At 66.5% G+C, this 82,228-nt stretch carries 65 protein-coding genes (1 of these 65 running past the window's edge); 55 read left to right on the top strand and 10 right to left on the bottom strand.

Going from position 1 to position 82,228, the window contains the following annotated elements; genetic code table 11:
* The 9 genes from OEX18_04895 to OEX18_04855 form a co-directional block, all read left to right on the top strand.
* Positions 1 to 314: NADH-quinone oxidoreductase subunit J (locus OEX18_04895; protein ID MDH4336598.1), on the top strand; the 314-nt coding region annotated here is incomplete at its 5' end.
* A complete protein-coding gene (gene nuoK / locus OEX18_04890) occupies positions 315 to 626 on the top strand; it encodes an NADH-quinone oxidoreductase subunit NuoK (protein MDH4336597.1) in 312 nt (103 codons plus the stop codon).
* Between the two features lie 20 nt (positions 627 to 646).
* On the top strand, positions 647 to 2,668 hold the full coding sequence (gene nuoL / locus OEX18_04885; GenBank protein MDH4336596.1) for an NADH-quinone oxidoreductase subunit L: 2,022 nt from the start codon (positions 647 to 649) through the stop codon (positions 2,666 to 2,668).
* A gap of 1 nt (position 2,669) precedes the next feature.
* Positions 2,670 to 4,226 carry an NADH-quinone oxidoreductase subunit M gene (locus OEX18_04880; GenBank protein MDH4336595.1) on the top strand — a complete coding sequence of 519 codons (1,557 nt, stop codon included), beginning with the start codon at positions 2,670 to 2,672 and terminating at the stop codon, positions 4,224 to 4,226.
* The gene (locus OEX18_04875) at positions 4,226 to 5,716 is read left to right on the top strand and encodes an NADH-quinone oxidoreductase subunit N (protein MDH4336594.1); all 1,491 of its coding nucleotides are present in this window, start codon (positions 4,226 to 4,228) and stop codon (positions 5,714 to 5,716) included. The genes OEX18_04880 and OEX18_04875 overlap by 1 nt, the downstream gene beginning before the upstream one ends.
* 127 nt (positions 5,717 to 5,843) lie before the next feature.
* Positions 5,844 to 6,359: a DinB family protein gene (locus tag OEX18_04870; protein MDH4336593.1), complete on the top strand. Its 516-nt coding sequence runs from the start codon at positions 5,844 to 5,846 to the stop codon at positions 6,357 to 6,359.
* An 86-nt stretch (positions 6,360 to 6,445) separates the two neighbouring features.
* Complete coding sequence (locus tag OEX18_04865; protein ID MDH4336592.1) at positions 6,446 to 9,166, top strand: CHAT domain-containing protein; 2,721 nt, start codon at positions 6,446 to 6,448, stop codon at positions 9,164 to 9,166.
* Between the two features lie 27 nt (positions 9,167 to 9,193).
* Positions 9,194 to 9,781: a sigma-70 family RNA polymerase sigma factor gene (locus tag OEX18_04860; protein ID MDH4336591.1), complete on the top strand. Its 588-nt coding sequence runs from the start codon at positions 9,194 to 9,196 to the stop codon at positions 9,779 to 9,781.
* A complete protein-coding gene (locus OEX18_04855) occupies positions 9,778 to 10,431 on the top strand; it encodes a hypothetical protein (GenBank protein MDH4336590.1) in 654 nt (217 codons plus the stop codon). The genes OEX18_04860 and OEX18_04855 overlap by 4 nt, the downstream gene beginning before the upstream one ends.
* A gap of 19 nt (positions 10,432 to 10,450) precedes the next feature.
* Here the strand turns inward: OEX18_04855 and OEX18_04850 are convergent, their stop codons facing one another.
* Entirely contained in the window at positions 10,451 to 11,017 is a 567-nt protein-coding gene (locus tag OEX18_04850) for a thermonuclease family protein (GenBank protein MDH4336589.1), read from the bottom strand.
* Positions 11,018 to 11,255: 238 nt separating this feature from the next.
* Here OEX18_04850 and OEX18_04845 point away from each other — a divergent pair, with 238 nt between their 5' ends.
* From OEX18_04845 to OEX18_04825, 5 genes are all read left to right on the top strand, one after another.
* The gene (locus OEX18_04845) at positions 11,256 to 12,998 is read left to right on the top strand and encodes a 2-oxoacid:acceptor oxidoreductase subunit alpha (GenBank protein ID MDH4336588.1); all 1,743 of its coding nucleotides are present in this window, start codon (positions 11,256 to 11,258) and stop codon (positions 12,996 to 12,998) included.
* Positions 12,999 to 13,017: 19 nt separating this feature from the next.
* Positions 13,018 to 13,875, top strand: coding sequence for a 2-oxoacid:ferredoxin oxidoreductase subunit beta (locus OEX18_04840; GenBank protein MDH4336587.1), 858 nt, complete (start codon positions 13,018 to 13,020; stop codon positions 13,873 to 13,875).
* Between the two features lie 294 nt (positions 13,876 to 14,169).
* Positions 14,170 to 15,279 (top strand): tetratricopeptide repeat protein, encoded by a 1,110-nt coding sequence (locus tag OEX18_04835; GenBank protein ID MDH4336586.1) that lies wholly within the window; start codon positions 14,170 to 14,172, stop codon positions 15,277 to 15,279.
* Between the two features lie 486 nt (positions 15,280 to 15,765).
* The gene (locus OEX18_04830) at positions 15,766 to 16,476 is read left to right on the top strand and encodes a hypothetical protein (protein MDH4336585.1); all 711 of its coding nucleotides are present in this window, start codon (positions 15,766 to 15,768) and stop codon (positions 16,474 to 16,476) included.
* A 118-nt stretch (positions 16,477 to 16,594) separates the two neighbouring features.
* Positions 16,595 to 17,287 carry a hypothetical protein gene (locus OEX18_04825; protein MDH4336584.1) on the top strand — a complete coding sequence of 231 codons (693 nt, stop codon included), beginning with the start codon at positions 16,595 to 16,597 and terminating at the stop codon, positions 17,285 to 17,287.
* 98 nt (positions 17,288 to 17,385) lie between these two features.
* On the opposite strand, the gene OEX18_04820 is transcribed toward OEX18_04825, so the two are convergent.
* Both OEX18_04820 and OEX18_04815 read right to left on the bottom strand, forming a co-directional pair.
* A complete protein-coding gene (locus OEX18_04820) occupies positions 17,386 to 18,447 on the bottom strand; it encodes a GNAT family N-acetyltransferase (protein ID MDH4336583.1) in 1,062 nt (353 codons plus the stop codon).
* Between the two features lie 2 nt (positions 18,448 to 18,449).
* Complete coding sequence (locus OEX18_04815) at positions 18,450 to 19,763, bottom strand: inositol-3-phosphate synthase (protein ID MDH4336582.1); 1,314 nt, start codon at positions 19,761 to 19,763, stop codon at positions 18,450 to 18,452.
* Positions 19,764 to 19,894: 131 nt separating this feature from the next.
* Between OEX18_04815 and OEX18_04810 the strand changes: the two genes are divergently transcribed.
* The 10 genes from OEX18_04810 (at position 19,895) to OEX18_04765 (ending at position 34,706) form a co-directional block, all read left to right on the top strand.
* On the top strand, positions 19,895 to 20,788 hold the full coding sequence (locus tag OEX18_04810) for a LysR family transcriptional regulator (protein ID MDH4336581.1): 894 nt from the start codon (positions 19,895 to 19,897) through the stop codon (positions 20,786 to 20,788).
* A gap of 50 nt (positions 20,789 to 20,838) precedes the next feature.
* On the top strand, positions 20,839 to 21,675 hold the full coding sequence (locus OEX18_04805; GenBank protein ID MDH4336580.1) for an inositol monophosphatase: 837 nt from the start codon (positions 20,839 to 20,841) through the stop codon (positions 21,673 to 21,675).
* Positions 21,672 to 23,477 carry a glycosyltransferase family 39 protein gene (locus tag OEX18_04800; protein MDH4336579.1) on the top strand — a complete coding sequence of 602 codons (1,806 nt, stop codon included), beginning with the start codon at positions 21,672 to 21,674 and terminating at the stop codon, positions 23,475 to 23,477. The genes OEX18_04805 and OEX18_04800 overlap by 4 nt, the downstream gene beginning before the upstream one ends.
* Positions 23,478 to 23,577: 100 nt before the next feature.
* Positions 23,578 to 24,303 (top strand): SIMPL domain-containing protein, encoded by a 726-nt coding sequence (locus OEX18_04795; protein ID MDH4336578.1) that lies wholly within the window; start codon positions 23,578 to 23,580, stop codon positions 24,301 to 24,303.
* A gap of 33 nt (positions 24,304 to 24,336) precedes the next feature.
* The gene (locus tag OEX18_04790) at positions 24,337 to 24,975 is read left to right on the top strand and encodes a PorT family protein (protein MDH4336577.1); all 639 of its coding nucleotides are present in this window, start codon (positions 24,337 to 24,339) and stop codon (positions 24,973 to 24,975) included.
* A 36-nt stretch (positions 24,976 to 25,011) separates the two neighbouring features.
* The gene (locus tag OEX18_04785; protein MDH4336576.1) at positions 25,012 to 25,674 is read left to right on the top strand and encodes a PorT family protein; all 663 of its coding nucleotides are present in this window, start codon (positions 25,012 to 25,014) and stop codon (positions 25,672 to 25,674) included.
* A gap of 247 nt (positions 25,675 to 25,921) precedes the next feature.
* A complete protein-coding gene (locus tag OEX18_04780) occupies positions 25,922 to 27,010 on the top strand; it encodes an efflux RND transporter periplasmic adaptor subunit (GenBank protein MDH4336575.1) in 1,089 nt (362 codons plus the stop codon).
* Positions 27,011 to 30,112: an efflux RND transporter permease subunit gene (locus OEX18_04775; protein MDH4336574.1), complete on the top strand. Its 3,102-nt coding sequence runs from the start codon at positions 27,011 to 27,013 to the stop codon at positions 30,110 to 30,112. It begins immediately after the preceding gene.
* On the top strand, positions 30,109 to 33,204 hold the full coding sequence (locus OEX18_04770) for an efflux RND transporter permease subunit (protein ID MDH4336573.1): 3,096 nt from the start codon (positions 30,109 to 30,111) through the stop codon (positions 33,202 to 33,204). The genes OEX18_04775 and OEX18_04770 overlap by 4 nt, the downstream gene beginning before the upstream one ends.
* Positions 33,205 to 33,311: 107 nt before the next feature.
* Positions 33,312 to 34,706, top strand: coding sequence for an MATE family efflux transporter (locus tag OEX18_04765; protein MDH4336572.1), 1,395 nt, complete (start codon positions 33,312 to 33,314; stop codon positions 34,704 to 34,706).
* 19 nt (positions 34,707 to 34,725) lie between these two features.
* Here OEX18_04765 and OEX18_04760 read toward each other — a convergent pair whose 3' ends face one another.
* Positions 34,726 to 35,151, bottom strand: coding sequence for a hypothetical protein (locus tag OEX18_04760; GenBank protein MDH4336571.1), 426 nt, complete (start codon positions 35,149 to 35,151; stop codon positions 34,726 to 34,728).
* Positions 35,152 to 35,399: 248 nt separating this feature from the next.
* Positions 35,400 to 36,473 (bottom strand): hypothetical protein, encoded by a 1,074-nt coding sequence (locus OEX18_04755; GenBank protein MDH4336570.1) that lies wholly within the window; start codon positions 36,471 to 36,473, stop codon positions 35,400 to 35,402.
* A 299-nt stretch (positions 36,474 to 36,772) separates the two neighbouring features.
* On the opposite strand from OEX18_04755, the gene OEX18_04750 reads away from it, so the two are divergent.
* On the top strand, positions 36,773 to 38,533 hold the full coding sequence (locus tag OEX18_04750; protein MDH4336569.1) for a hypothetical protein: 1,761 nt from the start codon (positions 36,773 to 36,775) through the stop codon (positions 38,531 to 38,533).
* A 117-nt stretch (positions 38,534 to 38,650) separates the two neighbouring features.
* On the opposite strand, the gene OEX18_04745 is transcribed toward OEX18_04750, so the two are convergent.
* Positions 38,651 to 39,499, bottom strand: a complete 849-nt coding sequence (locus OEX18_04745; GenBank protein MDH4336568.1) for a formylglycine-generating enzyme family protein — start codon at positions 39,497 to 39,499, stop codon at positions 38,651 to 38,653.
* A 484-nt stretch (positions 39,500 to 39,983) separates the two neighbouring features.
* Between OEX18_04745 and OEX18_04740 the strand changes: the two genes are divergently transcribed.
* The 4 genes from OEX18_04740 (at position 39,984) to OEX18_04725 (ending at position 47,681) form a co-directional block, all read left to right on the top strand.
* The gene (locus OEX18_04740; protein MDH4336567.1) at positions 39,984 to 40,910 is read left to right on the top strand and encodes a LysR family transcriptional regulator; all 927 of its coding nucleotides are present in this window, start codon (positions 39,984 to 39,986) and stop codon (positions 40,908 to 40,910) included.
* A 59-nt stretch (positions 40,911 to 40,969) separates the two neighbouring features.
* Positions 40,970 to 42,037 carry a metallophosphoesterase family protein gene (locus OEX18_04735; GenBank protein ID MDH4336566.1) on the top strand — a complete coding sequence of 356 codons (1,068 nt, stop codon included), beginning with the start codon at positions 40,970 to 40,972 and terminating at the stop codon, positions 42,035 to 42,037.
* Positions 42,027 to 44,426 carry a hypothetical protein gene (locus OEX18_04730; GenBank protein MDH4336565.1) on the top strand — a complete coding sequence of 800 codons (2,400 nt, stop codon included), beginning with the start codon at positions 42,027 to 42,029 and terminating at the stop codon, positions 44,424 to 44,426. The genes OEX18_04735 and OEX18_04730 overlap by 11 nt, the downstream gene beginning before the upstream one ends.
* A gap of 111 nt (positions 44,427 to 44,537) precedes the next feature.
* Positions 44,538 to 47,681 (top strand): hypothetical protein, encoded by a 3,144-nt coding sequence (locus tag OEX18_04725; protein MDH4336564.1) that lies wholly within the window; start codon positions 44,538 to 44,540, stop codon positions 47,679 to 47,681.
* A gap of 10 nt (positions 47,682 to 47,691) precedes the next feature.
* On the opposite strand, the gene OEX18_04720 is transcribed toward OEX18_04725, so the two are convergent.
* Genes OEX18_04720 through OEX18_04710 form a run of 3 tightly spaced genes read right to left on the bottom strand, consistent with a single transcriptional unit; the run spans position 47,692 to position 50,965 of the window.
* Entirely contained in the window at positions 47,692 to 49,008 is a 1,317-nt protein-coding gene (locus OEX18_04720) for an SGNH/GDSL hydrolase family protein (GenBank protein ID MDH4336563.1), read from the bottom strand.
* Positions 48,998 to 49,492, bottom strand: a complete 495-nt coding sequence (locus OEX18_04715; protein ID MDH4336562.1) for a GNAT family N-acetyltransferase — start codon at positions 49,490 to 49,492, stop codon at positions 48,998 to 49,000. Before OEX18_04715 ends, OEX18_04720 begins: the two co-directional genes overlap by 11 nt.
* 33 nt (positions 49,493 to 49,525) lie before the next feature.
* Positions 49,526 to 50,965, bottom strand: a complete 1,440-nt coding sequence (locus OEX18_04710) for a sigma-54 dependent transcriptional regulator (GenBank protein ID MDH4336561.1) — start codon at positions 50,963 to 50,965, stop codon at positions 49,526 to 49,528.
* Positions 50,966 to 51,154: 189 nt separating this feature from the next.
* Here OEX18_04710 and OEX18_04705 point away from each other — a divergent pair, with 189 nt between their 5' ends.
* The 10 genes from OEX18_04705 (at position 51,155) to OEX18_04660 (ending at position 61,665) form a co-directional block, all read left to right on the top strand.
* The gene (locus OEX18_04705; protein ID MDH4336560.1) at positions 51,155 to 52,951 is read left to right on the top strand and encodes a hypothetical protein; all 1,797 of its coding nucleotides are present in this window, start codon (positions 51,155 to 51,157) and stop codon (positions 52,949 to 52,951) included.
* A gap of 23 nt (positions 52,952 to 52,974) precedes the next feature.
* Complete coding sequence (locus tag OEX18_04700; protein MDH4336559.1) at positions 52,975 to 53,571, top strand: hypothetical protein; 597 nt, start codon at positions 52,975 to 52,977, stop codon at positions 53,569 to 53,571.
* Between the two features lie 279 nt (positions 53,572 to 53,850).
* Entirely contained in the window at positions 53,851 to 54,837 is a 987-nt protein-coding gene (locus tag OEX18_04695; protein MDH4336558.1) for a sigma-54 dependent transcriptional regulator, read from the top strand.
* A complete protein-coding gene (locus tag OEX18_04690) occupies positions 54,834 to 55,886 on the top strand; it encodes a Gfo/Idh/MocA family oxidoreductase (GenBank protein MDH4336557.1) in 1,053 nt (350 codons plus the stop codon). The genes OEX18_04695 and OEX18_04690 overlap by 4 nt, the downstream gene beginning before the upstream one ends.
* On the top strand, positions 55,883 to 57,478 hold the full coding sequence (gene lnt, locus OEX18_04685) for an apolipoprotein N-acyltransferase (GenBank protein ID MDH4336556.1): 1,596 nt from the start codon (positions 55,883 to 55,885) through the stop codon (positions 57,476 to 57,478). The genes OEX18_04690 and lnt overlap by 4 nt, the downstream gene beginning before the upstream one ends.
* A gap of 67 nt (positions 57,479 to 57,545) precedes the next feature.
* Entirely contained in the window at positions 57,546 to 57,911 is a 366-nt protein-coding gene (locus OEX18_04680) for an aspartate 1-decarboxylase (protein ID MDH4336555.1), read from the top strand.
* A gap of 38 nt (positions 57,912 to 57,949) precedes the next feature.
* Entirely contained in the window at positions 57,950 to 59,143 is a 1,194-nt protein-coding gene (locus OEX18_04675) for an alanyl-tRNA editing protein (GenBank protein ID MDH4336554.1), read from the top strand.
* Entirely contained in the window at positions 59,121 to 59,885 is a 765-nt protein-coding gene (locus OEX18_04670; protein MDH4336553.1) for a hypothetical protein, read from the top strand. The genes OEX18_04675 and OEX18_04670 overlap by 23 nt, the downstream gene beginning before the upstream one ends.
* A 20-nt stretch (positions 59,886 to 59,905) precedes the next feature.
* Entirely contained in the window at positions 59,906 to 61,171 is a 1,266-nt protein-coding gene (locus OEX18_04665) for a hypothetical protein (GenBank protein MDH4336552.1), read from the top strand.
* The gene (locus OEX18_04660) at positions 61,168 to 61,665 is read left to right on the top strand and encodes an NUDIX hydrolase (protein MDH4336551.1); all 498 of its coding nucleotides are present in this window, start codon (positions 61,168 to 61,170) and stop codon (positions 61,663 to 61,665) included. The genes OEX18_04665 and OEX18_04660 overlap by 4 nt, the downstream gene beginning before the upstream one ends.
* Here OEX18_04660 and OEX18_04655 read toward each other — a convergent pair.
* Positions 61,662 to 63,659, bottom strand: a complete 1,998-nt coding sequence (locus OEX18_04655) for a HEAT repeat domain-containing protein (protein ID MDH4336550.1) — start codon at positions 63,657 to 63,659, stop codon at positions 61,662 to 61,664. The genes OEX18_04660 and OEX18_04655 overlap by 4 nt on opposite strands.
* Before the next feature lie 85 nt (positions 63,660 to 63,744).
* Between OEX18_04655 and OEX18_04650 the strand changes: the two genes are divergently transcribed.
* From OEX18_04650 to OEX18_04575, 16 genes are all read left to right on the top strand, one after another.
* A complete protein-coding gene (locus OEX18_04650; protein ID MDH4336549.1) occupies positions 63,745 to 64,548 on the top strand; it encodes an energy-coupling factor transporter transmembrane protein EcfT in 804 nt (267 codons plus the stop codon).
* Positions 64,545 to 65,312 carry a tRNA pseudouridine(38-40) synthase TruA gene (truA, locus tag OEX18_04645; protein ID MDH4336548.1) on the top strand — a complete coding sequence of 256 codons (768 nt, stop codon included), beginning with the start codon at positions 64,545 to 64,547 and terminating at the stop codon, positions 65,310 to 65,312. Before OEX18_04650 ends, truA begins: the two co-directional genes overlap by 4 nt.
* A gap of 102 nt (positions 65,313 to 65,414) precedes the next feature.
* Entirely contained in the window at positions 65,415 to 66,086 is a 672-nt protein-coding gene (gene fsa, locus OEX18_04640; protein ID MDH4336547.1) for a fructose-6-phosphate aldolase, read from the top strand.
* A complete protein-coding gene (locus OEX18_04635) occupies positions 66,073 to 67,269 on the top strand; it encodes a trypsin-like peptidase domain-containing protein (GenBank protein ID MDH4336546.1) in 1,197 nt (398 codons plus the stop codon). The genes fsa and OEX18_04635 overlap by 14 nt, the downstream gene beginning before the upstream one ends.
* A gap of 33 nt (positions 67,270 to 67,302) precedes the next feature.
* Complete coding sequence (gene purB / locus OEX18_04630) at positions 67,303 to 68,592, top strand: adenylosuccinate lyase (GenBank protein ID MDH4336545.1); 1,290 nt, start codon at positions 67,303 to 67,305, stop codon at positions 68,590 to 68,592.
* A 29-nt stretch (positions 68,593 to 68,621) separates the two neighbouring features.
* Positions 68,622 to 70,178, top strand: a complete 1,557-nt coding sequence (locus OEX18_04625) for an MFS transporter (protein MDH4336544.1) — start codon at positions 68,622 to 68,624, stop codon at positions 70,176 to 70,178.
* Positions 70,179 to 70,204: 26 nt separating this feature from the next.
* Positions 70,205 to 70,669: a PaaI family thioesterase gene (locus OEX18_04620; GenBank protein ID MDH4336543.1), complete on the top strand. Its 465-nt coding sequence runs from the start codon at positions 70,205 to 70,207 to the stop codon at positions 70,667 to 70,669.
* Positions 70,666 to 72,279 (top strand): hypothetical protein, encoded by a 1,614-nt coding sequence (locus OEX18_04615; GenBank protein MDH4336542.1) that lies wholly within the window; start codon positions 70,666 to 70,668, stop codon positions 72,277 to 72,279. The genes OEX18_04620 and OEX18_04615 overlap by 4 nt, the downstream gene beginning before the upstream one ends.
* Positions 72,276 to 73,736 (top strand): hypothetical protein, encoded by a 1,461-nt coding sequence (locus OEX18_04610; GenBank protein ID MDH4336541.1) that lies wholly within the window; start codon positions 72,276 to 72,278, stop codon positions 73,734 to 73,736. Before OEX18_04615 ends, OEX18_04610 begins: the two co-directional genes overlap by 4 nt.
* A gap of 29 nt (positions 73,737 to 73,765) precedes the next feature.
* Complete coding sequence (locus tag OEX18_04605) at positions 73,766 to 73,939, top strand: hypothetical protein (protein ID MDH4336540.1); 174 nt, start codon at positions 73,766 to 73,768, stop codon at positions 73,937 to 73,939.
* 202 nt (positions 73,940 to 74,141) lie between these two features.
* Positions 74,142 to 74,594, top strand: coding sequence for a hypothetical protein (locus OEX18_04600; protein MDH4336539.1), 453 nt, complete (start codon positions 74,142 to 74,144; stop codon positions 74,592 to 74,594).
* A gap of 88 nt (positions 74,595 to 74,682) precedes the next feature.
* Entirely contained in the window at positions 74,683 to 77,022 is a 2,340-nt protein-coding gene (locus OEX18_04595; GenBank protein MDH4336538.1) for a T9SS type A sorting domain-containing protein, read from the top strand.
* A gap of 92 nt (positions 77,023 to 77,114) precedes the next feature.
* On the top strand, positions 77,115 to 79,466 hold the full coding sequence (gene purL / locus OEX18_04590) for a phosphoribosylformylglycinamidine synthase subunit PurL (protein MDH4336537.1): 2,352 nt from the start codon (positions 77,115 to 77,117) through the stop codon (positions 79,464 to 79,466).
* 4 nt (positions 79,467 to 79,470) lie between these two features.
* Positions 79,471 to 80,283, top strand: coding sequence for a phosphoribosylformylglycinamidine synthase I (gene purQ / locus OEX18_04585; GenBank protein ID MDH4336536.1), 813 nt, complete (start codon positions 79,471 to 79,473; stop codon positions 80,281 to 80,283).
* Positions 80,284 to 80,313: 30 nt separating this feature from the next.
* Positions 80,314 to 81,846: an arylsulfatase gene (locus OEX18_04580; GenBank protein ID MDH4336535.1), complete on the top strand. Its 1,533-nt coding sequence runs from the start codon at positions 80,314 to 80,316 to the stop codon at positions 81,844 to 81,846.
* Positions 81,847 to 81,857: 11 nt separating this feature from the next.
* A protein-coding gene (locus OEX18_04575; protein MDH4336534.1) for a hypothetical protein crosses the window boundary here: on the top strand, positions 81,858 to 82,228 show its 5' portion. The gene runs 343 nt beyond the window's last position; the window shows 371 of its 714 coding nt (coding positions 1–371); it begins with the start codon at positions 81,858 to 81,860; its stop codon lies beyond the right edge, outside the window.

Here is an 82,228-nt window from a genome sequence, read left to right as displayed (position 1 = left end):
CCGGCGCCATCATGGTGCTGATCATTTTCACCATCATGCTCCTCAACCTGAACAAGGAGGAGCTGGAAGAGCCGCCGGTGGCGTGGATGCGTTTGATCTTCACCGCGCTGGTGTGCGCGGTGGCGGCGTTCATGGCCATCAGGGTGTTCGGGCACGTCGAAGCCGCGAAGATCGAGATGACCGCCGACTTTGGCAGCATCGAGGGCGTCGGGCGCCTCATGCTCTCCGACTTCCTCTATCCGTTCGAAGTGATTTCGCTGGTTCTCCTGGTGGCCGTGGTGGGCGTGGTTCTCCTGGCCAAGAAGGTGATCTAGATGGGTCCCGTCACGCTGAACCACTATCTCTACCTGAGCGCCATCCTGTTCTTCATCGGCGCGTTCGGGGTGTTGTTCCGCCGCAATCTGCTGGTGATGCTGATGTCGGTGGAACTCATGCTGAACGCGGTGAATCTGTCGTTCGTGGCCTTTGCGCGCCATTCCGCGGGAACGATGGACGGCCACGTGATCGCCTTCTTCGTGATGGCGCTCGCGGCGGCCGAAGCCGGAATAGGACTGGCGATCCTGGTGATGGTGTTCCGCAACCGCACCACGGTGCAGGCCGACGACCTCACCCTGATGCGCGACTGAACCATGGGAAAGACGCCTGAATGAACTCGTTGCTCTGGATCATTCCGATCGCACCCCTGGTGGGTGCCGCGCTCAACGGCCTGCTCGCGCTCGCCTACGGCGGCCGCGAGAAGGGCCCCAGCGAGCGCCTGGTGTCGCTCATCGGCTGTGCGGCCCCGCTGGTTTCCTTCGCGGTGGTGGTGCGGCTGTTCCTGGCCATGCGCGGGATGGCCCCCGAGGCGCGGATCTTCGAGAGCACGCTGTTCACATGGATCGCCGCCGGCCCGGTGCACATCGACTTCGCCTACTGGGTGGACGCGCTCTCCATGACCATGCTGCTGGTGGTCACCGGGGTTGGATCTCTGATCCACATCTACTCGACCGGCTACATGCACGGCGACCGCGGCTTCGCGCGCTTCTTCAGCTATCTCAATCTGTTCATGTTCGCCATGCTCACGCTGGTCATGGCGAAGAACCTCCCGCTGCTGTTCGTGGGCTGGGAGGGCGTGGGGCTGTGCTCGTACCTGCTCATCGGTTTCTGGTACAAGGACATCGCCAACGCCGCGGCGGGCAAGAAGGCGTTCATCGTCAATCGTGTGGGCGACCTGGCCTTCCTGATCGGGATGTTCATCCTGTTCATGGCGACCGTGAACCTCGGCCAGCCCACGCTGGATGTTCCCGAATTGCGCGCGCTGGCCGCGGTGCACCACGAGGCCTTCGGAGCGGTCGCGGTGGCCGCGTGCATCCTGCTCTTCGTGGGCGCGTGCGGCAAGTCGGCGCAGATTCCGCTCTACGTGTGGTTGCCCGACGCCATGGCCGGTCCGACGCCGGTCAGCGCGCTCATCCACGCCGCCACCATGGTGACCGCTGGCGTGTACATGATTGCGCGTTTGAGTTTCCTGTATGAGATGGCGCCCGCCGCCTCGGCGGTGGTGGCGGTGATCGGCGCGGCCACGGCCATCTTCGCGGCCAGCATCGGCTTTGCGCAGCGCGACATCAAGAAGGTGCTCGCGTACTCGACCGTGAGCCAGTTGGGCTACATGTTCCTCGCCGTGGGCGTGGGTGCGTACGCGGCGGGCGTGTTCCACCTGGTGACGCACGCCTTCTTCAAGGCCTGTCTGTTTTTGGGCGCGGGCTCGGTGATCCACGGTCTCTCCGGCGAGCAGGACATGTTCAAGATGGGCCAGCTCAGGAAGCACATGAAGTGGACCTGGCTCACGTTCCTGGTGTCGTCGCTGGCCATCGCGGGCATCCCGCCGCTGGCGGGCTTCTTCTCCAAGGACGAAATCCTGTGGAGCGTGTTCAACGCGCACACCGGTCCCGAGTGGTTGCCGCGCGTGCTGTGGGTGGTCGGGCTGGCCACCGCGGGCATGACGGCGTTCTACATCTTCCGCGCGGTGTACCTCACGTTTTACGGCAAGGACAACGTCTCCGCGGAGGCCAAGCACCACCTGCACGAATCGCCGCCCGCCATGACGGTGCCGCTGATGGTGCTGGCCGCGGGTGCGGCGGTGGTGGGTTTTCTGGGTGTGCCGGCCGCGCTGGGCGGCGCCAACGTCTTCCACCACTGGCTGGAGCCGGTGTTCGCCGGTCACGCGGGTGGCCACGACATGGGCGTGGGCGCGTTGTCGCACGGCGCGGTGACGGTTGCGGCGGCGGCGGAGAGCCATGGATCCACGACCCTCGAGCTGATCCTGATGGTGGTCTCGGTGGTGACGGCGGTGGCGGGGATCCTGTTCGCGCGCACGCTCTACGTGCAGATGCCGGGCGCCGCCGCGGCCTTCACATCGCGGCTGGGCGGTTTCTATACCCTGGTCTTCAACAAGTACTACGTGGACGAACTGTATGAACGCGCCATCGTCCGCCCCGGTTACGCCATTTCCGACAAGCTCCTGTTCCGGTTCATCGACACCGGAATCATCGAGGGCATCGTGAACGGGCTGGGCATCACGGCGCGCCTGTTCGGCGCCACCTTCCGGCTGCTGCAGTCCGGCGTGGTGCGCACCTATGCGTTCTTCATGCTGATCGGGTTCCTGTACCTGGTCTATGCACTGGTGAGATGACGTGGACATTCTGAGCCTGGTGACATTCCTGCCGCTCTTCGCCGCCGTGGTGGTGGTGCTGATGCCGCGCGGTGCGCATCGCGCCATCAAGGGCTTCGCGCTGCTGGCGTCGATCGCCATGTTCGCGGTATCGATCAAGCTGGTGCAGGGCTTCGTGGCCAACCCGGACATGCAGTTCGTGGTGGACGCGCCCTGGCTACCGTCGCTGGGAATCTCCTACCACATCGGTATCGACGGCATCAGCCTGTTCCTGGTGATGCTGGTGACCTTCATCACGCCCATCACCATTCTCGGCTGCTGGAACACCATCGAAGAGCGCGTGAAGGAGTTCTTCTTCTGTCTGCTGTTCCTGGAAACGGCCATGATCGGGGCCTTCGTGGCCCTGGATCTGTTCCTGTTCTACATCTTCTGGGAGGCCATGCTCATCCCGATGTACTTCATGATCGGGATGTGGGGCGGGGAGCGGAAGGTCTACGCCACCATCAAGTTCTTCATCTATACCATGGTGGGATCGCTGCTCATGCTGGTCGCGATCCTGTACGTGGTGCACCAGAGCCGCCTGCAGACGGGGTCGCTCTCCTTCGACTACGGCGTGCTGCTGGCCACCTCGTTCTCTGCGCCGCAGCAGTGGATCCTCTTCCTGGCCTTTGCGCTCGCGTTCGCCATCAAGGTGCCGATGTTTCCGTTCCATACCTGGCTGCCCGACGCGCACGTGGAGGCGCCCACGCCCGGCTCCGTGATCCTGGCCGGCGTGCTGCTCAAGATGGGCACCTACGGCTTCATCCGCTTCGCCATGCCGCTGTTCCCGGAGGCCGCCCTGCGCGCGGTGCCGTGGATTGCCGGCATCGCCATCATCGGCATCATCTACGGCGCGCTGGTGGCCATGGTGCAGAAGGACGTGAAGAAGCTGGTTGCGTACTCGTCGGTGTCGCACCTGGGCTTCGTGATGCTGGGGCTGGTGGCGCTCAACACGCAGGCGGTCGAGGGCGCCATCCTGGGCATGATCAACCACGGCATTTCCACCGGCGGGCTGTTCCTGCTGGTGGGTGTGATCTACGAACGCCGCCACACGCGGCTCATTTCCGAGTACGGCGGCATCACCCGGGTGATGCCGGTCTACGCCACCATCTTCATGATCGTGACCCTCTCGTCCATCGGGTTGCCGCCACTCAACGGCTTCGTGCACGAGTTCCTGATTCTGGTGGGCGCCTACCAGGCCAACCCATGGTGGGGCATCCTCGCCGCCACCGGCGTGGTGCTGGGCGCCATTTACATGCTGTGGATGTTGCAGCGCGTGTTCTTCGGCGAGATCACGAACGAGAAGAACAAGGGCCTCAAGGATCTCTCCCTGCGCGAGATCTTCGTGTTCCTGCCGCTGCTGGTGATGATCTTCTGGATGGGCATCTACTCAAAGCCGTTCGTGAGCCGCATGGAGCCCGCGGTGACGCAGTTCGTCGAACAGATGAATGCCTACCGCCTGGGCATGGACGCGCGTGACGGGGCCGTGAACGAAGCGGCGCTGGTTGCGCCCGCCAACGACAGGACGGAAGAAAACTGATGCCGATGTTCACCGCGGAGATGGCGAAGCTCCTGATGCCGCTCTTCATCATGACCGGTGGCGCCATGGTGCTGCTGGCGTGGAGCGCGGTTTCCATCCGCACGGCGCGCGCACAGGGCTGGTTCGCCGGCCTGGTGCACGTGGCGGTGCTCGCGAGCATCGTGCCGCTGTGGAACGCCGATGGCTGGCCCATGCTCAACGGCATGCTCATCGTGGACCGCTACGCGCTGTTCTTCGTGGCGATCTGCACCATTTCCTCCCTGGGAACCATCATGGTGTCGGGCAACTACCTGCGCCGCTTCGACATTCTGCGCGGCGAGTACTATGCGCTGCTGCTGCTGTCGCTGGCCGGCATGTTCGTCCTGGTGACCGCGTACGACTTGATGAGCGTGTTCCTGGGCCTCGAGCTCATGAGCCTCGCCATCTACATCATCGTGGGCTTCCGCCGCCGCGACCTGCTGGCCAACGAAGCGGCCATGAAGTACTTCCTGCTGGGCGCCTTTGCGGTGGCGTTCTTCCTGTACGGGATGTCGATCCTGTACGGCCTGCTGGGCACGCTCAACTTCAAGGCCATGGTGATCGCGGCGGTGGACGGGGGACTGGTGAAGTCGCCGGTGTTCCTGTTCGCCATCGCGCTGGTGCTGGTGGGTTTCGTGTTCAAGGTTTCCGCGGTGCCCTTCCACATGTGGGTGCCGGACGTGTACCAGGGCGCGCCCTCGCCGGTCACCGGCTTCATGGCGGGCGCGGTGAAGGCGGCCTCGTTCGCCGCGTTCCTGCGCCTGTTCTACATGAGCTTCTTCACGGCGCGCGCGCAGTGGGTGGACATCATCATCGTGCTGGCCATCGCCACCATGACGCTGGGCAACGTGGTGGCGCTGGTGCAGCGCAACCTGAAGCGCATGCTGGCCTACTCGAGCATCGCCCACGCCGGTTACATCCTGGTGGGCATGGCGGCGCTGGCCATCGACAACACCCGCGCCGCCTCCAGCGTGATGTTCTACCTGCTGGTGTACAGCTTCATGACCCTGGGCGCGTTCGCGCTGGTGACCGCCGTCGAGAACCGCAGCGACTCGCGCGGGCTCGAACTCGAGGACCTCTCCGGCCTGGGCCTGCGGCGGCCCATGATCGGTTTCGCCATGGCGGTGTTCATGTTCGCCATGGCCGGCATCCCGCCCACCGCGGGCTTCTTCGCGAAGTACTATGTGTTCAGCGCCGCCATCGACCGCGGGCTGGTGGTGCTGGCCGTGATCGCCGTGCTCAACAGCGCGCTCTCGCTCTACTACTATCTGCGTGTCATCGTGTGGATGTACTTCAAGCAATCCAAAGACGAAACCCCGGTGTTCGACGACTGGGGCGTGCGCGTGGTGCTCATCGTCTCCGTGCTCGCCGTGTTGTGGCTGGGCCTGGGACCGAGCGGTGTCGTGCCCGGCATCGAGACCGTTCTAGGCTGGACCAGCGACTCGCTGGAGCGTATCGTCAGCCTGCGCTAGAGATCCCCACGTTTTTGGCGGCGCGACTGTCCGCCCCATCCCCTCCGGCGTCCACTCCGCAGCACGGACTGGCGCTTTTCGGAAATCCACCTACACTATGAATAGACGGTAACCAGGAGGAACAAGCGTGAAGACCGCCCGTCCCGATGTCTGGCTCCGGGGTCCCATCTATGGCATCCCGGCGCTGCTGGTACCCATCGTCCAGGCGCTGCTGCAGGCGCGCGAGGACGCCCGCGGCGCGGCCGGCGGGCTGACCCGCGAGCAGTTCCACGCCCGCCCCGCCGGGGTCGCATCGCCGGCATTCCACCTGTTCCATGCATCGCACGCGCTCGACCGCCTGATGACCTACGCGCGCGGGGAGGCGCTGCACGATTCCCAACGGGCCGCGCTTGAGATCGAGCGCGGCGGCAACGTGCTCGGCGACGCCGACGAGCTGCTGGAGCTGTTCGATGCCACCGTCGAACGCGCCATCCGCCAGATGCGTTGCACGCCCGAGAAATCGCTCCACGATGAACGCCGCGTGGGCGGCGCGGCGCTGCCCAGCACCGTGCTGGGCCTGCTGTTCCACGCCGCGGAGCACACCTCCCGCCACGCGGGCCAGCTCATCACCACCGCGCGCATCGTGTCCCACCCCCACGGGTAACTGTCTACGAATCCCCTTTTCCGGCCAACGATATCGGGGCATACTCAGGCCCGCCAGCCACCTCCGAACCCGGGTGAAGTTTGCTCATGCCCTCAGCAGCACACATCCGTTTCCTGTTCGTCCTGCTCCTGCTGGCGGCGCCGGCGCTGCTGGCCGCCCCCCCCGATCCGGACCGCTACGACGCGCTGGCAGACTCCCTCTTCACCGCCGCTGCCTACGACTCGATGCTCGCTCTCTCCTCGCGAAGCGTGGAGGCCGCGCTGGCCCGCGGCGATTCCGTCATGCTGGGCCGCATGCTGGTTGCGCGCGGCCGCGCGCGCGCCATGCTGCGCATCCCGGGTTCCCGCGCCGACTTCGACCGCGCCGTGCTGGTTTCCCGCACGGTGGGCGATTCCACGGGCTGGTCGGCCGCACTGGGTCTGCAGTCGCTGATGGCGGCCATCGACGGGCGTTTCGACGAGTGCATCGCGCTCAACGAACAACGCAACGAGATTGCGCGCGCCATCGGGTCGGTGCGCGGCTTGGGCTGGGGACACACGCTCATCGGGTATGCCTGCCTGATGCAGGGCAAGCTGGAGCGGGCGGAATTGGAATACCGCGAGGCGGTCGCGAATTTCCAGCAGGCCGATCGTCCGCGGGATGAACTCGAAGCGTTGATCGGGCTGGGGCGCGTGTACAACTCGTCGGGGCGCCTCGAGGAAGCCCGGAGTGCCTATCACGACGCGCTGGACATCGCGCGCGAACAGGGCGACCGTCGGCAGGAGGCGGACTGCTGGAACAACCTCGGCGGCCTGGAGCTGGAGCGCGGGGAACTGTCGCGGGCGGCGGAGTACTTCCGCCGTTCGTACGATCTCAAGCGCGCCGAGGGTTCCTACGACGTGTCGTCGCCCGCGGTCAACGTCGCGCTGGCCAACACGCTGGTCGGGCACTACGCCGCCGCCGAGTCCGTGCTCGTCGACGCCATCCAGGACGCGCACGAATGGGGCTTCAAGATGATCTTCAGCGACGTGTACGGCACGCTCGGGCACCTGCGCATGGCGCAGCACCGGCCGCGCGGGGCGGCGGTCTACTTCCGGCGCGCGGTGGCCCGGGGCGACACCGGCACCGTCGAGGCGCGCCTCGACGCGGCGGCCGGCCTGGCAGCGGCGCTCGCCGCCCAGGACAGCGTGGCGGCCGCGCTGGACGTGCTCGAAGGCCAGAGCCCCGGCTTCCTGGACGCGCCGTCGTCCGCGGCGCGTGGTGACGGCCTGATCGAGTGGTCGCGGTGCCTGCGCGCGGCCGGAGATCCGGTGCGCGCCGAAACCATGGCCCGTGCGGCGCTGGCCGACGCCACCGCGCGCGACGACCCGGGTGGCGCCGTTCTCGCATCACTCGAGATCAGCGCGGCGCGCCGGGCAATGGGGGACCCGGAGGGCGGGTATGCGTGGTTCGACCGCGCGCGGGCCATGTACTCGGAATCGTCGGGGAGGAGTGGCGAGTACCAGTGGCGCGAGGCGTTCCGCGCCTCGCTGGCACCCCCGCTGGTGGCGGGGGCGGTGGCCCTGCTCGAGTGGCCTCCCGGCGCATCGCGCCGCGAACGCGAAGGCGTGTTGTTCGACTTCCTGCAGGAGGTCCGCGCGCGCACCCTCATGGAGCGCATCACCGATCCCCGGCGCGCGGACGAGGGTGCGAATGTCGTGGCCATGGTTACCGCCGCACAGCTGCAGCGGCAGACGCTGCGCCCCGGCGAGTGCCTGCTCGACATTTCCGCGGGCACCCGCAACGTGTTTGTCTTTGCCGTGACGCGGGACTCGCTGCGCCTGTGCGTAATTGATGACGCCGACGGCATGATCGAACGGCGGGGAACGCGCTACTGCTCGCTTGCGGGTTCCCCTGGGGCGCGGGATATCACGGCGGATGCCACCCCCGCCGAACTCCTCTCCGGCGTACGCGACATTCTCGACGGTGTGTCGTCGATCATTGTGATTGCGGACGGGTGGGTGGCGTCACTCCCGTTCGCCGCGCTCTCGGTGGACGGAGAAGCCCTCCTCATCGACCGGTACGAAATCAGCGCCGTTCCGGCGGCGTCGCTGCTCCACGACCTGCGCGCCCGCCCGCAGGAGTCCCCGCTGGAGGGCGTGCTCGCCTTCGCCCCGGTGGGTGCCGCCCTGCCGGGCGCACGGCGCGAGGTCCGCGAGCTGGCACTGCACTACGCCGGCGTACAGGCGGTGGATTCCGCGCTCGCGGGAGCTGCGCTGGCGGAACTGGCGCGGGAACGCGGGGTGGTGCACGTGGCTTCACACGTGGACGTCAACGGCGAGCGTCCGTGGCACTCCGGCATCCAGCTAGGGCCCGACGGCCGGGACGCCGGCTACCTGCGCGCGTCCGAGATCGTCCGCGACGACTTCCGCGAGCGGCTGGTGGTCCTCTCCAGTTGCGAGTCCGCGCTCGGGCGGGCCACCCAGGGCGAGGGGGTTCTCGGTATCACCACCGCGTTTCTCGGCGCCGGCGCGCGCTCGGTGGTGGCGACGCTGTGGAAGGTGGACGACCGCACCACGTCGGATCTCATGCTGGCGTTCTACGACGGCCTGAAGGCGGGCCTCCCGGCCGGCCGGGCGTTGCGCGCCGCCCAGCTTGCGGTGCGCCGCGAGCACCCGTCACCCTTCTACTGGGCGGGCTTCGTGATGGTGGGGGACGCCGCCGTCACGGTGCATCTCACCCCCCGCCCCCGCCCACACATCCTTATGGTATCATTGATCTTCGGCGTGCTGGCGCTGACCGGAACCGTGATTGCGGGATTCCGGCGGAGATTATTCTTCCGTATGTGACGAAACCCGTATCCAACTGTCCTACCTATGACTGAGCGACCGACCCGACCGGAGAGGGAACTGCTGGATCTGGCCCGCACGCGGGCCGGCGATCCGGAGGGAAGGCGGGCCGCGGGCGAGCTGCTTCGCCGCCACCGCCAGTCCGTGTACGTCTGGTGCCACCGCTACGTGAAGGATCACGAACGCGCGCTGGACATGGCGCAGGATGTGCTGCTGCAGGCGTACGAACGGCTCGATCAGTTCGAAGGACGCTCGGCCTTCTCGTCCTGGTTGTTCGTGATCGCGCGCAACCGGTGTCTCAACGAAATGAGACGGGATTACTGGACCGAGGATGAGGAACTGGACCTGCTTCCGGACGAGCGCGTGCGCTTCGACGAATCACTCGACGAGGCGTCGCGTGCCGACCGGCTGCTCACCATGATGAACGAGGTGCTCGATCCGGTGGAGCGAAAGGCGGTCTGGCTGCGTTACACGGAACGGATGCCGGTGGAGACCATCACGACCATGCTGGGCCTGGACGGACGGTCCGGTGCCCGCGGCCTCCTGCAGCGGGCGCGCCGCAAGCTGCGGGTCGCCATCGCGAAAGAACACGGTGAGGGAGGAGAGCCAGCATGACCACGGCGTGCCTGTCCATTGAGGAGATCGCGGGCCTGGAAACGACGGACGCGGGAGACCCGGGCCGCGCGCATGTTGAATGTTGCGCGCGCTGCGCCGCGCTCGCGCTGGAGTACGCGGAGTTCGTCCGCGGCAGACCCGATGCGGGCAGCGATGTCGGCGATGCCGGCCGGCGTCTGGCCGCGTTCATCGCGGAGCGCATCGAGCGCGACCCGGTCGAGACGTCAGGCACGCGGCGGCTTCCGCGCCGCTGGTTCGAGTTGTCACCGCGTCGCGGCCTGGCCTACGCCGCCGCCGCGGCCCTGGTGCTGATTGCGGCGGTCACGGTGATCCGCACCCAGCTCGCCCCCGAACAGATGGTCCTGCGCGGCGCCGGGGATGGCGACCAGCTCGCCACCTACACCGTCGCCGCGGACGGATCGATTCCGCTCATCTGGGCGCCGGTGGATGGCGCCGACGCGTACCGCATCACGATTCTGGGCGAAGACCTGGTCGAACTGGCCGCCATCGGGCCGGTGGGTGAGAACACGTTCGTTTTCGCGCCCGCGGAGCACGCCCTTCCCGCTGGACGCTATTTCTGGGAAATCACCGCGCTGGTGGGTGGTGACCCGGTTGCAACCGTCGGGCCGGCGCCGCTGTTCGTGCGCTGATCGTTCCGCACGCTCCCTCTCATTCCTTCGCCGCGGCCTCGCGCCGCTGGTGCTTCTTTCTCCATTTGTAGGGTTCTTCGAATGCCGGCCTGGGCCCGGCTTCGGCAGCGCGCAGGATGCGGTCGGCCAGGTCCGGGAAGCCGTTGTCGCCAAAGTGACTGATGGTCTCGTACGCAAGCCCCATGGCGAGGAGTCTCTCCGCCAGCAGGTCGCCGTCGATGAAGATGTGCGCGAGGCGGCGGTTGTAGCGGTCGCGTCCGTCGGTGGCCATCTCCACCACGGAGGCCCGCAGCACCAGCACACGCGTCGATTCCGCGGCGGCCGGACCGAAGGGCTGGTCCTCGAAGATGCCCACGCCGGGGTCCGCGGTCTCGGGGGTGTCGATGCCGAGAAACCGGATGGGGGCACCGTCTATATAGAATGTGTCCCCGTCGTCGAACTGGATGTGGGCCACGTCCACCACGGTCGCGCCCGGATAGGACGGCGCGCGGGTCTCGCGGCCGCTGTCCCGGCAGCCGGTGGCGGGCAACAGCACGGCGAGGATGCCCGCCGCAAGACCGCCGCGTGTCCGCCAGGTTAGGTTCATGCGCGCATCTTGGCTCAACCGGCGCCGGCGTGCAACCGCAGCCGCGCAGAAAGAGGTTGGCCACCCGCCCCGCGGTTGTGTATTCATTCCTGAACTGTTCGTCCCGGACTGTGCCCGCATCCCCCCGGGGACGGTCCGCCGGCGGGTGCAACCGGAGCGATGGCAAGAAGTTGCGTTTACCGAGCGCCTGATTGTCTGTTATACTCCACCACCATGTTCAAACTGCCTGGAGTGACCCATGCCACGTCATGACATCACCGTGCGCGTCGCCGGCGAGGGCGGCGAGGGCGTCATCAGCACGGCGGAGATCCTCACCCGCTCGGCGGTCGATTCCGGCCTGGAAGTATTCACGTTTCGTTCCTATCCCGCCGAGATCAAGGGCGGACTGGCCATGATGCAGGTGCGCATCGGCACCGACCCGGTCCGTTCCATCGGCAGCGGCACCGACATTCTCATGGCCTTCAACCAGGAGGCCTTCGACGTGTGGGGCGAGCGCATGGATGCCGGCGCCGTGCTCATGTACGATCCCCGGCACTGTTCCGTCCCGGAGGACTACCCGTACACGCGCATCGAAGTGCCGCTGCACGACACGGCTATGAAAGAGACCGGTGCGCGCATCTCCAAGAACATCGTGGCACTGGCGTCGATGATCGGCGCGCTCGACATCCCGCCGCAGTTCGCGCGCGCACTCATCGAGCGGCGCTTCAAGCGCAAGGGCGAGAATGTGGTCGCCACCAACCTGAAGGCGTTCGAGGCGGGGTTCAGCATGCTTCGCGACGACCCGCGTCTGGCCGGTTTCAAGCTGGCGCCTTCCCGGACCGGTTCCAAGCCCGAGGGACGCGTGATCCTCTCCGGCAACCAGTCCCTGAGCCTGGGTGCCATCGCCGGTGGTTGCAGCTACGTGGCCGGCTACCCGATCACGCCGGCCACCCAGGTGCTCGAGTTCATGATGAAGCACCTGCCGGCGTTTGGCGGCAACGTGGTGCAGGCGGAGGACGAGATTGCGGCCATCGCGTCCTGCCTGGGTGCGTCGTACGCGGGTGCCAGGGCCATGACCGCCACGTCCGGGCCCGGGCTCGCGCTGATGAGTGAGCTGATCGGCATGGCGTCGATTTCCGAGATTCCGGTGGTGGTGGTGGATGTGATGCGCAGCGGTCCCGGAACCGGCATGCCCACCAAGACCGAGCAGTCGGATCTCATGTTTGCCATCCACGGCAGCTCCGGTGAGGCGCCGCGCATCGTGCTGGCCGCGACGGATATCGCGGACTGCTTCCACCAGGCGGTGAACGCGTTCAATCTGGCCGAGCGATACCAGATGCCGGTGATCCTGTTGAGCGACCAGTCGATGGGATACCGCACCCGCACCGTTGGCACGCCGGACCTGTCCGGCATCGTGCGGGAAGACCGCGCGGCCCCCACGGCCGCGATGCTGGAGGACTACAAGCGATTCGCGGACACCGACAGCGGCGTGTCGCCGATGGTGCGGCCGGGGACCGAGAACGGCATGTACGTGGCCACCGGTCTCGAGCACGACGAAGCGGGGGCCGCCAACTACACCCCCGAGAACCGCAACAAGATGGTGGCCAAGCGCTTCCGAAAGCTGGAGACGCTGGCGCGCGAACTGGAAGCCAACGGCAACGGGGTCAACGACGACGGCGGTGGCGCACAGATCGGCATCATCGGCTGGGGTTCCACCGAGGGACCCATTGTCGAAGCGCTCAAGAAGGCACGCGGCGAGGGCATGCGCATCGCGCACCTGCACCCGCGGGTGCTCCACCCACTGCCGACGCGCAAGATCGAGGCGTTCCTTGCGCCGCTCAAGAAGGTCATCGTGATCGAGGAGAACCACACCGCGCAGTTTTCGCGTCACTTGCGCGCGAACGTGCGCTTCAACGGGGCCGAAATCGTGGACGTGAACCAGTGCAGCGGGCTGCCGTTCACATCCGACCAGGTTTATGCGGCGCTCGCCGAGCACCTCTAGGCATCAGAATCGAGGAACCATGACCCAGACGATCGCGCTCAAGCCCAAGGACTACAAGAACGACGTCGAACCCATCTGGTGCCCGGGCTGCGGTGACTTCGGGGACCTGGCCGCGTTCACGCAGGCGCTCGCCGCCATGCAGCTCGACCCCAAGGACATCGCCATCGTTTCGGGTATCGGCTGCTCGGGTCGCTTCTCGCACTTCATCAAGAGCTACGCCTACCACACCGCCCACGGCCGCGCGCTTCCCACCGCGATCGGCGTCAAGGCCGCCAATCCGGACCTGAAGGTGTTCGTGGTGGGTGGCGACGGGGACGGGCTCTCCATCGGTGGCGGGCACATCCCGCACGCCGCGCGCCGCAACCCCGACATCACCTACATGATCCTGGACAACGCCATCTATGGACTCACCAAGGGGCAGGGCTCACCCACCTCGCCGCTCAACATGGTGACACCCACCACACCGTTCGGCCTCGAGGATCCGCCGCTGGACCCGTTGCGGATGTTCCTTGCCTACGGGGTCAGTTTCGTGGCGCGTGGCTTCTCCTCGGACGTCAAGGGTGTGGCCAGGCTCATCCAGGCGGGGGCGGAGCACCGCGGCTTCGCGCTCATCCTGCTGGTATCCCCGTGCCCGACCTTCAATCAGATCGTGACCTTCGATTTCATGAAGAGCGTGGTCGCGCCCATTCCCGATGATCACGACCCCACGGATCTGAGCGCCGCCTTCCAGCTGGCGTTGAGCAAGGAGAAGTTCTACACCGGCGTCTTCTACCGCAACGACGGACTGGCCACCATGGACGCCAAGCTGGAGCACCAGCGCCGGCTCACGATGGACAAGCAGCCCCGGACGCTCGAGGCGCTGTTCGCCCAGTTCTAGGCCGCCGGCGGCCGCCGTCCCGATCTGCAACCCCGGGGTACATATCTGTCTCAAAAGTTGACACTTCCGCCCCTCCCCGGGCGGGCCTCCGGAGCCTCCAGGGGCCCATCCCAAGGCCCCCGCGGCGGCCCCCATGTGAAAGACTTCGCTTGACAAGACCGTTGATAAATCGCTAATTAAGGAAGCCCCGATATTCCGGTCCATCCCACCGCGGCCCGGAAGCCCCATGTGAAACAGCGTAACTGGTTGATTGGCACGGGAATTGGTACGTCTACCGTGCGGAGGGAATATCACATGCTGCGTCCGGCTGTTGCCGCCCTGGGATTTACCGCTCTTCTGCTCGCCTCGTGGACCGTCGGGGTCCACGCCGACGCGTCCAACAACGCCTACTCCGCCGAGGTGGATGTACGGCTCTCGACCGTCCGCAATCTGATTACCGCCAGGGACTACGCCGCCGCCAAGACGATGGCGGAGGAGATTACCGCCACCAGCCCGGCGCTGCCCGAGGGCTGGATGCTGCTCGGCTACGCGCGCAGCGTGACCGGCGAGTTCGACGCCTCCAACGCGGCCTACGACGCCGCGCTCGAGCACGGTGCCGACCGCCGCGAGGTCATGGTGGCCAAGGCCTACAACTGCCGCAAGCTCGGTGATGCGGCTTCGACGCGCGAGTGCTACCGCGAAATCGTGAATCTCGACCCGGAGAACGTGGACGCGTGGATGCAGTTCGCGGCCTTCGAGGCCAGCGTGGAGAACTACGACGACGCTGCCGAGTGCTACGCGACCGCGCTCAGCATGGACCCCAACAACATCGACATCATCGAGGCGGTTTCGCGCGTGGAAGAGAAGCGCGGCAACACGGCCGAGGCGGTCGCCTGGCTGGAATCGGGCCTGAGCCTGGATCCCACCAATACGCGCCTCCTGAAGCGCCTGGTGGTCATCAGCCTCAATTCCCAGGACTACACCCGCACGGTGGGCTATGCGGACCGCGTGCTCGCCATCGAGCCCGACGACGCCACGGTGCAGCGCAACCGCGCGCTCGCGCTCTACCAGAAGGGCGACAAGACGGAAGCGATCGAGTCGTTCGAGAAGGTGGCGGTGCTCGACGGCAAGATGGACAACCTGTACGGCCCGATGGCCGACTGCTACCGCGCGGCGGGCCGCGATGGTGACGCGCTGCGCGTGATCAACGAGGGAATCGAGGCGGGCAGTCAGACCGCGTGGCTCTACAGCGTGTGGGGCAAGATCCTCGAGGACCAGAAACGTTTCGACGAGGCCATCGACAAGTTCAACCGTGCGGTGGCGGCCAACGATCAGCTCTGGAGCGACTACGCGCGCAAGCAGATCGCCCGCCAGAACCAGCTCAAGAAGCGCGAGGCGATGATCGCCGCGCAGAACGGGATGTAGGGAAGAGGACGTCAGAGGCCCGCGGGCAACCGCGGGTATCTTGCTCCCCCGGCCGCCGGCCGGGGGAGCTTTTTTGTTGCAACGGGTTGCGTGGTTGCCCACCCCTCCGCCCGGTTGCCGCCGGCGGCGGTTTCGGAATAGCCGGTCCTTGTCGAACGATTCTCTTGGAAATTATTATGTTTGACGCCGCCGTGGGTCTCGGTGTACACTTCCCCCGCTACAGATGAATACCGGACCGGCCTGAAGTCCACGGCGGTCCGGGATTGGTGTGCACCACTGGCGATGTGCCGGATATGAGGACGGCAACGGCGAGCCACAAACTTGGGGCGTACCTGAAATAAAGCGAACCGCAGTCTCCCTGGTTCGAAGTTTCCCAGCCGTATTACCGAGGCAGTGATGCTTCTCCAGGGTGGAACCTGCCGCGGCCGCGTTTCGTTGCCGCAGCGTACGAGGTCTTCTTAAAGACGAGGTCTAAGGAGGAGGAGTATGAAGGCTGTTATCGCGTTTCTTCTCGTTATGATGATGGCGGTGCCGGTGCTGGCCGGTGCGCCGGCAGACGGCACGTACAAGTCCAGCGACATCGGCGGACTGATGTACCCGGGCCGCTACAGTGAATCCTGGTTCCCCACCAAGCTGTCGGTGGACAACACGTTGCACGAGCAGTCGTGGGATGGCGCCACGCTCGGTACCCAGTGGCAATGGTACTGTCCGTGGGTCGTCAATGCCCCGACCCTGCTCGTCAACACGGTCAACGGCAGCGGCAACGGCCAGAAGATCTGGACCGTGACCTACACCGGCGGCACCTGCTGGCTGGATGGCGGCGGCCCCTGGGCCGGCGGCGATCCGACGTACACGGCGAGCATTCTCACGTGGACGGCGGTGGTGACCGAGACGTACTCGAATTTCGCCGAGGTGGGAACCGTGCGCACGCACGCCGCGTCGGCGCAGTTCAACAACTATCCGGACGGCTGCATGTCGCTGCAGATCGAGAACACCGAGAAGATCGGCGACACCGACAGCGGTACGCTGCCGGCGGGTTATCCGAACTTCTGGTACTGGGCCCCGTGTGCGGATATCGGCACGACCGGTCCGGGCGAATGGGGCGACGTGGATTCCATCACCTTCACCATCCAGGGCTGCACGATTGCGACGGAGCAGAAGTCCTGGGGTGCGGTGAAGTCGCTCTACAAGAAATAGCACCTGTTGGAACGTTCCGGCGCGGCGCTTCTCCGCACGCGCATCTCGTTGCCCGCCCGGAACGGAACCACGGTTGAAGGTTGTGTATCGGCTCGACCGATTCAAGGAGGACGCAGGTATGAGGAATGCGATTTTGATTTCAATTTTCACCGCGGTGTTGGTGGTGGGTTCGGTGGCCGTCTACGCGGGTCCGCCCGCCAACGGCACCTACAAGTCCACCAACCTTGACTTCGACGAGGGCCGCGAGGCGTCGTCGTGGGCCGCGGGCAACTTTGTCGGCGTTGGCAACGTGCTGCACGCGGAGTCCTGGGATGGCGCGACCTTTGGAACCGACTGGAAGGTCCTGTGCCCGCAGGTCGCCAGCGTGTTCCTGGTGGTCGACCTCGTGGTTGGCGGCACCGGCCAGCGGATCTACCAGATCACGTATGCCGGCGGCACCATCGTGCTCGGTGGCACCGGCCCCTGGGCCGGCGGCGACGCGCAGTACACCGGCCTGATCGACACCTACACCGAAGTCCGCACCATTCAGTACGTTGGTGGCGCGGTGGTGGGTGCGGTGAGCAACCACGCCGTCAGCGCGCACCTGCAGGGTTACACCGCGAGCTGTATGACGTGGGGTATCGGTAACGGCGTGTGGCTGGGCAACGGTGTCGCACCCGCGGGTTACCCGGATTACCGCGACGCGGCCTGCGCCAGCGGCGGCAGCGGTCACTACGGTGATATTCGCGATCTGACAATCTCGGTTCAGGGATGCGCGGTGGCGACTGAGCAGTCCACCTGGGGTGGCGTCAAGTCGATCTACCGGGACTAGGTCCCCGGTTCGCACGCGTTCCTCGAGTCGTTTTGCCGACACGAAGGGGATTCTTGTTCCTGCACGGAACAAGGGTCCCCTTCCGGTTTTCGGGGAGCTCAGCCGAAATGGCGGAAGATTCTCTCGCCCACCCGAACGGTCCATGATTCCGGCATGGTGCGGAAGACGCGCGTGAACACGCGGTACTTGAGCGAGTCGCTCTTGACCACGCTCATGCCCTCGGCGGGGGGATCGAAGTAGTAGGGCAGCGCGACCTGGGTGGTGCCCCAGCGCTGCTTGAACTGGTTCAGCCCCGCGTTGTCACCCGCGGTGCGGCCGAAGTCGTAGCTGTGATCGCCGGCCAGCACCGCGTCCTCGATGGTCTTCCAGAACAACGGATACAGTGCCACCAGATCGCGGCGTGTCTCGTCCACGCCCTCGTACTTGGCGTAGGTGACGCCGTTGTAGCGCATCATGATGAGTCCCGCCACCGGGGTGCCCTCGTGTTCGGCCAGGTAGAGCATGGCGCTCGGATTCTGTGACAATCGCTCCAGGATGGTGGCGAAAAGCAGGCGTGGCTGCGGCGGAATGCCGTGACGCCGCCGGTTGCGCACGTAGAGCGTGTAGAAGGCCTCGAGATCCGCCGTGTCCGTGGCCACCCGCGCCTGCACGCCGAGCCGGATCCCCTTGGTGATCGTCTGCCGGACGGCGGTACGGCTGAACGTCTTCTTTACCGCCTCAGCATCCCCCGCGAGTGGAATGAGGTAGTTCCAGAAATGCCCGCTGGGGGCGAATCCCTCCGCCGGGGTATCCGACCCGTCGCGCAGCGCGGGCAGACCCCGCATCTCGTAGAAGGCGGCGCTCCTCTTGGCGCGCATGGCGCGGGCTTCGCCGGTGAGTGCGCGCGCGGTTGCCGCGTCGTCGGCCAGCGCGAAACACACGTCGGAAAAGGGAAGCGTCGAAATACGGTTGCCGGTGAGGCGGCTCTCCACCGCCACCAGCGGCAGCACGCCGGTTACGCGGCCGTCGGTTTCGTGCAGCAGACACAGGGAGGGATAGCGCCCGATCTCGCAGACGATGCGGATCCAGGCGGAGGTGTGGTACACCGTCGCCCGCGGGTGGGACGCCACGTAGGCGTCCCACCGCGGGTCGGTCCATGGTTCAACGGCGTGCAGCGGCACCGCTACGCGTAGTACTCCTGGCCCAGGTGGGTGATGAGTTCCTCACCCATCGCGTGACGCAGGTTGTTCTTGAGCTTCATGAGCTGGATGAACAGGTCGTGCTCGGCGTAGAGGCCGGGCGCGGTCTGCGGGCTCTTGAAGTAGAACGACAGCCACTCCTGGATGCCGGACATGTCGGCGCGCTCCGCAAAGTCGAGGAACAGCGCCAGGTCGAGCACGATGGGTGCGGCGAGAATCGAATCGCGGCACAGGAAGTCCACCTTGATCTGCATGGGATAACCGAGCCATCCGAAGATGTCGATGTTGTCCCAGCCCTCCTTGTTGTCGCCGCGCGGCGGATAGTAGTTGATCCGCACCTTGTGGAACATGTTGCCGTACAGGTCCGGGTTGAGCTGCGGTTGCAGGATGGACTCCAGCACCCCGAGCTTGCTCACTTCCTTGGTCTTGAACGATTCCGGATCGTCCAGCACCTCGCCGTCGCGGTTGCCCAGGATGTTGGTGGAGAACCAGCCGCTCACACCCAGCATGCGCGCCCGGAACCCCGGCGCCAGGATGGTCTTCATCATGGTCTGGCCGGTCTTGAAGTCCTTGCCGCAGATGGGCACGCGCATCTCCTTGGCCAGCTCGATCATCGCGGGGATGTCGACGCTCAGGTTGGGCGCGCCGTTGGCGTAGGGCACGCGCTCCTTGAGGGCGGCGTACGCGTACACCATGCTCGGCGAGATGGCCGGATCGTTGTTGCGCAGACCCTCTTCGAATGCCTTGACGGTCTGGTGCACCGGCTTGGCCTCGAGGTAGACCTCGGTGCTGCCGCACCACACCATCACCATGCGGTCGAGCTTCTTCTCGGCCTTGAAGCGCTTGATGTCCTCGCGCACCTGGTCGGCGAGCTCCATCCAGTTCTTGCCCTTCTTGACGTTGGGTCCGTCGAGCTTCTTGACGTAGTTCTTGTCGAACACGGCCGTCATGGGCGTGATCGCTTCCAGCGGTTCGCGCAGCTGGTTGAGCAGCTCCTTCTCCAGCACGCCCGCCTTGAGGGCGGCCTGGTACGCGTTGTCGGGAATGGGATCCCAGCCCGCAAACTCGATCTGGTCGAGCTGGGCGAGCGGGATGAACTCGTTGATGTGCGGCGAGCGGTTGTCGGTGCGCTTGCCGAGCCGGATGGTGCCCATCTGGGTCAGCGAGCCGATGGGCTTTGCGATACCGGCGCGCACGGCTTCGACGCCGGCGATGAACGTGGTGGCGACGGCACCCATGCCGGGCATGAGAATGCCGAGCTTGCCGGTCGCGGGACGAATGGTCTGTTTCTGCTTCATGAATCTCCTCCGATAGGGTCGCCCCGGGGGGCGGCAGGTTGGGAACCGCCCAAGAATACGTCGGGGCTGAATATAATTGAAATTTATTCGAGTTATAGTTAGTATAAGAAAAACTTATGGAAATCCGGCAGTTGCGATACTTCCTTTCGACGGCACGGCTGGGCAGCGTCGTGGCCGCCGCGGCAGAGCACTACGTCACCCAGCCCGCCATCAGCCTCCAGCTCAAGAAGCTCGAGGAGGAGATGGGGCAGAAGCTCTTCGTGCGCCGGGGGCGGCGGCTGGTGCTCTCCGAGGCGGGTGCAATGCTGGCGGTCCGGGCCGAGGAGGTGGTGCGCGGCCTGGAGCGCATGGAGGCCGAGATGCGCGGGCTGCGGGGTCTGGAGAGCGGGACCCTGCGGGTGGGGAACACCGACGCGGCCAGCGTCTACGTGCTTCCGGACGTCTACCGCGCGTTTCACGGGGCCCACCCCGGGGTGCGCATCGAAATCATGGTGGGGGACACGCAGCGCCTGCTCGACGCGCTCGCCGCCCGGCGCATCGAGCTCGCCACCGTCACCCTCCCCGTCCCGCACCGGGGCCTGTCCATCCGGCCCATCTATCGCGAGGAACTGGTGGTGGTGGTCCGTCCGGACGACCCGCTGGCCGCCCGCCGCGGCGTCACCCTGAAGGATCTGGTGGGGCACGGTGTCATCGCGTATCCGGCGGGTTCGATTACGCGCCGCATGATCGACGACGCGTTCTCCGCGCACGGCGAGACGCTGCGTGCGCGCATGGAAATCTCCAGTCCGGAGGCGATGAAGCAGCTCGCGCAGGCGGGGCTGGGTGCCAGCATCCTGCCGCGTCCGGTGGTGGCGGCGGAACTGGAGCGCGGCACGCTCAAGACGGTCTCCGTTCCCGGCGCCCACTTCGAGCGCGAGATCGGCATGGTGCACCGCGAGGATGAAGCGCTCTCACCGGCGGCGGCCGTCTTCCTGGAGATGGTGGCGGCGCGCTTTCGCGACGTGGGATCGCAAAAGGGTCGATAAAACCCCGCCGCCGTGGCAGAATGTCCGCTCGGCCCCGGGCCGCACACCCCATGAGCCAGCTCCAGCACGAACTCGACGTCGCCCGTTCCCTCGCCCGCGAAGCGGGGGGGATTGCGCGTGCCTTCTACGCCAAGCTCACCGAGAGCGATGTGGACGAGAAGGGACGCAACGACTTCGTCACCGTGGTGGACCACGAAGCCCAGCGGGTGATCGTCGAGGGGCTGCGCCGGGAGTTTCCGGACGACTTCATCGTGGCCGAGGAGACGCTCGCGCCCGGCGTGAACGACGGTCGCGAGGAGAGCGCGCGCCGCTGGTACATCGACCCGCTGGACGGGACCACCAACTACATCCACGCCTATCCCCACTTTGCGGTGACCATGGCGCTGGCCGTCGAGGGTCGCACGTCGGTGGCGGTCACCTACGCGCCGCTGCTCGACGAGATGTTCACCGCCATTCGCGGCCAGGGCTGCCGGCTCAACGACAAGCCGGTGCACGTGAGCCGGCTGCAGGATCAGAACCGCATCCTGCTCGGTACCGGCTTTCCGTTTCGCGCGCGCCACCTCCTGGACACGTACCTGCAGTCGTTCGCGCACTTCTTCCACCACGCGCGCGGTATCCGCCGCGGCGGATCGGCCGCGATGGATCTCGCCTACGTGGCCGCCGGACGTTTTGACGGGTTCTGGGAGATGACGCTCAGCCCCTGGGACATCGCCGCGGGCGTGCTGCTCATCGAGGAGGCGGGTGGCCGCGTCACCGATTTCTTCCTCGGCGACACCTACCTCGAGAGCGGGCACATCATCGCCACCAACGGCCTGCTGCACGACTGGATGGCGGACGGGATCGCGCAGATCTTCCCCCGCGACGCCGACTACAGCAAACGTTCATGAACAGGGAACGGATCTCCCCCGTCGCCACAGGTGGTGGCTGGCGCGACGTTGCCATCGTCACGGTGGTCGCGTTGCTGGTTCGCCTCGCCTGTTTCTTCATAAACTCACGCGGCAATCCCGCCTTCGACTACCTGATCATGGACTCGATGTACATCGACCGCTGGGCGCGCGCGCTCGTGGCCGGTGACCCGGGCCCGGCGGTCTACTTCCGCGGACCGCTGTACCCGGCCGTCCTCGGACTCATCTACAAGATCTCCGGCGGCAGCCACGCCGCGGCCGTCATCTTCAACCACATCTGTGGTGCGGTGACGTGCGGGCTCATCGTGGTTCTGGCCCGGCAGTACTTCACGCGCGCGGTGGCCCTGGTTGCCGGTTTGGTGGCGGCGTTCTACTGGCCCCTCATCTACTTCGAGGGCGAGATCCTGGTGGAGCCGCTCTTCATTGCGCTCCTGGTGCTGTCGCTGTGGCGGCTGGCGCGCGCGGTGTCGGCGCCCACCCTGGTGCGCATCGTGGTGGCGGGCGCATGCCTGGGGCTCTCGGCGCTGGCGCGCCCCACCGCACTCGTGCTGGTGGCGGTGGTGCCGGTGGCATTCCACGCGTCCGGGCTTCGCGCCCGGGCGTGGCTGCGCCCCACGTTGCTGTTCGCCGTGGCGGTCATCGCCGTGCTGGTGCCGTCAACCGTCCACAACTACCGGGGCTCGCACGCGCTGGTGCCGGTGGCGTGGTCGGGCGGGTTGAACTTCTACATCGGCAACAACGCGGAGTCGGACGGGCGCAGCGCCTTCATCCCCGGCGCGGTGTCACCATGGATGGGTGGCGGGGACGAAGCCCTGGCCATTGCACGCGATCAATCCGGCCGTGAACTCACCCCGGCGCAGGCGTCGTCGTACTTCTTCGGCCGCGGTGTGGACTACCTGGCGTCCGAACCGCTGGACGCAATGGAGCTGCTGGCGAGCAAGCTGTACACGTTCTGGGAAGGGCCCGAGCGCTCCAACGAGAAGTACATCTACTTCTTCTGGAAGCGTTACGGCCTGGGGCGCGTTCCCATGCCCGGATTCTGGCTGGTGGCGCCGCTGGCCTTCGTGGGCATGGTGGGGCTGTGGCCGCGGCGGCGGGAGCTGGCGCTGCCGTACGGGTTCGTCGTGGCGTACATGCTCGGAGTAGTTGCGTTCTTCGTGGTGGCCCGACTGCGCCTGCCGGTGGTGCCGGTGGTGATCGTGTTCGCGTCGTGGGCGGCGCTGGAGCTGGTGCGCGTGGCACGAGAGGGCGCGTGGAAGCGTCTTGGCATCGGCGCGGCTGTGTTCGCCGCCGCATTTGTCTTCTGCAACGCGGGATACCCGCGCTTCGCCGCGCAACGGCCCAACCACGATATCGTCTCGCACTACACGCTGGCGGGGGCCATGATGGAAGGGGAGGACACCGACGGCGCGCTGCTTGAACTGGCGCGCGCGCGGATCGCCTTCGAGCGCGCGCCCACGCAGCAGTACGTGGGCATCGCCCAGGACGTCTACTTCAAGCTCGGCACCCTGCTCTACGAACGCGGGCGTTGCAAGGAGGCCGCCGACGCGCTGGGGCGGGTGCTGCCCGGCGATCCGCGAGCGGCAGCCGCGCGCGTGATGTTCGCCGACTGCTGCGAGAAGACGGGGCGCTTCGCGGACGCCGCCAAGGCGTACCAGCTCATCCTGCGGCGCGCACCGCAGGACGAAGCGGCACTCGCCGGGCTGGTGCGCTGTCTCGAGGCGACCGGCGACTACGCCGAGGCCGCGCGCGTCCGTGCTCGGCTGGGGGCCCTGCAGAATTGAGTTCGGCGGCGTCGAGCGCTTGTCGCGCGCCTTGACCGTCATCGCGCCACCCTGCTACGCTCATGCACCCCATTGCTGAGTTCTCGGAGGTCAGTCCGAAATGAAAGACAATTCCGGTCCGGTCGTCCTGGTGGCGGTCGGCATCGTGCTGTGCGGCTGGTTCGTGGGGCGCGGGTTCACCAACGCCCGCACCGCGGACCGCTACGTGTCGGTGAAGGGCGTGTCCGAGCGCGACGTGCGCGCGGACATGGCGCTGTGGCCCATCCGTTTCAGTTCCACCGACGACAACCTGGCGCGCGCGCAGCAGAAGTTCGACGAATCGCGCGGGGCGGTGGTCAAGTTTCTCGCCAGCCACGGCATCGATGCCGCCAGCGTGGAGCTGCAGAATTTCGACGTGACCGATGTGCTCGCCAACCCCTACCGCGGGGCGGGGGAGGTCACCAGCCGCTACATCATCACCGGGACGCTCATGGTCCGCGTGGATGATCCCGCGCTGGTGCAGGTGGCGAGCCAGGACCTTGGCTCGCTGGTCTCGGCCGGCGTGGTGTTCTCGTCCCAGGGGGGCTATGCCTCAGGCCCCACGTTCCTGTTTACGAAGCTCAACGACCTCAAGCCGCAGATGATCGCGGAAGCGACCGCGAGCGCGCGCGAGGCCGCCGAGCAGTTTGCCAAGGACTCGGGAAGCGGCCTGGGGGGTATCCGCCAGGCCAACCAGGGGATCTTCCAGATCCTGCCGCGCGACCGCGCGCCGGGTGTCATGGAGGAGTCGCAAGTCAACAAAACGGTGCGTGTTGTTTCGACCGTCGAGTATCTGCTCGAAGATTGAACGGCGCCGCCAAAAAGGAGTGTGTTTGTCAAGATGAAGAAACTGATCCTGTCGATCTGCGTGTTGAGTCTGGTTTCCATCGGTGTGTCCCAGGCCAGTGCCGCCAAGTGGGCGGGCGTCAAGGGCGGCATCAATATGGCCGACTTCGGCGGCAGCGATGCTCCCGACAACACCAGCATGCGCAACGCCTTCGCCGGCGGCGCGTTCTTCGGCTGGGGCATCAACGAGCAGTTTGGTATCCAGATCGAAGGGCTCTACATGAGCAAGGGTGCCAAGGGCAAGGATGACAGCGGCGGCACGCCGGTGGATGCCACCGTGAAGCTCGACTATATCGAATTCCCCATCCTGTTTGCCGTGCGGTTCCCGGCCGGTGAGAAGCTCGCCTTTGACATCTTCGCGGGACCCACGCTGGGATTCAACATCAAAGCCGAGTACGAAGCCGGTGGCGAAACACAGGACGTCAAGGACGAAACCGAAAGCTTCGAGTTTGGCGCGGCGTTCGGAGGCGGCTTCTACTACATGCTGGAGTCGTTTTCGATCCTGGCGGACGTGCGCTACGGCATCGGTGCCACGACGACTCAGAAGGATTTCGAGGGACAGTCTTACGACGTGAAGAACAAGGGGATCGGCATCATGGTGGGTGTCGCGTTCCCCCTCGGTTCGAACCAGTAAGATTCAGCCGCTGCCGCACGGCGGAGAGGTGAACTCATGAAACAGTTGCTGAGTATCATCATCGTCGCGCTGCTGGCGGGGCCCCTGGTGGGCCCCGCCGTGGCGGCGGATGCACAGTGGACCCTGGGTTTCAAGGGCGGCCTCGCGCTGTCCGACCTGGGTGGTGATGACGTCATCGACTCCGAGCTGGGCAATCGCACCGGTTTCGCCGGCGGCGTGTTCGCCCAGGTGGACGTTTCGCCAAACTTCGGAATCCGCCTCGAGGGTCTGTACCATATGAAGGGCGCCAGCGAGGACTCGGCCAATGCCTCGGCAACCTTCAAGTTCGACTATATCGAGTTTCCGGTTCTGCTCGTCGGCCAGGTGCCGGCGTCGGAGAGCGCCGCGCTGAGTGCGTTCGCGGGGCCGGTCTTCGCCTTCAACACCAGCAGCAAACTCGCCGCGTCGATCGGTGATTTTGGCGGCTCGGTGGACATCAAGGACTACATTGCCTCGTTCGAGTTCGCCCTGGCCTTCGGCCTGGGCGCCTCGTTCGACGTGGGGAGTGTGTCCATCGAGGTGGATGGTCGCTACCAGCTCGGTCTCACGACCGTCGACGACGGCCTGGGGCAGGCCCTCCTGCTTGCGCCGGGCGACCTGGACATCAAGAACCGGGGATGGGTGTTCATAGCCGGCGTGGGATTTCCGATCGGCGGGTGACGGCGGTGCCCGGCCGGTCCCGCCCGGCCCCGGAAATGAGCGCAACTCGACCCAGCCAATCGCGTATTATTACCGTCTATAACAGCCACGGCTGACCGGGTCCCCGCCACCCGGGTGACTGGCCCCAGGGAGTCCCGCAAGAACTCAGGACCCCGGGGCCCCATACCATTTACAAGCAAGGTTGCCCGTTATGCCTTCAACCCCCCGCCGTGATACGTTCTATCTATTTATAAAACAAGCACTTACTGTGCTGGCCGTGGCCCTGCTGCTGGCCGGCTGTGGCAAGAAGGGAGACGCCGGCCAGGCCCAGGCCGGCGGTCCGGGGGGCGGCCCCGGGGGTGCCGGCGAGGCTCCGGTGCCGGTGGCGGTTGCTCTGGTGGGCAGCGGCGAGATCGCCAGCTATTACACCGCCACGGCGACACTGGCGGCCGAGAAGGAAGCCACCATTCTCTCGCGGGTCTCCGGCGTGGTGCAGAAGCTGTGGTGCGAGGAGGGCGACGTGGTCCAGGAGGGGGCCGAGCTGCTCCTGGTCGACAACGACGAGTACCGCTACCGCTACGAGCAGGCCCAGTCGGCGCGCATGGACCTGGAGGCCAGGGTGGCGCGGCTGGAGCAGATGCGCGAGCAGGAACTGGTTTCTCCGGAGGAGTTCGAGACGCTTTCCAACAACCTCGCCGCCGCGCAGGCGGCGGAGGGCATGGCCGAGCTGAACCTGTCCTACACCCGCGTCACCGCGCCGTTCACCGGCCGCGTGGTCGCGCGCAGCGTCGACGTGGGGCAGAACATCAACGTGGGGACGCAGCTCTTCGTGCTGTCCGACTTCACGCCGCTGCTCGCACGCGTGCACGTTCCGGCCAAGGAGTTCAACAAGCTGCAGGCCGACCAGCCGGTGGATCTTACGCTCGAGAGCAACGGCACACGCCTGCGCGGGCGCATCAAACTGGTGAGCCCCGTGATCGATCCCAGCAGTGGCACCATCAAGGTCACCATCGAGATTCCGACCTATCCGCCGGGCGTGCGCCCGGGCGACTTCGCGCAGGTGAGCATTGTCACCGAACGGCGCGTCAACCGTACGCTGGTTCCCAAGGTGGCACTGGTGAACGACCGGGGCGAGCAGGTGGTGTATGTCTCCGCCGATAGCACCGCCGAGCGTCGCGTGGTGGAGATCGGGTTCCAGGACGACAGGAACGCCGAGATTCTCACCGGCGTGACCGAGGGCGAACGCGTGGTGGTGAAGGGTCAGCGCACGCTCAAGAACGGCGCGGCCATCAAGATCCTGGACAACACCGAGGCGGCCCAGGTGACGGACTCCGCTGTCACCCGGGATGGTTCATAGATGCGCTCACTGATCGCGATGGCGGTCAGGCGGCGGGTGACCGTGGTGATGGCCGCGTTTGCCGTCGCAGCGTTCGGGATGGTGGGCTACGAGCGCCTGCCCATTGAGCTGTTCCCGGACATCTCCTATCCCTCCATCACCATCCAGACCGATTTCCCGGACACCGCGCCGCCCGAAGTGGAGTACCTGATCACGCGCCCCGTGGAGGAAGCGGTGGGTGTGCTGCGCGGGCTCAAGTCCATCCACTCGGTGTCGCGGCCGGGCGCCTCCGAGGTGACGCTGGAGTTCGACTGGGACTCGGACATGGACATGCTGTCCATGGAGGTCCGCGAGAAGCTCGACCGCATCATTCTGCCCGACGAGGCTGAAAGCCCCATCGTCCTGCGCTACGATCCGTCGCTCGACCCCATCATGCGCATCGCGCTTTCCGGAGACGGCGGGCTCAACGACATGCGCAACCTCGCCGACCGCAAGATCAAGCTCGACCTCGAGACCCTCAAGGGCGTGGCCGCCGCCCAGGTCAAGGGCGGTCTGGAGGACGAGATCCAGGTGGACGTGGACCAGGAGCGCCTGGCCGCCATGGGCATCCCGCTGGACCGGGTGCGCGAGGCGGTGGGCGTGTCCAACATCAACCTGCCGGGCGGATCCCTGCGCGGGCGTGACTCACACTTCATCATCCGCACCCTCAACGAGTTCGACACCGTCGAGGAGATCGGGTCGGTGATCGTCGCCGAGCGCGACGGCGCCGCGGTGCGCCTGCGCGACGTGGCCAGTGTCACCATGGGCTCCAAGGAGCGCGAGGAGATCACGCGCTACAACGGCAAGGAGTGCGTGGAGATCGCCGTTTTCAAGGAAGGCGACGCCAATACCGTCACCGTGTCGCGTCTGCTGCGCCAGCGCATGGATGAGTGGAAGAAGAAGCTCCCCGAGGGCTATGAGCTCTCGTCGATGTTCGACCAGTCGCACTTCATCGAGCAGTCGATCCGCGAGGTGCGCAACTCCGCCATCATCGGCGGTATCCTGGCCATCATCGTGCTGTTTCTGTTCCTGCGCGAGGTGCGCAGTACGGTGATCATCGCGCTCTCCATCCCACTCTCGGTCATTGCGACGTTCATGATCATGTACCGGCTCGACATCTCGCTCAACGTGATGTCGCTGGGCGGGCTCACGCTGGGTGTGGGCATGCTGGTGGACAACTCCATCGTGGTGCTCGAATCCATATTCCGCAAGAAGAAGGCGGGCCTGTCGCTGGCGCGCGCCGCGCTGGAAGGCGCCGACGAGGTGGGTGCGGCGGTCGCCGCCTCCACCGCCACCACGGTGGCGGTGTTCCTGCCCATCGTGTTCGTGGAGGGCATCGCTGGACAGCTGTTCCGCGACCAGGCCATGACGGTGAGCATCAGCCTGCTCGCGTCACTCGCGCTGGCGCTCACGCTGATTCCCATGCTGAGCGCGCTGGGCCAGCCGGTGCGCAAGGCCGACGTCGAGGGGCCGCCGGTTCTCACCGACGACTCCGGCATGGACGAGGCCGGCACCAGACTCACACTGGGCGCGTTCTCGCGCGTGTACGACCGCATCGTGAGGGCGGCGGTGGGTCGATCGCGGGTCACCCTGTCGGTCGCATTCGGGCTGTTTGCGGTGGTCATGTTCTCCACCCGCTTTCTCGGCACGGAACTGATTCCGCCGCTCACCGAGGGCGAGTTCTTCTTTGAAGTGAAACTCCCCGAGGGGAGTTCGCTCAACGCCACCGACCGCGTGGTGCAGGAGATCGAGCGCGTTGCCGATCAGGACGACCGCGTGGATCACAGCTACGCGCGCATCGGTAGCCGGCTCATCGCGGGCGGGATGTCCGTCAACGCACTGGGTGAGCACTTCGGACAGGTCAACGTGGCGCTCAAGGACAAGAGCAACGATATGGTGGAGGAAGCGGTGGTGAACGAAATGCGGGATCGCTTTGCCGCCATGCCCGACGTGGAGGCCAAGTTCGGGCGCCCGTCGTATTTCAGCCTGAAGACGCCGATCGAGGTGATCCTCTTTGGAGAGGATCTGGAACTCCTGCGCGACTACTCGCTGGATCTTTCGCGCACGCTCGAAAACGTGCCCGGCCTGGTGGACGTGCGATCCTCGCTCGAGGCGGGGAACCCGGAGCTGCAGGTCATCTTCGACCGCGACCGCGTGGCCGCGCTGGGGCTCGACCTGGGGACGTTGTCGCAGACGTTGCAGGGCCGCGTGCAGGGCGTGGTGCCGACGCGATTCAAGGAGGCGGATCGCCAGATCGACGTGCGCATCCGCAACCAGGAGTCGGACCGGACCTCGATTGCGGACGTGCGCAACCTGGTGCTGCCCGCCTCGGACGGCTCCTCCATCCGCCTGACTTCGGTGGCGGACGTGCGCGTCGACGAGGGCCCGGCGGAGATCCACCGGTTGCAGCAGCAGCGCGCCGCGGTGGTGAGCGCCAACCTCGAGGGCCGCAGCCTCGGAGCCGCGGTGGGAGACGTGCGCACGGCGCTGGCGGACAACCCGCCGCCCACCGGCATCACCTCGGAAATCGGCGGCCAGAACGCCGAGATGCAGGTGTCGTTTGCGAGCCTGCGCTTTGCCATCCTGCTCGCCATCTTTCTCGTGTACCTGGTGATGGCGGCGACGTTTGAATCGTTCATCCATCCCTTCATCGTGCTGTTCACGATTCCGCTCGCGCTGGTGGGCGCGGTCATCGGGTTGCTGGTGACACGCACGGAGATCAGCGTGATGGTGCTGATCGGTGCGGTGCTGCTGGTTGGCATCGTGGTCAACAACGCCATCGTTCTGATCGACGCGATCAACCGGCTGCGGCGCGTCGGGATCGAGAAGAGAGAGGCTGTGGTGCGCGCGGGGCACATCCGGTTGCGCCCCATCCTGATGACCACGCTCACCACCGTGCTCGGCCTGATTCCCATGGCCATCGCGTGGGGCGAGGGCGCCGAACTGCGCTCGCCGCTCGCGATCACGGTGCTGTTCGGGCTGGCCATCAGCACGCTGCTGACCCTGGTGGTCATTCCCGCGGCGTACGTGGCGGTGCCTTCAAAGGTGACGGTGGAAACGCAACAGAACGCAGGTGTGTCATGACACTTCCGGAAATTGCCATCAAGCGACACGTCACCATGCTCATGATCATCGTGAGCCTCGTGGTGATGGGCACGGTTGCGCTGTTCCGGCTGCCGCTCGCCTTCCTGCCGGACTTCGAGCAGCCACTGATCTTCGTGCAGCTCCCGTATCAGAACGCGTCGCCCGCGCAGGTGGAGCGCCTGGTGGTGCGCCCGGTGGAGGAAGCGCTGGGTTCGGTGGGCGGCCTGCGCAACATGTGGGCGCACATCGACGACCAGGGCGCGACCATCGGACTGGAGTTCGACTGGTCGCAGAACATGAAGGTGGCGCGCACCGAAATCTGGGAAAAGATCGACCGCACGCGCCGCGACCTCCCCGACGACATGGGCGACATCCAGGTGTCCAACAACTGGGACTCCCGCGAGTCCGATATGCCCATCATCGAGGGACGCCTGTCGTCCAAGAAGGACCTGAGCGAGAGCTGGGACCTGCTGGAGCGGCGCATCGTCAAACCGCTGGAACGCATTCCAGGCGTGGCGGGCGTGCGTCTGGACGGCGTGAACCCGCGCGAAGTGCGGATCAACCTCAACGTCGCCAGTCTGGAAGCGCACGGTATGGACGTGCGCGACGTCATCGATCTCCTGCGTTCCTCCAACTTCGACCAGTCGCTGGGCAAGGTCACCGACGGCGACTCGCGCTGGTCGTTGCGCACGGTGGGGACGTTCACCTCGGTGGAGGAGATCGAGAACCTGGCCATCCGCGAGGACGGCCTGCGCCTGCGCGACGTGGCCGACGTGCGCTATGAGGAGCCGCCGCTGGAGTACGGCCGTCATCTCGATGGCGACTTCGCCATCGGCGTCACCATCACCCAGGAGTCCAAGGCCAACACGGTGGAGGTGTGTGACGCGGTCGACAAGCGCATTCAGCAGATGAACTCGGATCCGGAGCTGGAGGGCGTCAACTTCCTCACCTGGTTCAGCCAGGGCAAGGAGATCAAGAAGACGCTCGGGGACCTCATGTACACGGGGATCTTCGGCGCGATCCTGGCTGCGCTGACGCTGTACCTGTTCCTGCGCCGGGTCTCCACCACGCTGGTCTCGGTGGCGTGCATTCCGTTCTCGTTGATCGTCGCCTGCGGCTTCATCTGGGCGCGTGGCGGCTCCATGAACACGCTGGCGCTGCTGGGACTGATCGTCGCCATCGGCATGCTGGTGGACAACGCGGTGGTGGTCATCGAGAACATCTTCCGGCACCAGGAGGAGGGCGAGGACACCCGCACCGCAACCCGCCAGGGCGCGGCGGAAGTCGCCGTGGCGGTGACCGCGGCCACGCTCACCTCGGTGATCGTGTTCCTGCCGCTCATCTTCAACAAGCCCAGCGAGATGAACCTGTATCTCAAGGAGCTGGGCATCAGCGTATGCATCGTCATCCTGGCCTCGCTGTTCATCAGCCAGACGCTGATTCCACTGGCGACGTCGTGGTTCATCCGCTCCCGGCCCAAGCCCAAGACGCGCACCATGCTCAGGGCGGAATCCCTCTACAGCCGCACGCTCGTGTTCAACCTCAAGCACCGGTGGCTGGCACCGGTGGTGCTGGTGGCGGCGCTGGCATCCGCGTACATCCCGTTCACCAAGGTGGACAAGAACTTCGACACCAGCGAGAGCGAGCTGTTCGTCCAGGTGAACTACGACTTCAGTGAGAACCTGAGCCTGGAACACAAGGAAGACTTCGTCGACAAGCTCGAGGCGGCGCTGGAGCCGCACCGCGATGAACTGATGGCGCGCTCCATCTACAGCTTCTGGAGCGATCGCTGGACCATGACCCGCATCTACCTCAAGGAGGGCGAGGCCGACGAGGAGAACATCGCCGAGGTGCGCAAACGGTTGCGTACGATGCTGCCGGAGATCGCGGGCACCAAGTTCGAGATCATGGAGAACAACCAGTTCTGGAGGCAGGATCGCGGCAAGCGCATCGCGCTGCAGGTGGTGGGGGAGGATTCGGAGACGCTGCAGGAGATCGGCGAGGAGGTCAAACGGCGCCTCGAGGACATACCGGGCCTCATCGACCCCTTCGCGGGCGGCTGGCGCGGCGATCGCGAGGGTAACGAGGAGATCCACGTGGAGATCGACCGCGACATGGCCTCGCGGCTGGGTGTTTCCCCCATGCAGCCGGCGCAGGTGGTGGGGCTGACCTTCCGCGGTCAGCGCCTGCAGCGGTTCCGGACCCCCGACGGCGAGCGCGAGATGCGCGTGACGCTGGACGAAAAGGAAACCGAGTCGGTGGCGCAACTGCGCAACCTGCCGCTGTGGACGGCCGCGGGGGAGAAGATCCCGCTGGCCTCACTGGCGACGTTCACCCAGAAGGAAGGCCCGACGGACATCAACCGAGACAACCGCCTCACCAGCCTGTGGTGTGGCGCGCGCTTCGAAGAAGGCACGCGCGAGGAGTACATGCCGCTGGTGACCGCCGCCATGAACGGCGTGTCGATGCCCTATGGATACTCGTGGACCTTCGGGCGCTGGGAGGAGCGGCGCAAGGAGAAGACGCAGGAGTTCCTCACCAACCTGCTGCTGGCGCTGATGCTGATCTTCGTGGTGATGGCGTCGATCTTCGAGTCCGTCAGGCAGGCCATCACGCTGTTGCTGGCGTTGCCGTTCGCGCTGGCGGGCGCGTTCTGGACGCTCTATATGACGGGCACCGACTTCGACCAGCCCGCGGCGGTCGGGCTGCTCTTGCTGATCGGCACCGTGGTCAACAACGGCATCGTGATGCTGGCGCACGTCAACCACTACCGCGGCGTGGGCATGACGCGCTACGACGCGTTGCTGCGCGGATGCCGCGAACGCCTGCGCCCCATCATGATGACCGCCTTCACCACCCTGGTGTCACTCATTCCGATGGTGGTTCAGAAACCGTCGCTGGGCGGCGTGTATTACTATTCGATGGCGCTGGTCATCATGGGCGGGCTGCTGCTGTCGACCTTCCTCACCCTGATCCTCCTGCCCACCACCACCACGCTGGTCGAAGACGGCACCAACTGGGTGGGCCGCATGGTCCTGAAGCTCCTGGTGCTGCTGCGCATCCGCAAGCCGGCGGAGGCGCTGGCAGACTGAGTCCACGCGCCACGCGCCCCGTCAACAGGCGCCCGGTTTCGCCGACTGCATGCGCGAAGCCGGGCGCTTTGACGTTGTACTCGGCCATCTGCTAGCGTTACCCCCCCATGTCCCGATTCCGTTCATTGATGCGCGACGTGCTGGATGCCATACGTGGCACCGAGCAGGACTACACCCGCGGCAGTATTCGCCGCGCCGTGGTGCTGCTCGCCATTCCCATGATCCTGGAGATGGCGCTCGAATCGGTCTTTGCGGTGGTGGACGTGTTCTTCGTGGCGTCTCTGGGCGCGTCCGCGGTGGCCACGGTGGGCATCACCGAGTCCATCATCACGCTGGTCTATGCCATTGCCATCGGACTGGCCATGGGAACCACGGCGATGGTGGCGCGCCGCGTAGGGGAGAAGAACCCGCGCGAGGCCGCGGACACGGCGGTGCAGGCGGTCATCGTGGGCGTGGTTGCCTCCATCCCCATCGCGCTGGTGGGACTCTTCTTTGCGAAAAAAGTGCTGGCGCTGATGGGAGCGGATGCGTGGAGCATCGAGCACGGGTACCGCTACACGGTGTGGATGCTGGGCGGCAACGTGGTGATCATGCTGATCTTCGTGTGCAACGCCATCTTTCGCGGCGCGGGCGACGCCGCAACCGCCATGCGGGTGCTGTGGGTGGCCAACGGCATCAACATCGTGCTGGATCCGGCCTTGATCCGCGGATGGGGCCCGCTGCCGCAGATGGGCATCGAGGGCGCCGCACTCGCGACCAACATCGGCCGCGCCATCGGCGTGGCCATGCAGTTGTTCATCCTGTTGCGCGGCGCCAAACATATCCGTGTCCTCGCCGTCCAGGTGCGCGTGAACGCCGCCGTGATGCTGCGCCTGGTGCGGGTGTCGCTGGGGGGAATCGGTCAGCTGATCATTGCCACCTCGAGCTGGGTGGGACTGGTGCGCATCATGGCCACCTTCGGCAGCGAGGTGCTGGCCGGGTACACCATCGCGGTGCGTATCATCATGTTCACCTTCATGCCCGCGTGGGGGTTGAGCAACGCGGCGGCGACACTGGTGGGGCAGAACCTGGGCGCGCAACAGCCGGAGCGGGCCGAACGCTCGGTGTGGATGGTGGGCTGGGCCAACATGGCCCTGCTGGGTCTGGTGGGCCTGGGCTACGTTCTGCTCGACCAGCCCCTGGTGCGTATCTTCACCGCGGAGCCCGGCGTGGTGGCGGCGGGTGCGGAGTGCCTGCGCACGGTGTCGTACGGCTATCTCTTCTACGCGTGGGGGATGGTGATGGTGCAGGCGTTCAACGGCGCCGGCGACACCGTGACCCCCACCCGTCTCAACCTGGTGTGCTTCTGGTTGATCGAAATTCCGCTGGCCTACCTGCTGGCCATGGTGCTGGACGTGGGCGCGTCGGGGGTATACTGGTCGATCGTAATTTCGGAGTCGCTGCTGGGGCTGCTGGCCATATGGTTCTTCCGCCGTGGCGGCTGGAAACAGAAACAGGTGTGATGACCGCGAAGGCGGCCGCCTATTCCCAGAACTCGAAGTGGCCGATGCCCACCAGGGTCTGCTGGTAGTTGATGACTTCGTAGACGCCGGTGGCGAAGGGGCCGCTGCCGGTGTCGAAACCGCGTCGCACCTGGCCGTCGAAGTAGGTGTAGCCCCCCGCCGAGTTCTGCACCACCGCGAAGAAGAACTCCGAGCCGCAGGGCGTGGTGCTGTCCAGCGCGCTCACTTCGTAGCGCAGGCCCTCGTCGTGGCGGCGGTTGGCCGGTGCCGTCCACACCATCACCGTGCAATCGGGTGAGGACGACGCCAGCGCGGTGTCGATTTCGACGCAGCGGACCACGTCGGCGCCCGTGTCCAGCCGGAAGATCACCCGGCGCAGTCCGTCGTCGCACCGGCTCAGTGGCGCGGCCCCGTCCACCGGGTCGCTCTCGCACCCGGAGGCCATGAGCAGGCCCGCCACCGCGGGCCCAATCGCCCATCCCCATGCTGGTGGCCGGTATCGCACCTTCTCAGTGTATGGCTCCGCGGACCCGGGCGCAACGCATACGCAAGAGTGTTCGGTTGACACCGGCCCGGCCGGGGGTGCGCTTGCGCGGTTGCATCCGCGTTGCATTGAAAACACGAAGCCCCCGCGATCACTGCGACCGCGGGGGCTTTCGTGTTGGCGTTCAGGCGTTGAACGTCAGGGTTTCGTCAGCGGCAGCGCGCCTTCCAGCGTCCGCGGAAGAAGCCGCCGTCCACCTCGTCGCTGGTGCACCACGAGCCACCCAGGGCACCCGCCACGTCCAGCTGGCGCGAGTACCACACGCCCTCGAACCAGCCGTCGGCCCGGCGCGCGCTGGTCGCGGGGAGCATCCCGTAGTGGCCCTTGAGCAGGCCCTGGAAGCGGCCACCCTCGGTGACCCACTTGCCGAAGAAGACGTGCTCGTTGCGGCCGTTGACACCGTAGACGCCGCGCAGGTAGCCCATGTGCATGCCGTTTTCGCTCACCCACTTGCCGCGGAAACGGCCGTCGATGCGTTCGTCCTCCACCGGCTTCCACTGGCCGGCCAGGAATCCGCCGGCACAGTCGCCCGGCGCGCGCATCAGGGTGTTGAACGCAACCGCGTTGCCCGCGTCGTCCACCGTGACCACCCGGTGCAGGTTGGCCAGGTCCTCCTCATCGATGGTGACCGTCAGCGGTCCCGTCTTGAACGTCACCGAGATGGGCTTCTCGCAACGGCGGTCGTTGACCGTCGCCAGCGAGACCGAGTCGCAGCGCATGGGCAGCAATTCAACCAGAATGCCGTCGTAGTGCGGGCGGGTGTGGGAGATCCACTCCACGCACTGGCGCGTCGTCCGCGGCAGCAACTCGTCGTGTGCATCGAAACGAATGAGGCGCTTGACCACCACCACCGCGTTCTCGGCGCACAGGCCGCCGGTCCAGTCGGTGGAAAAGTCGATCAGCGAGTCGGCGCGCAGGTTGCCCCACGTGATCATCAGATAGTGATGCTGCCGGCGATGATCGGTGCGGGTGGTGTCGACGTCGTCGTCCACCTCCATGTCGCCGAGCGGGCCGTAATCGGCTGCGAGACCCGCTTCGTCGAACGCGGGCGCCTCATCGGCGGTGTTGAAGCCTCCGTAGGGATCGTCGAGGTTCTCGGTCTGAACCCGGGACGACAGGTCGTTGGCCGTGTCGGTGTCGGCGGCGTTGTCACATCCCGCCGCCACCCACACGACAAGCATGGTGAGCATGAGCAGGCTGAAGAATGTCCGGGTGCGTTTCATGGAGCCACTCCTTCCAAGGGTTTCCTCGCCGGTGTTCCGGCACCGGGGCGCTTTGCGAATTTGGTGGCGGCCGGGTGAGGCACGCCGTCACCCTGAATTGGCAATGCGCATGCCGCACAAGGGGGTTGCGCCGCCCGTCGGCGTAAGATAATGTGCTGAAAGCAGTTCAGCGCGGCGGCGGGGGCCGCCCGGGGCGCGCCCGGCCTGCCCGGGTGCCCCGTCAGGTACACCGGGAGGGGACACGTGTCCCCGGCCGTACAGGCCCGCCGGCACCGGAGGCGGCGGTTCCACGATCCACCATGACCGCAAACAGCCCGCGCAAATTCTCCCTCGATTCTATCACGGCGGCCGTGGCGACGTTGTTCGCCATGGCCATCGTTGCCAGTCCGCCGCCCGACCTCGACCTGTGGTGGCTGATGGCGGTGGGACGCCGCATGGCGGACACCCACGCCTACATCTACGCTGACCCGTTCACTTTCACCGTTCCCGGCGCGGCGTGGTCGCCGCAGAGCTGGTTGTCCGCGCTGGTCTACTTCGGTCTGCACCAGCTCGGGGGCATGACCGCCATCGGTGTGCTGCGGGTGGCGATGGCGGGGGCAATTGCGGCGCTCGTGTTTCGCGCGCTGCGCGCCGGGGGTGTGGCGTGGGCCATGGCTGCCCCGCTGGTGGTGGTGGCGCTGGTGACCGCGCACGGACGCTTCACCGACCGCGGTCAGCTGTTCGAGTATGTCTTTCTGGCCTGGCTGCTCGTGTTCCTGCTCACCGCGCATGAACGCCGCGGCCGCGCGTTCTTCGTGTTGCCGCTGCTGGTGCAGCTGGCGTGGGTGCAGTTTCACTCCAGCTTCCTGCTCGGTCCGGCGCTGGCGGCCATCTTCTTCGCGGGCGAGTGGCTGGCCGGCCGGCTGCCGTTTGCGCGGCCGCTGCACCGCCACGATTACCGCCGCGCGGCCCTGCTGGTGGGGGCGATGCTGCTGGTGTGCGTCGTCAACCCCAACCCGCGTGCGTTTCTCATCCAGCCGTTCGATACGAGCCAGCACGAGTTGATCTCGCGCTTCACCCTGGAGTGGAAGTCGCCGTTCGATGCGGCCATCGCCGGCGCCGGTTTTCATCCCTGGTACGAGATTCTGCTGGGGGTCGCGGCGCTGGCGCTGCTCGCCAGCCTGCCGCGCGTGCCGCTCGCGCCGCTGTTCATGATCGCCGCCACCGCGTGGCTCTCGCTGCAGTCGCACCGGTTTCGGGTGGAATTCGGCCTGGTCACCGCGGTGATGGCGTCGGTGATGCTGGTGCGTTCGTCGCTGGTGACGGGGTTTGCCGTGCGGCGGCTGCCGGCGGCGACGTGGCGGATGATCGGCCTGGTGACGACGCTGCTGCTGATTGTGCTCGCGCGCGGGCTGCTGGTTGCGAAGCCGGCGCCCGACCTGTTGCCGCAACGAGCACTTGCCTTCGTGGTCGACGAGAACGTCGCGCACCGGCCCTATCACACCATCGGCTACGGGTCGTACATGCTGTGGCGTCTGTATGGCGAGCGGCAGACGTTCATCGACGGGCGCAACTTCGATGCCGGCGTGTACGAGGACTTCCTGCGCGGGCAGACCAACGCGCCCGCGCTGCGCGGCGTGATCGGGAAGTACGGGGTGGATTCGTTCATCATCCCCGCGCCGGAGCGCGCCGACGCCGGCATGCACAACGTGCACAAGTCGCTCATCGTGTGGCACGACACCTGGGACCTGGTGCACATGGACGAGCAGGCGTTCGTGTACGTGTCGCGCGCCGCGGCGGACTCGACCTGGCTGGGCACGCACGCCTACCGTTCCTACCACCCGATGACGTTTGCGGGCGAACGGCATACGCCGGAAGCGTTCGACCGCGCCATCGCCGAACTCGAGCGCCTCACCATGGAATCGCCGGGGTACCTGCGCGCCTGGATCGACCTGGGGCTGGCAAGAATGTCGCGTGGCGACACGCAGGGAGCAATCACAGCGCTGGAAAGCGCCCTCGCCCTCGACCCCGCCAACACCCCCGTCCGCGACCTGCTGCAGAAGCTGCGCGCGCCCCGCTGACCTGGATAGACTGGGGCGGGCACGAGACCGCTCCTCCGCTCATGGTCCTCGCGCGAGACATTTGAAATCGCGCTGCGGAAATCGCGTCGGACCGGCCTCGCGCCCGCCCGGAAGTCTCTACTGTCGGGGGGATGTGTCGTCGACGGCGTTGTGCCAGGGCGGGTCCATCGCGCAGCGGAAGCCCACGTACAGCCAGCGCTTGCCCTGCTGGGTGCTCTCGCGGTTGGCGCAGCGCAGGTACTTCTGAAAGGTGTTCCACGAGCCCCCGCGGTAGACGCGGCGCTCGGTGCTGAACACCTCGCGGCGGTCGGGGACACCCTTGGGGAGCTGGTCGTCCGGTCCGCGCGGATACGCCTCGTAGTCGCCATCCACCCACTCCGCCACGTTCCCGGCCATGTCCCAGCACCCGTAGGGGCTCACCCCGGTGGGGTAGTGCATGATCTGCAGCGGGTGCTCACCGTTGTTGGCGTGGGTGCGGTTGAAGCCCTCGCCCCAGGGGTACGTGCGCCCGTCCGTCCCGCGTGCGGCCTTCTCCCACTCGGCCTCCGTGGGCAGCCGCTTGCCCACGAACTTCGCGTACGCAACCGCCTCCTCCCAGGTGATCGACACCACCGGGAAACCGTCCTCGCCGATGCCGTACTTGCGGTCGATCCAGCGCGACGGGGCCTCGGTGTCGGTGGAGTCCAGGAACACCTTGTACTGCGCGTTGGTGACCTCGTGGACGTCGATGTAGAAATCGTCCACCCACACCCGCCGCTGGGGGAATTCGTCGACGTCCGCCCACTTGAGGACGTCGTCGGCCGTGCTGCCCATCAGAAATTCGCCGGCCGGCACGAAGACCATGCCCTGCACCGGGGGAATCGCATCCGGCCGGGCAACGGCCGTGGAATCCCCCTGGGTGCGCGCCGCGGCCACGAGGGCCAGGCAGAGCACCGGGATGGATAGCAAGGCGAGAACAGGTCGCATGTTGTTTCTTGGGAAGCACTGGGCCCGGCTGCCTCCGGCAGGGTGAGGCTGGCCCTTTGGCAGACTCTACGACCCGCGGCCACGGCGAGTAAACCCTTAATCGCTTCTGACGTTATGGAGTCGGAACCCATTCCGGCCTCACCGCTTGCCGGAAATGATGCGGGCTCCCGGTGGGGGGAGCCCGCGATATGAACATCGATAAAAGGGTCGGAAGGCAGCGTGCTTTTAAGGGCCCGCCGCCTTCCTCTGGTGGGGACCGAAGAAGGCGCGATCTTGGGGGATTGGACTAGGGACTCGCGCCGTTTCCTCTTCCTGTTGGCTTTGCGGATCAATTCTGTGAAGCCGATACCGTCCGCCTCAACCCATTGGTATCCGAACGGTTGCCGCATGTCCTACCCGTCGGTACCGGCTTCGAGAACCAATATAGGAGGGGGCTTGCTATTCGTAAAATAGAAAATGTATATTGTAATTATCTATAAAAGCTATGGCTACCATCAACCTCAACCATCTCCACTACTTCTTCGAAGTGGCCCGGCGCGGCAGCTTCACGCGGGCCGCGCGTGAACTCCTCGTTTCCCAGTCCGCCCTGAGTGTTCAGGTGCGGGCGCTGGAGAACGCGCTGGGCGGGACGCTGTTCGACCGGCGGCGTAACGGCGTGGTGCTCACCGACGCCGGCCAGCGGGCCTACGAGGTGGCGGAGCGCGTATTCGCGGAGGTGGACCGCCTGGTGGCCGACTTCCAGAAGACCGAGCCGGTGGTGTCGGCCTCGGTGACCGTCTGTACCGTGAACAGCATCGGGATTTACGTCCTGCCCGACCTGCTGACGGCGTTCCGGGCCCACGCGCCCGAGGTTCGTATCCGCCTGGACTTCCGCGAATCCGAGCGCGCCATGGACCAGCTCTACCAGGGCAAGGCGGACATGGTGGTGGTGCCCTGGGAGCGCGCCTACCCCGACCTCACCGGGGTCCCGTTGACGCGCAACAAGATGTTCCTGGTGGCGCCCCCCGACCATCCGCTGGTCAGCGCCGCGCGGCCGGTGCCGCGGGACCTCGAGGCCTATCCCTTCGTGGGATACAGCGAGGGCATGCACACACGATCCATGATCGACGCGCTGTTCCGTCGCATGTCGCTCAAGATCGAGTACTCGGTGGAGTCATCCAACGCCGCCACCATCAAGCAGATGGTCATCGCCGGCATGGGCCTGGGGTTCCTTCCCGAAACCGCGGTGGCCGCCGACATCCGCCGCGGCGTCCTGGCGCGCCTCGACGTCCCCCCGCTGGTGATGAGCCAGGATGTGACGCTGTACCTGCGCAAGAACCGCACCCTGCCGCGTGCCGCGGGAGAGTTCGCGGACTTCCTGCGCGACTACTTCGCCCCCGGCAAGCGGGTGGCCCGCAAGCGCGGCGCCTAGCCCCGCCCGGGGCGGAAAACGCCCCGCCGCGGACGGGCTCCTGGGCTATAATGCTCGCGATGCGAATCGTCCACACGGCAGACGTGCACCTGCGCGGCGAACGCGAGGAGCGCTGGAAGGCGCTGGATGCGGTGCTCGCCGTGGCGGCCGATGCCGGCGCCGGGGTGGTGGCGATTGCGGGCGACCTGTTCGACCGCGACGTGGACGCGCCCGCGCTCAAGACCAACCTGCGCCGCGCTCTGGAGCGCTTTCCCGGCACCGTCGTCATCATCCCCGGCAACCACGACGCGCGCGGTATCCGCGCCGGAGATTTTTTTGGCGACAACGTGCGCGTTCTCGCCGGTCACGACACGGTGGCGGATGTCGGCGGGATCCGTTTCGTCGGGCTCCCCTACGAGGATGTGAGCATCGACGGAACCCTCGCGCGCCTGCGCGCGGCGTCGCGCCAGCGCGCCGACGGCACCAACGTGCTCCTCTACCACGGCGAGTTGCTCGATTTCTCGCCGGGGGGCGGTGCCTTCGGCGACGAGGACGACCGCGAGTACATGCCGGCGCGTATCGCCGATATTGCCAGCCTCGGTTTCGACTACGTGCTGGCGGGGCACTTCCACAAGAACCACGACGTGCGCGCCTGCGGCGACGGCTACTTCGTCTATTCCGGTTCGCCGGTGGCGATCACCCGGCGCGAGACCGGGCGCCGTCACGTGACACTGCTGGACCCCGGCGCGGCGCCGGTGGCGCACGTGCTCAACACCCACCATTTCGAGGAGGTAGATATCCGTCTCGCGCCTTCCGAGGGTGAGCATCCCCTGGTGCGCATCGAGAAGCGTCTCTCCACGCTCGACATGCACGCGCGCGCGCTGGTGACGGTGCGCGGTTTCGTGGATCTGTCGCAGGTAGGGATGACAGAGGTGGAGTTCCAGGCCGCACTCAAGGAACTGTGTGCGCGCTTCCCGTGCGAATCGGTGGAGACGGGGTCCTGCAACGATGTCGGCGCCATCATCGCCGGCGATCTCTTCAAGCGTTTCGACGCGCGCCTCGAACGCACCGCGCTGGGGGAAGACGATCGCGCGCTGGTGCGCGAGATGACCATTCGCGCCATGATGGAGGTGCCGGATGCACGTTAAGCGGGTTTGCATCAGCCGCTACGGCCCCCTGCAGCCGCTCGACGAGACCCTCGCCCCGTTCACGGTGATCCACGGACCCAACGAACGCGGCAAGACGTTGCTCATCGACGCGCTGGTGCGCATGTTGTTCAAGGACGGCCTCAAGCGCTCGCACTACAAGTTGTTCGGAAACCTCACGCGCGTGGACGAACGCCCGGAAGGTTTCGTGGTGGTGACCACCCACGCGGGCGAGACCAAGATCGGTGCGGAGGAATCGCTGGCGGATGTTGCGCCGGTGGCGATATCGCCGGAGGACTTCCGCAACGTGTTCCTCATCCGCGACAGCGACCTCGCGCTCAACGACGAGGAGGCGTACTACGGCCGGGTGAGCGAGCGCCTGTGTGGCACGTCGTCCACCGCCATCGACCGTCTCAAGGATGCGCTCAAGCGCATCGGGCGCCTGCGCAGCGCAAGCCCGGACAGTCCACTCACCGTCCGCAAGGACCGCGATCAGAAGCGCATCGGCGAGCAGGTGACGGCCGCCGAGCGGCTGATCGACCGCATGGTCGAGCTGGGCGGCGCGCTGGAACGGGACGGATTCGACGTGTCCTCACGCCGCCTGGCGGAACTTGCGGAGGTGCGCGAACGCTGCGAAGGGGAACTGCGCACGCTACGCGCCGCGGAAACGCGCACGCGTCTGGAGAATGCACGGCGGGCGGTGGAAGAGACGCGCGCGGATCTGGCCACGTTGGCGACACTGGCCAACGCGGATGACGCGCAGCTGGCGGCTTGGCGCGGCCTGCTGGTCAAGCGCGAGTTGCTGGAGAAGGATCTCGCCGATGCGGTTGCCCGCGGTGAGGAGGTGCGCGCCGCGCGCGACGAGGCGATGTCGGCGTGGGAGTCGATGCGCGCGGCGGCGGCGGGGGCGGAGGCGCTTCGCGACCGCGCGCAGGGTGAGTTGCGCCCTCTGCTGGAAGCCTGGCAACTGGAGCGCCGCGACCGCGAGCATGCCGAACACGCAACCCGCGCGCTGGTGGCGGTGACGGTGGTGTCGAGTGTTCTCGGCGTCGCGGCGGTCGTGTTCGCGCTGCTCTTCCAATCCCCCATCGCGGTGGGGGCGGCGGTGGCGTGTGTCGCCGCCGCGGGGTGGTGCGGGGCGCTGCTGGTGCGCGGTTCCCGGACGCGCGCGGGGCTGGTGCGCAGAGAAGCGGAGTTGCTGGCGGTGGCGGCGCGACTGGGGCTCGCGGCGGGTTCGGTGGCCGGGGTGGAAGAGGCCATCGACGCGCTGGAACGCGATGCCGCGCAGGCGGTGGAGCGGGCGCGCGACGCCGAGGTGCAGGTACGCCAGCGCGAGTCGGACGTCGCCGCGATCGAGCGCAACGAGGCGGACCGGCGCGCGGGCATCGCCACCACCCACGCGGCGCTGGAGTCGCTGCGCGCGGCCAGCGGATTCGAGACGGTGGAACTGCTGGAGGTGGCGGTGGAGAAGCGGCGCGGGCTGGAGAACGGGATCGGCGCCCGTCTCACCCTGTTGCGCGGCTGGATTCCCGCCGCGCTGCGCGCCGCGGACCGGGACGGATTCCTGCGGGTTTGCGAGGCGGAAGCGATGCGAGGCCTGGAGGCGTTGCCCGCCGAAGTGACCGAGGCGGATCCCGACGCGGTGGCCCGGGCCGAGGCGGAGCTCGTGCGCATCACCGACGACGAGCGTGCGCTTCGGCAGCGTCTGGAGAAGACCCGCCGGGACCTGGACGCCATCAAGGTCCGCATTGCGGACCTCGGCGTGCTGGAGCCGCCGGTGAACTGCCGCACCGCCCGCGAACTGGAAACGGCACGGCTGCACCTGCTGGAGTTCTGCGAGTCCGTGCAGCGCGACGCGCGGCTGGCCAAGGAAGCCATCCGCATCGTGCAGGAGATCGAGGCCGAAGAGGACGAGAAGGTGGGTGAGCTGTTCGGGGAGGGAACGCTGGTGTCGCGCTGGTTCCGCGACATCACCGGCGGGCGCTACCGGGCGGTGCACCTGGAGGACGGCGAGATCGTGGTGGAGCTGGCGGACGGCAAGCGGCTGCCCGCACGGGCGCTGTCGGGGGGCGCGTTCGACCAGCTTTACGTGGCCATCCGGGCCAGCATCGCGGAGCGGATGCTTCCGGATACGAAGGGTTTCTTCATTCTGGATGATCCATTCCTGAAAGCCGACCGGGAGCGCATGCGCTCGCTGATGAAGATGCTGCGCAATCTGGTGGGGCGTGGCTGGCAGGTGATCTACGTGACCGCCAAGGACGAGGTTGTCGAGGCGCTGCAGGCGGATATCGCGTCCGGCGCCGTGCATCTGATCGAGCTCGAGCGGTCGCTCTTTGCCCGCGGGGTGCCGCGCGCCACCACCCGCATCCCCGACGCGCCGCGGCTGTTGTGATCCTCCCGCGCGAGAGCGCGATTGACTCCGGCCGGAATTCGCGCTAAATTATTACGGAACAAATCGTTCCTCTGATCGTCAGACCCCCCTGTCGTTTACCAGCGGTACTACATGCACGCACGAAGACTCTTCATCTGCGGCGTGATCCTCCTTGGAGCGCTCGCGCCGGTGCCCTATGCCGTGGACACGGCGTGGTCGGTACCCAACCCCGGCCTCGACTGGCGCACGCTTTCCACCGAGCACTTCGACGTCCACTACCATGCAGGCGCGGAGTGGACTGCGCAGGAAGTCGCGCGGGTTGCCGAGGAGATCTACCCCTTCATCACCGGGGTGTACGAGTACGAGCCCAAGCGCTGTCACTTCGTGATCCTCGACACCGAGGACTACGCCAACGGCGCCGCCTACTACTACGACAACAAGATCGAGATCTGGGCCACCAACCTGGAGTTCGGCCTGCGGGGAACGACCGACTGGATCCAGAACGTCGTCACCCACGAGTTCACCCACATCGTCGCCATCCAGGCATCCATGAAGATGCCGTTGCGCATTCCCGCGTTGTACTTCCAGGCCGTCGGTTTCGAGACCGAGAAGCGCCCCGACGTGATCACCGGCTATCCCGACTTGATCATCTCGTATCCCATCACCGGCACGGTGGTACCGGCGTGGTGGGCCGAGGGAGTGGCGCAGTACCAGTCGCCCGGCAGGCGCTATGACTGCTGGGACACGCACCGCGACATGATCCTGCGCATGGCGGTCACCGAGGACCGAATGCTGACCTACGACGACATGGGGTTTCTGGGGCATCGCGGGCTCGGCAACGAGCAGGTCTACGACCACGGCTACGGCCTGGTGCGCTACATCGCCGCCACCTACGGCCCCGAGTCGATCGACAGGATCAACGAGCGCCTGGGGAAGTTCTACCGGCTCACCATGGACGGCGCCATGAAGGACGTCACCGGCAAGGGCGGCAGGGACATCTACCGGGACTGGGTGGCGTCGCTCAGCGCCCGCTACGACCGGCAACTCGCGCCGGTGAAGCCCGACCTGCGCGCGGGTGACGTGGTGTGCGACGACGGCTTCATGACCGTCGCGCCGACGTTCAGCCCGGACGGCGCGCGCATTGCATTTCTGTGCAACAAGGGCAGCGACTACGCCGCGACCAGCCTGTACATCACCGGGCGCGACGGCAAGGAGCTCGACCGCATCGAGGGCGGGGTCTCGTCGCGGCCGGTGTTCTCGTCCGACGGCGGCCGGCTGGCGTACGCCAAGCACGAACGCGCGGACTCGTACGGGGCGCGCCTGAGTGACCTGTTCGTGTATGACCTGGCCACAAAGAAAGAGACGCGCATCACCCGCAAGGCGCGCGCCGCCGAGCCGCAGTGGTCGCCCGACGGCGGGCAGATCGTGTGCGTACTGAACGCCGACGGAAGCCACCGCATGGCCGTTATGAACGCCGACGGTTCCGGCATGCGTGTCATCTACGGCGGCGAGGGCGGGCTTCAGTTGTATGCGCCGCAGTACTCGCCGGACGGTTCGCGCATCCTGTTCGGGATATTCACCGAGGGAACGCGCGACATCGCGTCGATCGCGGCCGACGGCAGTGATTTCCGTTACGAACTGCGCACCATCAACGACGAGCGCGACGCGCGCTGGACCGCGGACGGCGACGGCTTCGTGTTTTCGTCGGACCGCACCGGCATCTTCAACATCTACCGCATGGACCTGGCCAGCGGGGAGATCGCACAGCTGTCCAACGTGGCGGGCGGGGCGTTCATGCCCGACATCGCGTCTTCGGACGGGGCGGTGGCCTACTCGGGGTACTCCGGCGCCGGTTACCACCTCCGGCTGCTGGGCGGGTCGCAGGCACCGGTGGCGGAAATGCCGGAGACGGTGTATGCCGAGCGCGCGGCCGGCGAGTTCGAGGAGTGTCAGGATCTCAAGGGCAGCCTGTCGGGCCGGTACCGTCCGGTGGGCGACGGCGTGCAGCTGGCGTCGAGCGGCGCGCTGGCGGACGTCTCCGGCGCGGCGCAGCCGGGATCACCGCTGCAGCAGACCTACGAGAGCACGCCCTACAAGTGGGACTACACCGGATTCCAGTTCTACCCGCGCTTCGTGCTGTGGAACAACAAGCCGCGCGCGGGACTGTTCGTTTCCAACAACGAGATCTTGGAGCGCCAGAGCCTCTTCTTCGGGGGATCGTACGGGGCGGATGGAGAGTTCGACGCGGTGATCGATTTCGAACTGCGCAAGCTGTTTCCGGTCTTCTACATGTCGTACTACCGCGTGCGCCAGAAGTACGCCGACCAGTTTCCCATCGAGGAGCTCGATCGCTACTATTATATCGACTACCGCTACGATGTCTGGTCCGGCGACCTGGGCCTGCGCTTCGAGTTCGAAGACCGCTACAGCCGCACCCGGCGCAACGAGATGCGCGTGTGGTGGAATCACAGCGAGTACAACGTGTTCCTCACCCCGGAGTACGTGCCGCTCAACGACCAGGGCGTCACCCCCATTCCGGAACAGCCGGTGGGCTGGAAGTACTTCGTGGGCAACGAGGCGCATTTCAACTGGTACTACAAGTCGATCACGCGCGCGGTGGACAGCGACATCAACCCCCGCGGCGGCCGTGAGATCATCGTCGACGCGATGTTCGCCAACGATGACCTGTTCGTGAGCGGCGAGTTCGATTACGGGGTGAATCCCAAGTTCACGCGCTATCAATTTGGCCAGTACACCGTCGATTGGCGGGAGTACCTGGCGCTCCCGGGCTGGCGGCATACGCTGCAGGTCCGCCTGATGGCGTCGCTGATCGACAAACCGGTGGACGACTTCTTCTGGGTCTACATGGGCGGCATGGACCGCCTGCGCGGCTACACCTACTACGCCATCGGCGGGCGCAAGGGCGCGCTGGCCAGCGTAACCTACCGTTTTCCCATCTGGCGCAAGATCAACCGCCAGGCGTCCTGGCTCACCATCAAGGACCTGTACGGCGGCATCTTCTACGAGGCCGCGAGCGCGTGGAACGACGGCAACCTGCCCACCGACGACCCCACCCTCGACCGCAACTACTACAGCAACGTGGGCGGAGAGCTGCGGCTCAACATGGGGTCGTTCTATTCCTATCCCACCACGGTGAACTTCGCGGCCGCGTATGCCATCGACCCCGCCGTGTACGTGAACCCCATCGCGGCCGTCGCCCCGGTCTACTACGACCCGCAGTGGCGCTACTACGTGGTCGTCGGGTTCTCGTTCTAGAGATTCGGAATCAGGGGTTCGCGAGCAGTTCCGCAACTGGCTTCGCGACCAGGCCTGCCACCACGCGGTGGCCGGTCTCGGAGAGGTGGTCGTGGTCGAGGAAGATGTCCGTCGGCGCGGCGCCGGTGTCGCGCGAGTAGTCCACCAGCAGCGGGAGCAGGTCGAGGGCGGGAATCCCGCGCGCGCGCGTGTATCCGTCGATCACCTTCTGCGGCGCGCCCAGTCCTTCCGGGTCCTCCAGTTGCACCGTAAAAGGAAACACCACCACCAGCACCGGGACGTCGCGCGCCTCGCACCAGCCGGCGATGCGCTGCAGGTCGGCCAGCGCGATGTCCCACGCGGTGCGCACGGCGGGCGCCTCCGGCGAACGCATCAGCGACTCCACCTCCAGCTGTTCCTGCCGGATCGCACCCAGGCGCAGGTCCTCGCCCAGCGCGCGCCGCGCCTTGACCTCGCGGATCACGTTCTGCAGTTCATAGACCAGCGCGCTCTTTGCCAGCAGCTTCTGCAAGGGCGAGGAGTAGGACTGCCGCAGCTGGAAGCTCTCGTCGGAACCGCCAAAACGCGCCAGGTGAAACATCTCGGTCACGTCGTTGAGGACGAACCCCACCACCACCAGGTCGGGCGCGTACTTTTCGCCCTCGCCGGCGAGCAGCAGGAGTTCCTGCCACTGCGAGTATCCCTCCACCGCCAGGTTGACCGTCTCCACCGGAATCGAATCGCGCGCGCGGAGGGAATCCGCGAGGACAAAGGGCCACGTGTCCTCCCAGCGCGCGACGCGGTAGCCGAAGGTCACCGAATCTCCGAGGTACAGAATGCGGCGCGCGTTTCCGGCGCGCTCGTAGGGAACCACCGGCCCGCGAAAGCCGCGCGCGTTCACATGCACCTCCACGCCGCCCCACTGGTCCACCGCGTTCGGCCGCAGTTTCCAGCCCAGCGCGTCGTCGCGCAGGAACAGCGTGGTGGTTTTCTCCTGCGGCGGGACGAAGGGGCGCAGCCCGACCTCGAGCCACACCAGGGGGAGCAGCAGCACCACCAGTGCCAGCATGATCTTCTCCACCAGCGGGCGGCGGAAGAAGCGGTCGAGCGGGGGAAGGCGGCCGATGAGATACGCGGCCAGCAGGACGACGACGCCCGCGACGAGGTAGGCGAGTTGTGCGCGATGGATGAGCGCGCTGTCGGGAACGGCGACCGTTCGGTGCACCAGCGCACTGGCGGCGCGCACCGCGAGCCGTACCGTCCACGGGTTGTGCAGGGCCGCGCCCGCCAGCAGGGTGAACCCCGCGAGGAGGAGCAGCAGGCGAACCGCGCCGCGCCTAGCGGCCATCGGCGTGGCGGACGGCGCCGGACCAGTCGTGCTCGTAGAGGTCATAGTCCGCCTTGCGCATGCCCACGTTCTCGTAGGTGCGCATGGCGCGCTGGTTGGTGCGGTGCACGTAGAGGCGCAGGCCGCGCACCTCGCCCTGGCGGCGCGCCTCCGCTTCGATGAAGGCGTAGATGGCGCGGAACACGCCGTGGCGGCGAAACGCCGGTTCCACGTAGACACTCTGCAGCCACCACAGCACGCCGTCGCGCCAGTCGGTGAGTTCGAAGGTCACCATGGTGGTGCCCACCGGCGTGCCGCCCGCGGTGGCGATGAAGTAGCGGCACAGTTCGGGGTGGGACAGGCCGCGCCGCACACCGGCGCTGAGCGTGTTCAGGTCCAGCACCTTGTCTTCCGATTCAAGCGCCAGCAGACGGTTGTACTCCGCGATTCGTTCTGCGTCGTCCATGCGCGCGGCGCGCACGGCGATGGGTTGGGAGTTGCTCATGGCGACCCATGCTAGCGGATCGCCCGCCCGGCATCAATCCTGGTCGGCGAGCGCGTAGGCGGGGCGGCTGAAGGCGCGGGGGTCGATGCGGTAGCGGGTGAGCTTGTTGCGTAGCGCGCCGCGGCTGATTCCCATCAGCTCGGCCGCCCGCGACACGTTGCCGCGCGTGCGCTTGAGGGTTGCCTCGATGAACGCCCTTTCCAGTTGATCCAGCGTGATGGCACCGGGGGGCAGGTCGATCTCGATGCGCCCGCTGTTGCGCCGTACCCCCACGGGCTGCGGGGCCGCGGCGGGCCGTTCGATGGGCAGGTGCTCGGGCTCGACGGTGTCGGACTTGCACAAGAGTACGGCGCGTTCCAGCACGTTCACCAGTTCGCGCACGTTTCCGGGCCAGGGGTACTCGCGGATCAGCGCCGCCGCCGCTGGCGAGATGTCCAGGTTGGGCCGTCCGAACTTCTTCTTGAAGGCGCCCAGATAGTGACGGGTGATGGCCGCAATGTCGCCGGGGCGCTTGCGCAGCGGCGGCACCACGATCTCGACCACGTTGAGCCGGTAGTAGAGGTCCTCGCGGAACGCGCCCCGCGCCACCTCGCCGTGGATGTCGCGATTGCTGGCCGCGATGACGCGCGTCTCGACTTCGATTTCGCGTTCCCCGCCCAGGCGGCGGAAGCGTTTCGAGTCCAGGAACTTCAGCAGCTTGACCTGCGTGACCAGTGGAATCTCGGTGATTTCGTCGAGAAACAGGGAGCCGCCGTCGGCGAGCTCGATGAGGCCGGTCTTCTGTCCGCGCGCATCCGTGAAGGCGCCCGGTTCGTAACCGAACAGTTCGCTCTCGATCAGCGTGGCGGGAATGGCCGCGCAGTTGATTTCGATGAAGGGCCCTTCCGAGGTGCGCGAACGCTCGTGGATGGTGTGCGCGAACAGGCTCTTGCCAACGCCGGACTCGCCCTGCAGCAGCACCGAGGTGGTGGTGCTCTCGGCGACGCGGTCGATCAGTTCGAGCACGTGGCGGATGGGCTCGCTCTCACCGACAATTTCGTCGACTTTGGTGGAGCGGCGCGTGCTGCGCGCATGTTCCTGGCGCTCGCGGCGCAGGTGCATCTGCGAGAGGATCTGCTCGATCAACTCGTGGAAGGGTTCGTCGTCGATGGGCTTGAACACGAACGCGCGCGCGCGAATCTGCAGCACCTTCTGGTCCAGGTTGGGCAGGTCGGGCGGGACGCACAGGATGATCTGCGCGCCCGGCGACACGCGGCGTGCCTTCTCCAGGGTGGACCGCGAGGTATTGAGCGAGACGTCGTCGCTGAAACCGAGGATCACGATGTCCACGTGCGCGTCGGGGCGGTCTAGGTCGCTGGCGCCGACGAAGCGGACCGGCCGGGAAAGCCCCCGCAGGCTGGCGCGGACGTGCTCCGCATCCCAGTCGTTGGAATCGATTATGAGAAGGTCGAATGCGTCGTGCTTGGTCTTCATGGCCGTACCGGACACCATCGGGAACAAATGGACTGAACAGGGTATTTTGTGCAAGGAGCGTGCCCGGGGCCGAATCTGGCTTGCGGACGCGCGGGCCTTGCGCTAACGTTGAACGACCGGATCGGCCCCGAATTACAGAAGACGGCACCTGGTGCCGTTTCGCTCGCGCGAGTGGAGACGCGCCTGAACATGAACCGACGATTCCTGCCTCCCGCACTGCTCGCCGTCACCGCCCTCTGTGCCGTGCTCACCTTCGGCTGTTCCGAGGATGACGATCCAACCGGGCCGCCGCCGCCCGCGCCGCCCACGGTGGGCGGGGTCAGCGAGACCGTCGTGTCGCCCGGCGACACGCTGGTGATCACCGGATCCAACTTCGTGTCGCCGGCGAGTTCCAACACGGTGACCTTCACCAATCCGCTGGGCACGTCCAAGCCGTTCGCCGGCAGCTCGACGTCGCTCTCGGTTATCGTCGACCAGGATGCCACCACCGGACCCGTCAGGGTTTCCCACGCGGGCGGATCGTCCGCCGGTCCCTCGGTGGAGGTGCGCCGCGGCATCGGTGACTTCTTCGTGTTCGGGGGACTGGGCGCGAACAACGTGCTCGCGTTGCCCAATCCCACCGCGACCACGCGCTACCTGGTGGTCCCGCACGCCACCAATGCGGGTCTTCCCTACACGTCAGAAGTGGGCTATGCCATCGACAGCGAGACCGCGGTCCCGGTGGCGGCCACGCAAACGGCGGCGGCGGCGCTGCGTGCCGCCGAGGCCACGGGGGTGGGTCTGCAGGAGGCGTTCGAGGCGTGGCGCTGGGAGCAGACACGGGAGCTGGTCGACGGCCGGGGTGTGCCGCCGCGGCCCACCCGCCGGTCCGCGCCGGCGACCCCACAGGCGCCGCAGGTGACCCGTCAATTCTATGTGCTCAAGACCACCACCGGCAGCGTCACCAACCCGGCGAGCTTCCAGCGCGTCACCGCGGAACTGCGCTACGACGGCGCCAGGTGCCTCGTCTATTCCGACGTGGACACCCTTGCCACCGGCAACTTCGACGGATCCCACTACCGCACCATCGGTGAAGCGTTCGACAACGGCATCGAAGCCACCAACGTGCAGTACTTCGGGGGCTATTCCGATGTCGACGGCAACGGCAAGGCGATCATCCTGAGCACGCCGGTGGTCAACCGGCTGACACCGGGCGGGTCCGGGGGCTTCATTGCGGGATTTTTCCTGTCGGTGGATCTGTACTCACCGCCCGCCATACCCTCGGGTATCAGCAACGAGGCCGAGATATTCTATCTGCTCGCCGCCGATCCCGCGGCACAGTGGGGGAACACGTTCCCGGTGCAATTCACGCTGGATACCAACATCTCCACCACCGCGCATGAGCACGAACACATGATCAGCTTCTCGCACCGTATCTTCAACGAGGGTGGCGTCACGCAGACGACCTGGCTGGAGGAGGGCATGGCGCACATGGCCGAGGACCTCAATAGTCTCGATGTCGACAACCAGAAGCGGACCGCGATCTACATGGGCAACCCCGGTGCTATCTCGCTGGAGCACAACACCGCACCGCTTTCGCAGCGCGGGGGGATCTACCTGTTCCTGCGCCTGATGGCCGATCGCTACGGCACCGACATCCTCAAGGAGATCGTGCAGAGCCGCTGCGCCGGACGCGCCTGCGTGCAGGAGGTGACCGGGCGGGACTTCTATGACCTCGTGGCCGAGTTCCTGGCCGCGCTCTATCTGAGTGATCGCGGCGTCACCGCGGACCCGCGTTTCAATTACACGTCCATCGATCTCGCGGACTTCGGCACACTGGTGACACCGCTGCGCGCCGCCGGCGGGGGTCTGGTGGCCGGTGACATCCGCAAGAGTTCCGGTGATTTCTACATGTTCACGGGTGCGCTCAACACAGAATCGCGTTTCACGTTCACGGATGAAATCGGCAATGCGCGCCTGCGCAACGTGATCGTGCGAGTTCAGTGACGCTTGCGCGGAGGAAACCTCTTTTGAAGAATCACGTTCCGGGTGTGGTGCTGGCCTCGCTGCTCGTGGTTGCGGCCTGTGATGGTTGCGGGGGCGGGCGGGTGAAGGTCGCCGGTGACTTCAGCGGCATCGAGGAGGGACAGCGGGTGAGTGTGGACGGGGTCCTGTCGCTGCGGGGCAGCACGCCGTTTGCGAGCCTGGTGCTGGAGACCGGCGACGAGACGGTACTCACCATCGACAGCCGGGACGACGCGCTCATGACCGAGCTGCGCGGGCTGCTGGAAATGCGCGTCACCCTGGACGGCACCATGCTGGCGCCGCTCGTGCCTGGTTCGCCGCGCATCGACGCCACGGGCTACCAGCTCCTGCCGCTGCCCACCGGCGAGGTTCCCATCGTGGGGATCCTCGCCCTCGAAGACAACCAGTGTGTGCTCGTCGCCAAGGACGGCAAGCGCTACTGGATCCGCGGTGACCTCACCGGCGCGATCCGCGAGTACGAAGGCGCGCGCATCTGGATCGTGGGCGCACGTGCGGACACCGACGCGCCCGGACGCCCGAAGAAGTCAACGCCGTTCACACCCACCGGCTACGGCGTGCTCGACGAAGCACCCGCGCCGTAGGATCCGGCGTGTCGATCCGCCGACACGCCTTCACCTCCCGTCTATCCGGCCCAACTTGCGTGCGTGCAGCGCGCTAACCGCCGCGGCGTGGCCACCGCCCGCGCCGCGTGCAAACCCGCCCTGCGTGCGGCCACAGCTCCCGGGCCGCACTCGAACTTCGCTTCGGGGTTGACGTTGTGCGCGCGGGCGCGTGGTGGCACCCGCCTTGCGCTGTCAGTTGCCGCCGCGGGCACGCTCCGGCCGGCGCGGCCACGCTGAACTGCAATCCGGAATGGCACCGTGAACGACGCCCCACATCGTTTCGACCCGCCCATCGTCGGCGAATCGCTCGCCGCCGAACGCCTGCGCGACCTGGTGCTGACACTGGCCGGATCCGACGTGACCGTACTCATCACCGGCGACAGCGGCACCGGCAAGGAGGTGCTCGCGCGCAACCTGCACCGCTTCAGCCGCCGCTCGCGGCAGCCCTTCGTTTCGGTCAACTGCGCGGCGCTGGCGCCGGGCATCCTGGAGAGCGAGTTGTTCGGCCACGACCGCGGTGCCTTTACCGGCGCGGTGCGATCCCACGCCGGGCTCTTCGAGCAGGCCAACGGCGGCACCATCTTCCTCGACGAGATCGGCGAGATTCCACCGTATATTCAGGCGAAGCTGCTGCGGGTGTTGCAGGAGGGGGAGGTGCGCCGCATGGGCGAGGGCGCGGTGCGCCGTGTCGACGCGCGCCTCATCACCGCCACCAACGCCGATCTCGCGCGCATGGTGGCGGACGGTACCTTCCGCAAGGATCTCTTCTACCGCATCAACGTGGTGGAGGCGCGCGTGCCATCGTTGCGCGAACGGCGCGCCGACGTGGTGGACCTGGCGGCGCACTTCTTCCGCGTTCGCGGCCTGGAGCCCCCCGCGGTTCCGGAGGAAACAGCGCGTGTGCTCATCGCCTACCCATGGCCCGGCAACATCCGCGAACTCGAGAACGAGGTGGAACGGATCGTCGCGCTGCACGCAGCGCCCGATCTGCTCACCCCGGACATGCTGTCGGCGCGCATCGCCGAGGAGGCGGCTGCGGTGACGCTGGATGTCGACGTGCTGTGCGAGGCGCCGCTGGCGCGCGCGGTGAGCCACCTGGAGGCGAACCTGCTCAAGCGCACGCTCGAGGAAACCAACTGGAACAAGTCCAAATCCGCCCGCCGCCTGGGACTCTCGCGCCAGGGGTTGATCAAGAAGATCAAGCGCTACGGTATCGCGCGGGAGGGCCCGGAGAACTCAGCGTGACACGGTGGTGGCCGGTGCGCTACCATGCCGGCATGGCTGACAAGACGCGTATTGCGGTGGTGGGTGCCGGTCACGTGGCCCAGGTGGCCCACATTCCGGCGTACCGTGCCAACCCCGACGTCGAGCTGGTGGCGGTGGTCGACTACGACCCCGTGAAGGCCCGTCGCATCAAGGAGCAGTTCGGCTTCAAGGAGTGGTTCGACGACATCTCCGACATGCTCAAGAAGTGCGAGGTGGATGCGGTCGACATCTGCACCCCAAACTACCTGCACGCGCCCATGGCCATCGCGGCGCTGCGCAGCGGTCGCGATGTGCTGTGCGAGAAACCGCTGGCGCGCAACGCCAAGGAAGCCGAGCAGATGGTGCTGGCCGCCGAGAAGCACGATCGCATCCTCATGGCCGCCTTGAACAACCGCTTCCGCGAAGACGCCGAGATGCTGCAGAAGTTCGTGAGCGGCAAGGAACTCGGAGACGTAAACATCGTCAAGGCGGGCTGGCTGCGGCGCGCCACGGACTGGAAGGACCGCGCCTGGTTCACCGAGAGGGGCAAGGCGGGTGGCGGCGCGTTGCTCGACATGGGCACCCCGCTCCTCGATCTGGCCATGTGGATCAGCGGACTCAAGAAGGCCACCGGTGTTTCCTGCAGCGTGTTCGGACAGAAGGGCAAGGACACGGTGGAAGACTCCGCCTGCGCCATGGTGCGCTTTGCGGGCGGTGCGTGTCTCATGCTGGAGGTGAACTGGAACCTGCGCGACCCGCGCGACGTGGTCTACATGCAGATCTACGGCAGCAAGGGTGCGGGCATTCTTACCCCATTGCAGGTGCACAAGTCCATCCAGGGCGTGCTGGTCAACGTGACCCCCGCGCTCGGCAAACAGAAGAACTACTTCAAGGACAGCTACCAGGCGGAGATCGACCACTTCATCCAGTGCGTGCGCAAACAGAAGACGCCCATGGCGTCGGGGCGGGATGCGTTGCACACCATGCGCATCGCCGACGCCATGTACGAGTCGGCGCGCACCGGCAGAGAGGTCGAGCTCGGCGGATGAAATGGCTCCCGGGCAGAGTCCTGCCCCCGCTTCCCCTCATCGTTCCCGCGATTCTCTCCGGCCTGCTGATCACGCTGTGCTTCCCCATGACCTCGCTGGGGCCGGTGTCGTTCCTGGCGCTGGCACCCGTGTTCGTGGCCGTGCTCCGCGTGCGCCCCACGCGCCGGCAATCGTTCCGCACCGGCTTTCTGACCGGGTTCGTGTGCTTCGCCACCATGATGTGGTGGATCCTGATGTTGAGTCCCGCCGCCGATGCCACCATCCCGCTGCTCTCGAAGATCATCCCGCGCCAGTTCATGATGCCGCTCCTGCTCACGCCGGCGCTGGCTCTGCTCTCACTCTACCTGGCGTGCTACTCGGGGCTGTTCTTCCTGGCGTGTTCCGCGCTCACGCGCTGGCGCCGGCCGGCCTTCGTGGTTGCCGCCCCCGCGCTGTGGGCGCTGGTGGAGCTGGTTCGTTCGCGCGGGGAACTGGCCTTTCCCTGGGGCGTCATGGGGTACACCCTCTCGGATCACCCGCAGCTGCTGCAGTCCGCTGAGTTGTGGGGCGTGTACGGACTCTCGTTCATAATCGTTCTGGTCAATGCGCTGATCGCGGTGCTGGTGACGGCGCCCGGCCCGCGCGCCAAGGCGGCCGCCGGCGTCCTGGCATGCGCCGTCGCGGCGGGGATGTTCCTGTACGGCGACGCGGCCATGCGGCGGGTGGATGCGCTGCCGGGTGCGACGATGCGGGTGGGAATCGCGCAGCCCAACATCGACCTGGAGATCAAGTGGAAGCCCGAGTTCAAGGACTCGTCGTTCAATCGAATTGACGAGCAGGCCGTCCAGGCGCGGGACATGGGCGCGGAGCTCGTCATCTTTCCGGAGACGTGCGCGCCGGTGTACATAGAGAACGCGCCCGGTTACAAGAGCCGCCTGGTGGGCCTGTCGCGGTGGCTGGGCATTCCCGTCTACGTCGGTTTCCTCGACCATCGCTACGACGGCCCGGGTGAGGACCTGAACATCTACAACTCATCCGGCGTGTTCGCGCCGGACGGCGAGATCCTCAAGTATGACAAGCGCCACCTGCTTCCGTTCGGCGAAGCGCTGCCGCTGGCGCAGCGCTTTCGTTCGCTGCGCAAGGTGGACTTCGGCCAGGCCAACTTCCAGCCCGGTCCGCGCCGCGCACCGCTGGTGGCAAACGGTGCCCGCTTCACGCCCCTGATCTGTTTCGAGTCGGTGTTCCCGTACCTGTGCCGGCAGGGGGTGGAGGATGGGTCGCAGCTGCTGGTCAACGTTACCAACGACGGCTGGTTCGGCGACACACCGGGGCCCTTCCAGCACGCGCAGATGAGCATCGCGCGCGCGGTGGAGTTCCGCCGCTACCTGGTGCGCAGCGCCAACAGCGGCGTGTCGATGGTGGTGGCTCCCACCGGCGAGGTGACGCAGTTGCTGCCGCTCAACCAGGGCGGTGTCCTGCTGGCCGAGGTGAAATTGCTGGGCGGCCGCACCGTGTATGAGCGCGTGGGAGACACGCCCCTGGTGGTCGCGAGCCTGCTTCTGCTTGCCGTGGCGTGGGCTCTGGCCCGGCGCGGCGTCCGTACCCCATCCTGACTGCCTATTGTGCCGGGGCCGCCGAGCGGTTATGATTCGGGACGCGGCTTGTTTCCCGGGAGTTTTCATGGACGTTTTTCTCCTTAAATCGAAGATCCACCAGGCAACCGTCACCGGTGTCGACATGAACTATGAGGGCAGCATCGTCATCGACGCCGCCCTCATGGAAGAAGTCGGCTTTCACCGCTGGGAGAAGGTGCTGGTGGCCAATATGAACACCGGGGACCGGTTTGAGACGTATGTCATCCCGGCGCCGGCCCGTTCGGGGCGCATCGAACTCAACGGCGCCACCGCCCGGCTGGGCCAGACGGGGGACCGCGTGATCGTGTTCTCCTTTGCGCGCGTCTCCGAGTCGGAGGCCCGCACGCACGTACCCCGGATCGTCCTGCTCGACGAGGAAAACCGCGTCATCCGGCGCTCCTTCGTCGCGTAGCGCCCTTTGCCGGCGCCTGTCAGATCCGCTTCGTTTCCATGACCCAGAAGCTCTACCTCGACCAGACCTACGACACGGTGTTCGAGGCGGCGGTGGCTTCGTCCCGTCCGCTGGAGGACGGCGCCAGCGAGGTCGTGCTGGACCGCACGCTGTTCTATCCCGAATCGGGTGGACAGCTGCCCGACGGCGGAACGCTGGGGGACGCGGTGGTGGCCAACGTGCAGGAGCGCGACGACGCCGTCGTCCACACCGTGCAGGGCACCCTGCGGGCCGGGCAACGGATAGCGGGCGCCATCGACTGGGGGCGGCGCTTCGACCACATGCAGCAACACACCGGTCAGCACGTTCTGTCCCGCGCCTTCATCCAGGCGGCCGGTCTGCACACGGTGTCGTTTCACATGGGTGAAGAGACGTGCACCATCGACCTGGAGGGCACCGGCTTCGATGAAGACGCCGTGCGCAAGGCGGAGGACGTCGCCAACCACGTCATCGAAGAAAACCGTCCCGTGGACATCACCACCATGCCGCTGGCCGAACTGGACCGCCTCGATCTGCGCCGCAAGGTGCCCGAGGGCGTGAGCGAGGCGCGCATCGTTGCGGTGCGCGACTTCGATCTCATCCCGTGTTGCGGGACACACGTGCGCAACACCGGCGAACTGGGACTGGTGAAGGTGCTCAAGGGCGAGAAGGTGAAGGGGCTGCAGCGCGTCCACTTCAAGGTGGGCCTGCGCGCACTCGACGACTACCGTGAGAAACACGCCATCGTCCAGGCGCTGGCCAATCGCCTCACCACCGGACCGGCGGAGGTGCTCACGCGGATCGAGCGCATCATGGACGATGCGCAGGCCGGCGCCCGCCGCGCGAAATTCCTCACCGAACGCCTGGCCGGGGCCGAGATGGCGCGGTTGCTGGATGGCGCCGCGCGTGCGGGAGGCGTGCGGGTGTTGCTGCACCGCGATGCCGATCCGGCCTACGTGCGCGCGCTGGCCACCGTGCTGCAGGGTGAGGCGAAGGTGGTGGCCATTCTGGGCGCCGATGACGGCGCGGTGTTGTGCGTTGCCTCGCGTGATCTTGCCATCGACCTCGCCTCCGGCGCCGCCGATATCGCGCGGGAGCTGGGTGGATCGGGGGGTGGCAAGGGTGGTTTCGTTCAGTTGAAGCTCCCCGATGATTCGCGTTTGCAAGAACTCATGCAGAGGATGGAAGCCCATGTTCGCACCCGGCTGTCGTAGCGCTTTTGTCGTCGTTGCCCTGCTCGCCGCGTGCGCGGCGGGCGCGGCGGGCGCGAGGGCCGAGTCGCCCATGCACCAGAAGAAGCCGGTGCGGCTGCTGTCGACCGTTCATGGCGGTTATCGCCTGATACAGCAGGACAGCGAAATAGGCCAGGAACGTTTCGAGCGCCGCACCTACGACGACAACACCGTGATCTACGACGTGGTGTCCACGGCCAACATGGGTGGCGCGACGCTGTCCTCGGTCGTGCGCCTGGTGGTGGACGAGGAGTCTTACTTTCCGCGTTCCTTCAAGAGCGAGCGGACCATCGCGCAGGCCACGGACACCACGCGCATCGCTTACACGGCGGAAGTCTTCTCCAACGTGGTGGTGGTCAGCAGCGACATCCGGGGCCGGACCGATTCGCGCCGCATCGTGGTCCCCGCCGGTCTTCCCATCGTGGAACTGGGCACGGTCTACGGCTGGTACGAAATCCTGTTCTGGGTCAACCTCTCCTCCCCCGACCACCAGCGCTTTCAGTGGCTGGACCCGCAGCGCAACGTGGTGGAGAGCGGGGAGATCTATGTCGCGGGCGAGCAAACCATGGATGTTCTCGGGAAGAAAACCCCGGTGGTGGTGTTAAAGGCGGAACGGGAGCGCGTGGGGCCGGCCACGTTGTTTGTGGACGCCGGCCGGCGCATCGTGCGCTGCGAGCAGAACGTCACGGTTTTTGAACTGGTGGAGTGGACCGACAAGAAATGAACACACAACGGAGAAATGCGATGAGCCGATCCCTGCCCGCGGCCCTGGCGGCCGTCTTCCTGATCCTGGTGGCGCCGGGGTGCGGGAAGAAGGAGTTTCAGTACGACACCAATCTGATCAGCAACGGATCGTTCGAGGAGGTGGGGAAGGACGGCCTGCCCAGGGGATGGCAGTTGCTTCCGTTTCGCGGCGGGGAGGGACAGAGCGAAGTGGTGTACGCAATCGACGAAGGCGTTGCCCAGGACGGCACCCGCTCGTGGTCGTTCAAGGCCGACCCGGGCACGGAGCGGTTCCACCTGCTGGCGCAGGAGGTCTCGGTGCCGGAGCATGCCACCCACGTGACGCTCACCGGTTGGATGCAGTTGGAAGACGTGGAGCTGAGAAGGGGGCAGTACTCGCACTGCAACTTCCTGCTCACGTTCTTCGATGCGGAGCACACCCGATTTCAGGAGATCAGGTCGGCCGACAAGCGCACGCGGCTGCGTACCGGCGCGCAGCTCTGGGCTCAGGAAGACCAGACCTTCCGCCTGCCGCAGGGCACCCGCTACGTGCAGGTGGCCTGCGTGCTGGGGATGAACGGCCGGGCCTGGTTCGACAACATCACGCTCTCCGTCCCCCGGCCGGTGCCGTGGGAGGAGTCGACCACCAAGAACTTCGTGTTCCACTGGCTGCCCGGGCACCCCATGCCCGAGGGGTCGATTCAATCCCAGCAGGCAATCTTCGACGCCATCGCCGCGCGCCTGGGTGTTACCAGCGACGTCGTCATTCAGTATTACTTCTATCCGGACACCACCACGATTCGCGAGATGCTGAGCCTGAAGGGGTATCAGTACGTCAGCTGGGACGACTACGAGTTCCATTCCATCAATCCCAACGACAACCACGAGGTGGTGCACTTCATCACCGACCCGCTGGGACGTCCACCGCGCTCCATCTCCGAGGGCACGGTCTTCTGGATGCAGGACGAGTGGATGGGACGCCCGCTCGACGAAGTGGTGGGTGAGATTGTACGCGCGCGCCGGCTGCCGGACATGCGGCATCTCATCGACTACAACCTGATGGCGATGGAGGATCCCAACATCATCATCCCCTCCGCGGCTTCCTTCGTGGGATTCATCGTCGACCGATGGGGCACGGGCAAGCTCATCGAGCTGTACACCGCCATCCACGGGGTCAACTCCGCCGACGTGTTCGCGATGGCGTTCGAGAAGGTCTACGGCGTCCCGCTCGCCGAAGTGGAGACGGCGTGGCGCGACCGCCTGCGCGCGCAGTACGCCCAGCGATGAGCTGCGAGCCGGTTTTTTGTTCGCGCTGCGGGGGTGCGCTGACACCGCGCCAGCTGGATGACCGGGTGCGCGCGGTTTGCGAGCGCTGCGGTTTCGTGGCCTACCGCAATCCCGCCCCGGCCGCGGGCGTGGTGCTGGTCGAGTCCGGCGAGGTGTTGCTGGTGCGGCGCAAGTTCGAACCGCGCGAGGGCATGTGGACCCTGCCCGCCGGTTTCGTGGAGTACGACGAGCACGTGGAGGAATGCGCGGTGCGCGAGACCCGGGAGGAGACCGGTCTGGAGGTGGAGCTGGCCGGGTTGTTCGGGGCCTACATGGCCATGGACGACCCGCGCGTGCGCGTGGTGTTGTTGCTGTATGAGGCGCGCCGGGTGGGTGGAGAACTGCGGCCGGGCGACGACGCCAGCGAAGCACGCTTCTTTCCGCTCACGGCCACGCCCGCGGACATCGCATTCCGCGCCCACCGCCAGGCACTGGCCGACCTCGTGGAGCGCTAGTCGAGCACCTGTACGTCGAAGCTGTCACCGCGGTCGATCTTCCAGAGCAGATCCAGCCCTTTCGTCACCCGCCCGAATATCGTGTAACGGCCGCTCAGGTGCGGCTGCGGGGAGTAGGTGATGAACCACTGGCAACTCCCCGTGTCCTTGCCCGCGTCCGCAATCCCGAGGTAGCCTTCGCCGTACTGGTGGTGCGACACCTCGGCGGGAACGGTGTAGCCCGCGTCACCGGCGCCGTCGCCGCGCGGGTCGCCGCCCTGCACGACGAAGTTCGGCACCACACGGTGGATGGTCAGGTCCTTGTAGAAGCCCTTCCTGGCCAGCTCGACGAAGTTTGCCACCGTCTGGATGGCGTCATCGCCGAAGAGCTCCACCTCGATCTCGCCGCGCGAGGTGGCGATTACCGCGCGACGAAGCCCCGTGGGGGGCGCGAGTTGCTTGCGGCGTGAGCGGTCGTACCCGCGCTCGCGCAACGACCGCGCCGACGGCGCCTCCGCCTGTGGAAAGCCCATCGCCTCGAGTGCTGCGGTGGCGGCATCGCGCACGCGGTAGTCCTCGTGGGTGGTGGCGTCCACCAGCAGGCTCTCCGCGGCAAGGGCCTTCATCGCACCCAGTACGGTCACGATCTCCAGCTGCACGTCCGTGAATTCACGGCCGCGAGGCGCATAGTAGGCCTCGATCAGGGCGGACACGCCGGCGCGGTAGTCCTGTTCGCCGATGGCCGTCACCGCCGTGGTGGCCACGGTGAAGTCCGGGTCGCTCAGGTGGGGCGGCAACATGGGCAGGACGGCGGGGTCCTTCAGCATCCCCAGCGCGCTGACGGCCGCCGCGCGCATCATCGGGTCCTTGTCGGCGGTGGCAATGTGGTTGAGATCTGCCGCGCGCTTCTTGAGACCCGCGGTGCCATAGCACTCGATGGCCGCGGCACGAACCAGGCGTGAGCCGTCGCGGCGCGCCTCGTCGATGAACATCTCGCTCTTTTCGCCCAGGCACGCCGCCAGCGCTCGTACGCTGTTGCATCGCACCAGCACACTGGTGTCCAGCAGGCCCTGCATGAGCGCGTCCTTGGCCGCCTTCTCACCGATCTTCTCCAACGACTCCGCAGCGGTGGCGCGAACATCCAGCGATTTGTGCGTCATCAGCAGCGCCGACAGGGGATCCACCGCCTCGCGCGATTTCAGGACCCCCAGCGCGCGTGCCGCGTTGACGGCGACGCGCAGATCGCCGTCGTCGAGCACGTTGATCAGCGCCCTGGTTGCGCCATGGCATTCGAGCTTGCCGAGGGCGCGCGCTGCAAACGCGCGTACCAGCGGTTCGTCGGCCTCGAGGCACTCCTCCAGCGACTGGCATGAGCGCGGCAACACCGGCTGCTTCTCCAGGGCGTAGGCCACGCGCCATCTCACCGTGGCGTCGGGGTCGTGTATGGACAGCAGCAGCACGCCCGCGGCCGCCTCGCCGGGAACGCGCGCGAGCGCGAGCGCCGCGGCGCCACGCACCGGCGCGTTGAAGTCGCGCAGCATGTCTCCCAGGGCCTCCACCACGCCGTCCCCGCCCAGCTTGCCGAGCGCGTCGGCGATCAGCATCGCATCCTCGGCGTTGCGGCCGGCGCGTGCCTCGAGCAGCGGCTTCACCGCATCGCGGTTTCCGATCTGTCCCAGGGCGAACACCGCCTCGCGGAATACCTCGCGGTTGGGATCCTTCAGCGAGGGAATCACCCGCGACGCGTCCTCCGGCTCCTGCATGCGGCCCACGACCTCCAGCGCACGACGGCGCACCAGGGGGGAGCCTTCCCTGATATACTCGAAGATGCGGCCGTTGTCGGTGACGCGCTGATCCTCCCACAGGGCAAGGTTGCGCAGCGTGTCCTGGCCGGCGGCGGTGGCGAGCAGCGGCGAGTAGCGGCCGGCGGCGGCGTGTGACGAGCCAGCCGGGCCGGAAAGCGCGGCCGCGGCGGCCAGCGCCAACAGCGCGCATCGGACAGTTGTTGTATTCATGGCGGCGATGCTTTCATCCCCGGGCGTTTCCTGTCAATGATAAGAACGTCGCCGAAGCCCGCGAGTTGTGCCCGCGCCGCCGTAGATGTATCCTCGGCGCATCGTGACCGACGTTGCTTCCATTCCCACCCGTGGCGACACCGCGGCCATTCGTCCCCGCGATTCGCGGGCCGTGCTGCTCGCGGTCTTCGCTTTGGTGACGGCGGCCCTGGTCACCGTGCACGGCGCGGTGTCGATGCTGGGTCTGCTGGGCTTCGTGTGCGCGTGGCACGTGGTGGTGACGGGTGATCTTTCCACCAGCGCCGCGAGTCTGCGACGGGTTGCGCCGTTTGCGGTGGTGGTAGTGCTGTTGAACGCGATCTTCGGTCCGGGCGCGCCCATCGTGACGCTGGGCGGCGTGCGCATCATGACCGATGACGGCCTTGCCAACGGGGTCTTCTTTGCCCTGCGTCTCGCCGTCATGCTGATGAGCGTGTCCCTGCTGCTGGCTGCGGCGGCGCCGGAAGGATTGGCCTGCGGCATCTACGACGTCGTACGCCGGGTGTCGAAACGTGCCGCCGGCAACGTGGCACTGTTCGTATTTCTCGCCATGGGTTTCGTTCCGCTGGTTGCCGACGAGTTCCGGCGAATACGCCTGGCCCAGTCGTTCCGCGGCGGGGATCTGTCCGGTGGGCTGCTTTCGCGTGCGGGTGCGGTGCGTCTATCACTGGTTCCGCTGCTGGTTGCCGCCATCCGCCGCTCGGGTCAGCTGGCCATGGCGGTGGAACTGCGCGACGTGCGCCACCGCCTGCCGCTGACCATCGAACCGCCGCGCCTGGGCGGCGCCGACGTGGCGCTGCTGCTCACCTCAGGCGCGGCAATCTCGGCGGCATCGGGGTGGCTGGGATGAGCGTGCGCAACATCCGCCTGCTGCTCGAGTACGACGGCACCGACTTCTCCGGCTGGCAGAAACAGCCGGACGTGCGCACCGTGCAGGGAACCGTCGAGGCGGCCATCGCCACCGTGTGCCGGCAGCTGGTCGGTGTGCGTGGCTGCGCGCGCACCGACGCCGGCGTGCACGCGCTGGGCTATGTGGCCAACTTCCACGTGGAGAGCGAGCACACTACCTCCCGCCTGGTCATTGCGCTCAACGCCTGCCTGCCCGACGACGTGGCGGTGGTGGGCGCCATGGAGGTCGCGGACGACTTCCACGCCCGCTTCAGCGCACAGTCGCGCCGCTACGTCTACCGCATTGCCACCACGCCCACGGCCATCTGGCGGCGCTTCTCCTATCACACGCACCACTATCTCGATGTGGAGCGCATGCGTGCCGCCGCCCGCCACCTCCAGGGACGGCAGGACTTCACCAGCTTCACGCCCGTCACCAACGACAAGGACCCCGTGTGCAACCTGATGGACGTGACGGTGGTGGGGGCGGAGCGGCACATTCTGATCGAGGTGGAATCGGACCGTTTCCTCTACAACATGGTGCGGGCCATCGCCGGGACGCTGATGGAGGTGGGGCGGGGAAAAATCGAGCCGGAACGGATGCCCGAGATCCTGGGTAAAAGGGACCGTCGCGCGGCCGGTCCCACCGCCGCGGCGTGCGGGTTGACCCTGCTGCGGGCCCGCTACCCCGGCGACCCCGGGGAGCGGACGGCGGGTTCGGCCTAACTCCAGCCACCGGGCGGGGATGGCGCGGCTAAGGGGCTGTCCCGGGGCGGGCGACGGTGCTATGATGGAGCGGAACCGCCGCAACTGAAAGGACCGACCCGAATGAAGATTTTCCTGGATACGGCCAACATCGACGAAATCCGCGAAGCCGCCGCGCTGGGCGTGCTGGATGGCGTCACCACCAACCCCTCCCTGATGGCCAAGGAGGACGGGAGCGACTATGACGCGGTTCTCAAGGAGATCTGCGACATCGTGCACGGGCCGGTGAGCGCCGAGGTGGTCGCCGACGACGCAGCCGAGATGATTCGCCAGGGGCGCGCGTTCGCGAAGCTCAGCGAGCACATCGTGGTGAAGATCCCGCTCATCCCGGAAGGGATCAAGGCGGTGACCACGCTTTCCGCGGAGGACATCAAGACCAACGTCACCCTCTGCTTCAGCGCCAACCAGGGCCTGATGGCGGCCAAGGCCGGTGCCACCTACATCAGCCCGTTCGTCGGGCGCCTGGATGACACCGGCATGGACGGCATGCAGGTGGTGGGGGACCTGGTTGAGATCTACGAGCGCTACGCCCTGCAGACGCAGGTGCTGGCGGCCAGCATCCGCCACCCGCTGCACGTGCTGGAGTCCGCGCGTCTGGGCGCGGACGTGGCCACGGTTCCGTACAAGGTGTTCAAGCAGCTCTTCCGTCACCCGCTCACGGATGTGGGGATCGAGTTGTTCAACAAGGACTGGGAGAAGGTACTGGAGCGGCGCAAGGCACATGTACGACGATAGCGACGTCATCCGTCCCTCGCGGGCACGGTTTCTCCCTTACATCTTCGGCGGTATCACCGGCGTGTCGGTGGCGCTGGTCATCATTGCGGTGATGTTGCTGCGCGGCTCCAACGGCGAGCCGGCGGACCCGCAGCCCGCCGCCTACCAGGCGGCGGGGGTGCCGTCGTCGGCGGGGATCGACGCGGAGCGGCGCAGCGCCATTGTCACCGCCACCGAGCAGGTGTCGCCCGCGGTGATCAGCATCACCGGCCTCTACCGGGTGCGCACCCGTTCCGTGTACGACATGTGGTTCAACCGCTACTACCCGGGCCGCACGCGCACCCAGGCCACGCAGGGGTCCGGCTTCATCATCGACAGCCGCGGGTACGCCTTCACCAACTACCACGTGGTGCGGGACGCGGAGCGCATCCAGGTGACGCTGGCCGACGGCAAGGAATACGCCGCCACGCTGGTGGGCACCGCACCCACCTACGACCTCGCGTTGCTCAAGATCGACGGCGACGAGTTTCCCGCCGCGCGGCTGGGCGACTCCGACGACCTGGTGGTGGGCGAGTGGGCCATCGCCATCGGCAGTCCCTTCGGCAGCTATCTCGCCGACACCCAGCCCACGGTGACGGTGGGCGTGATCAGTGCCAACCACCGCGACATCAAGCAGGACGAGAACAGCGAGCAGATCTTCAACGACATGATCCAGACCGACGCCGCCATCAACCCGGGCAACAGCGGCGGCCCGCTGATCAACGCGCACGGCGAGGTGATCGGTGTGAACACCATCATCTTCTCCAGCGGTACCGGCGCCAACGTGGGCATCGGATTCGCCATCCCCATCAACCGTGTGAGGAGCGTGTACGAGGAACTGGTGGAGCACGGGCGCGTGCGCGACGTGTGGGTGGGGATGTCGGCCACCGACATCACGCCGCAGGTGCAGGCCGCGCTCAACCTGCCCGCCGAGAGCGGTGTGCTAGTGCAGAGCATCGAAGAAGGCGGGCCCGCGGACACGGCGGGGCTCAAGGCCGGCGACCAGATCATCGCCATCAACGGGGTCAAGCTGCAGAACCGCACACACGCCAACCGGCTGATCTTCGGTTCCGGCGTGGGCGATACCATCGAGATGACCGTCAATCGCAAGGATGAACTCCTCAACTTCAGAGTAACCCTGGCGGAGCGTCCCCGTGACATCTAACGGAACGCCCGGCGCAACCCCCCGCAATACACAATGATCGAACGCTACACACTCCCCGAGATGGGGCGCATCTGGTCCGAAGACAACAAGCTCGCCAAGTGGCTCGAGTTCGAGATTCTTGCCTGCGAGGCGCTGGCCGAGCTGGGCGAAATCCCCGCCGAGGCGGTGCAGCGCATCCGCAAGAAGGCCGCGTTCGAGGCCGCGCGCGTCAAGGAGATCGAAGACGTCACCCACCACGACGTCATCGCCTTCCTGACCAATGTGGCCGAGCACATCGGCAACGACTCGCGCTACGTGCACCTGGGTCTGACGTCGTCGGACCTGCTGGACACCACCCTGGCCTGCCAGATCAAGGAGGCGGGGGAACTGCTGCTCAAACGCATGGCGGACCTGCGCGCGGTGGTCAAGGCGCGGGCGCTGGAGCACAAGAACACGGTGATGGTGGGGCGCACCCACGGCATCCACGCCGAGCCGATCACCTTCGGGCTCAAGCTCGCCGTCTGGTACGACGAGCTGGGCCGGCGCGAGCGAATGCTGCGCGCGGCGCTGGAGACGGTGTCGGTGGGCAAGGTGTCGGGTTCGGTGGGGACCTTCGCGCACGCGAGCCCGCAGGTGGAGGAGTACGTCACCCGCAAGCTGGGGCTGAAGCCCGCACCGGCCTCCACCCAGGTGGTGCAGCGCGACCGTCACGCGGAGTTCGTTTCCGCGCTGGCGGTGGCCGCGGCCTCGCTGGAGAAGATGGCCACCGAGGTGCGCAACCTGCAGCGGACGGATGTGCTGGAGGTGGAGGAACCGTTCCGCAAGGGGCAGAAGGGCAGCTCGTCCATGCCCCACAAGCGCAACCCGATCATCTGCGAGCGCGTCGCGGGCATGGCGCGGCTGGTTCGCGGCTACGCGGTGGCCGCCACGGAAAACGTGGCGCTGTGGCACGAGCGGGACATTTCGCACTCGTCGGTGGAGCGGGTGATTCTGCCGGACGCCACCATCACCCTGGACTACATGCTGGTGAAGTTCACCGGCGTGGTCAAGGACCTCGTGGTCTACCCGGAGCGCATGCTGGCCAACATGGAGAAAGCGCACGGGCTGGTGTACTCGCAGAAGCTGCTCCTGGAACTGGCGCGCGCGGGACTTTCGCGTGAGGACGCCTACGCGCTGGTGCAGGAGGCGGCCATGGAGACCTGGGAGAGCGGCAAGCCCTTCGAGGAAACGGTGCGGGCGCGCAAGGGAATAACGTCGAAACTGGAGAAAGCAACTCTCGACGCGGTGTTCGATCTGGATCATTATCTGCGAGAAGTGGACAGCATCTTCAAACGCGTTTTCTAATTACCATCGGCCGCGCATTGGGAGACACCATGAACCGATCTTCGGCGCGGGCGCGCGTGCTTATTGGCGCCATCCTCATTCAACTCATCCTCGGCACAGTTTACGGATACAGCATCTTCTGGCGTCCCCTGGACGCGCGCGTGTTTCCACCCGTGGTAACGGAGATGGAAGTGCAGGAGATGGAGATGCGCGGGGAGTATCTGCATGAAATGACCGTCGTGGCCGACGAGGCGACAAAGAAGCGGCGCCAGACCGAGCAGCAAGGCTATCTTAAGTACGCCTTCTCCATATGCATCCTTTCCTTTGCGGGCACCATGGTGCTGGCGGGGCGGGTACAGGATCTCAAGGGGCCGCGCTTCACGGCCACCATCGGCGGCGTGTTGCTGGGGGGTGGGTTCCTGGCCGCGGGACTGTTGAACACGTTCGTCGTGTTCTACCTGGCCCACGCGCTGTTCGCGGGCATGGTGACGTTGCTGTTGCTCGCGCTGTATCACATGGCGACGCGCGACATGAATCCGAAGACGATGCCGCTCCTGCACGACGCCCCGCGAGCCATCACGGTGGCGTGCGTGGTGGCCGCGGTGCTCCTCGGGCAACGCTACGTTGGGCGGTTGGGCGAACTGGACGAACTCTTCGTGCTGTGGGGGACGGTGGGGTTCCTCGCCGGGGCGGGCATCGGGTTTGCCTACGTGTGTCCGATTGCGGCGCTCATCAAGTGGTTCCCGAAGCGGAAGGGGCTGGTCAGTGGTCTCGCGGTGGCGGGCTTCGGTTTCGGCGCGTACATCTTCAGCCACCCGCAACTCCCCTTCAGCGCCGAGAACTATCTCCGTAACCACGACGTGGTGTCACTCTTCACGCTGCACGGGCTGGTCTGCCTGGTGGCGGTCGCGCTTGGCGCAACGCTCCTTTCCAACCCGCCCGACACGGCGCCGGCGCGCCTGGAGTCCGCGTGGCAGGACACGCTGCGGCGGCCCGCGTTCTACATCCTGTGGCTCATGTTCTTCAGCGGCGCCATGGCCGGCCTGATGGTGATCGGGATTCTCAAGGGGTTCGCCGGCGACCAGCTGGTGGGCGCGGCCGGGGGTGCGGCCGCACTGGGCGATGCGCGCGCCAAGGAGATCTTCGACCGCGGTGTCACCGCGGTGGGATGGCTGGCGGTGTTCAACGCGCTGGGACGGATCGCGTGGGGGATGGTGTCCGACCGTGTGGGGCGCACGGTCGCTTTCGTGGCCATGTTCCTCGTGCAGGCGGCGATGATGTTCGTGCTGGGCGGTCTCGACACGGAAGTATCCCTCGCGGTCGGAGCTTCGATCGTGGGGTTCAACTTCGGCGGCAACTTCGCACTGTTCCCGTCCGCCACCGCGGACCTGTTTGGCGCGAAGAACCTCGGCGCCAATTACGGCTGGGTGTTCACGAGCTACGGGATCGCGGGTGTGGTTGGAATCATGGTGGGCAATGCCGCCAAAACCGCGACCGGCAGCTACGCCGCGGCCTTTTCCCTGGCCGGCATTCTGTGCGTGATCTCGGCGGGGCTCGCCATCGGCATGCATCTGCAGCGCCGCCGGGCCGCCGCGGTGGCGGTCTGAGCATGAAAGCGGCGCGTTCTTGACACATGATTGAACACGCGCCGCAGAATCCGGACTTTGAGTCCGTCGTGCGCGAGAGTTTCTCGCGACAGGCCTTCATGGCCACGCTGGGTGCGCGACTGGTGCGCGTCAAGCCTGGTGACGTGCGCATCGCCATGCCGCACGCGCAGGCGTTCACGCAGCAGAACGGTTTCCTGCACGCGGGCGCCATTTCCACCATCGCCGATTCCGCCAACGGGTACGCCGCGTTCTCGCTGTGCCCGCCCGGGTACGACGTGCTGGCGGTGGAGTTCAAGATCAACCTGCTCTCGCCGGCCAGCACCCCGTGGCTGCTGGCGTGCGCGCGCGTGCTGCGGCCGGGAAAGACGCTCACCACCTGTTTCTGCGACGTGTGGGGCGTGGACGGCGAGACCGCCGATGTGCCCGCCGGCGCAAAACGGGTGGCCAGCGTGTTGTCCACCATCCTCTCGCAGCCGGTGAGCCGCCCGTGACCGCGAGATCCCGCAAACGCACGGAGACCGCCCCGGCGCGCCCGCCGCTTGCGGCGCTGCTGATCGCGTGCCTGGTGTTCGTGCTGTGTGCGGTGTACGCGATGCCATTCATGCCCGACGATTCCTTCATCTCGTTTCGTTACGCGGAGCATCTCGCGCAGGGGCACGGACTCGCGTTCAACGTGGGCGAGCGTCCCGTCGAGGCGTACAGCAACTTCCTGTGGATCGTGCTGTGCGCGGGTATGCACAAGACCGGCTTGAACCTGCCGCGGGTGACGCCGTACGCCGGCATCCTGCTGGGCCTGTTGTCGATCGTCGTGTTGTGGACGCTGTGCCGGCGCCGCGCACCGCTGTGGACGCAACAGCTGCTGCCGCTCCTGCTGTTCGCCTCCTTCGGCCCCTTCGTCCTGTACGCCGTTTCCGGCATGGAGACCGCGCTGTTCGCGCTGCTGCTTCTGCTGGTGGTCCGCTATGCGGAAGACGCCGTGCAAGCACCCGCCCGGCGCCCGCTGGTGTTGCTGGGTGTGGTGGGCTTCCTCGCCGCACTGGCCCGCCCCGAGGGAATCCTGGCGCTGCCGGTGGCACTGATTCTCATCGCGGTGGAACTGCGTCGTGGGGGGCGCCTGCCGGCAGCCGCCCGGTCGCTGGCGCTGGTCGCCGGCGCGTTCGCCATCGCCTGCGCGGCCTACCACGCGTGGCGTGTCGCATACTTTGGTGACTGGCTGCCCACGCCGTTCCTCTCCAAGGGAGTGGAAGGGACCGGCCTCGTCACCGGGTGGCGCATGAACCTCTCCAGCTACTTCGTGAACTGGACCTACTACTACCCGCCGCAAGGTTGGACGTTCCTGGCGTTGCTGGTGCTCGCGGTGGCCGGAAATCGCGTGGCACGGACCAGCGGAAACCGCATCGCGTTGGTGATGGCGCTGGTGTTCGGCGCGGTGTACGCGAACTTCGTGGACTGGATGCCGGGCATGCGTTACCACGCGGCCATCGCAGGGCTGTTGCTGCTCCCTGCAGCTTCGCTGCACGCGCTGGTGCCGGATGAGTGGTGGCGCTTCGCTCCCTCGAAGAACGCGGCACCGTTTGCGACGCTGGTGCTGGTGGCGCTGCTCGCTGGTTCAAGCGGGCTCTCCCACTTCAAGATGGTCACGCAGAAGATGGAAGAAAGCGCCACCCTCTGCAACCGGCCGCTGGCGCAATGGTTGCGGAATACGGTGCCCCCCGGCTCGCTGCTCGCAATTGCCGATGTGGGTATGGTGCCGTACTACTCGGGGCTCCGCACACTCGACATCCATCCGCGATCCCTGACGGATTCGCACATCGCCAAAGGCGCGTTTACGGTCGACTACGTGCTGGCGCGAAAACCGGATGTGATCTGCCTGTCCGTCCGGGGGGTGTACACCGCGCGCATGGACCCCTCCTACTGGTCGTTGTACAAGCACGACAGGTTCCGGCTCGAGTACGGATTCGTGGGAACGGTGCGCGATCAGTGGTACCAGGATCGCGCGTACTGGGTGTTCCTGCGCAACGGCGTGGACGTGAGCGATGACCGCCTGCGCGCCTTGCCCGAGGGGATCGGCAAACAGCGGCGCACGAGGTTCGACCCGTGAAGCGGAACGACGTGATTGCGCTCTCGGGTTTGCTGGCGCTGTTCATCGCAGCCTGCCTGGCAGTGGGTTCGTTCCACCCCGACCGGTCGTTCGTCGCATATCGCTACGCCGAGAACCTCGCCGCGGGGCACGGATGGGTGTACAACCCGGGTGACGCGCCGGTGGAGGGATACGGCAATGCGCTTTGGGTGGCCAAGTGCGCCATGATGAAGGCCGCTGGTCTCCCGCTGCCGGTTGCGGCACCCATGCTCTCCCTGTTCTTCGGCATGGTCTCGCTGGTGCTGCTCTGGTTTGTCCTGCGTGCGCGCGTTTCGTCAGCCGCCGCCGTGATCACCACCGGCTTTGCCGCCGTGTCCGGGCCGCTGGCGGCGGCGTCGATGTCGGGGGAAGGCGTCACCCTGGTGGCGGCACTCGCCGTTGCGATGGTCTGGCTGCTCGATGCCGCGGGCACGCGCCGGGTGACCTGGATCCTGGCCGGGCTCGTGGGCGCCCTGCTCGCCATGTGCGGCAACCCGCTCGCAGTGGTGTTTCCGGCCGCGCTGGTGATGCGGGTGCGCATGCCGCGCGGCGAGGGAACGCAGCGCAGCGGGATGATCATCGCCGCGGCCGTGTTCGCAGTGGCCGTGACCGGGTTCCACGTCTGGCGGATTGCGACGTTTGGTTCGCTCACCCCGCACGCTCCGGGTTTGGTCGCGCGGCTCGCGTCGCCGGGCGAATTGTTCGCGGTGCAACCGTTCGACATGGCACCGTTCGGTTGGTTCTACGTCATGCTGTTCGTCGCCGGCGTCGCGCGTACGCGTTTCGCGCACGACCGCGGGCTCCCGTGGGTTGCGGCAACGACGGCCATCGTCGCCGGGGTGGTGACGTTGTCGGCCCGCGATCCGCTCCCCGGCCTCGCGTCGAGCGCGGTGGTGATTTTGCTCCTGTCGATCCCGGCGGCCGGGCTCGTCGACGCGGTCGCGCAGTCGGTCGCGCCGCGCCTCGCGCGCGCATTGCTCGCGCTGGCTCTCCTGCTCGTTTCACTGGGGTGCGCGATGGACGCGCGCGTGTTCGCGCGCCACATCCGCGAGTCCCACGACCTCACCTTGCAGCCGCTGGGCCGGTGGATGGCGCGCTGGCAGAGCGACGGCTCCCTGTTGTGCGACGCACCGGGCGCGGTGCCGTACTACTCGGGCTGGAGGACCATCCCGGTGAGCGCTTCGACGACGCTTTCGGAGGCCCCCGACGTGGTGATGCTCACCTCGGAGGGAATGTTCACTGCCGAGATGGACGCTGCACAGACCCGCGTCGCGGACGCCCTCACCGAACGCTACCGCGTGCTGGCCGCCATCCGCCGCGACTGGACGCGCGACCGCGCCTTCATCCTCTACGCACGCAACGACATCCCCGAGCTCACCGACGACCTGATGGAAGCTTTTCCGCAGGGGGTGGGTACGGTGGTGCGGCTGAACCGCTGACCTTCGCGCTTGAAGCGTGGTTTCTGCTGTTGGTCGCCTTCTTCTCGCTCTCCACTCCCGAACTCAGTGCCGAATGGGACACGCGCTTCGGGTCCGACATCGTCGGTATCCCCGGGCCGGGCGGCACGGTATATGACTACGCCATCGACGGTTCCACTGTCTACGCGGCCAGCCATTTTCTGGGGCGTGTACCGCTGGGATGATCCCGCCTGGACCCGGATCGGCTACCTGACGCCGCTGTCCACATCCGCGCCCTCACTGTTACATCCAACCATGACATCTACGCGGGAGGGTTCTTCGCCACCGTTTCCAAGTCATTGACCGGCCCGATGACCGCCAATCATATCGTGCGCTGGGACGGGAGCGACTGGGTCCCACTGGTCGTCGACGGCGTGGTGGGCCTGGGTGGCCCGACCACGCGGGTGGAAGCGCTGGCCCCGCCCCCAACGGCACCGACGTCTACGTGGGAGGGTCGATCACGCTCGCCGGGGGCGCTCCACGGAACTACGTCACGTTGCGGAATGGTTCTTCCTGGCAGGTGGTGGCCGGGAACGCGTTCGACGACTACGTCTACGAAATTCACGTGGAGGGCAACGACGTCTACTTTGCGGGCAGCTTCACGCAGCCACCACCATCCGCTACTCGCTGGAGCGACCCGGCCGTGCCGCCTTGCGAATCTACGACGTGCGGGGCGCGCTGGTCCGGAACCTGGTGGACGCCATCGAGGATGCCGGGCCTCACAGCCTCAGTTGGGACGGAAAAGATGAGCACGGTAATGCTGTCGCATCGGGTGTCTACTTCCTGCGCATGCAGAGCGGCCGGGATGCGCAGACACGAAAGATGGTGCTCATAAAGTAGCCGGGGGCTTGAAGCCCGCGGGTGGCGGATGTACAATACCCGGTGAACACTTCCTCCGTTACTGCCGGCCAAGCAATGAGGCAACTCGATGCGTCCCGCCTTCGTCCTGTCGATTATACTGTTGTCCTGCGCCGCTTCTTCCGCCGCCGCCACGTGGGACCCCCGCTTTGGCGGAACCAAGCTCGGCGATCCCGGGTTCAACGACACCGTCCATGCGATCGCGCGCGACGGTGCAACCGTCTACGTGGCGGGTGGCTTCTGGGGTGTATGGCGCTGGAACGGTTCGTCATGGACGCGCGTTGGAACAACGTTCGCTTCAACCATCAATGACCTGGCGGTCACCTCCAACCACGACATTTACGCGGGCGGGTTCTTCTCCTCGATAAACTCGTCCACCGGCAGCATTCGCGCCAACCATATCGCGCGTTGGGATGGCAGCGACTGGGGGGTGCTCGATGTCGGCGGGACTGTTCTCAGCACGGGGCTGAACCAGGAGGTTCATGCGCTGGCCACCGCGCCCAACGGAGACGACGTGTACGTGGGCGGCAACTTCACCCAGGCGGGCGGTCTCGCCCGGAACTACGTTGCGCGCTGGGACGGAAGCACCTTTCAAATGGTGGGGAACAACCTCTTCAACAACACCGTCCACGAGATCCTCGTTTCCGGAAACGATGTCTACTTTGGCGGCGAATTCACCCTGCCCTTCACCCGCGTCGCGCACTACAACGGCTCGTTGTTTGAGTTCATGAACGGCGGGCCCAACGGGCGCGTGTACGGACTGGCCCTTTACAATGGGGAACTCTATGCCGCGGGGAGCTTCACCACGGTAGGTACGGGGCCGGCTGCGGGTGTTGCTCGTTGGGACGGAACCAACTGGCACGCAGTTGCGTCGTCGCTCGCCAGCAACTTCGGTGTCCCACTGCGCTCGTTGCTGTCGAGTGGCGGCTATCTCTACCTCATGGGAGGTTTCTCGGCCATCAATGGCGTGCCGGTGAACAACGTGACGCGCTGGAACGGTTTCTCGTGGTTGCCGCTGTCGACGGGTGCCGCCGGTGCGGTTTACACGGCCGCGAGCGTGGACGGTGACGTCTGGTTTGCGGGCGGGTTCGCCAGTGTTGGCGCCTGGCCCGCGCACGGCATTGCGAGATGGAACGGCAGCGGCTGGGGATTCGGGGGCGCGAGTGACGTTGTGCGTGATATTGCCGACGACCCCAATGGTCTCGTGGTTGTTGTGGGCGATTTTCTGCAGGCGGGTGACGTGCCTGCCAATCGCGTCGCGCGCTGGGACGGCAACACGTGGTCCAAGCTTGGCAGCGGCGTGGATGGCAGTGCGCGATGCGTGGTTACCAGCGGCAGCGATATCTACGTCGGCGGCAACTTCAAGAAAGCGGGCGGTAATTCGGCGTCCGGGGTTGCGCGCTGGAACGGTGACACGTGGTCTGGGCTGGGCTACGGGGTCAACGGGATCCCCTACGACCTGGCGCTGGACGGCGGCGATCTGTATGTCGCCGGCACCATGACGCCCGTCACCACCCCGTACGCCAACCTCGCGCGTTGGGATGGCTCGGCGTGGAACGGGGTCGGCAACGGTACTCCCAACGCGGCCACGCGCTGCGTGGTGGTGCACGACGGGCGCGTGTTCGTGGGCGGGGATTTCACCGCTGTTGGCGGCACGCCCGCCAATCGCATCGCGGTCTTTGACGGCTCCACCTGGTCGGCCATGGGGACGGGATTCGACGCATCCGTGTACGGCATCGCGGTAAACGGTGATGACGTCTACGCGGTGGGTGACTTCACCGTCGCTGGTGGCTCGCCGGGCAACCGGATCGCGCGCTGGAACGGAACCGCGTGGTCGCAACTCGGCCTGGGTTTCAATGGCGGCGCGCGCACGGTGCGGATGGCGGGCACGGAACTGCTGGTGGGCGGCGAATTCTCCACCGCCAACGGTGTGTCCACGCCCTATCTCGCCCGCTGGAACGGAATCCAGTGGAGCGGCATCGGCGGCGGTACCAACGACCGGGTGCTGGCGATGACCGTCACCACCCAGGGGCTGTACACGGGCGGCTTCTTCCGCCAGGCGGGCTCGGTGCCGTCGGACCGCATCGCCAACTGGGTGGAGTTGTTCCCGACAACGGTCGCGTCCGGTCCCGCGGCGACGCGTCTCGAGCAGAACATCCCCAACCCATTCAACCCCACCACCACCATCCGCTATGCGCTGGACCGGACCGGTCCCGTGACGCTGCGCGTGTACGACGTTCGCGGCGCGCTGGTGCGCACACTGGTGGACGCCCAGCAGGGGGCCGGCCCGCACGAGGTGGAATGGGACGGGCGCGACGACCGCGGAATCGCACAGGCGAGCGGGACGTACTTCTGCCGGCTGGAGACGGCCGGCGGGCACGAAACACGCAAGATGGTGCTGCTCAAGTAGATCGCGGGCTTGCCACCGGCGCGCCACCATTGTATAGTCCCCTCGACGCCGCCACCGGCCGCGGCGTCTTCTTCTTTTTCCGGGCAATCCAAATGATCGACCCCAAAGACCTCGTCCCCGCCGATCCCAACGACGCGGGCGCGGCAAAAGACTTTCTCAAGAAGAACGGCGTGTCCCTCTCGCCCGGCGAGTACGCGCGCGTGTGCGAACTGCTCGGGCGCCGGCCCACCATCGTGGAACTCCACATGTTCAACGTGATGTGGAGCGAGCACTGCTCGTACAAGTCGTCGCGCTGGGCGCTCAAGGAGTACCTGCCCACCGACGCGCCCCACGTGGTGCTCGGCCCCGGCGAAGACGCCGGGATCATCCGTTTCTGCGAGGCGGGCGGGAAGTCCTGGTGCCTGGTTATGGCTCACGAGAGCCACAACCACCCATCGCAGGTGCTGCCGGTGGAGGGTGCCGCCACCGGCATCGGCGGCATCGTGCGCGACGTGTACTGCATGGGCGCGGATGTGATTGGCGTCATGGACCCGTTGCGCTTCGGCGATCCCGACGGCCCCAACGCCGCGCACGTGCGCGACATCGCCTTTGGTGTGGTGGAGGGGATCGCGCAGTACGGCAACGCGCTGGGTGTGCCCAACTACGGCGGCGAGACCTACTTCGACGCCTCCTTCGACGACAACTGCCTGGTCAACGTGGTCGCGTTCGGCATCGTGGAGGAGGGCGGCATCATCAGGAGCCGCGTGCCCGAAGAAGCGCGCCACGTGCCCTACGACCTCATCCTGGTGGGCAAGCCCACCGACGCCAGCGGCTTCGGCGGGGCGGCGTTTGCCTCGGAACGGCTCGATGGCTCCAGTGCAGTGGAAAAGCAGGGCGCGGTGCAGGTGCCGGATCCGTTTGTAAAGCGCGTGCTGGCGGAAGCCATCCGCGAGATGCTCAAGTTTGCGCGCGAGAACAAGATTCCCATCGGCTTCAAGGATCTCGGCGCCGGCGGCATCGCGTGTGCGTTCTCGGAGATGCCGGAGGCGAGCCGCTTCGGCGCCCGCATCGACCTGGACAAGGTCAACAAGGCCTTCCCGGACCTGTTGCCGGAGGTGATTGCCTGCTCGGAGACGCAGGAGCGCTTCGCCATCGCTGTGCCCACGCGGGTCACCCGCGACATCCTGGCCATCTTCAACCAGAAGTTCGAGATGCCGCGCCTGTACACCGGCGCGGGTGCGGTGCACATTGGCCGCGTGACCGACGACTACCGCTTCAGCATCACCCATCAGGGCCGCGTGGTGTGCGAGGCGGCCATGGACGCGGTGACATCGGGAATCTCCTACCGCCGCGAACAGAAGGAACAGCGTCGCTCCATCAAGCCGGGCGCGCACCGGCGGGGCGCGGGGGTGGATGGAATGAAGGACGCACTGCTCACGTTGCTGGCCAGCGTGAACATCGCCGACAAGGCGGCCATCTACCAGCACTACGACACCGAGGTGCAGGCGCGCGCGGTCATCCGCCCCGGCGAGGCCGACGCGGCGGTGGAGATCTTCGTGCCCGGGCAGCCGTTTGGGCTGGCGGTGGCGGTGGGCGGTCACTCGCGGATCGGCCTCCTGGACCCCTACGCGGGCGGTGCGTGGTCGGTGTTCGAGGCCACGCGCAACGTGGCCTGCGTGGGCGCGCTTCCGCTGGCGGTCACCGACTGCCTCAACTTCGGTGATCCCGAGGATCCCGGCGTCTTCAACGAGTTCGTCGAGTGCGTCAAGGGAATCGGCGATGCCTGCCGCGCGATGAAGCTGTTCGGCGGCGATCACCCGCTGCCCATCGTGTCCGGCAACGTGTCGCTCTACAACCAGAGTGGAACCGGCGACGCCATCGCGCCCACACCCATCGTCGCCTGCGCCGGGCGCCTGGACGACGCCTCGCGCGCGCGCGGGTTCGCGCTCAAGCAGGTGGGGTCGAGCCTGGTGCTGCTGGGCAGGCTGCACGAGGACCTGGGCGGTTCGGAATTCGAGCGCGTGTTCGGCAACGGCGGGCACGCAAAGGCGCCGGTGCCCGACTTTGCCTTCGAGCTTGCGCTGGTGAAAGCGCTCAACGCCGCCTTCGCCAAACGCCTCGTGCTGGCCGCGCACGACATCTCGCTGGGCGGTCTCTTGGTGACGGTGGCGGAGATGGCCATCGCCAGCGAGCCCTTCGACATCGGCGCGTCGCTGGACCTGCGCGGCGCAAGCGATCTGGCGTGTTTCTCCGAGATGGGTGGCGTGGTGATCGAGGCCGGCGAGGGGTCGTGGGAGGAACTCAAGCCCCTGCTCGACAAGCACGGCGTCGGGTATATCGAAATCGGCAGGACCGCCGCGGACGTGGGCCTCAAGGCCGCGCTGGCGGATGGCACCTTTACCGCAACCGTGAACGAACTGCGCACCGCCCACACGGGACGGCTCGCCGAGATCCTCTACGGGTAGCACCATGCCGGCACGTGTCCTCATCATTCAATTCCCGGGTGTGAACTGCGAGTACGAGAGCAAGCGCGTCGTCGAGTCGGTGGGACTCAAGGCGGAGATCCGCCGCTGGAACGACGCCGCCGACGCCGTGCGGCGCGCGGACGCGGTGCTGCTGCCCGGTGGCTGGTCGTACCAGGACCGCATTCGCGCCGGCGTGGTGGCGGCCAAGGACGCCGTGTTGGACGAGGTGGTGGCGGCGGCGGACCGTGGCGTGCCGGTGATCGGCATTTGCAACGGCGCGCAGGTGCTGGTGGAGACCGGCATCGTGCCGGGCTTCGACGCGGGCAGGATTGATGTCGCCCTGGCCCCGAACATCATGACCGGGCGCGTGGGCTACTACTGCAACTGGGTGCACCTCAAGAAGGGCCCGGCGCAATGCATCTTCACGGATTTCATGAGCGAGCGCCCCAACGACCCGCTGCCCATTCCGCTGGCGCACGGCGAGGGGCGTTTCGTAACTTCCGATGACGGCGTGCGCGACCACCTTGCGAAGGGCGACGGCGTGGCGGTGGTGTACTGCACGCGCAAGGGGGAGATCGCCACGGCGTTTCCCGACAACCCCAACGGGGCCCAGTTCGCCATCGCCGGGCTCACCAACCCAAAGGGAAACGTGCTCGCCATCATGCCGCACCCCGAGCGGGCGGCGTGGGCGCACCAGGTGCCGCGCCGCGTGGGTGGCATGTGGGGGCGCAGCCGCGACGGCGTGGGGACAAAGGAACTCTTCAGTCCGGGGCCGGGCCGCGGCTTCTTCGAGTCGCTGCGCAGGGCCCTGGTGTAATCAACTTCAAATGGAGGAGGCCGAACCATGATGAAGAGGACTCTCGTGCTTGGACTGGCGTTCATTGCGTTGTACGCAGTGAGTGCCGTTGCCCAGGACAAAAAGCCGAATATTCTTGTGATCTGGGGCGACGACATCGGTGGTTTCAACGTGAGCGCGTACAACATGGGCGTCATGGGCTACAAGACGCCCAATATCGACCGTATCGCACAGGAAGGTGTCCTGTTCACGGACTGGTACGGGCAGCAGAGCTGTACCGCCGGCCGTGCCGCGTTCATTACCGGGCAGTCGCCCATCCGCACCGGGCTCACCAAGGTGGGGCTTCCCGGTGCCCCCGAAGGCATGCGCAAGGAGGATCCGACCATCGCCACCCTGCTCAAGGCACAGGGCTACATGACGGGGCAGTTCGGCAAGAACCACCTCGGCGACCGCGACGAGATGCTCCCGACGGCGCACGGTTTCGATGAGTTCTTCGGAAATCTCTACCACCTCAACGCCGAGGAAGAGCCCGAGAACCCGGACTATCCCAGGAACCCCGAGTTCAAGAAAAAGTTTGGACCACGCGGTGTGATCCACAGCTTTGCCGACGGCAGGATCACCGACACGGGTCCGCTGACCCGCAAGCGCATGGAGACGATCGATGACGAAGTCACCGCGAAGGCGCTCGATTTCATGCAGCGCGCGAAGGACGAGGACAAGCCGTTCTTCATCTGGTGGAATTCGACGCGCATGCACATCTGGACCCATCTCAAGCCGGAATCCGTTGGCAAGACCGGGCTGGGTGTCTACCCCGACGGTATGGTCGAGCACGACGCGCACGTCGGGCAGGTTCTCGCAAAGTTGAAGGAACTGGGCCTGGAAGAGAACACCATCGTGATGTACTCCACCGACAACGGTGCCGAGACGATGAGCTGGCCCGACGGCGGCACCACCATGTTCCGCGGGGAGAAGAACACCAACTGGGAGGGCGGCTATCGCGTTCCGTGCCTGATCCGCTGGCCCGGGGTCATCAAGCCCGGCACGGTCATCAACGAGGTCGGCGCGCACGAGGATATGCTGCCCACGTTGCTCGCCGCGGCGGGTGACGCGACGGTGAGGGAAGACCTGATCAAGGGCCGAAAGGTCGGCAAGTCGAGCTACAAGGTCCACCTCGACGGGTACAACCTGATGCCGGCGCTCAGAGGCGAGGCAGAATGGCCGCGCAAGGAGTTCATCTACTGGACCGACGACGGCAGTGTGGCGGCGCTGCGCTACAACCACTGGAAGATGGTCTTCCTGGAGCAGCGAGGCCATGGGTTCGATGTGTGGCAGGAGCCGTTCGTGGAACTCCGCCTTCCCAAGCTGTTCAACCTGCGCAGCGACCCCTTCGAGCGTGCGGATCACGAAGGGATGGGCTATGCGCAGTGGCGAATCGACCGCGCCTTCCTGATCGCCCCCGCCGCTGCCTATGTCGGTCAATGGCTCCAGAGCTTCAGGGAGTTCCCTCCCCGCCAGAAGCCGGGCAGCTTCAACCTGGACAAGGTGATGGAAGCCGTTACCAAACCGGCGCACGCAGGCAACTGACGAGGCTCTCGATGACCCGACTCGACGCCAGACTCCTCGTGGGGCTTCGCGGCCCCGACCTGGTGGCCACCACGGCCCGGCTCGCGCTGGTCCATAAGATGGGCTTCGGCGACCGGCTGGCCGGCCTCGAGCGGTATGATTTCTTCCACCTCGAGATCGAGTCGGCCGCGCCCCCGGAGGCCACCATCGACGCGCTCCGCAAGGCCCTCGCCCGGCAGAGCACTTTTTATAACCGCAACAAGCACATGTACTCGCTGGATTGCCGGTGGGATGGTGAGTTGCGCACCGATGGTCCCACCCACGAGGCACTCAAGCACCGTTTTGGGCAAATTGTGGGTAGAATTGGGGGAGGCAACGAACCCAAATCGGGAACTGGCATAGA

This window comes from Candidatus Krumholzibacteriia bacterium (assembly GCA_029865265.1).
In the GTDB taxonomy this organism is placed as follows: Bacteria; Krumholzibacteriota; Krumholzibacteriia; order WVZY01; family JAKEHA01; genus JAKEHA01.
The sequence above is the reverse complement of the archived record's forward strand: the minus strand, read 5'-3'. Positions and strand labels throughout refer to the sequence as shown.

What these genes read in the sequence shown, in the direction of transcription:
- OEX18_04680 (MDH4336555.1), top strand. Translation starts at nt 57,546, where the DNA reads ATGGACGTTTTTCTCCTTAAATCGAAGATCCACCAGGCAACCGTCACC.
- OEX18_04665 (MDH4336552.1), top strand. Translation starts at nt 59,906, where the DNA reads ATGAGCCGATCCCTGCCCGCGGCCCTGGCGGCCGTCTTCCTGATCCTG.
- OEX18_04765 (MDH4336572.1), top strand. Translation starts at nt 33,312, where the DNA reads ATGTCCCGATTCCGTTCATTGATGCGCGACGTGCTGGATGCCATACGT.
- OEX18_04865 (MDH4336592.1), top strand. Translation starts at nt 6,446, where the DNA reads ATGCCCTCAGCAGCACACATCCGTTTCCTGTTCGTCCTGCTCCTGCTG.
- OEX18_04595 (MDH4336538.1), top strand. Translation starts at nt 74,683, where the DNA reads ATGCGTCCCGCCTTCGTCCTGTCGATTATACTGTTGTCCTGCGCCGCT.
- OEX18_04620 (MDH4336543.1), top strand. Translation starts at nt 70,205, where the DNA reads ATGATTGAACACGCGCCGCAGAATCCGGACTTTGAGTCCGTCGTGCGC.
- OEX18_04775 (MDH4336574.1), top strand. Translation starts at nt 27,011, where the DNA reads ATGCGCTCACTGATCGCGATGGCGGTCAGGCGGCGGGTGACCGTGGTG.
- purQ (MDH4336536.1), top strand. Translation starts at nt 79,471, where the DNA reads ATGCCGGCACGTGTCCTCATCATTCAATTCCCGGGTGTGAACTGCGAG.
- OEX18_04800 (MDH4336579.1), top strand. Translation starts at nt 21,672, where the DNA reads ATGAACAGGGAACGGATCTCCCCCGTCGCCACAGGTGGTGGCTGGCGC.
- OEX18_04635 (MDH4336546.1), top strand. Translation starts at nt 66,073, where the DNA reads ATGTACGACGATAGCGACGTCATCCGTCCCTCGCGGGCACGGTTTCTC.
- OEX18_04705 (MDH4336560.1), top strand. Translation starts at nt 51,155, where the DNA reads ATGAACCGACGATTCCTGCCTCCCGCACTGCTCGCCGTCACCGCCCTC.
- OEX18_04720 (MDH4336563.1), bottom strand. Translation starts at nt 49,008, where the DNA reads ATGGCCGCTAGGCGCGGCGCGGTTCGCCTGCTGCTCCTCCTCGCGGGG.
- OEX18_04860 (MDH4336591.1), top strand. Translation starts at nt 9,194, where the DNA reads ATGACTGAGCGACCGACCCGACCGGAGAGGGAACTGCTGGATCTGGCC.
- OEX18_04760 (MDH4336571.1), bottom strand. Translation starts at nt 35,151, where the DNA reads ATGGCCTCCGGGTGCGAGAGCGACCCGGTGGACGGGGCCGCGCCACTG.
- OEX18_04730 (MDH4336565.1), top strand. Translation starts at nt 42,027, where the DNA reads ATGCACGTTAAGCGGGTTTGCATCAGCCGCTACGGCCCCCTGCAGCCG.
- OEX18_04740 (MDH4336567.1), top strand. Translation starts at nt 39,984, where the DNA reads ATGGCTACCATCAACCTCAACCATCTCCACTACTTCTTCGAAGTGGCC.
- OEX18_04750 (MDH4336569.1), top strand. Translation starts at nt 36,773, where the DNA reads ATGACCGCAAACAGCCCGCGCAAATTCTCCCTCGATTCTATCACGGCG.
- purL (MDH4336537.1), top strand. Translation starts at nt 77,115, where the DNA reads ATGATCGACCCCAAAGACCTCGTCCCCGCCGATCCCAACGACGCGGGC.
- OEX18_04660 (MDH4336551.1), top strand. Translation starts at nt 61,168, where the DNA reads ATGAGCTGCGAGCCGGTTTTTTGTTCGCGCTGCGGGGGTGCGCTGACA.
- OEX18_04715 (MDH4336562.1), bottom strand. Translation starts at nt 49,492, where the DNA reads ATGAGCAACTCCCAACCCATCGCCGTGCGCGCCGCGCGCATGGACGAC.
- OEX18_04825 (MDH4336584.1), top strand. Translation starts at nt 16,595, where the DNA reads ATGAGGAATGCGATTTTGATTTCAATTTTCACCGCGGTGTTGGTGGTG.
- OEX18_04835 (MDH4336586.1), top strand. Translation starts at nt 14,170, where the DNA reads ATGCTGCGTCCGGCTGTTGCCGCCCTGGGATTTACCGCTCTTCTGCTC.
- fsa (MDH4336547.1), top strand. Translation starts at nt 65,415, where the DNA reads ATGAAGATTTTCCTGGATACGGCCAACATCGACGAAATCCGCGAAGCC.
- OEX18_04670 (MDH4336553.1), top strand. Translation starts at nt 59,121, where the DNA reads ATGTTCGCACCCGGCTGTCGTAGCGCTTTTGTCGTCGTTGCCCTGCTC.
- OEX18_04745 (MDH4336568.1), bottom strand. Translation starts at nt 39,499, where the DNA reads ATGCGACCTGTTCTCGCCTTGCTATCCATCCCGGTGCTCTGCCTGGCC.
- OEX18_04650 (MDH4336549.1), top strand. Translation starts at nt 63,745, where the DNA reads ATGTATCCTCGGCGCATCGTGACCGACGTTGCTTCCATTCCCACCCGT.
- OEX18_04845 (MDH4336588.1), top strand. Translation starts at nt 11,256, where the DNA reads ATGCCACGTCATGACATCACCGTGCGCGTCGCCGGCGAGGGCGGCGAG.
- lnt (MDH4336556.1), top strand. Translation starts at nt 55,883, where the DNA reads ATGAAATGGCTCCCGGGCAGAGTCCTGCCCCCGCTTCCCCTCATCGTT.
- OEX18_04790 (MDH4336577.1), top strand. Translation starts at nt 24,337, where the DNA reads ATGAAGAAACTGATCCTGTCGATCTGCGTGTTGAGTCTGGTTTCCATC.
- OEX18_04655 (MDH4336550.1), bottom strand. Translation starts at nt 63,659, where the DNA reads ATGAATACAACAACTGTCCGATGCGCGCTGTTGGCGCTGGCCGCCGCG.
- OEX18_04675 (MDH4336554.1), top strand. Translation starts at nt 57,950, where the DNA reads ATGACCCAGAAGCTCTACCTCGACCAGACCTACGACACGGTGTTCGAG.
- OEX18_04785 (MDH4336576.1), top strand. Translation starts at nt 25,012, where the DNA reads ATGAAACAGTTGCTGAGTATCATCATCGTCGCGCTGCTGGCGGGGCCC.
- OEX18_04875 (MDH4336594.1), top strand. Translation starts at nt 4,226, where the DNA reads ATGCCGATGTTCACCGCGGAGATGGCGAAGCTCCTGATGCCGCTCTTC.
- OEX18_04755 (MDH4336570.1), bottom strand. Translation starts at nt 36,473, where the DNA reads ATGAAACGCACCCGGACATTCTTCAGCCTGCTCATGCTCACCATGCTT.
- OEX18_04625 (MDH4336544.1), top strand. Translation starts at nt 68,622, where the DNA reads ATGAACCGATCTTCGGCGCGGGCGCGCGTGCTTATTGGCGCCATCCTC.
- OEX18_04795 (MDH4336578.1), top strand. Translation starts at nt 23,578, where the DNA reads ATGAAAGACAATTCCGGTCCGGTCGTCCTGGTGGCGGTCGGCATCGTG.
- OEX18_04710 (MDH4336561.1), bottom strand. Translation starts at nt 50,965, where the DNA reads ATGAAGACCAAGCACGACGCATTCGACCTTCTCATAATCGATTCCAAC.
- truA (MDH4336548.1), top strand. Translation starts at nt 64,545, where the DNA reads ATGAGCGTGCGCAACATCCGCCTGCTGCTCGAGTACGACGGCACCGAC.
- OEX18_04580 (MDH4336535.1), top strand. Translation starts at nt 80,314, where the DNA reads ATGAAGAGGACTCTCGTGCTTGGACTGGCGTTCATTGCGTTGTACGCA.
- OEX18_04770 (MDH4336573.1), top strand. Translation starts at nt 30,109, where the DNA reads ATGACACTTCCGGAAATTGCCATCAAGCGACACGTCACCATGCTCATG.
- OEX18_04735 (MDH4336566.1), top strand. Translation starts at nt 40,970, where the DNA reads ATGCGAATCGTCCACACGGCAGACGTGCACCTGCGCGGCGAACGCGAG.
- OEX18_04805 (MDH4336580.1), top strand. Translation starts at nt 20,839, where the DNA reads ATGAGCCAGCTCCAGCACGAACTCGACGTCGCCCGTTCCCTCGCCCGC.
- OEX18_04840 (MDH4336587.1), top strand. Translation starts at nt 13,018, where the DNA reads ATGACCCAGACGATCGCGCTCAAGCCCAAGGACTACAAGAACGACGTC.
- OEX18_04855 (MDH4336590.1), top strand. Translation starts at nt 9,778, where the DNA reads ATGACCACGGCGTGCCTGTCCATTGAGGAGATCGCGGGCCTGGAAACG.
- nuoL (MDH4336596.1), top strand. Translation starts at nt 647, where the DNA reads ATGAACTCGTTGCTCTGGATCATTCCGATCGCACCCCTGGTGGGTGCC.
- OEX18_04815 (MDH4336582.1), bottom strand. Translation starts at nt 19,763, where the DNA reads ATGAAGCAGAAACAGACCATTCGTCCCGCGACCGGCAAGCTCGGCATT.
- purB (MDH4336545.1), top strand. Translation starts at nt 67,303, where the DNA reads ATGATCGAACGCTACACACTCCCCGAGATGGGGCGCATCTGGTCCGAA.
- OEX18_04830 (MDH4336585.1), top strand. Translation starts at nt 15,766, where the DNA reads ATGAAGGCTGTTATCGCGTTTCTTCTCGTTATGATGATGGCGGTGCCG.
- OEX18_04850 (MDH4336589.1), bottom strand. Translation starts at nt 11,017, where the DNA reads ATGAACCTAACCTGGCGGACACGCGGCGGTCTTGCGGCGGGCATCCTC.
- OEX18_04725 (MDH4336564.1), top strand. Translation starts at nt 44,538, where the DNA reads ATGCACGCACGAAGACTCTTCATCTGCGGCGTGATCCTCCTTGGAGCG.
- nuoK (MDH4336597.1), top strand. Translation starts at nt 315, where the DNA reads ATGGGTCCCGTCACGCTGAACCACTATCTCTACCTGAGCGCCATCCTG.